The 113410-nt window shown below is 71.2% G+C and carries 106 protein-coding genes, 2 tRNA genes, 1 pseudogene and 1 riboswitch (2 of these 110 cut by a window edge); of the genes and pseudogenes, 43 read left to right on the top strand and 66 right to left on the bottom strand.

Going from position 1 to position 113410, the window contains the following annotated elements; translation table 11 throughout:
• Positions 1-287, bottom strand: partial view of a helix-turn-helix domain-containing protein gene (locus tag ABH923_RS04675; protein WP_370054206.1) — the 5' portion only. The gene continues 229 nt to the left of window position 1, outside the view; the window shows 287 of its 516 coding nt (coding positions 1-287); its start codon is at positions 285-287; its stop codon lies off the left edge, out of view.
• Positions 288-406: 119 nt separating this feature from the next.
• Here ABH923_RS04675 and ABH923_RS04680 point away from each other — a divergent pair, with 119 nt between their 5' ends.
• The 8 genes from ABH923_RS04680 to ABH923_RS04715 all read left to right on the top strand — a co-directional run bounded on the left by ABH923_RS04680 (position 407) and on the right by ABH923_RS04715 (position 6639).
• On the top strand, positions 407-604 hold the full coding sequence (locus ABH923_RS04680; protein WP_370054207.1) for a helix-turn-helix transcriptional regulator: 198 nt from the start codon (positions 407-409) through the stop codon (positions 602-604).
• A 91-nt stretch (positions 605-695) separates the two neighbouring features.
• Positions 696-1253, top strand: coding sequence for a hypothetical protein (locus ABH923_RS04685; RefSeq protein WP_370054208.1), 558 nt, complete (start codon positions 696-698; stop codon positions 1251-1253).
• 2 nt (positions 1254-1255) lie between these two features.
• On the top strand, positions 1256-1804 hold the full coding sequence (locus ABH923_RS04690; protein ID WP_370054209.1) for a hypothetical protein: 549 nt from the start codon (positions 1256-1258) through the stop codon (positions 1802-1804).
• A gap of 196 nt (positions 1805-2000) precedes the next feature.
• On the top strand, positions 2001-2504 hold the full coding sequence (locus ABH923_RS04695; protein ID WP_370054210.1) for a hypothetical protein: 504 nt from the start codon (positions 2001-2003) through the stop codon (positions 2502-2504).
• An 11-nt stretch (positions 2505-2515) separates the two neighbouring features.
• Positions 2516-2926: a hypothetical protein gene (locus tag ABH923_RS04700; protein WP_370054211.1), complete on the top strand. Its 411-nt coding sequence runs from the start codon at positions 2516-2518 to the stop codon at positions 2924-2926.
• 398 nt (positions 2927-3324) lie between these two features.
• Positions 3325-4716, top strand: coding sequence for a phage major capsid protein (locus tag ABH923_RS04705; RefSeq protein WP_370054212.1), 1392 nt, complete (start codon positions 3325-3327; stop codon positions 4714-4716).
• A gap of 57 nt (positions 4717-4773) precedes the next feature.
• Positions 4774-6291 carry a hypothetical protein gene (locus ABH923_RS04710; RefSeq protein WP_370054213.1) on the top strand — a complete coding sequence of 506 codons (1518 nt, stop codon included), beginning with the start codon at positions 4774-4776 and terminating at the stop codon, positions 6289-6291.
• Positions 6292-6566: 275 nt separating this feature from the next.
• Positions 6567-6639 (top strand) — tRNA-OTHER (locus tag ABH923_RS04715).
• Between the two features lie 85 nt (positions 6640-6724).
• On the opposite strand, the gene ABH923_RS04720 is transcribed toward ABH923_RS04715, so the two are convergent.
• From ABH923_RS04720 to ABH923_RS04780, 13 genes are all read right to left on the bottom strand, one after another.
• Positions 6725-6889 carry a DUF4236 domain-containing protein gene (locus ABH923_RS04720; RefSeq protein ID WP_370054214.1) on the bottom strand — a complete coding sequence of 55 codons (165 nt, stop codon included), beginning with the start codon at positions 6887-6889 and terminating at the stop codon, positions 6725-6727.
• Positions 6890-7647: 758 nt separating this feature from the next.
• Positions 7648-9039 (bottom strand): NAD(P)/FAD-dependent oxidoreductase, encoded by a 1392-nt coding sequence (locus ABH923_RS04725; protein ID WP_370054215.1) that lies wholly within the window; start codon positions 9037-9039, stop codon positions 7648-7650.
• Between the two features lie 39 nt (positions 9040-9078).
• Positions 9079-10377: a S8 family serine peptidase gene (locus tag ABH923_RS04730; RefSeq protein WP_370054216.1), complete on the bottom strand. Its 1299-nt coding sequence runs from the start codon at positions 10375-10377 to the stop codon at positions 9079-9081.
• Positions 10356-10868 carry a DUF501 domain-containing protein gene (locus ABH923_RS04735; RefSeq protein WP_370054217.1) on the bottom strand — a complete coding sequence of 171 codons (513 nt, stop codon included), beginning with the start codon at positions 10866-10868 and terminating at the stop codon, positions 10356-10358. Before ABH923_RS04735 ends, ABH923_RS04730 begins: the two co-directional genes overlap by 22 nt.
• Positions 10869-10886: 18 nt before the next feature.
• The gene (locus ABH923_RS04740; protein WP_370054218.1) at positions 10887-11408 is read right to left on the bottom strand and encodes a septum formation initiator family protein; all 522 of its coding nucleotides are present in this window, start codon (positions 11406-11408) and stop codon (positions 10887-10889) included.
• A 108-nt stretch (positions 11409-11516) separates the two neighbouring features.
• Complete coding sequence (locus ABH923_RS04745; protein WP_370054219.1) at positions 11517-11762, bottom strand: hypothetical protein; 246 nt, start codon at positions 11760-11762, stop codon at positions 11517-11519.
• Positions 11763-11849: 87 nt separating this feature from the next.
• Positions 11850-13130, bottom strand: a complete 1281-nt coding sequence (eno, locus tag ABH923_RS04750) for a phosphopyruvate hydratase (RefSeq protein WP_370054220.1) — start codon at positions 13128-13130, stop codon at positions 11850-11852.
• 113 nt (positions 13131-13243) lie between these two features.
• Complete coding sequence (hisS, locus tag ABH923_RS04755) at positions 13244-14536, bottom strand: histidine--tRNA ligase (RefSeq protein ID WP_370054221.1); 1293 nt, start codon at positions 14534-14536, stop codon at positions 13244-13246.
• A gap of 510 nt (positions 14537-15046) precedes the next feature.
• The gene (locus tag ABH923_RS04760; protein WP_370054222.1) at positions 15047-15853 is read right to left on the bottom strand and encodes an ABC transporter ATP-binding protein; all 807 of its coding nucleotides are present in this window, start codon (positions 15851-15853) and stop codon (positions 15047-15049) included.
• 16 nt (positions 15854-15869) lie between these two features.
• Entirely contained in the window at positions 15870-16928 is a 1059-nt protein-coding gene (locus ABH923_RS04765) for a FecCD family ABC transporter permease (RefSeq protein WP_370054223.1), read from the bottom strand.
• Complete coding sequence (locus ABH923_RS04770; protein WP_370054224.1) at positions 16925-17986, bottom strand: FecCD family ABC transporter permease; 1062 nt, start codon at positions 17984-17986, stop codon at positions 16925-16927. The genes ABH923_RS04765 and ABH923_RS04770 overlap by 4 nt, the downstream gene beginning before the upstream one ends.
• 6 nt (positions 17987-17992) lie before the next feature.
• Positions 17993-19033 (bottom strand): iron-siderophore ABC transporter substrate-binding protein, encoded by a 1041-nt coding sequence (locus tag ABH923_RS04775; RefSeq protein WP_370054225.1) that lies wholly within the window; start codon positions 19031-19033, stop codon positions 17993-17995.
• Between the two features lie 73 nt (positions 19034-19106).
• A complete protein-coding gene (locus ABH923_RS04780) occupies positions 19107-19766 on the bottom strand; it encodes a MazG family protein (RefSeq protein ID WP_370054226.1) in 660 nt (219 codons plus the stop codon).
• Positions 19767-19901: 135 nt separating this feature from the next.
• Between ABH923_RS04780 and ABH923_RS04785 the strand changes: the two genes are divergently transcribed.
• Positions 19902-21077 (top strand): Na+/H+ antiporter NhaA, encoded by a 1176-nt coding sequence (locus ABH923_RS04785; RefSeq protein WP_370054227.1) that lies wholly within the window; start codon positions 19902-19904, stop codon positions 21075-21077.
• A 97-nt stretch (positions 21078-21174) separates the two neighbouring features.
• On the opposite strand, the gene ABH923_RS04790 is transcribed toward ABH923_RS04785, so the two are convergent.
• The 5 genes from ABH923_RS04790 to ABH923_RS04810 form a co-directional block, all read right to left on the bottom strand.
• Positions 21175-22320, bottom strand: coding sequence for a DUF1648 domain-containing protein (locus ABH923_RS04790; RefSeq protein WP_370054228.1), 1146 nt, complete (start codon positions 22318-22320; stop codon positions 21175-21177).
• A complete protein-coding gene (locus ABH923_RS04795) occupies positions 22317-22772 on the bottom strand; it encodes a GntR family transcriptional regulator (RefSeq protein WP_370054229.1) in 456 nt (151 codons plus the stop codon). Before ABH923_RS04795 ends, ABH923_RS04790 begins: the two co-directional genes overlap by 4 nt.
• 66 nt (positions 22773-22838) lie before the next feature.
• A complete protein-coding gene (gene mfd / locus ABH923_RS04800) occupies positions 22839-26474 on the bottom strand; it encodes a transcription-repair coupling factor (protein ID WP_370054230.1) in 3636 nt (1211 codons plus the stop codon).
• A 10-nt stretch (positions 26475-26484) separates the two neighbouring features.
• Positions 26485-27171, bottom strand: a complete 687-nt coding sequence (locus tag ABH923_RS04805) for a 4'-phosphopantetheinyl transferase superfamily protein (RefSeq protein WP_370054231.1) — start codon at positions 27169-27171, stop codon at positions 26485-26487.
• Between the two features lie 66 nt (positions 27172-27237).
• Positions 27238-27942, bottom strand: a complete 705-nt coding sequence (locus ABH923_RS04810) for an alpha/beta fold hydrolase (RefSeq protein ID WP_370054232.1) — start codon at positions 27940-27942, stop codon at positions 27238-27240.
• 97 nt (positions 27943-28039) lie between these two features.
• Here ABH923_RS04810 and ABH923_RS04815 point away from each other — a divergent pair, with 97 nt between their 5' ends.
• Positions 28040-28483, top strand: coding sequence for a hypothetical protein (locus tag ABH923_RS04815; protein ID WP_370054233.1), 444 nt, complete (start codon positions 28040-28042; stop codon positions 28481-28483).
• A 75-nt stretch (positions 28484-28558) separates the two neighbouring features.
• Here ABH923_RS04815 and pth read toward each other — a convergent pair whose 3' ends face one another.
• The 11 genes from pth to ABH923_RS04870 all read right to left on the bottom strand — a co-directional run bounded on the left by pth (position 28559) and on the right by ABH923_RS04870 (position 39308).
• A complete protein-coding gene (gene pth / locus ABH923_RS04820) occupies positions 28559-29158 on the bottom strand; it encodes an aminoacyl-tRNA hydrolase (RefSeq protein WP_370054234.1) in 600 nt (199 codons plus the stop codon).
• Positions 29159-29167: 9 nt separating this feature from the next.
• Complete coding sequence (locus tag ABH923_RS04825; RefSeq protein WP_370054235.1) at positions 29168-29803, bottom strand: 50S ribosomal protein L25/general stress protein Ctc; 636 nt, start codon at positions 29801-29803, stop codon at positions 29168-29170.
• A 168-nt stretch (positions 29804-29971) separates the two neighbouring features.
• Positions 29972-30472, bottom strand: a complete 501-nt coding sequence (locus tag ABH923_RS04830; RefSeq protein ID WP_370054236.1) for a gluconokinase — start codon at positions 30470-30472, stop codon at positions 29972-29974.
• Between the two features lie 108 nt (positions 30473-30580).
• Entirely contained in the window at positions 30581-31831 is a 1251-nt protein-coding gene (gene manD, locus ABH923_RS04835; RefSeq protein ID WP_370054237.1) for a D-mannonate dehydratase ManD, read from the bottom strand.
• A complete protein-coding gene (locus tag ABH923_RS04840) occupies positions 31828-33171 on the bottom strand; it encodes a mannitol dehydrogenase family protein (protein WP_370054238.1) in 1344 nt (447 codons plus the stop codon). The genes manD and ABH923_RS04840 overlap by 4 nt, the downstream gene beginning before the upstream one ends.
• Entirely contained in the window at positions 33168-34031 is an 864-nt protein-coding gene (locus tag ABH923_RS04845) for a sugar phosphate isomerase/epimerase family protein (protein WP_370054239.1), read from the bottom strand. Before ABH923_RS04845 ends, ABH923_RS04840 begins: the two co-directional genes overlap by 4 nt.
• Positions 34028-35158 (bottom strand): Gfo/Idh/MocA family protein, encoded by a 1131-nt coding sequence (locus ABH923_RS04850; RefSeq protein ID WP_370054240.1) that lies wholly within the window; start codon positions 35156-35158, stop codon positions 34028-34030. Before ABH923_RS04850 ends, ABH923_RS04845 begins: the two co-directional genes overlap by 4 nt.
• Positions 35155-36006 (bottom strand): sugar phosphate isomerase/epimerase family protein, encoded by an 852-nt coding sequence (locus ABH923_RS04855; RefSeq protein WP_370054241.1) that lies wholly within the window; start codon positions 36004-36006, stop codon positions 35155-35157. Before ABH923_RS04855 ends, ABH923_RS04850 begins: the two co-directional genes overlap by 4 nt.
• A gap of 32 nt (positions 36007-36038) precedes the next feature.
• Entirely contained in the window at positions 36039-36947 is a 909-nt protein-coding gene (locus ABH923_RS04860; protein WP_370054242.1) for a carbohydrate ABC transporter permease, read from the bottom strand.
• Positions 36944-37933: a carbohydrate ABC transporter permease gene (locus ABH923_RS04865; RefSeq protein ID WP_370054243.1), complete on the bottom strand. Its 990-nt coding sequence runs from the start codon at positions 37931-37933 to the stop codon at positions 36944-36946. Before ABH923_RS04865 ends, ABH923_RS04860 begins: the two co-directional genes overlap by 4 nt.
• A gap of 13 nt (positions 37934-37946) precedes the next feature.
• On the bottom strand, positions 37947-39308 hold the full coding sequence (locus tag ABH923_RS04870; protein ID WP_370054244.1) for an ABC transporter substrate-binding protein: 1362 nt from the start codon (positions 39306-39308) through the stop codon (positions 37947-37949).
• Positions 39309-39455: 147 nt separating this feature from the next.
• Between ABH923_RS04870 and ABH923_RS04875 the strand changes: the two genes are divergently transcribed.
• The 4 genes from ABH923_RS04875 to ABH923_RS04890 all read left to right on the top strand — a co-directional run bounded on the left by ABH923_RS04875 (position 39456) and on the right by ABH923_RS04890 (position 43921).
• Positions 39456-40511, top strand: a complete 1056-nt coding sequence (locus tag ABH923_RS04875; protein ID WP_370054245.1) for a LacI family DNA-binding transcriptional regulator — start codon at positions 39456-39458, stop codon at positions 40509-40511.
• A complete protein-coding gene (gene uxaC, locus ABH923_RS04880; protein WP_370054246.1) occupies positions 40508-41923 on the top strand; it encodes a glucuronate isomerase in 1416 nt (471 codons plus the stop codon). The genes ABH923_RS04875 and uxaC overlap by 4 nt, the downstream gene beginning before the upstream one ends.
• Positions 41924-42001: 78 nt before the next feature.
• On the top strand, positions 42002-43462 hold the full coding sequence (gndA, locus tag ABH923_RS04885) for an NADP-dependent phosphogluconate dehydrogenase (protein ID WP_370054247.1): 1461 nt from the start codon (positions 42002-42004) through the stop codon (positions 43460-43462).
• Between the two features lie 111 nt (positions 43463-43573).
• Complete coding sequence (locus tag ABH923_RS04890) at positions 43574-43921, top strand: hypothetical protein (RefSeq protein WP_370054248.1); 348 nt, start codon at positions 43574-43576, stop codon at positions 43919-43921.
• A gap of 80 nt (positions 43922-44001) precedes the next feature.
• On the opposite strand, the gene ABH923_RS04895 is transcribed toward ABH923_RS04890, so the two are convergent.
• The 3 genes from ABH923_RS04895 to ABH923_RS04905 form a co-directional block, all read right to left on the bottom strand.
• Positions 44002-44979, bottom strand: coding sequence for a ribose-phosphate diphosphokinase (locus ABH923_RS04895; protein ID WP_370054249.1), 978 nt, complete (start codon positions 44977-44979; stop codon positions 44002-44004).
• On the bottom strand, positions 44980-46422 hold the full coding sequence (gene glmU / locus ABH923_RS04900; protein WP_370054250.1) for a bifunctional UDP-N-acetylglucosamine diphosphorylase/glucosamine-1-phosphate N-acetyltransferase GlmU: 1443 nt from the start codon (positions 46420-46422) through the stop codon (positions 44980-44982).
• Positions 46423-46467: 45 nt separating this feature from the next.
• Positions 46468-46539: transfer RNA gene (locus ABH923_RS04905), tRNA-Gln, on the bottom strand.
• An 81-nt stretch (positions 46540-46620) separates the two neighbouring features.
• Between ABH923_RS04905 and ABH923_RS04910 the strand changes: the two genes are divergently transcribed.
• The 3 genes and pseudogenes from ABH923_RS04910 (at position 46621) to ABH923_RS04920 (ending at position 49836) form a co-directional block, all read left to right on the top strand.
• On the top strand, positions 46621-47151 hold the full coding sequence (locus ABH923_RS04910; protein ID WP_370054251.1) for a MarR family winged helix-turn-helix transcriptional regulator: 531 nt from the start codon (positions 46621-46623) through the stop codon (positions 47149-47151).
• A 202-nt stretch (positions 47152-47353) separates the two neighbouring features.
• Positions 47354-48375: pseudogene (locus ABH923_RS04915) on the top strand (CDP-glycerol glycerophosphotransferase family protein); the annotation flags it as partial.
• A 582-nt stretch (positions 48376-48957) separates the two neighbouring features.
• Positions 48958-49836 (top strand): glycosyltransferase, encoded by an 879-nt coding sequence (locus ABH923_RS04920; RefSeq protein WP_370057304.1) that lies wholly within the window; start codon positions 48958-48960, stop codon positions 49834-49836.
• Between the two features lie 26 nt (positions 49837-49862).
• Here ABH923_RS04920 and ABH923_RS04925 read toward each other — a convergent pair whose 3' ends face one another.
• Positions 49863-51488, bottom strand: coding sequence for an acyl-CoA dehydrogenase family protein (locus tag ABH923_RS04925; RefSeq protein WP_370054252.1), 1626 nt, complete (start codon positions 51486-51488; stop codon positions 49863-49865).
• Positions 51489-51645: 157 nt separating this feature from the next.
• Between ABH923_RS04925 and ABH923_RS04930 the strand changes: the two genes are divergently transcribed.
• Positions 51646-52215 carry a GNAT family N-acetyltransferase gene (locus ABH923_RS04930; protein WP_370054253.1) on the top strand — a complete coding sequence of 190 codons (570 nt, stop codon included), beginning with the start codon at positions 51646-51648 and terminating at the stop codon, positions 52213-52215.
• A 63-nt stretch (positions 52216-52278) separates the two neighbouring features.
• Here the strand turns inward: ABH923_RS04930 and ABH923_RS04935 are convergent, their stop codons facing one another.
• Positions 52279-54063, bottom strand: coding sequence for an ABC-F family ATP-binding cassette domain-containing protein (locus tag ABH923_RS04935; RefSeq protein WP_370054254.1), 1785 nt, complete (start codon positions 54061-54063; stop codon positions 52279-52281).
• A gap of 153 nt (positions 54064-54216) precedes the next feature.
• Here ABH923_RS04935 and ABH923_RS04940 point away from each other — a divergent pair, with 153 nt between their 5' ends.
• Entirely contained in the window at positions 54217-57090 is a 2874-nt protein-coding gene (locus ABH923_RS04940; protein ID WP_370054255.1) for a LuxR C-terminal-related transcriptional regulator, read from the top strand.
• A 305-nt stretch (positions 57091-57395) separates the two neighbouring features.
• Here ABH923_RS04940 and ABH923_RS04945 read toward each other — a convergent pair whose 3' ends face one another.
• From ABH923_RS04945 to rsmI, 5 genes are all read right to left on the bottom strand, one after another.
• On the bottom strand, positions 57396-58340 hold the full coding sequence (locus ABH923_RS04945) for a 4-(cytidine 5'-diphospho)-2-C-methyl-D-erythritol kinase (RefSeq protein ID WP_370054256.1): 945 nt from the start codon (positions 58338-58340) through the stop codon (positions 57396-57398).
• Between the two features lie 45 nt (positions 58341-58385).
• A complete protein-coding gene (rsmA, locus tag ABH923_RS04950; RefSeq protein WP_370054257.1) occupies positions 58386-59231 on the bottom strand; it encodes a 16S rRNA (adenine(1518)-N(6)/adenine(1519)-N(6))-dimethyltransferase RsmA in 846 nt (281 codons plus the stop codon).
• Positions 59228-60157: a TatD family hydrolase gene (locus ABH923_RS04955; RefSeq protein WP_370054258.1), complete on the bottom strand. Its 930-nt coding sequence runs from the start codon at positions 60155-60157 to the stop codon at positions 59228-59230. Before ABH923_RS04955 ends, rsmA begins: the two co-directional genes overlap by 4 nt.
• Positions 60154-61743 carry a methionine--tRNA ligase gene (metG, locus tag ABH923_RS04960; RefSeq protein WP_370054259.1) on the bottom strand — a complete coding sequence of 530 codons (1590 nt, stop codon included), beginning with the start codon at positions 61741-61743 and terminating at the stop codon, positions 60154-60156. The genes ABH923_RS04955 and metG overlap by 4 nt, the downstream gene beginning before the upstream one ends.
• A gap of 65 nt (positions 61744-61808) precedes the next feature.
• Positions 61809-62627 (bottom strand): 16S rRNA (cytidine(1402)-2'-O)-methyltransferase, encoded by an 819-nt coding sequence (rsmI, locus tag ABH923_RS04965; RefSeq protein ID WP_370054260.1) that lies wholly within the window; start codon positions 62625-62627, stop codon positions 61809-61811.
• Positions 62628-62652: 25 nt separating this feature from the next.
• On the opposite strand from rsmI, the gene ABH923_RS04970 reads away from it, so the two are divergent.
• The 3 genes from ABH923_RS04970 to ABH923_RS04980 all read left to right on the top strand — a co-directional run bounded on the left by ABH923_RS04970 (position 62653) and on the right by ABH923_RS04980 (position 67163).
• A complete protein-coding gene (locus ABH923_RS04970) occupies positions 62653-64311 on the top strand; it encodes a dolichyl-phosphate-mannose--protein mannosyltransferase (RefSeq protein WP_370054261.1) in 1659 nt (552 codons plus the stop codon).
• Between the two features lie 70 nt (positions 64312-64381).
• Positions 64382-66010 (top strand): protease pro-enzyme activation domain-containing protein, encoded by a 1629-nt coding sequence (locus ABH923_RS04975; protein ID WP_370054262.1) that lies wholly within the window; start codon positions 64382-64384, stop codon positions 66008-66010.
• A gap of 115 nt (positions 66011-66125) precedes the next feature.
• A complete protein-coding gene (locus tag ABH923_RS04980; protein WP_370054263.1) occupies positions 66126-67163 on the top strand; it encodes a YeiH family protein in 1038 nt (345 codons plus the stop codon).
• Between the two features lie 15 nt (positions 67164-67178).
• On the opposite strand, the gene ABH923_RS04985 is transcribed toward ABH923_RS04980, so the two are convergent.
• Positions 67179-67493 carry a multidrug efflux SMR transporter gene (locus tag ABH923_RS04985; protein WP_370054264.1) on the bottom strand — a complete coding sequence of 105 codons (315 nt, stop codon included), beginning with the start codon at positions 67491-67493 and terminating at the stop codon, positions 67179-67181.
• 11 nt (positions 67494-67504) lie between these two features.
• Positions 67505-67569, bottom strand: a riboswitch (guanidine-III (ykkC-III) riboswitch).
• Positions 67570-67692: 123 nt separating this feature from the next.
• On the opposite strand from ABH923_RS04985, the gene ABH923_RS04990 reads away from it, so the two are divergent.
• Together ABH923_RS04990 and ABH923_RS04995 are read left to right on the top strand one after the other, a co-directional pair.
• Positions 67693-68991, top strand: a complete 1299-nt coding sequence (locus ABH923_RS04990) for an O-acetylhomoserine aminocarboxypropyltransferase/cysteine synthase family protein (RefSeq protein WP_370054265.1) — start codon at positions 67693-67695, stop codon at positions 68989-68991.
• A complete protein-coding gene (locus ABH923_RS04995) occupies positions 68988-69575 on the top strand; it encodes a CoA-binding protein (RefSeq protein WP_370054266.1) in 588 nt (195 codons plus the stop codon). Before ABH923_RS04990 ends, ABH923_RS04995 begins: the two co-directional genes overlap by 4 nt.
• A gap of 1 nt (position 69576) precedes the next feature.
• On the opposite strand, the gene ABH923_RS05000 is transcribed toward ABH923_RS04995, so the two are convergent.
• The 3 genes from ABH923_RS05000 to ABH923_RS05010 all read right to left on the bottom strand — a co-directional run bounded on the left by ABH923_RS05000 (position 69577) and on the right by ABH923_RS05010 (position 71080).
• On the bottom strand, positions 69577-70104 hold the full coding sequence (locus tag ABH923_RS05000; RefSeq protein WP_370054267.1) for a type II toxin-antitoxin system VapC family toxin: 528 nt from the start codon (positions 70102-70104) through the stop codon (positions 69577-69579).
• A complete protein-coding gene (locus tag ABH923_RS05005; RefSeq protein WP_345834400.1) occupies positions 70101-70334 on the bottom strand; it encodes a hypothetical protein in 234 nt (77 codons plus the stop codon). The genes ABH923_RS05000 and ABH923_RS05005 overlap by 4 nt, the downstream gene beginning before the upstream one ends.
• Positions 70335-70498: 164 nt before the next feature.
• Positions 70499-71080, bottom strand: a complete 582-nt coding sequence (locus ABH923_RS05010; RefSeq protein WP_370054268.1) for a trans-aconitate 2-methyltransferase — start codon at positions 71078-71080, stop codon at positions 70499-70501.
• 57 nt (positions 71081-71137) lie between these two features.
• Here ABH923_RS05010 and ABH923_RS05015 point away from each other — a divergent pair, with 57 nt between their 5' ends.
• From ABH923_RS05015 to ABH923_RS05025, 3 genes are all read left to right on the top strand, one after another.
• Positions 71138-73045: a BTAD domain-containing putative transcriptional regulator gene (locus ABH923_RS05015; protein WP_370054269.1), complete on the top strand. Its 1908-nt coding sequence runs from the start codon at positions 71138-71140 to the stop codon at positions 73043-73045.
• Positions 72961-74424 (top strand): hypothetical protein, encoded by a 1464-nt coding sequence (locus ABH923_RS05020; RefSeq protein WP_370054270.1) that lies wholly within the window; start codon positions 72961-72963, stop codon positions 74422-74424. Before ABH923_RS05015 ends, ABH923_RS05020 begins: the two co-directional genes overlap by 85 nt.
• 62 nt (positions 74425-74486) lie before the next feature.
• Complete coding sequence (locus tag ABH923_RS05025) at positions 74487-75554, top strand: acyltransferase family protein (RefSeq protein WP_370054271.1); 1068 nt, start codon at positions 74487-74489, stop codon at positions 75552-75554.
• A 91-nt stretch (positions 75555-75645) separates the two neighbouring features.
• On the opposite strand, the gene ABH923_RS05030 is transcribed toward ABH923_RS05025, so the two are convergent.
• From ABH923_RS05030 to ABH923_RS05045, 4 genes are all read right to left on the bottom strand, one after another.
• Positions 75646-76464 (bottom strand): ABC transporter permease, encoded by an 819-nt coding sequence (locus tag ABH923_RS05030; RefSeq protein WP_370054272.1) that lies wholly within the window; start codon positions 76462-76464, stop codon positions 75646-75648.
• A complete protein-coding gene (locus ABH923_RS05035) occupies positions 76461-77474 on the bottom strand; it encodes an ATP-binding cassette domain-containing protein (protein ID WP_370054273.1) in 1014 nt (337 codons plus the stop codon). Before ABH923_RS05035 ends, ABH923_RS05030 begins: the two co-directional genes overlap by 4 nt.
• Positions 77475-77611: 137 nt before the next feature.
• Positions 77612-78121, bottom strand: a complete 510-nt coding sequence (locus tag ABH923_RS05040) for a Clp protease N-terminal domain-containing protein (RefSeq protein WP_370054274.1) — start codon at positions 78119-78121, stop codon at positions 77612-77614.
• Positions 78114-78356: a helix-turn-helix domain-containing protein gene (locus ABH923_RS05045; protein WP_370054275.1), complete on the bottom strand. Its 243-nt coding sequence runs from the start codon at positions 78354-78356 to the stop codon at positions 78114-78116. The genes ABH923_RS05040 and ABH923_RS05045 overlap by 8 nt, the downstream gene beginning before the upstream one ends.
• A gap of 270 nt (positions 78357-78626) precedes the next feature.
• On the opposite strand from ABH923_RS05045, the gene ABH923_RS05050 reads away from it, so the two are divergent.
• The 4 genes from ABH923_RS05050 to ABH923_RS05065 all read left to right on the top strand — a co-directional run bounded on the left by ABH923_RS05050 (position 78627) and on the right by ABH923_RS05065 (position 81824).
• Positions 78627-78797 (top strand): hypothetical protein, encoded by a 171-nt coding sequence (locus ABH923_RS05050; RefSeq protein ID WP_370054276.1) that lies wholly within the window; start codon positions 78627-78629, stop codon positions 78795-78797.
• A gap of 76 nt (positions 78798-78873) precedes the next feature.
• Positions 78874-80259, top strand: a complete 1386-nt coding sequence (locus ABH923_RS05055; protein WP_370054277.1) for an L-serine ammonia-lyase — start codon at positions 78874-78876, stop codon at positions 80257-80259.
• A 68-nt stretch (positions 80260-80327) separates the two neighbouring features.
• Entirely contained in the window at positions 80328-81260 is a 933-nt protein-coding gene (locus ABH923_RS05060; protein WP_370054278.1) for a sulfurtransferase, read from the top strand.
• A 75-nt stretch (positions 81261-81335) separates the two neighbouring features.
• Positions 81336-81824, top strand: coding sequence for a glutathione peroxidase (locus ABH923_RS05065; RefSeq protein ID WP_370054279.1), 489 nt, complete (start codon positions 81336-81338; stop codon positions 81822-81824).
• A 9-nt stretch (positions 81825-81833) separates the two neighbouring features.
• On the opposite strand, the gene ABH923_RS05070 is transcribed toward ABH923_RS05065, so the two are convergent.
• Complete coding sequence (locus ABH923_RS05070; RefSeq protein WP_370054280.1) at positions 81834-82124, bottom strand: hypothetical protein; 291 nt, start codon at positions 82122-82124, stop codon at positions 81834-81836.
• 72 nt (positions 82125-82196) lie between these two features.
• Between ABH923_RS05070 and ABH923_RS05075 the strand changes: the two genes are divergently transcribed.
• On the top strand, positions 82197-82613 hold the full coding sequence (locus ABH923_RS05075) for a TraR/DksA family transcriptional regulator (RefSeq protein WP_370054281.1): 417 nt from the start codon (positions 82197-82199) through the stop codon (positions 82611-82613).
• A 139-nt stretch (positions 82614-82752) separates the two neighbouring features.
• Here the strand turns inward: ABH923_RS05075 and ABH923_RS05080 are convergent, their stop codons facing one another.
• Positions 82753-85725: an AAA family ATPase gene (locus tag ABH923_RS05080; protein ID WP_370054282.1), complete on the bottom strand. Its 2973-nt coding sequence runs from the start codon at positions 85723-85725 to the stop codon at positions 82753-82755.
• A gap of 73 nt (positions 85726-85798) precedes the next feature.
• Positions 85799-86083, bottom strand: a complete 285-nt coding sequence (locus ABH923_RS05085; protein WP_370054283.1) for a hypothetical protein — start codon at positions 86081-86083, stop codon at positions 85799-85801.
• 173 nt (positions 86084-86256) lie between these two features.
• Between ABH923_RS05085 and ABH923_RS05090 the strand changes: the two genes are divergently transcribed.
• Entirely contained in the window at positions 86257-86850 is a 594-nt protein-coding gene (locus ABH923_RS05090; protein WP_370054284.1) for an NADPH-dependent FMN reductase, read from the top strand.
• An 11-nt stretch (positions 86851-86861) separates the two neighbouring features.
• Here the strand turns inward: ABH923_RS05090 and ABH923_RS05095 are convergent, their stop codons facing one another.
• A complete protein-coding gene (locus tag ABH923_RS05095; RefSeq protein ID WP_370054285.1) occupies positions 86862-87893 on the bottom strand; it encodes an aldo/keto reductase in 1032 nt (343 codons plus the stop codon).
• 47 nt (positions 87894-87940) lie between these two features.
• Between ABH923_RS05095 and ABH923_RS05100 the strand changes: the two genes are divergently transcribed.
• The gene (locus tag ABH923_RS05100; RefSeq protein WP_370054286.1) at positions 87941-88441 is read left to right on the top strand and encodes a metallophosphoesterase; all 501 of its coding nucleotides are present in this window, start codon (positions 87941-87943) and stop codon (positions 88439-88441) included.
• Here the strand turns inward: ABH923_RS05100 and ABH923_RS05105 are convergent.
• Entirely contained in the window at positions 88438-89949 is a 1512-nt protein-coding gene (locus ABH923_RS05105; RefSeq protein WP_370054287.1) for a methyltransferase, read from the bottom strand. The two genes, ABH923_RS05100 and ABH923_RS05105, sit on opposite strands and share 4 nt — an antisense overlap.
• A 32-nt stretch (positions 89950-89981) precedes the next feature.
• Here ABH923_RS05105 and ABH923_RS05110 point away from each other — a divergent pair, with 32 nt between their 5' ends.
• The 4 genes from ABH923_RS05110 to ABH923_RS05125 all read left to right on the top strand — a co-directional run bounded on the left by ABH923_RS05110 (position 89982) and on the right by ABH923_RS05125 (position 92622).
• Complete coding sequence (locus ABH923_RS05110; protein WP_370054288.1) at positions 89982-90275, top strand: acylphosphatase; 294 nt, start codon at positions 89982-89984, stop codon at positions 90273-90275.
• 55 nt (positions 90276-90330) lie between these two features.
• Positions 90331-91221, top strand: coding sequence for an aminodeoxychorismate lyase (locus ABH923_RS05115; protein ID WP_370054289.1), 891 nt, complete (start codon positions 90331-90333; stop codon positions 91219-91221).
• 440 nt (positions 91222-91661) lie between these two features.
• Complete coding sequence (locus tag ABH923_RS05120) at positions 91662-91994, top strand: hypothetical protein (protein WP_370054290.1); 333 nt, start codon at positions 91662-91664, stop codon at positions 91992-91994.
• Positions 91995-92007: 13 nt separating this feature from the next.
• Positions 92008-92622, top strand: a complete 615-nt coding sequence (locus ABH923_RS05125; RefSeq protein ID WP_370054291.1) for a dihydrofolate reductase family protein — start codon at positions 92008-92010, stop codon at positions 92620-92622.
• A 6-nt stretch (positions 92623-92628) separates the two neighbouring features.
• Here ABH923_RS05125 and ABH923_RS05130 read toward each other — a convergent pair whose 3' ends face one another.
• Entirely contained in the window at positions 92629-94497 is a 1869-nt protein-coding gene (locus ABH923_RS05130) for a thioredoxin domain-containing protein (protein WP_370054292.1), read from the bottom strand.
• A 59-nt stretch (positions 94498-94556) separates the two neighbouring features.
• Between ABH923_RS05130 and ABH923_RS05135 the strand changes: the two genes are divergently transcribed.
• On the top strand, positions 94557-95390 hold the full coding sequence (locus ABH923_RS05135) for an aldo/keto reductase (protein WP_370054293.1): 834 nt from the start codon (positions 94557-94559) through the stop codon (positions 95388-95390).
• A 73-nt stretch (positions 95391-95463) separates the two neighbouring features.
• Positions 95464-95874, top strand: a complete 411-nt coding sequence (locus tag ABH923_RS05140) for a hypothetical protein (protein WP_370054294.1) — start codon at positions 95464-95466, stop codon at positions 95872-95874.
• 21 nt (positions 95875-95895) lie between these two features.
• Here the strand turns inward: ABH923_RS05140 and ABH923_RS05145 are convergent, their stop codons facing one another.
• From ABH923_RS05145 to ABH923_RS05155, 3 genes are all read right to left on the bottom strand, one after another.
• On the bottom strand, positions 95896-97464 hold the full coding sequence (locus ABH923_RS05145; protein WP_370054295.1) for a long-chain fatty acid--CoA ligase: 1569 nt from the start codon (positions 97462-97464) through the stop codon (positions 95896-95898).
• 190 nt (positions 97465-97654) lie between these two features.
• Positions 97655-97945: a transcriptional regulator gene (locus ABH923_RS05150; protein WP_370054296.1), complete on the bottom strand. Its 291-nt coding sequence runs from the start codon at positions 97943-97945 to the stop codon at positions 97655-97657.
• Positions 97946-97950: 5 nt separating this feature from the next.
• A complete protein-coding gene (locus ABH923_RS05155; protein ID WP_370054297.1) occupies positions 97951-98577 on the bottom strand; it encodes a hypothetical protein in 627 nt (208 codons plus the stop codon).
• A gap of 86 nt (positions 98578-98663) precedes the next feature.
• On the opposite strand from ABH923_RS05155, the gene hrpA reads away from it, so the two are divergent.
• Positions 98664-102527: an ATP-dependent RNA helicase HrpA gene (hrpA, locus tag ABH923_RS05160; protein ID WP_370054298.1), complete on the top strand. Its 3864-nt coding sequence runs from the start codon at positions 98664-98666 to the stop codon at positions 102525-102527.
• 85 nt (positions 102528-102612) lie between these two features.
• On the opposite strand, the gene ABH923_RS05165 is transcribed toward hrpA, so the two are convergent.
• From ABH923_RS05165 to ABH923_RS05180, 4 genes are read right to left on the bottom strand one after another with little or no spacing between them, the layout of a single operon-like run.
• The gene (locus ABH923_RS05165; protein ID WP_370054299.1) at positions 102613-103356 is read right to left on the bottom strand and encodes an SDR family oxidoreductase; all 744 of its coding nucleotides are present in this window, start codon (positions 103354-103356) and stop codon (positions 102613-102615) included.
• A gap of 36 nt (positions 103357-103392) precedes the next feature.
• On the bottom strand, positions 103393-104145 hold the full coding sequence (locus ABH923_RS05170) for an amino acid ABC transporter ATP-binding protein (protein WP_179609265.1): 753 nt from the start codon (positions 104143-104145) through the stop codon (positions 103393-103395).
• Positions 104146-104192: 47 nt separating this feature from the next.
• Positions 104193-105179, bottom strand: a complete 987-nt coding sequence (locus ABH923_RS05175; protein WP_370054300.1) for an amino acid ABC transporter permease — start codon at positions 105177-105179, stop codon at positions 104193-104195.
• A 4-nt stretch (positions 105180-105183) separates the two neighbouring features.
• Entirely contained in the window at positions 105184-106086 is a 903-nt protein-coding gene (locus ABH923_RS05180) for an ABC transporter substrate-binding protein (protein ID WP_370054301.1), read from the bottom strand.
• Between the two features lie 220 nt (positions 106087-106306).
• Here ABH923_RS05180 and ABH923_RS05185 point away from each other — a divergent pair, with 220 nt between their 5' ends.
• Positions 106307-106816, top strand: a complete 510-nt coding sequence (locus ABH923_RS05185; protein WP_370054302.1) for a GNAT family N-acetyltransferase — start codon at positions 106307-106309, stop codon at positions 106814-106816.
• A gap of 128 nt (positions 106817-106944) precedes the next feature.
• Positions 106945-108054 carry a DUF1611 domain-containing protein gene (locus ABH923_RS05190; protein ID WP_370054303.1) on the top strand — a complete coding sequence of 370 codons (1110 nt, stop codon included), beginning with the start codon at positions 106945-106947 and terminating at the stop codon, positions 108052-108054.
• A gap of 7 nt (positions 108055-108061) precedes the next feature.
• On the opposite strand, the gene ABH923_RS05195 is transcribed toward ABH923_RS05190, so the two are convergent.
• The 5 genes in view from ABH923_RS05195 to ABH923_RS05215 are tightly spaced (at most 51 nt apart) and all read right to left on the bottom strand, a layout consistent with a single transcriptional unit that may run on beyond the window.
• Positions 108062-109558, bottom strand: a complete 1497-nt coding sequence (locus ABH923_RS05195; protein ID WP_370054304.1) for an aromatic amino acid lyase — start codon at positions 109556-109558, stop codon at positions 108062-108064.
• Position 109559: 1 nt separating this feature from the next.
• Positions 109560-110861 (bottom strand): NtaA/DmoA family FMN-dependent monooxygenase, encoded by a 1302-nt coding sequence (locus ABH923_RS05200; RefSeq protein WP_370054305.1) that lies wholly within the window; start codon positions 110859-110861, stop codon positions 109560-109562.
• A 44-nt stretch (positions 110862-110905) separates the two neighbouring features.
• Complete coding sequence (locus tag ABH923_RS05205; protein ID WP_370054306.1) at positions 110906-111928, bottom strand: PLP-dependent cysteine synthase family protein; 1023 nt, start codon at positions 111926-111928, stop codon at positions 110906-110908.
• Between the two features lie 51 nt (positions 111929-111979).
• Positions 111980-112858, bottom strand: coding sequence for a sulfurtransferase (locus ABH923_RS05210; RefSeq protein WP_370054307.1), 879 nt, complete (start codon positions 112856-112858; stop codon positions 111980-111982).
• Position 112859: 1 nt separating this feature from the next.
• Positions 112860-113410, bottom strand: partial view of a ribonucleotide-diphosphate reductase subunit beta gene (locus tag ABH923_RS05215; protein WP_370054308.1) — the 3' portion only. 439 nt of this gene lie beyond the right edge of the window; the window shows 551 of its 990 coding nt (coding positions 440-990); the start codon falls outside the window, past its right edge; the stop codon is at positions 112860-112862.

Genomic DNA, 113410 nt, shown 5'->3' on the forward strand with positions numbered 1-113410 from the left:
ACCCTTAGGAAAGTGCCGTACGCGTCCTCAACCTGCTGCGCCCGAAGCAAGACTTCTGTGCGCCAAGCGCCTCCCAGTAGCTCCTCGACCGATTTGTTCACGATCGTGGCGAGCGCTTGCGCTTCGCCCACGGTCACGCGGCGCTCGTTGCGTTCGATCTTTCCGATCGCGGACGGGTGCATCGAGTACCCCAGGCGGTCGAGGGCATCCGCCACGTACTCCCGGCTGAGACCTGCCCCAGACCGGGCCCTCGCGAAGTTATAGCCGAAGTCATCGTCTGTCGTCACGAAACCGAAGATACAGCAAAATGACCGAAACGCGCTCAGTGCTTGCACTGAAATCGGGCGATGCATTATTGTGACCGAAGATGGGTCGATGAGTGACCCATAATCGGAAGGATGGTGCGATGGAGAAATACCTGAGCCCTGAGGAGGTCTGCGAGATCATCCCCGGGATGTCGAAGAGCCTGCTCGGGGCACTACGTTTTCGCGGCGATGGCCCGAAGTTCATCAAGGTCAGCCCGAAGAAGGTCGTCTACGCGCAGACCTCGATCGAGGAATACATGAAGTCCCGCGAGCGCACCAGCACCGCGGCCGCCTCGTGACCGAGGCTCAACCCCCAAGAGAAATGCCCGGTGCTGTAACACCGGGCGATAGCCAGAACCAGGAGAACTAACCATGTCAAATCATACCCTCGTGGACCTTCGTGCGGAACTGCTGAGACAGGCCTTCGACGACACCGACCCGGAGGACTACCCCGCGCGGACGTACCGGCGCCTTCGGTCCACGGATGCCGACCTGTGTGTGTACGCCTGGAGCGCCGACCACACCGAGCCCCGGAGTTGGCAGGTGTACGCCGAAGTGGGCGACGTCGAGGACGAAGCAGCAGCCCGCAAGGCAGCGCAGGCGTTGAAGCTCGTCGCTATCCAGGTGCAGATCCTGAACGGACACGGCCGCGTTTTCGAAGTCGACGCCGACAACACGCGCACCAAACCGATCGCCGGCGGCATGGTCTACGTGTACCGGCAGGAGCGCAAAATCAGATGCCATCCTGTCGAGCTCATGCCTCACCTGGACCGTCTGAGCCCCGGCGACAAGTGGGGCAGCGGCGACGTCCGATACGACTGCACGCTCATCGGCACGTTCGGCGTCATGGAGGCCACACCGCTCGGCACAGGCATCCGGCTCCTCATCCAGGATGTCGTCGAGCCGACCCACCCGCTGAACGTCACCGACGAGGGCGAGGACGGCTGAGCATGGGGGCGCAACTGGTCGGTCGTGCGATCGCGTTCCAGGCCAACAACGACCTGAAGCCGAACGAATACCGGCTGCTCGTCTACATGGCTCACACCGCGAAGGACGCTGACCAGCCGCCCCGCTATTTTGCCTCACGCGAGGCATCCGCATTCGGGATCGGGCGCATGGTGCCTGATGAGCCCGACCTCGTTGATCCTCGACACGATCAGAAGTGCGCGGAGCGCAAAGCTGCATTTCAGGCCGTCAAGGTCGCCGTGAAGGGGCTGGTGGATGTCAGAGCGATCAAACAGCTCCGCGCTGGCGCGGAAGGCGTTCGTGCCGAGTACGCGCTCACCTTCGAAGGGCTCTCGCTTGAAGGTAGGAAATCCCTACAAGCCGAAGTAGGGAATTCCTACCGCAAACGTAGGGATTCGAAACCCGTCGCGTTCGAAATCCCTACCCCTCAGGAATACCAGGAACCACAGGAACCTACACGAGGAGAAATCTCACCTAAGCGCGCATCTCACTTGCAGCCTGTGGATAACTCCGACGAGAGGAAGTCAGCATGACGGTCCAGGATCTCGGCGCCAGGTGCGACAGGCACGTCGGATCTGCCTACGCGGTTCGCTGCTCCGACTGTGACGAAGCGAACCGTGACCTCGAGCAGGAGCAGGCCGAGGAACGCCATCAACGAGCCGTGCAGCGCAACCTCGCGCTCGGCATCACCCCAGGACGCACACCGCGCCGCACACGAAGGGACCGCACATGGCGGTAGACGACCCGACCGGATTCAACGCCAGCATCGTCGGCCAGCTCAAGCAAATCGAGGAACGCCTCAGTGAGCTGTCCGCGGCACCGCGCGGGAAGGTGAAATGGGGCCTCACGTTCGTGAACCCGCTGCACCCGACGATCACACCCGCGCCGACCTCGCTCATCGCCACGATCGCCGTCCCACCGCTCGCGACACAGTGCGGCTACAGCATCCTCGCCACCGGGCTCGCAACGAACCCGTCAGCCACGACCGCTGGAACGCTCACCGTGAAACTCGCCGTCACCTGCGGCAGCTACACGAAGACCGCGCCCAACCAGTCCGCGACCGTGCCGGCAGGGCAAGCCGCCCAGATCGGTCTGCCGATGGTCGACACGTTCACGCTCGATCCCGGCGTCACCACCATCACCGTCACCGCATCGATCAACTGCGACGCCGGCACCTGGACCGACCCGAACAACACACTCACACTCACCCCGATGGCGCTCTTCGCCTACTAGGAGACCCGAACATGACCCACACAAACACCAGCATCACCGAGCTCGTCATCGCAGCCGCAGACGACGACCCACGCGTCCCCACCGAACTCGACGCCATCACCGACTGGGAAGAATTCGGGCGCCGAGCATTCGACCTGCTCGTCATCAACCACCAGACCAACCGCGCCGAACCCGACCAAGATTCACGGCACCAGCCAACCTTCTGGGCAATCGCCAAAACCATCACCGACATCGACGACCTCGAACTCACCGCCCAAGCCGTCGCCATCCTGGACCGCAGCGAACGAGACCGACTGCTGTACACCTGCCTCTCGCTCGTCCGCATCTTCCGCACCGCACGCACACGAGCGAACGCAGTCGCAACCTGGATGCAGCTCATCAGAGACGAAAACAAGCGCACAGGCATCGAACCAACCGAGTAGCGCGCCCCAGGGTGGACGCACGGCACGAAATCGCACGATCCGCGGTTTTTAGAGGCACCCTGCGTCCACCCACACACTTCTGTTTTCTATTTTTACAGTGACTTCAAGTAGCGGGACATTCGTAGCGCTACCGGGACATGCGTAACGCTACAGATATCGGACACGACGGACTGACCACACCGAATGTCGGTGCAATCGGTTAAGATGTGACCAATGGATTGCACGCCGGAGCGCTGAGGACACGAATCCGAAGCTGAAAGAGAGTGCTGGAGCTGCCCCACCTGACTTGTCAGGGAGGAACTAGCAGCCACCGCGCGAAGGGCCACCACCTGCAGTCCGGGAAATCGTTCACGATTCCCGGGCTGATAGGGGCTCGGGGGAACAGGTGGCTCCTGGCAATGACAATCCAAATCAATGGGACTGACGCTCCACGCGAGGTCCGCATCCAGAATCCGGGCAGCAGCATCTTGGGGCCGCTCGGGGCCCGCCGTCAGTCGCTCATTCAGGAGCGCGACGGCATCCTCAACACTTCGACTCCGCAGACGTTCACGCCAGCCGTCGAGGCTCGCGTCGGTCAGCTCAACACCGAGATCGACGCGCTCGAGGAGCGTCAGGGTGAGCTGCAGCGGCAGGCGCAGATGGAGGACAACGCCCGCCGAGCGCGGGCGGCCTTCGGTCCGGCGCGGATCGTTCGCTCCGAGGAGGTGTATCGCCCCGATCGTCCTGAGCTGTCGTTCTTCATGGACCTCCGCAACGCGCGTTCCGGAGGCGACTGGGCGGCCGCTGAGCGCCTCAGCCGGCACCAGGCGGCCTATGAGGCGGAGACGCGAGCCCTGTCGACGCAGGCGGGTGCCGGTGGCCAGTTCGCGCCGCCCGCGTGGCTCGTCGATGAGTGGGTCGGCCTCGCACGTCCGGGTCGCATCACCGCGGACCGGCTGAACAAGGACGAACTGCCCTCGGGCGTCTCCTCGATCAACCTGCCGAAGGTCGCCTCGGGCGAGTCGGTGGCCGTGCAGGCGACCCAGAACACCGCGGTCAGCTCCACCGACCTCACCACCAACTCGGTGTCGTCCGGCATCACCACCCTCGCCGGTCAGCAGGTCATCGCTCTGCAGCTCATCCAGCAGTCGGGCATCGCATTCGACAAGGTCATCGGTCAGGACCTCATGGCCGAGTACGCGAAGCAGCTCGACCTGCAGGTGCTCAACGGGTCCGGCGCGTCCGGTCAGCTCCAGGGACTCATCGGCGTCGCGGGTGTGAACGCGATCACCTACACGCAGGCAACGCCGACCGTGGGCGGTGCCGGCCAGTTCCTCGCGCAGATCAACCAGGCCGTCCTCGCCGTCAACACGAACCGGTTCCTTCCGCCGTCCGGGATCATCATGCACCCGCGCCGCTGGTCCTGGGTCCTCAACGCGAACGACAACCAGGGGCGCCCCCTCGTGGTCCCCAGCGGCGACTACGCAGGGTTCAACACCCCCGGCTCGGCTTCGGCCGCTCCGACCGCTCAGGGGGCCGCTGGGTCGCTGTTCGGCCTCCCCGTGTACGTCGACGCGAACGTGCCCACCAACCTCGGTGCCGGCACCAACCAGGACGTCGCCCTGGTCGGCCGCTTCGAGGACTCGTTCCTGTGGGAGACCGCGCCGGCGTTCGAAGCGTTCGACGCCCCGTACGCCAACCAGATGTCGATCCTGTTCCGCGTCAGCGGCTACGCGGCCATGATCGCCAACCGGTACCCGGCGTCGCTGTCCATCATCAGCGGCACCGGCCTGGTCACCCCGACCTTCTAACGGACCGCCAGGGGCCCGCACAATGTGCGGACCCCTGGCCTTCCCCGAGGAGGGGCGATGAGTCAGAACGTGCTGGAATTCCTGATCGTCGGCAAGGAGGCTGTCTCCGGGTCGATGGAGAAGGTTGAGCAGAAGCTCGACAGCGTCCACGGCAAGCTCGACGGCCTCAAGGTCGTGGGCGGTCTCGCGCTCGCAGGCGCCGCCGCCGCGGCCACCGACTTCGCGTCCAAGTCGGTGGAGGCGTACGAGGAGGCGCAGAAGAGCCAGGTCGAGCTGCAGGACGCGTACAAGAAGTTCCCGGCGATCACGGACGTGTCGATCGAGAAGCTTCAGGAGCTCAACGACAAGATCCAGGAGAAGACCGGGTTCGACCACAACGAGCTCGCGTCCGCTCAGGCGAAGCTGGCCATGTACGGGGTCACCGGCAAGCAGCTCGAGGAGCTGACCCCGCTGGTCGCGGACTACGCGGCGAAGACCGGCACCGACGCGGTGACCGCTGCGGACTCGCTCGGGAAGGCCCTGCTCGGCAAGGGTCGCGCGCTCGCTCAGGTCGGTATCAACTTCAAGAACACGAAGACCGAGGCGGGCAACTACGCCGAGGTCGTCGACGGCCTGAAGGCCAAGGTCGAAGGTACCGCGGACGCGATGGGCGGCACCGCGGCGGGTAAGACGAAGATCCTCGCCGAGGGCTTCAAGGACATCCAGGAGAAGGTCGGCGCCGGCCTCATGCCCGCGCTCGAAACTCTCACCAATGCCGGCGTGAAGGTCGTCGACTGGCTGAACAAGACTCCAGGAGCGATGCAGGCCGTCGAGATCGCGCTCGCGGCGATCACCGCGGCCGTGGTCATCTACACGATCGCGCAGGTCGCCGCGAACGTTGCGATCTGGACGTCACCAGTCACGTGGATTGTCGCCGGGATCGTCGGCCTGGTCGCGGCCGTCGTCTTGCTCGCCACCAACTGGAACTCCGTCACCAAGTTCATCTCCGAGGTCTGGAACGGCTTCATCACCTGGTTCCAGTCGATCGTCGGCGCGGTCGTGAACTGGGTGAAGGACAACTGGGGTCTGCTGCTCTCGTTCATCATCGGCCCGATCGGTTTGGCCATTCAGTGGGTGGTCAACAACTGGGGCGGGATCGTAGCTTTCTTTCAGCAAACCGTCTCAAATATCGGGTCGTTCTTCGGTAGTATCGGCTCGGCGATCCAGAACGCCTTCATCGGCGCGGTCGGTTTCGTGAAGGACGCCATCAACGGGATCATCGACGTCATCAACGGCGCGATCGGCGGCATCAACACCCTGATTGGCGCCGTGAACTCGGTACCCGGTGTGCACGTCCCCACCCTCGGGAAACTGCCCCACCTCGCGACCGGCGGCTACGTGTCGCAGGGCGGTCTCGCGATGGTCGGCGAGCAGGGCGCCGAGGTCGTCCGGCTGCCGGCCGGATCGCAGGTGTACCCCAACGGCTCCCAGTCTTCCGGTGGCGGCCTGCACATCGAGCACTTCTATGCGCAGGCGAACCAGTCGCCGGCGGAGATCGCGAGCGAGCTGGGTTGGGAGATGCGCTGGGCGACATAGAGACTTGCGTCAACCGCACCGCCAGGCTTTCTCCTTTCGGGCCCAGGCGGACGGAAGCGCGGACCAGGGAGCTCGGATGGGGCTCCGCAGACGCCGCGCTGCGCAACACAGAGCCCGCCCCGAGAGCACACGGGGCGGGCTCGCCCAACATCGGACAGCGCGACACGGCGTAACGCCTCCAGCGAACAAGCCTCCGTAGCCTGACATTCTGCCGTTACATTCGAAATAGCGAAGGCCCGCTCTCTGAGTGGAGAGCGGGCCTTATTTCGCTGGAAGCCCCCGTAGCTCAACGGATGAGCAGCCTATTGGACGTAGGGTCGGATGCGGGTTCGAATCCCGTCGGGGGCTCTAGTGTCACTGTAATGCAATTTGCACGCGGAGTAGACAGTTGTCGCCAAAACTCGACAACGGTTCGCTCTCAGCAAAGGCCAGATCACCGAAGGCGCAGAGACAGCCCCGGCAGGATGCGCACGCTTACTCGGCCTCGGGAGTTGAACGTGACGCGCCCGACACGCTGCGACACGGACACTCCGGTCTTCGAGATGTTCAGGTGCGCACCAGCACCGAGATTCGCACGCTTGCGGTAGTAGACAGGCATGCCGCGATCATATTCGCGGCGCCGCGAAAATGTCGGTCAGATCGACGCCCCAAGGTTACGCAGACGTGCGTACCGTTGCCGCATGGAGGATTATCGTCAACGACGCTGGGTAGATGAGCGACTTCGTGCCCTACAACGCGGAGAACCGGTCGACCCGTGGCCCCTAGACGAGAATGGTGAACCGTCTCGGCAGCCTTGGCTCGTCCCGGACAAACCGTCGCCACCGGCGGTTCGGGTGAATCCTATTCAGGCGCCTAGCCAACGCATCGCGTACACCTTGGCCGCGGCAGCCGAGGAATGCGGTGTCTCGCCTCAGTTCTTGCGCGGCTACATCAGGCGCAACGACCTCGTCGTTCACTACGCCGGCACAAAGCCGATTATCCTCGCGGACGACCTCAAGGACTGGATCGAGCGTCTACCGACCGAGCGCGCCTAGCGGTCGAGCGCCCACAAATCGCCCACAATCCGCCCACACTTGGAAAATCCAAACACGACGAAAACGGATGAAAACCCGCGAAATCACGCGGATTTCCTCATTCCTTCACTCGCCCGTTGGGGCTTCATTCGGGTTCGAGTCCCACTGGGGGCACCTGTGACGCCGCCCTGACGCGCGTTGCTCTCGCAGGAAGACACATCTGAAAATCCTTCGGGACGGGCTTCTGAAGGAGATTTCCGGGCGCGTCGGGCGCATTCTCCTGCGCGTCCGTGAGGGGACGCAGAAGGCCCGGTCCCTCGGGGACCGGGCCTTCTGGCGTGGCTTACTTGGCTGCGGCGGGTTCCTTTGCGACGGCCTTCTTCTTGGGGGCCTCGGCCGGAGCGGTCTCGAGGGCCGGCTTCGGGCGGGCGGCGAACTCCTCGAACGCGGCGCGCGGCGCCTGGAGGGCCTCCAACGAGACGATGTCGCGGCCGAGCCAGAAGTTGTTCCACCAACCCCACAGCACGCGGAACTTGCGCTCCCAGCTCGGCATCGCCAGGCCGTGGTAGCCGCGGTGCGCGAACCAGCCGAGCACGCCCTTGATGGCCAGCTTGCCGGACTGCAGCACGCCGATGCCCAGGCCCAGGCCCGCGACGGCGCCGAGGCTCTTGTGGTAGTACTGGCGCGGCAGTTCGCCGCGGAGGTCCGCGATGATGTTCTTCGCGAGCAGCTTGCCCTGGCGGACGGCGTGCTGGGCGTTCGGCACGCAGTAGCCGCCGACGCCCGCGCCGGTCAGGTCGGGGACGGCCGAGACGTCGCCGGCGCCCCAGGCGCCCTCGATGATCTCCTCGTCGGTGCCCACGCGCAGGTCGGCGCGGACGCGCAGCCGGCCGCGCTCCTCGATCGGGAGGTCGGTGTGGCGGACCACGGTCGGGTTGGCCATGACGCCGGCCGTCCAGACGATGAGGTCGGTCTCGAAGCTCTCGCCGGTGGACAGCTCGATGCGGCCGTCGACGGCGCTGGTGAGCTGCGTCTCCAGGTGGATCTCCGCGCCGCGCTCGGCGAGGTTCTTGATGACCCAGTGGCTGGTCGGGAGGGAGACCTCCGGCATGATCCGGCCCATGGCCTCGATCAGGTGGAAGTGCGTGTCCTCGAACGACAGCTCCGGGTACTTCGTGAGCAGCGCGCTCGCGAAGGAGCGCAGCTCGGCGAAGATCTCGATGCCCGCGAAGCCGCCGCCGATGACGGTGACGGTCAGCAGGCGGTCGCGCTCCGGGCCGGCCGGGAGGGTCGACGCCTTGTCGAAGTTCGTGAGCATCCGGTCGCGGATGTACACGGCCTCCTCGATCGTCTTGAGGCCGACCGCCTGGTCGGCGACGCCCGGGATCGGGAAGGTGCGCGACACGGCGCCCGCGGTGACCACGACGATGTCGTACTCGAACTCGTACGGCTCGCCGGCTGCCGGCTGGATGGTCGCCGTCTTGTTCGCGTGGTCGATGTAGCTGACCTTGCCGCTCACGATGTTCGTGCTCTTGAGGTGGCGGCGGTGCGAGACCACCGCGTGGCGGGGCTCGATGGAGCCGACGGCCACCTCGGGGAGGAACGGCTGGTACGTCATGTACGGCAGCGGGTCGACCATGGTGACGTCGGCCTCGCCCGAGCGGAGCTGCTTCTCGAGCTTCCACGCGGTGTAGAAACCGGCGTATCCTCCGCCGACGATCAGGATTTTGGGCACAGTAATGCGTCTCCTCAACACGAAAGTATGGGTGTTAATCTACCCCCTGCTGCGCTCTCGCCTGAAATGCAGCCACGCACCGACCCCGCCGAGGGCGAGGAGTGTGACGAAACCGGAGATCAGACCGAACGGCAACCAGAAAGCGGTGAGGACGCTCCATTGCGGCCAGAAGAACGATCCCCATGCTACAGGTCGTTCCGGGCTCAGCTTCGCGGGCGCCGGCGCGGCCTGCGCCTCCGGCGCCTGCGGGACGGCCGTGGCGGGGGTGTCCGCCCGGCGGTGGATGTGGATCCACTGGGTCAGGTCGCCCATCGGGTTCGCGCTCACGTGCGGGACGGTCGCGGTCACCGCGGCCGCCGCGTCGAGCAGCCCGTACCCGTAGACCGGGCTCGGGACCGTCGTGACACCGGCCGGCTTGCGCGCGGTGCGGATGATCCGGTTGATGACATCCGGCGCCTTCAGCTCGGGATGCGCGGCCCGGACGAGCGCGACCGCCCCGGCGACCAGCGGCGCCGCCCCGCTGGTTCCCGCCCACTGCACGTAGCCTCCGCCCGGGTTCGCGCCGACCAGCTCCTCGCTCGGCGCTGACACGCCGATCGTGATGCCCTGCGACGACGCGTCGAAGGAGGCCTGCCCGGCCCGGTCGACGCCGGCGACGGTGAGGACGCCCGGGATGGTGGCCGGCGCGCCGACCTCGGTCGTCCCGCTCCCCCGGTTTCCGGCCGCCGCGACGACGACCACGTCGTGCGAGAACGCGTACTGGAACGCGTCGTCCCAGCTCGGCGGCCAGTCGAGGGTGTTGCGGGTGAGCGAGATGTTGATGACGGAGGCGCCGCTGTCGACCGCCCAGCGCACCGCCTTCGCGATCTGGTCGTCGTTGTCGACCGCGCCCGTCGACTTCCCGAGCGCGACGGAGGCGGTGAGGATGCTCGCCTGCGGAGCCGCGCCCAGCACTCCCGTGTCGGGGCCGGTGCCCCGCCCGGCGAGCAGGGAGGCCACCCAGGTGCCGTGGTTCGCAGCGTCCCCGTCGCCCAGCGGCTTCTGGCCGTTCGCCGCGCCGACGCCGGACACGTCCGTGCCGCCGGTCACCGCGCCGGCCAGGTCGGGTACCGTCCCGTCGACGCCGGTGTCGATCACCGCGACCTTGACGCCCGCGCCCTTGGTCGTCTGCCAGGCCTGGGCGAAGCCGTACTCGGCCAACCAGTACTCCATGTCGCGCACCTGGTCGGCGTGCGCGGGGGTCGCGGGAGCGATCCCGACCACGAGGGCGGCGGCGAGCGCCGTCGCGCCCGCAGCCAGGGTGCGGCGGAGCCGGGTCAGCCGGCCTGGATGCGGCACTCGCACACCTCGGGCGACCAGCCGCCCCGCGCGAGCGCCAGGTCGCCGATCGGGTTGACGCCGGGGCCGGCGGCGAGCGCGTGCGCCGCGAGCGCGTGCAGGCACTTGACGCGGGTCGGCATCCCGCCCGCCGAGACGCCGGCGAGCTCCGCCACGACGCCGATGGACTCGCGGTCGGCGAGGTACTGCTCGTGGGCTGCCCGGTACTGGTCGCGCACGTCCTCGTCCTCGGCCAGGAGGTCGTTGTACTCGTTCATCACCTGGGTGGCCTCCAGCTGCGACATCGCGGCGGTGGCGGCGGGGTGCGAGAGGTAGTAGAAGGTCGGGAACGGCGTGCCGTCGTCCAGCCGCGGGGCGGTGGAGACCACCGTCGGGCGGCCGCACACGCAGCGCGCGGCGATCCCGACGACGTTGCGCGCCGGGCGGCCGAGCTGCTCGGTCACGGCGGCGATATCGGCGTCGGTGACGGGGTCGAACGGGGGTCTGGTCATGTGATGCCTTGCGTTTCGCTACTTGCTCGGTGCGGGAGTCGGGGTCGGGGCAGGCGCCGGCGTGCTGCCGAGCTGCGCCGGGGTGGCGTCGGTGAGGCCCGCGCCCATCAGCGAGCCGAACAGGGAGCCGACCCAGTCGGTGCGGGTCTTCTGGAGCTTGGAGCTCACCGGCGTGGTGTCGCCCTTCGCCGCGGGGGCGCGGTCGTCGATGACGAGGTAGCTGGTCTCCCCCGGCATGACGTAGTACAGCCGGTCACGCGCCTGGGCACGGATGTAGCTCGGGTCGTTCCAGCGGGCGCGCTGCTCCTTGAGCGCGTCCACCTGCGCGGACAGCTCCTGGACGGCCTTCTGCTGGTCGGCGATCTGCTGCCGCTGCGCGAGGTAGCCCTGCAGCGACGGCGCCAGGATGACGACGGCGAGCACGACGGCTCCCATCATCACGAGCGAGAAGGCGGAGAAGTGCAGTCCGCGCAGCCAGCGCCCGGTCGCCGTCGGCTGCTCGAAGGAGGCGGCGACGCGCTGCGTGCGCGGCTTCGGCATGGCCCCTCCTGCGGTTCTCGGCGGACGTGGAGGACCGGGCGTCCCCGCTGTCAATCGTAGGCGATCCGCCCTGAGCGGCGGCCGCGCGGGCGGGGTGTCGCGGGGTGCTCACTGCGCGGTCAGCATGACGACGAGCCGGACGGCGCCGACGGCGACCAGCCCGAGGCCGCCGAGCGTGAACACCAGCCCGATCGCGCGGGCGTCGCGCGGCCGGAACCGCTCCCGGGCATCCCGGTCGGCGAACAGGGCCGCCGCCCGCTCGGGCCGCCGCAGCAGGTAGGCGCCGAACACGACGAACAGCGCAGCCAGCAGCAGGAACACCCCGAGCACCAGAACCTCCCCCGAAACCCGCACCCCCGTATCCTCCCAGCTACGACGAAGGGTGAGTAGTCGCGGAAATCCGTGACGGATAACCGCGACAACTCACCCTTCGGCGGTGTACTAGCCCTGGAAGCGGGGGAAGGCGGTACGGCCGGCGTAGACGGCGGCGTCGCCGAGCTCCTCCTCGATGCGGAGGAGCTGGTTGTACTTGGCGACGCGCTCGGAGCGGGCCGGGGCGCCGGTCTTGATCTGGCCGGCGTCGGTGGCGACGGCCAGGTCGGCGATGGTGGTGTCCTCGGTCTCGCCGGAGCGGTGCGAGAGCACGGCGGTCATGCCGCTGCGCTGGGCCAGCGACACCGCGTCGAGCGTCTCGGTGAGCGTGCCGATCTGGTTGACCTTCACCAGGATGCTGTTCGCGGCCTTCGCCTTGATGCCCTGGGCGAGGCGCTTCGGGTTGGTGACGAACAGGTCGTCCCCGACGAGCTGCAGCTTGCCGCCGAGCTCGGCGTTGAGGAGGGTCCAGCCCTCCCAGTCGTCCTCGGCCAGCGGGTCCTCGATGGAGACCAGCGGGTAGTTCGCCGCGAGCTCCTGGTAGTAGGCGCTCATCTCGGCCGCGGTGCGGTCCTGGCCCTCGAAGCGGTAGACGCCGTTCTCGAAGAACTCGGTGGAGGCCACGTCGAGGCCGAGCGCGATCTGCGAGCCGACCGTGTAGCCGGCCTTCTCGATCGCCTCGGAGATGAGGTCGAGCGCCGCGCGGTTGTGCTCCAGCTCGGGGGCGAAGCCGCCCTCGTCGCCGAGGCCGGTGTTGAGGCCCTTCGACTTCAGCAGCGCCTTGAGCGAGTGGTAGGTCTCCACGCCCCAGCGCAGGCCCTCGGAGAAGGTCTCCGCGCCGATGGGGAGGATCATGAACTCCTGGATGTCCACGCCGGTGTCGGCGTGGGCGCCGCCGTTGATGATGTTCATCATCGGGACAGGGAGGACATGCGCGTTCGGGCCGCCGACGTAGCGGAACAGCGGCAGGTCGGCGGAGTCCGCCGCGGCCTTGGCGACCGCGAGGCTCACGCCGAGGATCGCGTTGGCGCCGAGGCGCTTCTTGTTGTCGGTGCCGTCGAGCTCGATCATGGCCTCGTCGACCAGGCGCTGGTCGCTGGCCTCATAGCCCTCGATCGCCGGGCCGATCTCGTCGAGCACCGCGTCGACGGCCTTCTCGACGCCCTTGCCCAGGTAGCGGTCCTTGTCGCCGTCGCGAAGCTCGTAGGCCTCGAAGGCGCCGGTGGAGGCGCCGGACGGGACGGCGGCGCGGCTGACCGTGCCGTCCTCCAGGAGCACCTCGACCTCGACGGTCGGGTTGCCGCGGGAGTCGAGAATCTCGCGAGCGCCTACTGCTTCGATCTGAGCCACAACAGTCTCCTTGATGGTTTCGTGGGTGTCGAAATCAGTCTAGTGACGTCGGGTTAACGGCTTTAACGGAGTGGCGGGATGCTTACGACAAATGGCGCGAGCGTGGTCGCCGCTCACGACAGCGGCTTGAACTCCAGCGCGGCGGCGTCCGCGGTCCCCGGGTCGACGAACGCGAACGACCGGTACCCGGCCGCCGCCGCGCGGTCCAGCACGCCCTTGAGGTTCTTCGCCCGCCGGTCGAGCCGGACCCGGCGGCCGGAGGCCACGAGCTCGGACTTGATCGCCATCAGCCGGTCGAGCGGGACGCTCGGGTCATGGACGAGCACCACGGTGTCGAGCGCCGCGTCCTCCGGCACGTCGATCAGGTCCACGACGCGCTCGAAGCCGATCGAGAACCCGCACGCCGGAACGTCGCTGCCGAGGAAGCGCCCGATCATCCCGTCGTAGCGGCCGCCGCCGCCCACCGAGCTGCCGGAGCCCGGGTGCGCGATCTCGAAGATCGTGCCGGTGTAGTAGCCCATGCCGCGCACCAGGGTGGGGTCGAACCGCAGCGCCACGCCCTCCGGGAGGGTGTCGAGGGCGTGCGCCAGCGACTCCAGGGCGGCGATGGCGTCGGTGTCCATGCCCTCTGGCAGGATGCCGGAGATCGACTCGACGGTCAGCTCGACGCCGCCCTCCGCGAGGTGCGGCTCGAGCGCCGAGAGGATACCGCCCAGCACCGCGGCGGAGTCCGCGCCGCCCTCGCTCAGCTCGGCAACGACGCCCTCCGCGCCGATCTTGTCGAGCTTGTCGATTGAGATGAGCACCTGCGGCCAGCGCGACTCCGCGAAGCCGCAGTACTCGAGCAGCCCGTTCAGGATGCGGCGGTCGTTGATCCGGATGGTGCAGCCGGTCAGGCCCAGCGCCTCCAGCGCCGCGGCGGTCGCGGTGATGAGCTCGACCTCCGCGAGCTGCGAGCCCTCGCCGATGATGTCGATGTCGCACTGCACGAACTGGCGGTAGCGGCCCTTCTGCGGCCGCTCGGCCCGCCAGACCGGGGCGATCTGGATGCTGCGGAAGACGGGAGGCAGCTCGGCCCGGTGGGTGGCGTAGAAGCGGGCCAGCGGCACGGTGAGGTCGAAGCGGAGACCGAGGTCGCAGAGCGCGAGAGTGTCCCCCGACTCGATCGCGGCGCGCAGGTCGTCGCCGCCGAGGCCGCGCTTGAGGACGCTGAAGGCGAGCTTCTCGTTGTCTCCGCCGAGGCCCGAGTGCAGGCGCGCGACGTCCTCCACGACCGGGGTCTCGATCTCGTCGAAGCCGTGCGCGGCGAAGCTCCGGCGGATCACGCCCAGCGCATGCTCGCGGCGGGCCTTCTCGGCGGGGAGGAAGTCGCGCATGCCGCGGGGCGGGGTGATCGGGGAAGCCATGCGACGATTCTTCCAGATGGAGGCCTTCGGATGCCTCGGATGCCGCCCGCCTGTGGAACCGCATCGCGGCAGAGACCGGCTTACCAACCGATGCCGCCCGCCTGTGGAACCGCATCGCGGCAGAGACCGGCTTACCGACCGATGCCGCCCGCCTGTGGAACCGCATCGCGGCAGAGACCGGCTTACCAACCGATGCCGCCCGGGGGGATCGCGGGGAGGACGGCCGGAGTCGTAGACTGCCCCCGTTGCCACCCTGATGTCGTGCCGACCCCGCGCGATGCGGTGGTGTCCCAGTGAGGACCTGGCATGAGCCGCAGTCGTCCGACCACGTCGGCTGCGTTGCCAGACACACGACAACGCGTCCGCCCAGGGCCGGGATGATTGCGCCGCCGTTCGGCGCCGTCGGACCCGATCGGCGGCCCGGGTCCCCCGGCGGGCGCGCTGCCGGCCTGCGCAGCATCCATCTGACAGAACACGCCGCGTCCGATCGTGACGAGGCGGCATGTCCTGTCAGGCAGTGTGTCCCGGGTGGTGCCTCCCCAACGGCACGACGAGCGGGGTGCCGGCGACCGGGTCGGGCGCGATGACCGACTCGACGCCGAAGACATCGCGGACGAGGCCCGCGGTGACGACCTCCGCGGGATCGCCCGACGCGACGATCGACCCCGCCCGCATCGCCACCAGGTGATCGGCGTACCGCGCGGCCAGATTGAGGTCGTGCAGGACCATGACCACCGTCGTGCCGCGCGCCGCGTTCAGGTCGAGCAGCAGGTCGAGCACGTCGAGCTGGTGGCTGATGTCGAGGAAGGTGGTCGGCTCGTCCAGCAGCAGGATGCCGGTCTGCTGGGCGAGCGCCATCGCGATCCAGACGCGCTGGCGCTGGCCGCCGGAGAGCTCGTCGATCGCGCGGTCGGACAGCTCGGCGACGCCGGTCGCGGCCATCGCCTCCTGCACGGCCGTGTCGTCCTCGGCCGTCCAGCGCCGGAACCAGCCCTGGTGCGGGTAGCGGCCGCGCGAGACGAGGTCGGCCACGGTGATCCCGTCGGGCGCGGTGGGCGTCTGCGGCAGCAGGCCGAGCCGGGTGGCGACCTCCTTGGTGGGCAGGGAGCGGATGTCCGCGCCGTCGAGCAGCACGCTGCCGGAGGCCGGGGCCAGCAGCCGGGACAGCCCGCGCAGCAGGGTGGACTTGCCGCAGGCGTTCGGCCCGACGATGGCGGTGACGCGGCCCGGTGGGAGGTCGAGGTCGAGGCCGTCGACCACGACCCGGCCATCGTAGGCCAGAGTGAGGTCGCGCGCGGCCAGGGTCTGTTCGGTCATGCTGTTGTTCACTGTCTCAGCCTCCTCGGCCGACGCGGTTGGTCCTGGTGAGCTGCCAGAGCAGGTAGGGCGCCCCGACGATCCCGGTCACGACGCCGACCGGGAACACGACGCCCGGCACGGCGAACTGGGCGACGACGTCCGACAGCACGAGCACGAGCGCGCCGACGAGGGCCGCCGGCACCAGCGCGAGCGAGCCTCGTCCCACCAGGCGGCGCGCGACGGGCGCCGCCAGCAGCGCGACGAACGCGATCGGCCCCGCGACCGACACGGCGACGGCGGCGAGCGCCACTCCGACGCCGACGCTCACGATGCGGGTGCGTTCCGGGCGCACGCCGATCCCGGCCGCCAGGTCGTCGCCCAGCCCGAGCGCGGCGAGCGGCCTCCCGACCAGCAGCGCCGCCGGGATGAGCACGATGGCGGCGACCGCCAGCACGGCCAGCGAGGTGCCGTCCACGCTGTTGAGGCTCCCGGTGATCCAGACCAGCGCCTGCTGCACGTCGCGCAGGTCGGCGCGGGTGAGGACGTAGGAGACGATCCCCGCACAGACCGCGGCGAAGCCGATCCCGACCAGGACGAAGCGGTAGCCGCTCACCCCGTTGCGCCACGCGAGCAGGTAGATCAGCACGGCGGCGACCAGGGTGCCGGCGAGGACGACGCCGGAGAGCGCGAGGCCGGTGATCCCGAACCAGACCAGGGCGATGGCGCCGGTCGCCGCCGCGCTCGTCGTGATGCCGATGATGTCGGGGCTCGCGAGCGGGTTGCGGGCGACCGACTGGAACAGCGCACCGGACAGGCCGAGGCAGGCGCCGACCAGCACCGCGGCGAGCAGCCGCGGCAGCCGGAGGTCGAGGATGACGAACGACGTGAGCCGGTCTGCGCGGCCCACCAGGGCGGCGAGCACGTCGGACGGCGCGACGCCCGCGTCCCCGAACGTGAGCGACACGGCCGAGACCAGCACGACGAGTACGGCGAGCACGAGGGACACCCGGAGCGCGCGGGCGTGCCGGTGCCTGCGGTCGAGGGCGACGCTGGACGCGGGCCGGGAGGCGGTTCCCGCGGTCTGCGCGCTCACAGCCCTATCAGCTTCCTGCGCCGCACGAGCGCGATGAACAGCGGCGCCCCGACGAACGCCATGACGATCCCGACCTGCAGCTCCCCCGGCGGCGCGACGACGCGGCCGATCACGTCGCACGCGATCAGCAGGGCGGGCGCGATGATGGCGGAGAACGCGAGGATGCGGCGGTAGTCCGCGCCGACGGCCCAGCGGGCGACGTGCGGAACAACGAGTCCGACGAACGCGATCGGGCCGACCGCCGCAGTCGCGGACCCGCAGAGCAGCACGATCGCGACGGCCGACAGCACCCGCGCGAGGCCGACCCGCTGGCCAAGGCCGCGCGCCACGTCGTCGCCCAACGCGAGACCGTTGAGCGGCCTCCCCAGGCCGAGCGCGAGCACCGCGCCGACGACCAGCGTCGGCAGCACCTGCCAGAGAACGTCGAAACCGCGCCCGGCGAGCGAGCCGACCTGCCAGAACCGCATCTGGTCGAGCGAGACCCGGCTGGTCAGCATGACCGCGGTGATGAGCGAGCCGAGCGCGGCGGAGACCGCGGCGCCTGCGAGCGCGAGCTTGACAGGCGTCGCGCCCTCCCGGCCCACCGCGGACACCGCGTAGACGAGGCCCGCGGCGAGCGCCGCCCCCGCGAACGCGAACCAGACGTACCCGGACACCGTCGTGACGCCGAGGAACGCGATCGCCACGACGACGGCCAGCGACGCGCCGAAGTTCACCCCGAGGATGCCGGGATCGGCGAGCGGGTTGCGCGACAGCCCCTGCATCACCGTGCCGGCCAGTCCCAGCGCGAGCCCGGCGGCGAGGCCGAGCAGCGTGCGCGGGAGGCGGCTGCCGACGACCACGAGGGAGTCCGGATCGCTCGCCGAGTAGTGCGTCAGCGCGTGCAGAACGTCCGCCGGCGCGATCGTCCGCGCGCCGACCATGAGGCTGAGCACGCACACCGCCAGCAGGACGACGACCGCGAGCAGGAAGCCCAGGAGGGTACGCCGGCGCCGCCGGACGTGCGCGGGGACCTCCGCAGCACGCCCGGCGGGCGCGGTGGCGACACCGGTGGGCATCGTGGGCTACTTGACCTTCGCGGCCGCGGCGGCGAGCTGCGGCACATAGCGGTCGAGCATCCACGGGATGCTGAGCACGCTGGGCGCGCTCGTGGCGGCGACGAACGACTCGCCGACGATGGGGGCGAAACGGCCCTCCTTGACGGCGGGCATCGCAGCCACCAACGGGTCGGCGGTGAACGCGTCGACCGACGACTGCTTGTCGAAGTACATGACGAGCAGGTCGGTGTCGATCTTCGACAGGTTCTCGTAGCTGAGCTGGTAGAAGAAGCTGCCGTCGCCCTTCGAGGAGTCGAGGGAGGCGATGCTCGGCGAGTCGGTCATCCCGAGGTCGTTCAGCAGCTGCACCCGCGGGTCCTCCGCGCGGTAGACGTTGAGCACGCCGGGCTGGTTGGCGGCGGCGTAGAAGAAGGTCTTGTCCTTGATCGCGGGGTACTTGTCGGCCAGCGCGGCGACGGAGGACTCGGTCTTCTTCACGAGCGCGTCCGCCTGGGAGGTCATCCCGAGCGCCGTGCCGACGATGGAGGTCTGGTCGCGCCAGCTCGTCGCCCACGGCTTCGCGGGGTACGCGACGACCGGCGCGATCTTGCTGAGCGTGTCGAACTCGGTCTGGGTGAGGCCGGAGTACGGAGCCAGGATGACGTCCGGCTTGGCCTTCACGAACTGCTCGAACGGCACCTCGCCGGAGTCGGCGTCGAGGAGCTGCGGGGTCTTCCCCTTCAGAGCTGCGATCTTCTCGGCGTCCCAGGGGAGGACGCCCTTCGCGTCGCCGCCGTAGCTGAACTTCGGCATCGCGACCGGGACGACGCCGAGGGCGAGTGCGATGTCCTGCGCGCCCCAGCCCCAGGTCGCGACGCGCTTGGGGGCCGCGTCGATCGTGGTCTTGCCGAGCGCGCTGTCGATGGTCACCGGGAAGCTGCCCGCCGAGCCCGAGGTCGCAGGTTCGTCGGCCTGTCCACCCGCCGAACAGCCGGTGAGGACGAGGGCGGCCGCGGAGGCGACGGCGGCGAACGACAGGACCAGGCGCGAGCGCGCGGAAACGGGCATGACTCTCCTCGGGAGGGTGCCGATGGCACGAAGGTGGGAAGCGTGCCGACGTGGCACGTTAGGTAAGCCTAACCTAAACCGAAGCTTCCTGCTCGCGGATCTCCCCCTGCAGCTCGCGCAGCGTCGACCGCAGGGCGCGCTCGGCGTCCAGGCCCTGCGCCTTCGCCGACGCGACGATGGCCAGCAGCAGCGGCCCCAGCTCGTCCTCGCTCTCCACCTGCACGCCGCCCGTCTCGCTCAGGTCGATCAAGCCGACCTTCTCGGCACGGCCGAGCAGCTTGTCGGCGAGCGCGAGGGAGGGCATGGCCTGCGGGATGCCGTCCAGCACGCTGGTGCGGCCCGGCTTCTCGGCCTTCTTGAGGTCGTCCCAGAACCCGACCACGTCGTCCGCGGTCTCGGCCGTGCGGTCGCCGCCGAAGACGTGCGGATGCCTGCCGACCATCTTGCGGGTCATCTGCTCGGCGACGTCCTGGATGTCGAAGTCCTCGCCCGCGGTGTGCGCGGCGATGTCCGCGTGGAACAGCACCTGGTAGAGCACGTCGCCGAGCTCCTCCAGCATCTCGTCGCGGTTCCCCGTCTCGATGGCCTCGATCAGCTCGTAGGTCTCCTCGATGAGGTACTGCACCAGCGACTCGTGCGTCTGGGCGGCGTCCCAGGGACAGCCGCCGGGAGCGCGGAGCTGCGCCATCACGGCGACGAGCTCGTCGAGTCTGGTGGGCGCCGCGTCGGTCATGGGATGCTCCTCCCGTCGGGGACACCTTCATCCTCTCACCGGAACCGATCGGTAGACTGGATCACTGGTGTGCCGGGAAGTCTGGTCGGCGAATTCGTTCCCCTGTTCCGCGCGTCCGCACGAGATTGGCCACCGATGAGCATCATCCGTTCCGAGCGCACCGCCGCCGGTCTTCTGCTGGGCGCGGCCGCGCTCGGCCTCCTGCTGGCGAACACGGCCGTCGGTCCGGCTCTGGTGGACCTCCAGCACGCCCACGTCGGCGGCAGCCTCGTGGACCTGAGCGTGGGGCACTGGATCAGCGACGGGCTGCTCGCGGTCTTCTTCTTCATCGTGGCGGTCGAGCTCAAGCACGAGCTGGTGGCGGGCGAGCTCAACTCGTTCGCGAAGGCCGTCCACCCGGCGATCGCGGCGGGGTTCGGCGTCGCCGTGCCCGCCCTGATCTACCTCGCGATCACGGCGGGCTCCGGCCTGTCCGACGGGTGGCCGATCCCGACCGCGACCGACATCGCCTTCGCGCTCGGCGTGCTCGCGGTGTTCGGGCGCGGGCTGCCGAACCGGCTGCGGGTGTTCCTGCTGGCACTGGCGGTGCTGGACGACCTGGTGGCCATCCTGATCATCGCCGTGTTCTTCACGACGAACCCGAACCTGCTGGAGCTCGGCGCCGCCGCGGTGGTCGTCGTCGCATTCGGCCTGCTCAGCCGGCTGCTGCACGGGAGGCTGCGCTGGCCCATCGGCGTGCTGATGGCGCTGCTCGCGGTGCTGACCTGGTGGCTCGTCTACGACTCCGGCGTGCACGCAACCATCGCGGGCGTCGCGCTCGGGCTGGTCATGGCGCGTGCGCCCGGCCGTCGCACCGCGCACGCGCTGGAGCCGTGGTCGAACGGGCTGATCCTCCCCCTGTTCGCGTTCTCGGCCGCGCTCGTGGTCATCCCGTCGGTGTCGCCCGCCGAGCTGTCGCCGGCGTTCTGGGGCATCCTGGTCGCGCTCCCGGTCGGCAAGCTGGTCGGGATCACGCTGGGCGGCTGGCTCGGATCGTTCACGCGGCCGAAGGCGGAGCGCTCGCGCATCCCCGTGCTCAGCCTCGTGACGGTGGGAGCGCTCGGTGGGATCGGCTTCACCGTGTCGCTGCTGATGAACGAGCTGGCCTTCGCGGGCTCGGCCACGGTGCGCGCGGAGGGCACCCTCGCGGTGCTGCTGGGCTCGGCGGTCTCGATCGTGCTCGCCGGCGTGCTCGTCACCACCCTCGCGCGCCGCAACCGCCGCCAGCACCCGCGCGAGATTCGTGCCGAATCGCGCGAATCCGCGCCGTAATCGCGACATTCGTGCCGAATCGCACGTCGCACATTCGTGACGAATCGCGCGAATCGGTGCGGCAAACGCGACATTCGTCACGAATCGCGCGGGGGCGTCAGCGCAGGAGGGCGGGGAGGGCGATGGCGGCGACGAGGAGGAGCAGGGTGACGACGCCGATGGCGATGCCGCCGGGGTGGCCGAGGTTGATCGTCACACCGACGCCGAAGCGCTTCGGGACGAAGAGTGCAGGGTCGGCGGAGTTGACGTAGATCAGGCCGCCCTTCCAGTGCCGGTCGTCGTCGCGCGGGTCGACGGCGTCGCGGGCGGCGCCGGGTGCAGTCGCCGCCCCGCCTCCGACCGGCACGGCGGCGCGGGCGGCGCGCGTCCCGCTGACGAGCCGGATGGCGTAGAGGCCGATCACGACGAAGATCACCACCAGCAGGGCCACCGTGACGATGCCGATGCCGGCGCTCGGCTCGTTCGAGCCGTCGTGCAGCCAGCCGATTACGGACAGCACGGCGAACGCGGCGGACACGACGAACGCCATCCAGCCGAGCAGCGACTGGGTCAGCTCGGCCTGCAGCGCCGCGATCCGCTCGGCGACCTCCGGCGCGTCTCCCCCGCCGCGCCGCCACGGGACGGCGCGGACCACGAACGCGATCCCCACCATCAGGGCGAGCACGCCGAACGCGATCAGGAGCGGCCCGAACACGGACGCGACCGTCTTCGCCGCGAACCGGTCCGGCTGCCCGCTCGCGTTCCAGTGCACCGCGATGGAGGCCGGGAGGCTGTCGTACAGCGCGACGCCGACCGCCCCGGCCGCCAGCAGGAGCACCAGGGCGGCCGCGAACCAGCCGAACGCCGGCCGCGACCGTGCCCCCGAGTCCGGCGTGACGCTGCCGGAGATCCGCACCGGCACGTCGTCCAGCCAGCCGCCCGCGCGCTTGGCCGCCTGGATGCTCCGGCGCGACAGCAGGTAGCCTCCGATGGAGCCGGCCAGCAGGACCAGCGTCGCGACGAGCGCCGGCGCGGCGGGACCCACCGGGATGACGAGCGCAGCCGCGACGAGCGCGACGACGTACGAGGCCACGACGACGACGCGGAAGCGCCGGATCGACGCGACCACCACCGGGTCGGCCACTCGGCTGCGCGGCACCAGCACGCCGAGCGGCAGGGTGGTGCGGCTCATCGCCGGCAGCATCAGGAGGATCGCGGCGGTCAGCGTCGTCACGGCGAAGGTGCTCAACAGGACGGCGGTCATGGGGTGTTTCCTTTCGTGTCGCCGCTGGGAGGCGCGGCGGGCCGGTCCGCGGCATCGTGCTGCTCGCGGGCCTGGTCGAACAGCCAGGCGATGGCGGACGTGCGGGACTCCAGCTCCGACCGCTCGACGCCGTGGGCGATGCCCTCGGCGATCAGAGCGCTCAGCCGCGCCGACCAGTCCGCGAGGAACCGCTCGTCGGGCGGCCCGCTGCCGGCGTCGCGCGCGATCACCGACCCGGAGCGCCGGCTGGTGCGCACGATGCCCTCGGTGCGGAGCGCGTCGTACGCCTTGACGACGGTGGCGGCGTTGATCCCGAACCGCACGGCGACCTGCCGCACGGAGACGAGCGCGTCGCCCTCGCGCAGCTCACCGCGCGCGACGGCGTCGATCACGCGATCGTGCAACTGCTGGTAGAGCGGCGTCTCCGCCGTCGGATCGAGCTCGATGCGCACGCGACGCCCTCCCGTCTGTATCGGTACCTATAGTACAGCCGATACAGCGGGAGGGCACTGCTCGCGTCAGGCGGCGGGTTCGGTGGCCGGCTCGGGGGCCGGGAACAGGGCGCCGAGCAGGGAGCCCACCCACTCGATCAGCGCGGCGTCGTCGACGGGCTCGCCGTTCACGCGCGGCAGCGGGACCATCGCGACCTTGGGCGCCGCGTGGTACTTCGACCCCGGGTACATGCGCTGCAGGCGCACCTGCAGCGAGTCCGGGAGCAGCGCCGGCGCCAGCCGCAGGTTGGATCCCATCGCCACGACCTCCCCCAGCCCGGCCTTCTGCGCCGCCCGCCGGAGGCGCGAGACGGCGATCAGGTTCAGCACCGGCTGCGGCGGCTCGCCGTAGCGGTCGGCCAGCTCCTCCAGCACCAGGTCGATCTGGCCGTCCTTGGCGGCGGGTGAGCTCGCGGTGGACAGCTTTTGGTAGGCCTCCAGCCGCAGCCGCTCGCTGTCCACGTACTCCTCGGGGATGTGCGCGTCGACCGGCAGCTCCAGGCGCAGCTCGGTCTGGCCCTCGGCGACGTCCCCGCGGAACGTGGAGACGGCCTCCCCGATCATCCGCAGGTACAGGTCGAAGCCGACGCCGGCGATGTGGCCGGACTGCTCCCCGCCGAGGAGGTTGCCCGCGCCGCGGATCTCCAGGTCCTTGAGCGCGACCTGCATGCCGCTGCCGAGGTCGTTGTTGGCTGCGATCGTCGACAGCCGGTCGTGCGCGGTCTCGCTGAGCGGCTTGTCCTCGTCCCAGAGGAAGTACGCGTAGGCGCGCTCGCGGCCACGGCCCACCCGGCCGCGGAGCTGGTGGAGTTGGCTGAGCCCGTACTTGTCGGCGCGGTCGATGATGATCGTGTTGGCGTTGGAGATGTCCAGGCCGGTCTCGATGATGGTAGTCGAGACGAGTACGTCGAACTTGCGCTCCCAGAAGTCGACCACCACCTGCTCCAGCGCGTGCTCGTTCATCCGGCCGTGCGCGACCGCGATCCGGGCCTCCGGAACGAGTTCGGCCAGCTTGGCGGCCGCTGCCGAGATGGACCCGACGCGATTGTGCACGAAGAACACCTGACCCTCGCGCAGCAGCTCGCGCCGGATCGCCGCGGCGACCTGCCGCTCGGAGTACGGCCCGACGAAGGTGAGGATCGGGTGCCGGTCCTCCGGCGGGGTGGCGAGGGTCGACATCTCGCGGATGCCGGTGACCGCCATCTCCAGCGTGCGCGGGATGGGCGTGGCGCTCATCGCCAGGATGTCCACGTTGGTCTTGAGCTTCTTCAGCTGATCCTTGTGCTCGACGCCGAAGCGCTGCTCCTCGTCGATGATCACGAGGCCCAGGTCTTTGAAGGTGATGCCGTCGGCGAGGATGCGATGCGTGCCGATCACGACGTCCACCGTGCCGTCGGCCATGCCGCGCAGGGTCTCGCGCGCCTCCTTGTCGGACTGGAACCGGCTGAGCTGGCGCAGGTGGATGGGGAAGCCGGCGAACCGCTCCAGGAAGGTCTCGGCGTGCTGCTTCACCAGCAGTGTGGTCGGCACCAGCATCGCGACCTGCTTGCCGTCCTGCACCGCCTTGAACGCCGCGCGGATCGCGATCTCGGTCTTGCCGAAGCCGACGTCGCCGGAGATGAGGCGGTCCATCGGGATCGGCCGCTCCATGTCGGCCTTCACCTCGTCGATCGTCTGGAGCTGGTCGTGCGTCTCCGCGAACGGGAACGCCTCCTCCAGCTCGCGCTGCCACGGGGTGTCCGGCCCGAACGCGTGGCCCTTGCTGGCCATGCGCGCCGAGTAGAGCTTGACCAGCTCCACGGCGATGTCGCGCACCGCCCGGCGGGCCTTGCCCTTGGCCGCCGACCAGTCGCTGCCACCCATCTTGGAGAGCTGCGGGGCCTCGCCGCCGACGTAGCGGGTGAGGAGGTCGAGCTGGTCGGTGGGGACGAACAGCTTGTCGCCGGGATAGCCGCGCTTGGACGGCGCGTACTCCAGCACCAGGTACTCGCGCTTGGACTTGACCGCGTTGCGGCCGCCGCTGGAGACCTCGCGCTGCGTCAGCTCCACGAACTTGCCGATGCCGTGCGTCTCGTGCACGACGTAGTCGCCCGGCTTCAGCGCGAGCGGGTCGACCACGTTCTTGCGGCGGGTGGCGAGCTTCTTGACCTGGCGGGACTCGTAGCCGACCGAGCGGCCGTAGAACTCGCTCTCGCCGATCAGGGCGAGCTTCTCCTCCGGCAGCTCGAAGCCGTGCTCGACGTTCGCGCGCAGCAGGTAGGCGACACCGGGCTCCGGGCCCTCCGGGAAGGAGTCGACGGGACGTGCGGGCAGCTCGGCCTCCGCCAGCACCTGCGCAGCACGCTCGACCAGGCCGGCGCCCTCGGCGACGATGGCGACCCGCCAGCCCGCGCGCAGCCGCTGGGCGACGTGCTCGACGGCGCCGGTGACGTTGCCCGCGAAGCTGGGCACGGCCTCCGCGTCGACGCGCACCTGGAGGTACTCCTCGACCTCGCGCTCCAGCACGAGCCCGTCGGCGGCGTCGGCCTGGAAGCCGGAGAACGTCCACCACGGATGGTCGGGGGCGGGCTGCCCCGGCCGGCTGAACTTCACCGAGTCCTTGAGCCGCTGCAGGGTGAGGAAGTCACCGGCCGCGAGGTCGATCGGCGCCGCAGCACCCACGGTCGCGGCGCTCCACGCGGCCGAAAGGAACTCGCGGTTGGTCTCGGCGAGGCTCACCGCTCGGGAGGCGACGCGCTCGGGCGACAGCACGGCGACGGCCGCGCCGTCCGGGAGGTAGTGGGTGAGCGGCACCAGGCGGTCCACGAGCGCGGGCGCCAGCGACTCCATGCCCTCCACCGGGATGCCCTCGCCGATCTTGGCGAGCATCGCCGACAGGCTCGGGAACTCGTGCTCCATCTCGCGGGCGCGCTGGCGCACCGGCTCGCTGAGCAGCATCTCACGGCTCGGCGGGAGGGTCACCGCGGGGATCGGCTCGGGCAGCGACCGCTGGTCGGCGACCGAGAACGCCCGGATCTGCTCGACCTCGTCACCGAAGAAGTCGACGCGGTACGGGTGCTCGGCGGTCGGCGGGAAGACGTCGAGGATGCCGCCGCGCACCGCGAACTCGCCGCGGCGGGTGACCATGTCGACGCGCGAGTAGGCGAAGTCGACGAGCCGGAGGGAGAGCGCGCCGAGGTCGACGCCACGGCCTCCCGCGGTCAGCTCGATGGTGCCGTAGTCGGTGAGGTTGTCGGCCAGCGGCTGCAGGGCGGCGCGCACCGAGGCGACGAGCACGAACGGGTGCGAGGCCTCCCCTGCCTGGCGGGCGGCCGACCAGTCGGCGAGCCGGCGCAGGGCGAGGAGCCGCTTGCCGACGATCTCGGGACTGGGGCTCAGGCGCTCGTGCGGCAGCGTCTCCCAGGCCGGGAACTCGACGATCTCGGCGTCGGGGAGCACGCACGGCAGCGCGGCGCGCACCGACTCGGACTCCCGGCCGGTCGCCGTGATGACGAGCACGGCTTCGGAGGAGCCCGCCGCGGCACGCCTGCCGATGAGGCCCGCGAGGAGGGGCACCCGGAGGCCGTCGGTGAGCGAGAAATCGGCGTCGCGACCCGCATAGGCCAGAGCGTCGGCGTACGTGGAGGCGCGCTGAAGCGCCGCGATCAAGCCCTGCAGTATCACTCGGGAGAGTCTACGCGCGGCGACCGACAGCCCGGTCGGGGACAGGGACGGGCGCGGGCACGAGCTCGGAGCGGTCGCCGAGGGTCGCCCAGCGCGCGGGTTCGACGGTCGCGGCGGCCGCGATCGCGCCGGTAACGGACCGGGTGCTCAACAGGAGGCCGGCGTGCGAGGGGCGCAGCGCCTCCGGAGCCGCGAGGACCTCCAGCGCGGCGAACGCGTCCAGCCGCGCGACCCCCGCTTTCACGCAGGCCTCCTTGGCGGTCCACGCCAGCCGGAAGGCCCGCGCGGGGTCCGCCGCCGCACCCACGAAAGAGCGCTCGGCGGGCGTGAGTGCGTCGGCGAGATTCACCTCGCCCTCCACCTCGACGTCCACGCCGAGGCGGGACCACGACGTCCCGGCGGCCACCCGGCCGGCGGCGTGCGACCAGCTCACGTGGCGGCCGGCCACCGGGAGCGGGAGGCCGTGCTCGCCGCCGCAGACCTCGCAGCGCTGCCGCAGGTCCGCGGGCGAAACCTCCCCGGCGCCGGCGGCACGGAGCACGTGCGCGGCGAGCAGGCGGGCGGCGGTGAAGTCGTCCCGGTCTGCCGGCGACCGCAGCCTCCGCAGCCGGGCCTCCGCGGCCATCCCGAGCGGCGCGTGCGGGAGGACGGCCAGGACGTGCCGCGTCGACGCGACGACGACCGTGCTCTGCTCCATCCGCTCAGGCTAGCCGCGTCAGATACAGACCGCGTCAGGTCCAGACCGCGTCAGATACAGACCGCGTCAGATCCAGCCCTCGAGGGCCTCCATGAACCCGTCGTGGTCGTCGCGGTTGATGACGTGGCCGCTCCCCCGCACCACGCGCACGTCGAAGCCGGTGTCGCGCAGGCGCTCGGCGATGTGCGGCTTCACCAGGTGGGAGTTGTCGGCCAGCATCACCAGCGACGGCACCGCCATGTGCTCGGGGGCGCGCATGACGTGCGGCACGAGCACGGCCGGGATGGCGGCGCGGTCGAACGACTTGAACGTCTCGACCTCGATCGCGACGTCCGCCGGGTCCCAACGCGGGTTGCGCTTGGCGATGCGCGCGGCGGACTGCCGGGCGAGCGTCTTCAGGAAGGCCGGCGCCAGCATGAGCTGGAACCAGTTGGCGGCCGGGCAGGAGAAGGCGGGGTCGACGTAGACGGCGCGGTCCGGGTGCAGCCGGTCGATCGCGAGGCTCACGGTCAGACCGCCGAGCGAGTGGCCCATGACCAGCTCGGGCGCGTACGGGACGGTGTCGACGATGTCCTGCGCCATCAGTTCGGGGGTGTACTCCTCGGTGCGCGGGCTGTGACCGTGACCGCGGAGGTCGACGGCGACCACGTGGTAGCCGCGCTCGGCGAGCACAGGGCCGACCCGACGCCAATTGCGCGAGTCCGACATGACGCCGTGGACGAGGACCGCGTAACGGTCTCCTCCGCCCCACTCGCGCGTATACAACTTCATGGTCTGCGACGGTACCGTGTCGCCCTGGGCCGACGCCCCACGTCAGCTACGCTCTGGCTGAACGTCCGGCGTGAGTCGCCGGAGAGGGGGACGATTGATGAGCTTTCAACCGCAGCCGGTCTACGGGCCGCCGGGCTACTACGCCGCGCCGCCCGCGCCACCCCGGCGGCGCACACTCGGCGCCGTCTCGATGGGCATCGCGCTCGGTGTGTTCCTGCTGTCCGTGGTCGCCTCGGCGTACATCGGCACGAGCGCGGGGCCGCTAATGCACCGCACGTCGAGCTCCTCCTTCACCGTCGACTCGTCGCAGCTCTCGCAGGCGCAGCTGGCGGCGTTCGCGCCGGTCGCGATCCTGATGGGCGCACAGATGATCTTCGGCACGGTGCTCGGCATCCTCGCGCTGGTGCTCGGGATCATCGCGGTCGCGACCAAGCGCGGTCGCGCGTTCGGCGTCGTCGGGATCGCCGTCGCCGCCGCGGCCCCGGTCCTGTCGTTCATCGTCTACACCGTCACGCTGGCCGCGACCGCCCCGCACGCCTAGCGCCGAAGGGCACGTAAACGCCCTAAAACCGCGTTTTAGGGGCGTTTACGTGCCCCTCCGCGGATGGATAGGCGCTCAGCGCTCGGTGTGGAACTGGTTCTGCGCCGCGGTGAGGCCGTCGGTGGCGATCTTCTCGATCGCGTCGGCGGCGTCGCCCACGAGGATCGGGAGATTCTTGCGCTCCTCCGCGCTGAAACCGGCGAGCACGTGGTCCGCAGCAGCACGGGAGCCGGGCGGGCGGCCGACGCCGACGCGCACCCGGGTGAAGTCGCCGGTGCCGGTCGCCGCGATCACGTCGCGCACGCCGTTGTGGCCGCCGTGGCCGCCGCCGAATTTCAGCTTCAGGGTGTCGAACGGGATGTCCAGCTCGTCCTGCACCACGATCAGGTGCGCGGGGTCGAGCGAGTAGAACCGCAGGAGCTGCGACACCGGGCCTCCGGACACGTTCATGAACGTGTTCGGCTTGGCCAGGATGAACCGCGGCCCGCCGGGGGCGAGACGCCCCTCGGCGACCGTGGAGTTCGTCTTGTGGGTCTTGAAGGTGAGACGGCCGCGCGACGCGAGCTCGTCCAGCACCATCTGCCCCACGTTGTGACGCGTGGCCGCGTAGCCGGGCCCGGGGTTACCGAGCCCGACCACGAGCCAGGGGCCCTCTGAAGAGAGAGGACTGGCCATCGGAGGTGATTACTCCGCGGACTCTTCGGCGGCGGCCTCCTCGGCAGCCTCCTCGGCGGCCTCGGCAGCAGCGGCCTCTTCCGCCTCCTCGTCGGCGCGCGAGGCGGCCGGGACGACGACGTTGAGGATGAGCAGGTCCTCGTCCTCGGCGAGCACGGCGCCCGTCGGGAGGGCGAAGTCCTTGGCGTGGTACTGGGTGCCCTCCTCGGCGTCGGTCACGTCGATGACGATGCGCTCGGGGATGTGGGTGGCCTCGACCTCGAGCTTGATGGTCGGGATGTCGAGCACCGCGATGGTGCCGGAGAACGGCTCGCCCTCGACGTGCACGGGGACCTCGACGACGACCTTCTCGCCGCGGCGGACGATGATGAGGTCGAGGTGCTCGATGATCTGGAGCACCGGGTCCTTCTGGACGTCCTTCACCAGGGTGAGCTGGCTCGTGCCGTCGATGTCGAGGTCGAGGATCGCGTTGGCCTTGCGCAGCAGCAGGCCGACCTGGTGGGCCGGGACGGTGACGTGCACCGGGTCGGTGCCGTGGCCGTAGATGACCGCGGGGATCAGGCCCTTCGCGCGGATCTTGCGGGCAGCGCCCTTGCCGAAGCTGTCGCGGATCTCCGCGACGACCTTGTTGGACTCGTCAGCCATGATGTCTCCTCGCCGGCGGGGCCGGCTGTCTGGGCGAGCCGGAGGGCTCGCAGTATGGGGGGTGTCGACTCGAGCGCATCGAGGTGCGCGAGGAAAGACTGCGAAGCCTGCTCCACCGCGTCGATAACGGATGCCTGACGCATCCCTCGCCGAAGTTCAGTTCCCAGTCTACCCGACGGCCGAGCGCACGTCGTCCACGATCGCGGTCACGACCTCCTCCGGAGGTTCGGCGACGTCGAGCCGCACGCCGTCCTCCCCGTGCTGGAGCGGCTCCAGCGTCGCGAGCTGCGAGTCGAGCAGGGAGGCCGGCATGAAGTGGCCCGGCCGGATCATCCGCTCGGCGAGCAGGGCGCGGTCGCCGTCCAGCTCGGCGAAGAACGTGCCGGGAGCCTCCGAGCGGATCAGATCGCGGTACGAGCGCTTCAGCGCCGAGCACGCGACGACCATCCCGGCCGGACCGGCGTCCGCGAGCGTGCGCCCGACCGCGCGCAACCAGGGCTCGCGGTCGTCGTCGGTCAGCGGGACGCCCTGGCTCATCTTGGCGACGTTCGCGGGCGGGTGGAGGTCGTCGCCGTCCACGAACCCTGCGCCGAGCGCGTCGGCGACCAGCTTCCCGACCGTCGACTTGCCCGACCCGGACACGCCCATCACCACGACCCTGACGCTCACGCGCACTCCTTCTGCTCCCTGCGATTCTCCCCCAGCCATCCGTTCCGGAGTTGTGTACGCGACACGCCGGTGTTCAGCGTGCACAACTCCGGAATCGATTGCTGGCTGCTACCAGTCGTGCATGGAGCCGTCGAGGAGACGGTTGACGGGGAGGTAGGCGGCTTCGTAGGGGAAGGACTGCGCGACGAGGTCGTCGTAGTCGACGCCGATGCCGGGCTGGTCGCCGGGCTTCAGCATGCCCTCCTCGAAGGTGTACGTGGTCCGGAACACCTCGTGGGTCGCCGGGCTGTGCTTCATGTACTCCTGGATGCCGAAGTTCGGGATCGCGATACCCAGGTGGATGGCAGCGGCCAGGCCGACCGGGGACACGTCGGTGGGGCCGTGCACACCGGACTTGATCTGGTAGACCGACGCATAGTCGAAGATCCGCCGCAGCCCGGTGATGCCGCCGGCGTGGGTGACGGGCGAGCGCACGTAGTCGATCAACTGTTCCTCGAACAGCTCCCGGTAGTCCCAGATCGTGTTGAACACCTCACCGATCGCCAGCGGCGTCGTCGTGTGTTCACGCACCCGGCGCAGCACGGCCTGGTTCTCGGCCGGGGTCACGTCCTCCAGCCAGAACAGGTCGTACGGCTCCAGCGACTTCCCCAGCTTCGCCGCCTGGATCGGCGTCAGCCGGTGGTGGGCGTCGTGCAGCAGCGGCAGCTCCGGGCCGAACTCGTTGCGCACCGCCTCGAACACGGTCGGCGCATGCCGGAGGTACGCGCGGGTGTCCCAGGACTCCTCCACCGGCACCGCGTTACGGCGCGCCGGCTCGTAGTCGTAGCGCGCGTCCGAGCCGCTCCCGGCTCCGGCGGCGGCGTTCTTGCTCGACGCGACGCCGTACACCGACGGCAGCCCGGGGATGCCGGTCTGCACCCGCACGGCGCGGTAGCCCTCCTCCAGGTGCTCGTTGATCGAGTCGAAGAGCTCGGGCAGCTCGGCGCCGGACGCGTGACCGTAGACCAGGAGGCCGTCGCGGCTGCGCCCGCCGAGGAGCTGGTACAGCGGGAGACCGGCGACCTTGGCCTTGATGTCCCACAGCGCGGTGTCCACGGCGGCGATGGAGGCCATCGTGACCGGGCCGCGCCGCCAGTAGGCGCCGCGGTAGAGGTACTGCCAGGTGTCCTCGATCCGGTGCGCGTCCCGGCCGATCAGCAGCGGGACCACGTGCTCGCTCAGATAGGCGGCGACCGCGAGCTCGCGCCCGTTCAGCGTCGCATCGCCCAGACCGGTGTGACCGTCCTCGGTCGTGATCCGCAGGGTCACGAAGTTGCGGCCCGGGCTGGAGACCAGGACCTCGGCTGCGGTGATTCTCATGCGTGTGCTCCTTGGGGCGTGGTGGGTTCGGCCGCCGCGATACGGTCGGCGAGCGGTTCGATCAGATCGGTGAGATCGGGGGCGAGCGCGGCCAGCACGGCGGCGGCGCGGTCGTGAGGCGTGTGCGCGTCGCGCAGGGCGGACACCACGGCGTCGGCGCCCGGGTCGCGGACGTCCGAGCCGGCCAGGTGCCTGCTCCAGGCCGCAAGGACGCCGAGCTGCGCGGCGCCCGGTTCTCGTCCGGAGGCCCGGCGGGCGCGCAGCGGGTCGAGGATGCGCGGGCCGAGCTTCTGCGAGCCGTCCGACGCGATCTGCGCCAGGCGGTGCTCGATGCGCGCGTTGCCGAAGCGCGAGCGCAGCGCGGCCAGCGCGTCGTCGACGGTGGCGGCGTCGAAGGGCAGCTCGGTGCGCTGCTCGCTCCAGAGCAGCTCCAATTCGGCGGAGAGCGCCGGGTCGGCGACCGCTTCGGCGACCGTGCGGAGGCCGGCGGCGAGGCCGTGATAGGCCAGCAGCGAGTGCCCGGCGTTCAGGAGCCAGAGCTTGCGGCGCTCGTACGGGGCGATGTCGTCCACGAACTGCGCACCGGCGGCCTCCCAGTCTGGCCGGCCCGCGGGGAAGTCGCCCGCGATCACCCACTCCGCGAACGGCTCGGTGACCACCGGCGCGGCGTCCGCCAGGCCGGTGAGCCGCAGGGCGGCCTCCCGGTCGGAGTCGGTGGTGGCCGGCGTGATGCGATCGACCATCGAGGAGACGAAGGAGACCTCGCTGCGGATCCAGGCGTCCAGGTCGGAGCCCGGCTCGGCGAGGGCGAGCACGGCGTCGCGGATCACGGCGCCGTTGTCCGGGAGGTTGTCGCAGCTCACGACGGCGATGCCGCCCGCGCCCGCCTCGAATCGCGCGCGCAGGCCGTCGAGCACCCGCGCGGGTGCGGTCGAACCCGGGCGGTAGCCGGCCTCTGTCACGGTGAGCGTCAGCACGCCGACCGCAGGGTCGGCGAGGACGCGCCGCCACGCCGCCGTGTCGGCGCCGTCGTGGACGCTGCTGAGCGCCTCCACGACGGTCGCGGCGTCGCCGTCCGGGCCGCGCTCGATGAGGGTGTAGACGGCGTCCTGCGCGGCGAGCACCCGCGCAGCCACGGGGCTGCGGCCGGTGAAGGCGGCGATGCCCCAGCCCGCTCCGTCGCTGCCCGGGTCCGCGGCCTCGTTCGCACGCTGCGTGTACCAGGCCTGGTGCGCGCGGTGGAACGCGCCCAGCCCCAGGTGCGCCACCCGCACGGGGTGGCGCACCTGGCGGCCCGAGGCGATGGAGGGAGCCGCGCCCGCCGGGTGGGGCTGGGTCATGCCGGCACCGCGTCGCGCGTGCGCGCCTCCACGTCCCGGAGGTAGGCCAGATTGCCGCGGGTGCGCTCCTCGAGCGGAACCGCGGTGGAGAAGTCCTCGCAGGTCACCCACCCGTCATAGCCGAACTCGTGCAGCGCGCGGAAGTAGGCGTCCACGTCTCCCACACCCTCGCGCAGCGGCGCCCAGTCGTGCCGCCAGCGCGCCGTGCCGTCCGCCTCCGGCTCGCCCCGCAGCCACTGCACGTTCTTGACGTGCACGTGCGCGAGGTACGGGCCGAGGAGCTGGAGGGCCGAGAGAGTGCGCTCCTGGCCCTCGATCAGCAGGTTGCCGAGGTCGTGGATGACGCCGACCGCCTCCGGGTCGAGCCCGTCGAGCAGCCGGAGCGCGGCGGAGGCCGAGGGCGTGATGGTCTCGTGGTGCAGCTCCACCAGGGCCTTCACGCCGAGCGACGCGGCGACGGAGGCCGCACGCTCCATGTCGCTGCGCGCGGCGGCGAACAGCTCGCGGTAGTCGCCGAGGTCGGAGCGCGGCATGGTGACGCGCACCTGGCGCGCGCCGAGCTCGGCGGTCGCGGCGAGCATCCGGTCGACGTTCGCGTGGTCGCCGCAGCCCGCGTAGCCGCCGAGGCCGGAGAACTCCAGCCCGGCCTCCCGGGTCAGGCGGGCGATCTCGGGGAGGGACTCCTCCAGCCCGGTCAGCGGCCAAGTGGAGCGGTTGCCCGCCCAGAAGCTGGGCTCGTCGGCTGGCTGCTGGTCGACGACGCGCCACTCGATGCCGTCCCAGCCCTGCGCCGCGATGGTGCGCGCGGCCTGCTCGGGCGTCCAGTCCGGCGTTGAGGCGGTGAAGACGGAGAACTTCATGCGCGCACCCCCGTCGTGACCTCGACGTCGTCGAGCGAGCCGTCCAACACGTCGTCCAGCAGCACGGGGCGGCCGAGCGTGGCCGACAGGTACACGGCGCGGACGACCGCCAGCGAGAGGAACGCGTCCGCGACGGTGACCCCCGGCGCACGGTGCTCGCGGATGGCCTCCACGATGTCGTCGTACTGCCGGAAGTGCCCGATCACGAACTGGTCGGGGCCGCGGTCGCCGCCGCGCAGGTCGCTCGCCGGCACGAGGTCGGCGGCACGGTTGCCGTCGGTGTCCGCCGTGCCGAAGTACTCGAGCTGGTCGTCGTCGATGATCGCAGAGCCGCGGTCGCCGTGCACCTGCAGGCGCACCGACAGGCCGGGGTAGGCGGCGGTTGTGGCGTGCAGTACGGCCAGCGCGCCCGACTCGAAGCGGATCGTCGCCACAGCGATGTCCTCGACCTCCACGCGCTCGTGGGCGAGCAGGGCGGTGCGCGCGTCGATCTCGACGGGCTGCCCGAGGAACCAGACGAGCAGGTCGACGGTGTGGACGCCCTGGTTCATCACCGCTCCCCCGCCGTCGAGCTCCCAGGTGCCGCGCCACTGGCCGGAGTCGTAGTACTCCTGGCTGCGCCACCAGGCGACGGAGGCGAGTCCGCTGGTCAGGCGTCCGAAGGCTCCGGAGTGGGCGGCGCCGGCGACCACCAGGGACGCCGGGTCGAAACGGTGCTGGCTGATCACCGAGACGACCAGGCCGTCCTGCTCGGCACGGCGGGACAACGCGAGGATCTCCCGGGCGCGCGGCAGCGAGACGTCGAGCGGCTTCTCGATGACCACGTGCTTGCCTGCGGCGAGCGCCTCCTCGGCGAGCACGACATGGAGGCCGCTCGGCGTGCAGATCACGACGATGTCGATGGGCGCCCCGGCGAGCGCCGCCGACAGCGATGTGAACTCCGCGACGCGGTCCGCGCCGAAGTCGGACACGAGCTGGTCGGCGAGCGCCGTGGCGGCCGCCGGGACAGCGTCCACGAGCGCTGAGAGCCTCAGCGCGGGATGCCGGAGGATCGCGCGGGCGTGGTTGAGGCCGATGATGCCGCAGCCGACGATGGCCACGTTCAGGGTGGTGGTTTCCGTGCTCATGCGAGGGTGACTCCGATCTGGTCGGTGAGGCGGCGGAGGGCGCGGCCGGCGACGCCGAACGCCGCCGGTCCCGAGAAGCCGCCGAGGGCGTTGACGTCGGTGAGGTGGGGCTCCAGCGAGGCGAAGCCGGTGTAGCCGTCGTCGCGCAACGCGGTGAGGGTCTCCAGGAGCTGGCCGTCGCCCTCTCCTGCGGGCGTGACCTCGGAGGTCGCCGCCAGCGCATCCTTCACCTGCAGGTACTCCAGGTGCGGGCGAAGCAGCGCGTAGCCGTCGGTGAACGGTCCGGGCACGCCGACCTGGACGAAGTTGGCGCTGTCCCAGGCGAGCTTCAGCGCGGGCGACCCGACCGACTCCACGATGTCGAGGCAGCGCTCGGGGGTGTCGCCGTAGATGTCCTTCTCGTTCTCGTGCAGCAGCACCACCCCGGCGGCCTCGGCCGCGTCGGCGAGGGCCCGCATGCGCGTCAGCACAGCGTCGCGGATGTCCTCCACCGGAACACCCTCTGAGCGGTAGAAGGAGAACAGCCGGATGTACCCGGCGTCCAGGCGCTTGGCCGCGCGAATCGCGCGCCCCAGCCGCTCCACCTCGTGCTCGACGGGCAGCGCGACGTCGACCTTGCCGATCGGCGAGGCGATCGCCGAGACGCGCATCCCGCGCTCGGCGAGGATGCCCGCGAGCCGGTCGAGCTGCTCGTCGTCGAGGTCGACGATGTTGACTCCCCAGGCGCTGCGCACCTCGATGTGGTTGGCGCCCAGCGCCTGCAGGACCGCGATCTGCACCGCAGGGTCGGGGTCGATCTCGTCGCCGAAGCCGGATAGTGCCCAGGTGGGTCGGATTGTGTCAGTCACTCTCTCTCACTTCACTTCTCTCGTCTTCTTCTTCACTTAACCCCGCCAGCGGTCAGCCCGCCGACGAGGTAGCGCTGGAACACCAGATACAAGGCCACGACCGGCACCGCACAGATCAGCGACGCCGCCATCATCTGCCCGTAGAGCGGCAGGGCTCCACCCTCCTGCGCCACGGTGAACACTTGGAGCGCGACGGCCGCCGTGCGCGTGTCCGGGTTGGTCATCACCGAGGCGAACAGCACGTCGTTCCAGCCGAGCAGGAAGGCGAAGATCCCGGAGACGACCACGCCCGGCCAGCTCAGCGGCAGCACGATCCGCGTCAGGATGCGCCACGACGACGCCCCGTCGATGCGTGCGGCCTCCTCCAGCTCGCGCGGCAGCCCGCGCAGGTAGGTCACCATGACCCACGTCGAGAACGGCAGCGCGAACGTCAGGTAGGTGACGAACAGCGACCACCTCGTGCCGATGATCGGGATGCCGAGAGCGCTCGACGCCGAGGAGAACAGCACGAACACCGGCAGCAGCATGAGAGTGCCGGGGATCGACTGGAGCCCGAGCAGACTGCGCAGGAACGTCAGCCGGCCGCGGAACGCGAACCGCACCAGCACGTACGCGGTCGCGACCGCGAGGAACGCGCACACGATCGCGACGCCTCCGGCGACGATCACGCTGTTCATCAGCCCGTTGCCGAGCGCGACCGTCGACCACACCTTGACGTAGTTGTCGAGGTTGAACGAGCTCGGGAAGAACTCGCCGCTCGCGACGCCGATGTCGGAGTTCACCGACGACAGCAGCACGTACACGATGGGCAACAGCGCGACGCAGAGCAGGATGGCGATGATGACCGCCTGCAACGGACGTGGCAGCAGCCGGTAGACGTCTCCCGTGCCGCGGCGGCGCGCAGTGCGAGCAGTGGAGGCGGTGGGGGCGGAGGCGGTCATGCCGTCTTCTCCTTCCGGTCGTCGCCGGTGTCGAGCCGGACCGCTCTCAGGTAGATGAACAGCGGGATCAGGATGAGGATCAGCGAGAACACCGCCATCGCCGCGCTCAGCCCGAAGCGGAAGCTCTGGAAGCTGGTCACGTAGGTCAGCACCGGGAGGACGTTGACGTCCGCGGGAGCCGGGACTCCGAAGAGCACGAACGGCAGCGTGAACCCGTTGATGTTGTGCAGCAGGGAGATGATCAGCGCCAGCGCGATCGGCCCGCGCAGGTGCGGCAGGATGACGGAGCGCAGCTTCGCCCACCAGCCGGCGCCGTCGAGCGCGGCGGCCTCGTGGACCTCGTTCTCGACCGACTGCAGACCGGCGAGCACCAGCAGGTAGAAGAACGGCCAGGACGACCAGATCTGCACGCCGACGAGCGTCCAGTAGCTGAGCGGCCCGTTGAGCCAGAGCCCGGTGTGGATGCCGAGGTTGCCGAGGACCGTGTCCACGATCCCGTGCGGCTGCAGCATGGTGTGCCAGAAGGTGCCGACGACGAAGCCGGGCAGCACGTACGGCACCAGGAACAGCGAGCGCACCAGCGCCCGGCCCCGGAAAGCGTTCTGCGTCGCCAACGCCGCGGCGACACCGATCGGCAGGGTCACGACGGCCGCGATCACGGCGAACGAGACGCTGATCCAGATGGACTGCAGCAGCGGGGTGGAGGTGATCGCCTCGATGTAGTTCCCGAGCCCGATGAACGGCGCGGAGACCCAGTCGCGCAGCGTGTACATGTCGAGGTCGAGCGTCGAGATGACGATCGCGAACACGAACGGGACGATGATGACCAGCAGCATGAGGATGCCGCCGGGCAGCAGCATCCAGAGCGGCCGGTTGCGCTGCTGCACGGTACGGCGGCCCCGGCGGGGCGCCCCGCCCGGCCGCGGAGGGGTCGCCTCCGCGGTCGGGCGGGCGGTCGCGGCCGGGGCCGCGGTGTCGGTGGACATGAGGATCGGCCCGTTACTTCTTGGCCTTGTCCAGCGAGCCCTGGGCCGTCGACTGCGCGGTCTTCAGCAGCCCGGACAGCTCGGAGCTGCTGACCGACCCGTTCGACAGGTTCGGGATCGACTGCACCACCACGTTGGTCAGCGCGAGCTGGGTGTCGCCCCAGGCGCCCGTGAACGGCGTCGCGACGGACTTGCCGATCGCGTCGACGATCGGCGCGATGATCGGCGTGGACTTCTGCAGGTCCGCGGCGGCCTGCGCGTTCGACGGCAGGTCGCCGAGGAGCTTGAACTCCTTGGTCTGCATGTCGGCGCGGGTCACCATGTTGATGTAGGCGAAGGCCAGGTCCTGGTTCTTCGAGTAGGAGGCGACCACGAGGTTGTCACCCGAGACGATGCTCGCCGCCGGCTTGCCGTTGGACGGGTTGGCGGTCTTGCCCGGCGTCACAGTCGGCATCAGCGCGTACGCGTACTTGCCGGCGACGGCCGAGCTGTCCAGCGCCTCCATCGAGCTGGCCGACACCATCGGCAGGTAGGCGGCCTTGCCCGCCGCGAACGCCGCGACGGCCTGCGGGTTCTTCCAGCCGACCGCGGCCGGGTCGACGGCCTTCTGCTGGGTGAGCCAGCCGAAGTAGGTCTCGTAGGCCTTCTGCGTGATCGGGTCGTCGAGGCGCGCCTTGTTCGTCTTCAGGTCGAGGATGGGGTTGCCGCCCTGCTGGGACATCGCCCAGATGAACTTCCACGGGTCGTAGTTGTCGGCGTAGCCGACCGCGACGCCGTACGTGTCGCCGGTGGTGAGCTTCTTGGCCTGGCTTGCGAAGTCGTCCCAGGTAGTGGCCGGCTTGTCGATGCCGGCGGCCTTCAGGAGGTCTTTGTTGTACGCCATGACGAACGGGCGCTGCGCGAGCGGCACCGCGATCTGGTTCTTGGCGTCCGGCCCGGACATGCCGAGCGACGCGGGGACGAAGCGGTCGCGGCCGCCGACCTTGGTCCAGTCGGCGTCGGTGAGCTTGACGAACGCGCCCGTCGCGAAGGCGGTGGGCGTGAACGTGGTGCCGAGGGCGTAGACGTCGGGGCCTTGCCCGGAGACGACCGAGGTCTGGATCTTGGTGAGCTCGTCGTTGGAGCTGGCGAAGGTGTCGAAGGCCAGGTTCGCCCCGGTCTCTTTCGTGAACTGGGCCTGGAGCTCCGAGAACCACTCCTTCTGCTGCTGCGGATAGAGCCCGCTCACCCCGGTGTAGACGGTGAGCGTGCGCCCTTTCCCGTCGACGGCCGTGGAGCTGGGGTTCGATCCGGCGCCGGAGGACGAGCATCCGGTCAGTGCGAGGCCGAGAACGGCCAGGCCGGCGACCGCGCCGAGCGCGAAACGTGATCTCATACGTGACTCTCCTTTGAGGACGGTGATCTGGTGGATCGTGTCCCCCGGATGCGGTGCAGACCGGGGAACTTCCGCCGAGCCTAGGGAGTCCGGCAATCGTGCTGCAACCGATTGCCAAAAATTGCCATCGTGTGCTGTGATGGGCGCATGAGCCCTCAGCTTCGCGGGTATCCCGACGGCACGGACCGCCCGGCCACCCTCGCCGACGTGGCCGCCGCCAGCGGCGTCGCCACCTCGACCGCCTCCCGAGCCCTCGCCAATCCGGGCCGCGTCAACGCGATCACGCGCGAACGGATCGAGCGCGCGGCCCGGGAGCTGAACTACATCCCGAATTCGCAGGCCAGGGCCCTCACCAGCGGCCGGACCCGGTGCATCGCCGTGCTGGTCTCCGACGTGACCAACCCGTTCTACTTCGGCATCATCCGGGGCACGCAGCAGCAGCTCAAGGCCGCCGGCTACACGCAGCTCCTGGTCGACACTGAGGAGTCCGACGAACTCGAGGACGGGATGCTGCACAAGCTGCGCCCGTCGTTCGACGGCGCGATCCTCGCCGCCTCCCGCCTGACCGACCGGCGGCTGACGGCGCTCGCGGCCGAGGTGCCGATCGTGGCGATCAACCGGCAGACCCGCGGCGTCGCCAACGTCTTCATCGACACCCCCAACGGCGTCGAACAGGCCGTCGGGCACCTGGCGTCGCTCGGGCACAGCTCGATCGTCTACGCCTCGGGTCCGGAGACTTCGTGGTCGAACGAGCGACGGTGGCGCGCGCTCGTCCGCGCGGCCGAGCGCTACGACGTGGAGACCCTCCGGGTCGGCCCGTTCGCGCCGCGCCAGTACGCGGGGGCGGCGGCGGCCGACGCCGTCCTGCACGCCGGCGCGACGGCCTGCATCGCCTTCAACGACCTCCTGGCGATCGGGATGCTGGCCCGCTTCCGCGAGCGCGGCGTCGACGTGCCGGGCGACGTCTCGCTCGTCGGCTGCGACGACATCTTCGGAGCCGACTTCTGCAACCCGCCGCTGACCACCCTGACCGCCCCGATCGAGCAGGCCGGCCGCACCGCGGTCGCCATGCTGCTCGCCCGGCTGGACGAGAGCGCCGCCCCGGTCAGCAGGCAGGGAGCGACGCTCCCCACGCACCTCACGGTCCGGGCCTCCACTGGTCCCGCGCCCGCTTCGCACCCCTCGACGAAAGGACGCGGATGACCGCGCTCGCCCCGCACCCCGACCGGCTCTTCCCCGCCGACCCCGCCGAGCGCGACCTGGCGAGGCGGCTGCACGCGGCCGTCGCGGACGCGCCGATCTACTCCCCGCACGGCCACGTGCCGGCGGCGATGCTGGCCGACGACCAGCCCTTCCCCGACCCGGCGGCGCTGCTGATCACGCCCGACCACTACGTGACGCGGATGCTGCACGCGGTGGGTGTTCCGCTCCACGACCTCGGGCTCGCGCGCGACGGCGTGCCGTCCCCCGCCTCCGGCCGCGCGATCTGGCGCACCCTCTGCGAGCACTGGGACGCCTTCCTCGGCACCCCGGTGCGGTTCTGGTTCGAGTCGGAGTTCAGCGAGGTGTTCGGGCTCACCGAGCAGCCGTCCGCGCAGAACGCCGACGCCCTCTACGACCAGCTCACTGCCACGCTGGCGACGCCGGAGTTCCGCCCGCGCGCCCTGTTCGACCGGTTCCGGATCGCGGTGCTCGCGACGACCGACGACCCGGCCGACGACCTGGAGGCGCACGCGCGCCTCGCCGCCGACCCGACCTTCACGGGACGGGTGATACCGACCTTCCGCGCCGACCGGTACATGCATCCGGACGAGTCCGGCTGGGCCGGCCGGCTCGACCGCCTGGCCGCCCGCGCCGACGTGGACACGTCGAGCTACGCGGGGCTGCTGGAGGCGCTCCGCGTCCGCCGCGCCGCGTTCGCCGCCGCGGGCGGCACCGCCACCGACACCGGCGTGATCGACACGGGCAGCGAACCGCTGGCGGAGGCGGAGGCCGCCCGCATCCACCGCGCCGCCCTCGACGGCTCGATCACCGCCGCCGAGGCCATCGCCTATCGTCGCAACCTGCTCTACCGTCTTGCCGAGATGTCGGCGGAGGACGGCCTGGTCATGCAGCTCCACCCCGGCGTGCACCGGAACCACCACCGGCCGACGTTCGACGCGTACGGCCCCGACACCGGCCACGACCTGCCGGCGGTCACCTCCTTCACCGAGCCGCTCACGCCGATCCTGCGCGACTTCGGCACGAACCCGACCTTCCGGATCGTGCTGTTCACCGTGGACGAGACGACCTTCTCGCGCGAGATCGCGCCGCTCGCCGGCTTCTACCCATCGGTCTACGCGGGCGCGCCGTGGTGGTTCCTCGACACCCCGGCGGCGATCCTCCGCTACCGCCGCGCGATCACCGACAGCGCGGGCTTCAGCAAGACCAGCGGGTTCATCGACGACACCAGGGCGTTCTGCTCGATCCCCGCGCGGCACGACATGTCGCGCCGGGTGGACGCGTCCTTCCTGGCCTCCCTCGTCGTCACGCACCAGCTCGCCGAGGAGGACGCCTTCGCCCTGGCTCAGCGGCTGGTGGACGACATCCCGCGCACCACCTTCCGGCTGGGCTGAGAGGCTCGTCACACAACGATTCACAGCGTCGCTGGGCGGCTACGCTGGACGCAAACCATCTCAACGAAGGAGTCCTCCGTGCCCGAGAACCACGCACCGGCCAACATCGGAGTCGTCGGTCTGGCTGTGATGGGGTCGAACCTGGCCCGCAACCTCGCGTCGCGCGAGGGCAACACCGTCGCCGTCTTCAACCGGACCTACGCCCGCACCGAGGAACTGGTGGACGCCCACCCGGAGGCCGGCTTCGTCTCCTCCGAGCAGATCGACGACTTCGTCGCGTCGCTCAGCAAGCCGCGCACCGCGATCATCATGGTCCAGGCCGGCCGGGGCACGGACGCCGTGATCGACCAGCTCGTCGAGCGGTTCGAGCCGGGCGACATCATCGTCGACGGCGGCAACGCGAACTTCCACGACACCATCAAGCGCGAGAAGCGCATCGCGCCGACCGGCATCCACTTCGTCGGCGCAGGCATCTCCGGCGGCGAGGAGGGCGCCCTCAACGGCCCCTCGATCATGCCGGGGGGTTCGGCCGAGTCGTACGAGACCCTGGGCCCGATCCTCGCCTCCATCGCCGCGGTCGCCGAGGGCGAGCCGTGCGTGACCCACGTGGGCACCGACGGCGCCGGCCACTTCGTCAAAATGATACACAACGGCATCGAGTACGCCGACATGCAGCTCATCGCGGAGGCCTACGACCTCCTCCGCACGGTCGGCGGCCTGGAGCCCGCGCAGATCGCGGACGTGTTCTCCGAGTGGAACACGGGCTACCTCGAGTCGTACCTGATCGAGATCACCGCCGAGGTGCTCCGCCAGGTGGACGCCGAGACCGGCAAGCCGTTCGTGGACATCGTCCTCGACCAGGCCGGCTCGAAGGGCACCGGCGTCTGGACCGTGCAGAACGCGCTCGACCTGGGCATCCCGGTCGGCGGGATCGCGGAGGCCGTGTTCGCCCGCGCCGTGTCCTCCAAGCCCGCGCAGCGCGCCGCGGTGCAGGCGACCATCCAGTCGCGTCCCGACGTGCAGAAGGCCGCCGACGTGGCCGCGTTCGCCGACGACGTGTCGAAGGCGCTCTACGCATCGAAGGTCGTCGCGTATGCGCAGGGCTTCGACGCGATCATCGCCGGCGCCGAGAAGTACGGCTGGAACATCAACAAGGACAAGATCGCCAAGATCTGGCGCGGCGGCTGCATCATCCGCGCCCAGTTCCTCAACCGCATCGCGGACGCCTACGACGAGAACCCCGACATCGCGACCCTGCTGGAGGCGCCGTACTTCGCCGACGCCGTCCGCGAGGGCGAGGCCGCCTGGCGCCGCATCGTCGCCACCGCGGCGCTCTCCGGCGTGCCGGTGCCCGGCTTCGGCGCGGCGCTGTCGTACTACGACTCGCTCGCCTCCACCCACCTCCCGGCCGCGCTCGTGCAGGGGCAGCGCGACTTCTTCGGCGCGCACACCTACAAGCGCGTCGACAAGGAGGGCGTCTTCCACACCCTGTGGTCCGCCGACCGCAGCGAGATCGAGACCGAGGGCTCCTCGCACTAGCCCCACCGCCGAAGGGCACGTCGTTGTCGCTTTCCGCGCTCGGAAGTGACAACGACGTGCCCTTCGGTGTGTGTGTTGCGTTAGGGGGATGCGCGCTTCAGACTCGTAGACGTGACGTTTGAGGAGCATCCGGAGCTGGCGGAGTACGACCCGTCGGACCGTCCGCTGCGCGGGCGGAGGCGGACCATCGCGACGCGCGTGTTCGTGGTCGTTGCGCTCACGGCGCTGCTGCTGCCCGGGATCATGCTGACGATCAGCATCCAGACCGACACCGCGAACTACACGTGCCAGGTCTACACCCAGCACTACCAGCCGGACGCGGTGAGCTCCTCCGCCCGCTTCGAGCTGTTCGCGCCTGCCGGCCCCGGCTGGCAGTGCTACGCACTGAACACCGAGGGCGACCCGACCTTCGTCGCGCCCCTCGGCCTCATCCCCTCCGCGCCGCACTCTCTCCCCTGAACGCCGAAGGGCACGTTGTTGTCACTTTTCGGTGCGAAAAGTGACAACGACGTGCCCCTCGGGGAAGGCGGGAGGTGCGCTCAGGCGGCGCCGTCGAACATGGAGGTCACCGAGCCGTCGGTGAAGACCTCGCGGATCGCGTTCGCCAGCAGCGGCGCGATCGGCAGCACGGTGAGGCCGTCCCAGCGCTTGTGCATGGGCAGCGGCAGCGTATCGGTGACCACGACCGAGTCGATGGCCTCCGACTGCAGCAGCTCGACGGCCGGGTCGCTGAACACGGCGTGGGTCGCCGCGACCACGACGCCGATCGCGCCGGCGGCCTTCAACGCCTCCGCCGCCTTCACGATCGTGCGGCCGGTGTCGATGAGGTCGTCCACCAGCAGGCAGACGCGGCCCTTCACGTCACCGACGATCTCGTGCACCGAGACCTGGTTGGGCACCAGCGGGTCGCGGCGCTTGTGGATGATCGCGAGCGGGACGCCGAGCTTGTCGCTCCAGATGTCGGCGACGCGCACACGGCCCATGTCGGGCGAGACGACGGTCAGGGTCGACGGGTCGAGCTCGCGCTGCATGTGCTCCAGCAGCACGGGCATGGCGAAGAGGTGGTCCACCGGGCCGTCGAAGAAGCCCTGGATCTGCGCGGCGTGCAGGTCGACCGACATGATGCGGTCGGCGCCCGCGGCCTTGAACAGGTCGGCGACCAGGCGGGCCGAGATCGGCTCGCGGCCGCGGCCCTTCTTGTCCTGGCGCGCATACGGGTAGAACGGGGCCACGACGGTGATGCGCTTGGCGGAGGCGCGCTTGAGGGCGTCCACCATGATGAGCTGCTCCATGAGCCACTCGTTGATCGGGGAGGTGTGCGACTGGATCACGAACGCGTCCGACCCGCGCACGCTCTCGTCGAACCGCGCGTAGATCTCGCCGTTCGCGAAGGTGCGGGAGTCGGTGGGCACCAGCTCACTGCCGAGGTGCTCGGCGATCTGCTCGGCGAGTTCGGGATGCGCACGCCCCGAGATCAGAACGAGTCGTTTCTGGCCGGTGGCAGTGATCCCTGACACTTACTCTCCGCTCTCTTCCGTCGCATCGCTCTGTTCAGCGGCGCGCGCGGCTTCGGTGCCCGGCCGCTTCTGCGCGACCCAGCCTTCGATGTTGCGCTGCGGCGCGACGGTGATGGCGAGCGCCCCAGCTGGAACGTCCTTCCGGACGACCGTTCCTGCTCCGGTGTACGCTCCGTCACCCATCCTAACGGGCGCGACGAGCACGGTGTTCGTGCTGATCCGCACATGCGAGCCGATGATGGTGCGGTGCTTGTTCACGCCGTCGTAGTTGGCGGTGATGACGCCGGCGCCGAGGTTGCCCTTCTCGCCCACCTCGGCGTCGCCGACGTAGTTGAAGTGGGCGAGCTTGGTTCCGGCGCCGATGACCGCGTTCTTGGTCTCGGAGAAGGTGCCGATCTTGCCGTTCGCGCCGAGGATCGTGCCGGGGCGGAGGTAGGAGAACGGGCCCACCGTCGCGCCGTCGCCGATCACGGCGAGGGTGGCGTCCGTGCGCTTGACGGTCGCGCCGGCGCCGACCTCGGTGTCGACCAGCGTGGTGTCCGGGCCGATCTCGGCGCCGGTGCGGACGACGGTCGCGCCGCGGAGCTGGGTGCCGGGGAGGATGGTGACGTCCGGCTCCAGGACGACCTTCACGTCGATCCAGGTGGTCGCCGGGTCCTGCACGGTGACCCCGGCGAGCTGCCAGGTCCGCACGACGAGCGCGTTGAGCCGGGCGGCCGCCTCGCTGAGCTGGGCGCGGTCGTTGATGCCCTCCACCAGCCACGACTCGGAGACCGGGAGGGCGTCGACGTCGAAGCCGGCCTCCCGCAGCAGCCCGATGACGTCGGTGATGTACTTCTCGCCCTGCGCGTTGTCGGTGGTCACGTTGGCGAGCATGTCGCGCAGCGCTGCTGCGCCGAAGACGTAGATGCCGGCGTTGATCTCGCCGATCGCGCGCTCGGCCTCGGTGGCGTCCTTGTGCTCCACGATCCGGTCGAGGTGCCCCTCCGGGGTGCGCACGATGCGGCCGTAGCCGGTGGCGTCGGCCGGGAACGACGACAGGATGGTCGCCGCCGCACCGCCCTCGCGGTGCGCCGTGATCAGCCCGCGCAGCGTCGCCGCGTCGAGCAGCGGGACGTCGCCGTTGACCACGAGCACATCGCCAGCGAAACCCTCGGGCAGCGCGGCGACGGCCTGCTCGACCGCGCGGCCGGTGCCGGGGATCTCGTCCTGGTCCACGATGACCGCCTCCGGCAGGTCCACCTCGATCACCTCGGCGAGCCGGTCGCGCTCGTACCGCACGACGGCGACGACGCTGGCTGCATCGAGTTCACGGGCGGTCGCCAGCACATGGCCGACGATCGGGAGGCCGCCGAGCGGGTGCAGCAGCTTGGGAGTGGCGGACTTCATCCGCGTGCCCTGGCCGGCGGCGAGGACGACGATGGCGAGATTCTGATCGGTCATGATTCTCCCGGCGGGTTAGAGACAGAGGTCGGGTCGGAGACGTCGCTCCGCCTCCAGGACTCGAACCTGGACCTAACAGCTCCAAAGGCTGTCGTGCTGCCATTACACCAAGGCGGACCGCGCAACGCGCACACACAGTCTGCCAGACCCGGCGGATGCTGCCGCCGAGCGGAGGGCCCCGCCCAATAGCATGGAGGGATGGCGGAGGCACAGGACCCGGGGGCGCGCACCGGCGCACGCGACGAGGTCGACCGCATCGTCGGCGCGTGGCTGCGCGAGCGCCCCGACCTCGACTTCGCGCCGCTGCAGGTGCTCTCCCGCGTCGACCGGCTCTCCCGGCACCTCGACCGCGCCCGCCGCGGCGCGTTCGACCGCTCCGACCTCGACTCGTGGGAGTTCGACGTGCTCTCGGCGCTGCGCCGCGCGGGGTCGCCGTTCCAGCTCAGCCCCAAGTCGCTCCTCCAGCAGACCCTGGTGTCGTCCGGCACGATGACCAACCGGATCGACCGCCTCGTCGCCCGCGGTCTGGTCGAGCGCCGCACCGACCCCAACGACGGCCGCGGCATCCTCGTGCAGATGACGACGCAGGGTCTGGCCCGCGTGGACGCCGCGATCACGCGCCTGGTGGACGCCGAGGCCGACCTCCTGGAGGCGCTCTCCCCCGTCGAGCAGGAGCGCCTCGCCGGCCTGCTGCGCAAGCTCAGCCTCGGCTTCGACGCCGGCGCGTGACCTCCCGGGCTCACGGCGCAGGCTTCGCGTCCTCTCAGGTGTCTGTTATCCCGCTCTCATAAACTCGTCGGCGATGAGACTTTCCCTGAAGCGCCTCCCCTCCCGAGTGAAGCGCGCAGCCCGCTTCGAGATCCACGCGCACTGGCGCCGGCAGCCCCTCGTCCTCGGCTCCGTCTTCTACGAGTCGTTCTCCGGCAACGGGATGCTGGACAACCCGGAGGCGCTGTTCCGCGAGCTCCTGGCCGCGCCCGACCTGAAGCACCTCACCCACATCTGGGCGCTGTCCGACCTGCACCAGTACCGCGCGGCCGTCGAGGAGTTCGCCGACGACCCGCGCGTCACGTTCGTGCGCTACGGCTCGGCCGCCTACTACCGCGCGCTCGCCACCAGCCAGTACCTGGTCAACAACGCGACCTTCCCCTACGACTTCTCCAAGCGGCCGGGACAGGTCTACCTCAACACCTGGCACGGCACCCCGCTCAAGCGGATGGGCTACGACATCGACGGCGGCGCGCTCGCGACCGCGAACATCGTGCGCAACTTCGTCCAGGCCGACTACCTCCTGGCGGCCAACGAGTTCATGACCGACCAGATGTACCGCACCGGGTACAAGCTCGACGGCATTTACCGCGGCACCATCGTCGAGGAGGGCTACCCGCGCGCCTCGACCGGCAGTTCCAGGACGACGCCCAGCGGCAGGACGTGCGCCGCCGGCTGATCGCGTCCGGCATCCCGCTCGGCGACCGCAAGGTGATCCTGTACGCGCCGACCTGGAAGGGCCAGGTCTTCGGCCGGCCCGAGGACGACCTCGACGCGATGCTCGCCCACATCGCCCAGGTGGAGGAGCGCATCGACACGAGCCGCTACGCCGTGCTCGTGAAAACCCACCAGAGCGTGCACGCGCTGGCCGCCGACCGCCCCGAGCTGGCGCGGATGCTCGTGCCCAACGAGATCCCGACCAATCTCGTGCTCGGCGCCACCGACATCCTGGTGTCCGACTACTCCAGCATCTTCTTCGACTTCCTGCGCACCGGGCGGCCGATCCTGTTCTTCACCCCCGACCTCGCCGACTACGCCGGCACGCGCGGCCTCTACTTCGAGCCGGAGGAATGGCCGGGGCCCGTGCTGATGTCGGCGCCCGAGCTCGGCGACGCCCTTGCGGCCGTGGCCGAGGACGACGACCGGGTGCCCGCCGACTCGCGGGAGAAGTACCTGGCGATGCAGCGCCGGTTCACCCCGTACGACGACGGCTCGTCCGCCGCGCGCGTCGTCGATATCGTGTTCCGCGGCGTGCGCGAGGGTTACCGCCTGCGCACCTCGCTGGACGACGACGGCCGCGAGAAGATCCTGCTGTACCTGGGCGGGATGCGCCCGAACGGCATCACGACCTCCGCGCTCAACCTGCTCAACAACCTCGACCACGAGCGCTACGACGTGTCCGCGTTCTTCGCGCAGAGCAACTCGCCGGCGGCGATCGGCAAGCAGGAGCAGATCCACCCGGCGGTCCGTCAGTTCCCGCGTGTCGGCGGGATGAACGGCGCGAAGCTGCGGCATCTGGCCAGGCACCTCGAGTTCCGGCGCGGCCGCACCGCGCAGCACTCCGAGACCGCCGCGCAGAACCAGCTCTGGGACGACGAGTGGTACCGCTGCTTCGGCGACAGCCGCTTCGACTACGTGGTCGACTTCTCCGGCTACGGGCCGTTCTGGGCGATCCTGATGCTGCACTCGCCCGACGCGCAGCGTGCGATCTGGCTGCACAACGACCTGGCCTCCGACGCGCACCGCGAGGTCAACGGCGAGAAGCGCATGCTGCACTCGCTCACCCAGCTCTTCACCCTGTACGCGCAGTACGACCACCTGGTGTCGGTCTCCCCCACGCTGTCCGACGTGAACCGGGCGTCGCTGGCGGAGTTCGCACCGCCGGAGAAGTTCCTGTCGGCCCTCAACACCGTGGACGCCGAGCACATCCTGCAGAACGCGAAGGGCGACCTCCGCAAGGCGGCCTTCGACGAGGAGGCCGGGAGCGTCCCCGACTGGGTCGAGTCGCTGCTGGCGCCGGCCGAGGGCGTCACCACCTTCGTCAACGTCGGACGGCTGTCGCCGGAGAAGAACCAGGAACGGCTCATCCGCGCCTTCGCGCAGGTGCATGCCGAGAATCCGAAGACCCGGCTGGTCATCGTCGGCGCCGGCCCGCTCCAGGAGCACCTGGAGACGGTCGTCGCCACGCTCGGCCTGCAGGGCTCGGTCTACCTGACCGGGATGCAGCGCAACCCGCACGCGATCATGGCGAAGGCGGACTGCTTCGTGCTGTCGAGCGACTACGAGGGCCAGCCGATGGTCATCCTGGAGGCGCTCGTCCTCGACCTCCCGATCGTGACGGTCGAGTTCGCCTCGGCGAAGAACGCCCTCCCGGCGGGCACCGGCCTGGTCGTCCCGCAGTCGGTCGACGGCGTCGCGGACGGGATGCGCGCGTTCCTGCGCGGCGAGGTCCCGGCCGGAGCGTTCGACTGGGCGGGGTACAACCGCAAGGCGGTCGGCGAGTTCTACCGGGCGATCGGTGCGCAGCCGGTTGTCGCGGCGGCTCCGGAGGTGGAGAAGGCTGCGCCGTCGGCGGTGCCGCTGGACGCGCCGGAACCGGCTTCGGCTCCCGAGACGACGCCGACGGAGGCTGCGGCGGCCGAGTAGGTCTGTTCGACTGGTCTCCCTGACGCTCAGGCCCGCGCGACGATCCCCGCGGAATCCACCCCCGCCGGCAGCTCCCCGTAGAGCGACCCGCGATCCGGCCCGAGCCGTGCCGCGACGAAGGCGTCGGCGACCGCCGGCGGCGCGTGACGGATGAGCAGCGACGCCTGCAGAGCCACCGCGAGCGCGGCGACCAGGGTGCGCGCCGACGACTCGTCCGCGTCCGCCACCGCGCGGCGCAGCCGGTCGTGGTGCGCGTCGTACGCCGCGTGCGCTCCGCGGGCCGTCGCGAGCTCGGCGTCGAACGCCGCCACGCTCGCCGGGTCGCGCCCGATGGCGCGCAGCACGTCCAGCGCGATCACATTGCCCGAGCCCTCCCAGATCGCCATAACCGGCTGCTCCCGATAGCGCCGGGCCAGCGGGAACGCCTCCGTGTAGCCGTTGCCGCCCAGGCACTCCATCGCCTCGTAGGCGTGGCCCGGACCGCGCTTGCAGACCCAGTACTTGCTCACCGCTGTGGCCAGCCGTCGGAACGCGACCTCGGCCTCCGAGGCGTCGTCGTCGTGCGCGCGGGCCAGCCGCAGCGCGACCGCCGTCGCCGCCTCCGACTCCAGCGCCAGGTCGGCGAGCACCGCCGTCATCGCGGGCTGCTCGACCAGGCGGCGGCCGAGCGCCGCGCGATGCCGGACGTGCCAGGCCGCCTCCGCGACGGCCTGCCGCATCCCCGCCGCGCTGCCGAGCACGCAGTCGAGCCTGGTGCGGTTCACCATCTCCAGGATGGTGCGGACGCCACGGCCCTCCTCGCCCAGGAGGTAGCCGACCGTGTCCGCGAACTCGATCTCGCTGGAGGCGTTCGAGCGGTTCCCGAGCTTGTCCTTCAGCCGCTGGATCAGGAAGACGTTGCGGGTGCCGTCCTCCAGCACCCGGGGCACGACGAAGCAGCTCAGGCCGCCCGCGGTCTGCGCGAGCACCAGGAACGCGTCGGACATCGGCGCGGAGCAGAACCACTTGTGGCCGGTCAGCAGCCAGCGCCCGTCGCCGTCGGCGAGCGCCCGCGTGGTGTTGGCGCGCACGTCGGAGCCGCCCTGCTTCTCGGTCATCGCCATCCCGAACAGCGCAGACGGCTTGCCCGCCCCGAGCCGGCCGTCGTACTCGCGGGACAGCAGCCGCGGCACCCACTCGGCCGCGAGCTCCGGGGAGGCGGCCAGCGCCGGGACCGCCGCGTGCGACATCGAGACGGGACAGGCGTGCCCCGGCTCGACCTGCGCGAACAGCATGAAGGTCGCGGCGCGCGCGACGTTCGCGCCGGGCCGCGGCTCGGCCCAGGCGGAGGTGTGCGCTCCCGCGGCGACGGCGTGCCGGATGATGCGGTGGTAGCTCTCGTCGTAGTCGACCTCGTCGATCCGCGCGCCCCACCGGTCGAAGGTCCGCAGCTGCGGCTCGCGCACGTTCGCCCGCTCGGCGTCCGCCTGGAACTCGGCCGACCCGACCAGCCGGCCGACCGCACCGAGGTCGGACAGCGCCCAGTCGGCGTCGTAGCGCTCGACGGCCTCCCGCAGCGGGAGGTTCGCGGCGAACTCGTCCACGTCGACGCGCGGCGGGGATTGGTTGAGGACGGGATCGGCGGCCTGATTCACGACGGTGTGGGTCGGCATGCGGCGAGTCTAATCCGGGCGGTGCGGGGTGGCGGCGCCAACGGAGGAGATCTGGGGCACGGCGGACGGGACGTCCTCCGGTAGCTGCTGTACGGCGGCGTGCCGCGGTGGATGTCCTCCGATAACCCGCCGGATGCGGACGCATTATGGTGTTTCGGTGCGCATCCCCACCTCCCTCACCACAGACCGGCTCGTCCTGCGCCCGTGGAGCGAGGAGGACGCCGGCTTCGCCTTCGACCTCTATTCGCGGTGGGAGGTGGCGCAGTTCCTCGGCCGCACCCCCGCCGTGATGACCGAGCGGGTGGAGGCCTCCCGGCGCATCGCGCGGCTGCAGGCTTTGGAGGACGACCTGCGGGCGTTCCGGGTCGTGGAGCTGGCGGACGCGACGCCGGTCGGCACGGTCATGCTGCAGCCCATCCCCGCATCGGGTGCCGAGCCGCTGCGCCCGTCCGGCGACACGGAGATCGGCTGGCACTTCCACCCCGACCACTGGGGCCACGGTTATGCGGCGGAGTCGGCGCGCGCACTGCTTATGGCGGCGCTCGCCGACCTCCCCCGGGTGGTCGCGGTCACGTACCCGGACAACACTGCCTCCCAGCGCGTCTGCGAGCGCATCGGAATGCACCGGCTCGGCCCGTCGGACGCGTATTACAACGTGCGAATGGAGCTGTTCGAAGCGCTGGCAACGGAGGATATCTCGGCCGACACTCCGCCCCGCAGCAGCTAACGGAGGGCATCCGGGGCCGGGGACCCGGGATCTCCTCCGTTAGCGACGCGCGGGCCGGCCGCCTCAGCCCTCGAGACGCTCGCTCAGTTCCAGCCAGCGGGTCTCCTGGTCGGCGATCTCGCCCTCCAGGGTGCGCAGCTCCTCGGTGAGGCGGCCGAGGCCGACGTAGTCGCTCTGGTCGTGGCGGGCGATCGACTCGTGGTGGTCGGCGACCTGGCCGGCCAGCTTGGTGAGACGGCGGTCGATGGAGGCGAGCTCCTTCTCGGCGGTGCGCAGGGCGGCGCCGGACAGCGCGGGGGCCGACGCGGGCGCGGGCACAGCGGAGACCGCAGCAGGCGCCGCCGCGCGGTCGCGCCGCAGTCGCAGGTACTCGTCCACCCCGCCCGGCAGGTGCCGGAAGGCCCCGTCCAGCACCGCGTACTGCTGGTCGGTCACCCGCTCGACCAGGTACCGGTCGTGCGACACCACCAGCAGCGTGCCCGGCCAGCCATCGAGGAGGTCCTCCATCGCGGCGAGCATGTCGGTGTCGAGGTCGTTGGTCGGCTCGTCCAGGATGAGGACGTTCGGCTCGTCCAGGAGGATCAGCAGGAGCTGGAGGCGGCGCTTCTGGCCGCCGGAGAGGTCCTTGACCGGCGTGGAGAGCTGCGCGTTCGTGAAGCCGAGGCGCTCCAGCATCTGGCCGGGCGAAACCTCCTTGCCGCCGGCGAGGTAGGTGGTGCGCTTGTCGGCGACGACGGCGCTCACCCGGAGGTCGCTGACGGCCTCCAGCTCGTCGAGCTGCTGCGTGAGCGTCGCGATCTTGACGGTCTTGCCGCGCTTGACCCGGCCGGCGGTCGGCTCGACGGTGCCGGCGACGAGGCCGAGCAGCGTGGACTTGCCCGCGCCGTTGATCCCGAGGATGCCGGTACGCTCGCCGGGCGCGATCCGCCACTCCACGTCGCGCAGCACGGTCTTCGGCGGGAACTCGACCGTGACATCGATCAGGTCCACCACGTCCTTGCCGAGGCGGGCGGTGGCCAGCTTCGTGAGCTCGACGACGTCGCGCGGGGCCGGCTCGTCCGAGATGAGCGCGGCGGCGGCGTCCATCCGGAACTTCGGCTTGGTGGAGCGCGCGGGAGCCCCGCGGCGCAGCCACGCCAGCTCCTTGCGCATCAGGTTCTGCCGCTTGGACTCGGCGACCGACGCCATCCGGTCGCGCTCGACGCGCTGCAGGATGTAGGCCGCATAGCCTCCCTCGAACGGCTCGACGATGCCGTCGTGGACCTCCCAGGTCGCCGTCGACACCTCGTCCAGGAACCAGCGGTCGTGCGTCACCACCACGAGCGCGCCGGAGGCGGCCGGCCAGCGCCGCTTCAGGTGGGCGGCGAGCCACGCGACGCCCTCGATGTCGAGGTGGTTGGTCGGCTCGTCCAGGAAGAGGATGTCGTGGTCGTGCACGAGGAGGGCGGCGAGCGCCACCCGGCGGCGCTGGCCTCCGGAGAGCTCGCCGATCGTGGCCTCCCACGGCACGTCGGAGACGAGCCCGGCCAGCACGTCGCGAACCCGAGGGTCGCCGGCCCACGTGTGCTCGTCGCGGTCGCCGACGATGGCCCGGCCGACCGTGAGCGCGTCCGGCAGCGCGTCGCGCTGGTCGAGCATCCCGACCGTCACGTCGCGGCGGCGGGTGACCCGGCCGGAGTCGGGCTCGACGCTCCCGGCCAGCAGCGAGAGGAGGGTGGACTTGCCGTCGCCGTTGCGTCCGACGACGCCGATCCTGTCGCCCTCGGAGACGCCCAGCGTCAGCGAGTCGAAGACGACCCGTGTCGGGTATTCGAGATGCAGCGACTCGGCGCCGAGGAGATGAGCCATGAGGTCCTCCAGCCTACCGTCGCGGCCCGGGGCCGCCCTGCGCGAGGACGTCGGCTCCCCCTCCTTGGGGGAAACCGACCGGACACCCCGCTGTGGGATGATCGAAGGACCGGACCGCGCGTTCCCGACCCGCGCGGTCGATGGGGGCTGACCGTGACCGACGAGCTGGCGATCCTACGCCCACTCTTCGGACGCGACCGGGCCAGGGAGACCATCCTCCTCGTCGCCCACCGCGCGATCGACCGCGGCGGCGCCGTGCTCGTCACCGGCGAGGCGGGGCTGGGCAAGACGTCCCTGCTCGCCGACATCGCCGAGCGGCTGGACGGCTGGACCGTGCTGCGGGTGAGCGCCGACTCGTTCGAGTCCGACCTCGCGTACGCGACGGTCGAGACGCTCGTGCGCGGGCTGACTGCCCTGCGCACCGCGAACGACGCCACCATCCGCCCTCCCGCACCGGAGGACGACGCCCTCACCGTCGGGAGGCTGCTCCTCGACGCGATCGACGGCCTGACCGGGCCGGTGTGCCTCATCGTGGACGACGCGCAGTGGGTGGACGAGCCGTCGGCGCGGGCGCTCCGCTTCGTCGTGCGGCGGCTGTCCGACCGCGGCTTCCTGTTCACGGCGGCCTCCCGCCCGCAGCCGAACAGCGTGACCGCCCTGTTCGACGACCTCGCGGCGACCTCCGTCAACCACGCCCGCATCGACCTCACCCCGCTCACCGTCTCCGACACGCAGGAGCTCGCCGAGCACCTCCTGGGCCACGCCGTCTCGCGCCGCACCGCGACCCGCCTCACCGAGGCGACGCAGGGCTCCCCGCTGCTGCTCTCCGTACTCCTCGGGCAGCTCCGCGACACGTTCGAGCAGGCGCTGCACCCCGCGGGCTGGGACCTCCCCGACACCGCGATCATGCCGCTCGCGACGGCCATCTCCGCGGCGCTGGAGGGCGCCGACCCGTCCGTGCGCACCGCGGCCGAGTTCGTCGCCGTTCTGCGCGACCCGCTGCCCGCGCCCGTCGTCGGCAGCATCGCCGCGCGGCTCGACGTCAGGCTCGACCTGCCCGGCGCTGTGACGCGCGGGCTCGTCCTCGGCCGCGCCCGCGACGGCGTGCTCTGGGTGGAGCCGGCGCACGCGCTGCTCGCCGACGCGCTCGCCGCCGAGCTGAGCGTGGAGCGCCGGGTCGCCATCCACCGGGTCGCCGCCGAGGTGCTGGACGGCCACCGCGCGCTCCGGCACCGGGTGGAGGCCGCCGACACCGCCGACCCGCTGCTGGTCGACGAGCTGCTCACCGCCGCGCTGGCCGCCGCCGACCAGGGCCACGCCGAGCAGGCGATGAGCTATGCGCGCTCGGCGACCCACCTGGCCACCGACGGCGAGCTGGAGCGGGCGCTGATCGAGCTGGGACTGATCGCGATGCGGTTCCGCCTGCACGAGCAGATCCTGGACCTGCGCCCTGCGATCGAGGCCCTGGCGCCGTCGCCCGCGCGCGACGCGGTGCTGCTAGAGCTGCGCACCCTCTCCCGCGACGTGCCCGGCGCGCTGGAGCTGGCGTTGAAGCTGGAGGCCGCGCCCGCGACCACGCCGGACGAGCGCGCGATCCGCACCCACGTCGCCGAGGCGATCCCGAAGGTGCTCATGGCGATGGGCGACTTCGCCGGCGTCCTCGACCACCTGGAGACCGCACGCGCGCACATCGCGGAGTGCCCGCGGCCCGAGGAGGTCGCCGACCCGGCGCTGCGCTGGCTCGCGGAGCCCGACGAGCACCTGGTTCGCCTGCTCGGCTGGGCGCTCAACTCGGCAGCGCACGCGCGCCGCCCCGACCTGTTCGCACCGCTCACGGCCGAGCTGGACGAGGTGCTGGCGCAGCACGAGTCGCCCGCCGCCGTCGACGCGCTCGTCGCGCGGTCCCGGGTGTTCATCCTCGGCGGCGACGTCGAGCACGCCCGCGCCGACCTGGCCAGGGCGAACGAGCTCCTCCGCCGCTTCCCGTCGAGCTGGACCGCCGGTTTCGCCCGCACGATCTACGCGCACATCCTCTTCCTCGTCGGCGAGTGGGAGGAGTCGGTCACGCTGGCCGACACGGCAGTGGCGCTCGCACTGGACGAGACCGACCTGTCGGGCTGGCCGATCGCCCTGTGGACCTCCGCCCTGGTCCGCGCCGGACGCGGCGAGGCCGACCCGGTGGGCGAGCGACTGCGCTCGGCCGCGCGGGCCGATCCGCGCTTCATCGGCTCCTACGACGGCGACCTCCCGTTCCTCGCCAGAGCCGAGCTGTCCCGCGCGCTCGGCCGTCCGGAGGAGCAGCTTCGGGCGACGGCCGACGCCGAGGCCGCGGCGACGCGCGCCTCCACCCTCGGCTGGCTCACGTACCGGGTCGACGCGCTCGCGACCCTCGGCCGTGCGGCCGAGGCGCGTGCCGCCTACGAGCGCTGCGTCGCGCCGGGGCTGTGGCGGCCCTACTACGGCTCGCTGCGCTGGCTCGAAGGCCGGGTGCTGGAGGCCGAGGGCCGGACCGCCGAGGCGGTGACCGCGTACCGGGAGGCCGCGCAGGAGTGCCGCTTCGCGTTCCCCGAGGCGGTCGCGGCGCTTGACGCCGGCCGGCTGCTCGCGGCGGACCCCGACGCCGGGGACGACACCGACGACCGCGACGACGCCGAGACCCTCCTCGAGGCCGCCGCCACGACCTTTCGGGCACTCGGAGCCAGCAGCTACCTCGCCCGCACCGCGCAGCACCTCGACTCGGTGCGCTCGGCCCGGAGTCACCCGGCCGACGGCGAGCGCGGCTCCGACGACGGCATCGCGGACCCGCTCGCCACGCTCACGACGCGCGAGCGGCAGGTCGCCCACGCGCTGGCCGCCGGCATGACCAACAAGGAGATCGCGGAGCGGCTGTACGTCTCCGTCACGACCGTCAACTTCCACGTGCGCAACATCCTCGCGAAGCTCGGGATGCGCTCCCGCCGCGAGCTGCGCTCGCTCGCACTCCCCCGCCGCCGGCCCGTCAGGAGCGATCGACCCGTCAAGAGTTGACGGTTTTGCGGTCCCCCACTATGAGGACACGCACCTGCTCGCTAACGTTGATCTCACCCGGGATGCCCGACCCGCTCCCGCACGGATACGACTCAGTTCAACGAATCGTCTCAACCCGACGTGCGCTGCGGATCGGGCGTCCCTGGGCTCCGGCGCCGACCCGAACGCGCGCCTGCGCGCCTCACCAGCGCCGAGTACACCTGGAGCGCCGGGATGTGGCCCGACATGGCCCGGCTCCCCGGGGTGCTCGGCGGGTCGGGTGCTCGGCGGGTCGGGTGCTCGGCGGGCTGGCCGCCTGCGGCCCCTCAGTCCCCGACGACCCGCGCCCCGTGCACGGGACCGGTCGCCCGCACCGCGCGGATCCGGGAGGCGCTGAGCGCGATCTGCAGGTCGAGCGCGTTGTCGAGGTCCGCCGTCAGGAACGCCACGGTCGGACCGGAGCCGGACACGATTCCCGCGAGCGCGCCGTTCAGCTCGCCGAGCTCCAGCACCTCGGCGATGCTCGGGGCCAGGTGGATGGCCGGCGCCTGGAGGTCGTTCGTGAGCGCTTCGGCCAGCATCGCCGGGTCGCCTGCGCGCAACGCCTGCAGGATCTCCGCATCCACGCTCGGGCTGCGCTCGGCCGGCGCGATCTCGCCGACGTGCCGCTGCCGGTGGCGGTCGAGCTCGCTGTAGACAGCGGGCGTGCTGAGCTCGCCCTCCGGCAGCGCGAGCACCCACTGGAACTGCCCGGTCGCCAGCGCCGGGCTCAGCCGATCGCCGCGGCCGGTGCCGATCGCCGTGCCGCCGATCAGTGCGAAGGGGACATCGGCGCCAAGCCGCGCGGCCAGGGCGAGCAGCTCCTCGCGGCCGAGCTCGGTGCCCCACAGCGCGTCGCAGGCGACCAGGGTCGCCGCGGCGTCGGCCGAGCCTCCGCCCATGCCGCCCGCTATAGGGACGTGCTTGTCGATCTCCAGCCGGACGCCGCCGGTGTGGCCGGTCTTCTTGGCCAGCAGCTTGGCGGCCTTGATGGCCAGGTTCGTGCCGTCGGTCGCCAGGCCGCTCGTGTCGACGCTGCCCGCGAAGCTGACCGAGAAGTCGTCGGCCCGGTACGCGCGGACGTCCTCATAGAGCGAGACGGCCTGGTAGGCGGTCGCGACGTCGTGGTAGCCGTCGTCGCGGACGGCGCCGACGCGCATGAACACGTTGATCTTTCCCGGCGCACGCACATGCACGGAATCGACGTCCCACCCCGAACCCGCCTCGACCATGCCTCAAACCTACACACCGCGGAGCCCCCGCGCGGACCACGCGGATCAGCCGGTTTCGGCGAGTCTCACGAAGTCGTCGAGCTGGAGCTGCTCGCCCCGGAGCGAGGGGCTGATCCCCGCGGCCTCCAGGGCGGTCGCGGCACTGTTGGGGTCGCCGAAGACGACGGAGAGGGCTTGGCGGAGGGTCTTCCTGCGCTGCTGGAACGCGGCGTCCACGAGGGCGAACGTGCGGCGGCGGAGCCCCTCGTCGCCGCGCGGCTCCGCACGACGGTCGAAGGCGACGAGCACCGAGTCCACGTTGGGCACCGGCCAGAAGATCTGCCGGCTGACGTTGCCCGCCGTGCGCCAATCGCCGTACCAGGCGGCCTTCACGCTGGGCGCGCCGTAGACCTTCGAGCCGGGGCCGGCGGCGATGCGGTGGCCGACCTCCGCTTGCACCATCACCACGCCGGAGCGGAGGGTCGGGAAGGTCTCCAGGAAGTGCAGCAGCACGGGCACCGAGACGTTGTACGGGAGGTTGGCGACCAGCCGCGTCGGCCGCTCCGGCAGCTCCGTCACCGTGAGCGCGTCCTGGTGCACGACGGTCAGCCGCCCGGCCGCGGAGGGCGCGAGCTGCTCGACCGTGAGGGGGAGCTGCCCGGCGAGCCGGCGGTCGATCTCCACGGCGACGACGCGCGCGCCGGTCTCCAGGAGGCCGAGCGTGAGGGAGCCGAGACCGGGCCCAACCTCCACCACGACATCACCCGCCTCCACCTCCGCCACCCGGACGATCCGGCGGACGGTGTTGCCGTCGATCACGAAGTTCTGGCCGAGCTTCTTGGTCGGGGTGACGTCGAGCAGCTCCGCGAGGTCGCGGATCTCGGCCGGCCCGAGCAGGCGCAGCTCGCTCACGCGATCGTCCCGATCGGGCCCGACGGAGGCTGGCCGACCGGCTCACTGTCCCAGCGGCCGTACACGAGCTCCGTGTTGGAGTTGATCTGCGCCGCGAGCGTGGAGGCGTCGGTCTCCAGATACTCCGCCATCGCGCGCAGCGTGTGGGGGATGAGGTACGGCGCGTTCGGACGGCCGCGATACGGCATCGGGGTGAGGAACGGCGCGTCGGTCTCGACCATGACCAGGTGACGGGGCGCGGCCTGGAGCGCAGCCCGCAGGCCGGGAGCGTTCTTGAACGTGACGTTGCCGGCGAACGACAGGTACCAGCCGTTGTCCGCGCAGATCTCGGCCAGCTCCCGGTCGCCGGAGAAGCAGTGGAAGACGGTGCGCTCGGGAGCGCCGACCCGCTTCAGCGTCGCGATGACGGCGGCGTGCGCGTCCCGGTCGTGGATCTGAAGGGCGATGCCGTTCTGCTTCGCGATCTCGATGTGCGCCTCGAAGGACGCGAACTGCGCGTCGCGGCGCGGCCCTGCCTCCGTGCGGAAGAAGTCGAGCCCGGTCTCCCCGACAGCTCGCACGCGCGGCCGCCCGGCCAGTTCGGCGATGGCGGCGAGGGCGTCGTCCAGCTCGCCGCGCTCGGCGTAGTCGGGCGCGTCGTTGGGATGGAGGGCGACGGCGGCCAGCATCCGCGGCTCGATCGCCGCCATCTCCGCCGACCAGCGGGAGGTCTCCACATCGTTGCCGACCTGGACGACCCCGCGCACACCGACGCTCGACGCGCGGTCGAGCTGCTCGCGGTAGTCGAGCGGGTCGTCGCCGTCCGCGATCTCCAGGTGCGTGTGGTTGTCGTACACGGGCACGACGAGCGCCTCCGGCAGCGGCGGGTACGCGAGGTCGCGACCGTCGGTGACGTGTCGCTGCCGGATGAACGCGGGGTCGGTCATGCCCCCTGCACCACGTCCGCCTCGATGCGCGGGAACAGCGCCTCGAGCCCGTTGACCTCGGTTCCGGCCGGGAGCTGTCCCCAGTCGCCTGCCCTCCGCAGCGGCTGCGCGTCCAGCGGGCCGAGCTCCGCGGTGACGCCGAGCGCCGTCCACAGTTTCGCCGTCGCCTTCGGGATGACCGGCGAGAGCAGCACCGCGAGCGCGCGCAGGCCCTCCGCCGCCGTGTAGAGCACCGTCTGCAGGCGCTCGCGCTTGGCGTCGTCCTTCGCGAGCGACCACGGCTCCTGGATCGTGATGTAGCCGTTCAGCTCGTCCACCACCGTCCACACCGCTGCGAGCGCGTCGTGGATCGCCAGCGTGCTCATCGCGGCGTCGGCGTCGGCCGTGGCCTTCGCGACGACCTGCTGAACATGGAGGTCGGCCTCCTCGTAGCTCCCCGCGGGCGGCACGACGCCCTGGAAGTAGCGGGTGACCATCGCGACGACGCGCGACGCCAGGTTGCCGAAGCCGTTCGCAAGCTCCGCCTGGTAGCGCGCGGCGAGGTCCTCCCAGCTGAACGAGCCGTCCTGGCCGAAGTTGATCGCGCGCAGGAAGTAGTATCGGAACGCGTCGGAGCCGAAGGTGTCGGTGATCTGCGTCGGCGCGATGCCGGTCAGCTTGGACTTCGACATCTTCTCGCCGCCGACCAGCAGCCAGCCGTGCCCGAAGACGCGGTGCGGCACCTCCAGGCCCGCGGCCATCAGCATGGCGGGCCAGATGACGGCGTGGAAGCGCAGGATGTCCTTGCCGACCAGGTGCGTCGCCGGCCAGCGGCGCTCGAAGGTCTCGTCGTCCTGGCCGTAGCCGACCGCGGTCACGTAGTTGAGCAGCGCGTCGAACCACACGTAGACGACGTGCGACTCGTCCCACGGCACCTTGATGCCCCAGTCGAAGCTCGACCGCGAGATCGACAGGTCGCTGAGACCCTGGCGCACGAAGGACACGACCTCGTTGCGGGCCGACTCCGGCTGCACGAACTCCGGGCGCTCCTCATAGAGGGCGAGCAGACGGTCGGCGAAGTCGCTCATCCGGAAGAAGTAGTTCTTCTCCTGCAGCAGCTCCAGCGGCTTGGAGTGGATGGCGCAGACCTTCTGGCCCTCGTACTCCCCCGTGCCGTCGACGATCTCGCTCTGCGGCTTGAACTCCTCGCAGCCGACGCAGTAGAGCGCCTCGTACTCGCCGGCGTAGATGAAGCCGTCGTCGTACAGCTTCTGCAGGAACTTCTGCACGTTCTTCTCGTGCCGCTCGTCGGTGGTCCGGATGAAGTCGTCGTTCGCGATGTCGATGGTCTTCAGCAGCGGCAGCCACTCGTTCGTCACCAGCCGGTCCGCCCACTCCTTCGGGGTGGTGCCGTTGGCGGTCGCGGTGCGCAGGATCTTCTGCCCGTGCTCGTCGGTGCCGGTGAGCAGCCAGGTGTCGTCGCCGGCCTGACGGTGCCAGCGCGCGAGGACATCCGCGGCGACCTCCGTGTAGGCGTGCCCGATGTGCGGGACGTCGTTGACGTAGAAGATCGGCGTGGTGATGTAGAACGCGGAGCCGTCGGACATGGTGACTATCCTACGGGCGAGCGGGGGCCTCCTCGCCGTTGTTACCGACCGGGTGCGCGAGGGGCTCAGCGCTTGGCGGCGAGGGCCGCCTGGTAGAGGTCGCGGCGGGAGAGGCCGGTGGCCTCGGCGACCTCGGCGGCGGCCTCCTTGAGACGGGCGCCGTCGGCGACGAGGGTGAGCACCTGGGTGAGGGCGGCGGCGGGGTCGGCCTCCCGGGCCGGGGCGCCCGCGACGACCACGACGATCTCGCCGCGCGCACCGTCCGCCGCCCACTCGGCCAGCTCCGCGAGCGTGCCGCGGCGGACCTCCTCGTGCAGCTTCGTCAGCTCGCGGCACACCACGGCGCGACGGTCGGCGCCGAAGACCGCGGCCAGGTCGGCGAGGGAGGCGCCGAGCCGGTTGGGCGACTCGAAGAACACCATCGTGCGCTGCTCGGCCGCGAGCGCTCGCGCCGCCGAGGTGCGCTCGCCGTGCTTGCGCGGCAGGAAGCCCTCGAACGTGAACCGGTCGGTCGGCAGACCCGACACGGCGAGCGCAGTGAGCACCGCGCTCGGACCGGGCACGACCGTCACGCCGACGCCGGCGGCGGCAGCGGCCTCCACCAGCGGGAACCCGGGGTCGGAGACCGTCGGCATCCCGGCGTCGGAGAGCACCACCACATCCTGGTCGCGGGCGAGCTCCACCAGCTCGGCGGCGCGGTCGCGTTCGTTGTGCTCGTGCAGGGCGATCAGCCGCGGCCGGTTCTCCACCCCGAGTCCGGCGAGGAGGCGCTGCGTGACGCGCGTGTCCTCGGCGGCGACCACCGTCGCGGAGCTCAGCAGCTCGACCAGGCGGGCGGAGGCGTCGCCGAGGTTTCCGATCGGCGTCGCGGCGAGGATGATCATGGGTCCAGTCTGTCAGGATGTCCTGGTGACCTCCCCCTCACCCCTCGCGGGCGACACGGCCTCCGCGGCCGACCTCGCCGCATCCGGAGCCCGGCCGGCCGCGCACGCCGCGCCGGCCCGCACCGGCAGCCGGCTGGACGACTGGTGGGCGCGCGTCCTGCGCACGCCGCTGCGGCTGCAGCTCTGGTACTGTGGCGCGCCGATCGCGGTCACGCTGCTCGCCGCGATCCTGCGGCTGTGGGACCTCGGCAGCCCGCACGTGCTCGTCTTCGACGAGACCTTCTACGTCAAGGACGCCTGGAGCCTCTTCCACCTCGGCTACGAGGGGAGCTGGCCCGACAAGGCCGACCAGTCGTTCAACGCGGGCAACACGAACATCTTCCAGTCGTCCCCGTCGTTCGTCGCGCATCCGCCGCTCGGCAAGTGGATCATCGCGCTCGGGATGGCCGCGACCGGCGCAGGCAACTCCTTCGGCTGGAGGCTGTCGACCGCCGTGGTCGGCATCCTGGCCGTGCTGGTCGTGTTCCTCATCGCCCGCGCGCTGTTCTCCTCCACGATCATCGCCACGATCGCAGGCTTCCTGTTCGCGATCGACGGGCACGCCATCGTGATGAGCCGCGTCGCGCTGCTCGACAACATCGTGATGTTCTTCGCGCTGCTCGCGTTCGGCTGCATCCTGCTCGACCGGCGCTGGCACGCGAACCGGCTCGCCTTGAAGCTCCTCGCCGCCCGCACTGCGGGCCGAGACCCCTCCTGGGGACCGGTGCTCTGGTGGCGGCCGTGGCTGATCGCCGCGGGGATCCTGACCGGGCTCTGCGCGGGCGTGAAGTGGAGCGGCTTCTACTTCCTCGCGTTCTTCGCCGTGTACGTCGTCGTCGTGGACATCGTGGCCCGGCGCCGGGAGGGCGTGGCCTTCTACGTCAGTGGCGGCATCCTCAAGCAGGCGCCCGCGACCTTCGTGCTGATGGTTCCGATCGCGTTCCTCTCCTACCTCGCCACCTGGACCGGCTGGCTGGTGACGAAGGGCGGCTACTACCGCGAGTGGGCGCAGTCGGTGCACACGCAGTGGACGGGCGGCCTCTCCTGGGTGCCGCTGTGGTTCCAGAACTTCTGGCACTACCAGTCGGAGATGTACAACTACAGCATCAACCTGCACGTGCCGCACCCCTACCAGGCCAACCCGCTGACCTGGCTGTTCATGATCCGGCCGACGAGCATGTACTACTCGGGCGACGCGTACGGCCAGTCCGGCTGCACCGCGCCGGGAGGCTGCTCCGCGGCGATCACGTCGCTCGGCAACCCGATCATCTGGTGGGCCGCCGCTGCCGCGGTGTTCTACCTGGTCTACCGGCTCGCCCGCTACCGCGAGTGGCAGGTCGGCCTCATCCTCACCGGGCTCGCCGCGGGGTACCTGCCGTGGCTGCTCTACATCAACCGCACGATCTTCCAGTTCTACGCGATCGCGTTCGAGCCGTACACGATCCTCGCCCTCGCGGCGGTGATCGCGCTGGTGCTCGGCAAACGCACCGACCCGGAGCGGCGACGCCGCACGGGGATCGCCTGGACGGCGGTGTTCCTGGGTCTCGCGACCGTGGTCAGCGCGTTCTTCTGGCCGATCTGGACGGCGCAGCAGGTGCCGTTCTGGTTCTGGCAGATCCACATGTGGCTGCCGAGCTGGGTCTGAGCTTTCCGCTCGGGCCGGGAATGCCGCCGGGGGGCTACCACCGTCGGCCCCGGGTGGTAGACCGTTCAGTATGGATGCCGAAGAGCCGCTGAACCTCGTCCCCCTTCCCGGAAGCGAACGGCCTGAGCGGCCCGGCTTTCAGACGCACGGAGCCCTCGCTCCCGACACGCCCGTCGAGGCGACGCTGATCCTGCGCCGCCGGGCACCGCTCCCCGACGACGCCTTCACGTCGCACCTGACGACGCAGGAGCTCGCCGACCGCTACGGCGCCTCGCCGGAGGACCTCCAGCTCGTGACCTCCACCCTCAAAGCCCTCGGCGTCACCATAGACGAGGAGAACGCCGCCGAACGGCGCGTGCGCGTGTCCGGTCCGGTCTCCGTCCTCGCCCGGGTGTTCGGCACCGACCTCGCCGAGGCCCGGCCGGCCGACGCCGGCGAGGACGCCCCGAGCTACCGGCAGCGCTCCGGCGGCCTGAGCATCCCGGCCCAGCTCGACGGCGTCGTGACCGCGGTGCTCGGGCTCGACGACCGCCCGCAGGCGCGCGCCCAGTTCCGGCTGACGCCGGCCGCCGCGGTGAGCACCAGCTACACCCCGCCCCAGCTCGGGAAGGTCTACGACTTCCCCGCCGGCACGGACGGCAGCGGCCAGACCATCGCCATCATCGAGCTGGGCGGAGGGTACGTGCAGGCCGACCTGGACACGTATTTCGCCGGCCTCGGCATCCCCTCGCCGTCCGTGACCGCCGTCGGCGTGGACGGCGCCGCGAACGTCCCCGGCCAGGACCCCAACGGGGCCGACGGGGAGGTCATGCTCGACATCGAGGTGGCCGGCGCCCTCGCCCCCGGCGCCGCGCTGCTCGTGTACTTCGCGCCCAACACCGACGCGGGCTTCCTGGACGCCGTCAGCACCGCCGCGCACGCGACCCCCACCCCCGCCGTCATCAGCATCAGCTGGGGCCAGTCGGAGGACCAGTGGACCGCCCAGGCGCGCAACGCCTTCGACCAGGCCCTCCAGGACGCCGCCGCCCTCGGCGTGACCACGACCGTGGCGGCCGGCGACGACGGCAGCACCGACCGCGTCAGCGACGGCAAAGCGCACGTCGACTTCCCGGCGTCCTCCCCGCACGCCCTCGCCTGCGGCGGCACCCGGCTCGAAGCGAATCCGTCGACCGGCGCGGTGACCTCGGAGACCGTCTGGAACAACGGCACGGGCAACGGCGCGACCGGCGGCGGCGTCAGCGACGTCTTCGCACTGCCGACCTGGCAGGCGAACGTCGGGGTGCCCGCCGCCCCCGCCGGGACGCACGCGGGAGGCGCCGCAAAGCCCCCCGGCGGGACTCACGCGGGAGGCACCGCGAAAAAAGGTTCCGGCGGCCGCGGAGTGCCCGACGTCTCGGCCGTCGCCGACCCGCAGACCGGCTACCAGGTCCGCGTCGACGGGAAGGACATGGTCATCGGCGGCACCAGCGCTGTCGCGCCGCTGTGGGCCGCGCTCATCGCCCGGCTGGCGCAGTCCAGCGGGACCCGCTTCGGGCTGGTGCAGCCGAAACTCTACGACTCGATCCGCGCCGGACAGGTCGCCACGGGCTTCCGGGACATCACGTCCGGGAACAACGGCGTCTACACCGCCGGCGCGGGCTGGGACGCCTGCACCGGCCTCGGCGTCCCCGACGGAGCCCACCTCCTGTCCGTCCTCTGACCACGCAACTGACTGACAGGACACGCCGCCTCGCCCAGCCGCGAGGCGGCGTGTCCTGTCAGATGGATGCTCGGGGTGGTCGGGGGCGGGTGTGCGGGGACGCAAGAATGGAGGGGTGACCTCACCCGCCACTCCGCCCGTACCCTCCCCCGCCCGCTCGGCTCTGGCGTGGCTGCCCGGCGTCGCCGTCGCGGCGCTCGCAGCGGCCGCGGCCTGGGGCATCCACTGGCTGGCGCCGGCGGTGCCGTTGCTCACGGCGGCGGTCGTGCTGGGGATCGTCGTCGGGCAGATCCCGGCCGCGCGCGGCGCCCTCGGCGGAGTGCTGGCCCCCGGTCTCGCGGTGAGTGCGAAGCGGCTGATGCGGATCGGCATCGTGCTGCTCGGCCTCAAGCTCAGCCTCGGCGACATCGCCGGGCTCGGCTGGGTCGCCATCCTGACGACCGTCGGGATCGTGGTGTTCAGCTTCGCCGGGACCTTCCTGATCGGCCGGCTCTTCCGCCTCCCCGGCCACCAGCCGCTCCTGATCGCGACCGGATTCTCGATCTGCGGCGCGTCCGCGATCGGCGCGATGAGCGGCGTCGTGAAGCCGAAGGACGAGGAGGCCGCCACCCCGGTCGCGCTGGTCACCCTGTGCGGGACGCTCGCGATCTTCGTGCTGCCGCTGCTGTGGCATCCGCTGGGACTCTCCGGCATGCAGTTCGGTCACTGGGTCGGCGGCGGCGTCCACGACGTCGGCCAGGTGGTCGCGACCGCGCAGATCGCAGGGCCGGCCGCGCTCTCCGTGGCGATCGTCGTCAAGCTCACCCGCGTCCTCATGCTCGCCCCGACCGTCGCGATCGCGGCGATCGTCGAGCGCCGCCGCCAGGTGGAGGGCGACCCGAGCGTGAAGCGCCCGCCGATCGTCCCGCTGTTCGTCGCGGGCTTCATCGCCGCCGTGCTGATCCGCTCGTTCGTACCGCTTCCGGCCGCCGTGACGGACGGCGCCGACACGATGCAGACGATCCTGCTCGCGATGGCCCTCTTCGGCCTCGGCACCGCCGTCCGGCTGCGCGCCCTCCTCGGCACGGGCTGGCGCGCGCTCGCGACCGGGCTGCTGTCGTGGGCCCTGATCGCTGCGCTGGCGCTCGGCGCGGTGTGGGTGTCGGCCGCCTGATCGCCCGGTCGCGCGCTAGTGCACGAGCTTCAGCCCGACCACGCAGCCGACCAGGCCGAGGATGAGCAGGAGCTTCACGATCGAGAATCCGTCGCCGCCGAATACCATCGCGTAGAGCACGGTGAGCGCTGCGCCGATGCCGACCCAGACTGCGTAGGCCGTGCCGGTGGAGATCTCGCGCATGGCGTACGCGAGGCCGCCCATCGAGGCGATGAGTCCGACTGCGAAGACGACGGTCGGCCAGAGGCGGGTGAACCCCGCCGACTTCCCGAGGGCCGTCGCCCAGACGGCTTCGAGCACGCCGGAGAGGATGAGGACGATCCACGACACGATGACGACTCCTTGGCCAGTCTTGTCGCGTGCCGGGTACTGAACCGTCGTCCGGGATCGCGGTGCTGCGATCTCCACCAGGGTAGCGTCGCAGCCTGAGCACACCCGGTGCACGGCTGCCGCGCAGCGTCCGATGCGGATGACCGCGTGTTACGGCACCCGCCGGACGGGCTCCAGCAGGCTCGGGTAGCGTGGCCGCATGGCTGATCGCGAATATGGCTTCCGTACCCGTGCGATCCACGCGGGAAACATCCCCGACCCTGTCACCGGGGCGCGCGCACTGCCGATCTACCAGACCAGCGCCTTCGTGTTCGACGACACCGCGGACGCCGCCGCGCGCTTCGCGCTGCAGAAGTACGGCAACATCTACTCCCGGCTGGAGAACCCCACGGTCGCCGCGTTCGAGGAGCGTGTCGCGAGCCTGGAGGGCGGTATCGGCGCTGTCGCGACCGCGAGCGGGCTGAGCGCGCAGTACATCACCTTCGCGTCGCTGGCCGGTGCGGGCGACCACATCGTGGCGTCCGCGAACCTCTATGGCGGCTCGATCACGCAGCTCGACGTGACGCTGCGCCGCTTCGGGGTGGACACGACCTTCGTGCAGAGCTCCGACCCCGCCGACTACGCGGCGGCGATCACCGACCGCACCAAGCTCGTGTTCGCCGAGACGATCGCCAACCCGTCGGGTGAGATCGCCGACATCGAGGGGCTGGCCGAGGTCGCCCACGCCGCCGGCATCCCGCTGATCATCGACTCGACCATCGCCACGCCCTACTTGAACCGCCCGATCGAGTGGGGCGCAGACGTCGTCATCCACTCGGCGACGAAGTTCCTCGGCGGCCACGGCACGACCCTCGGCGGCGTCGTCGTGGAGAGCGGCCGCTTCGACTGGCACACGGAGAAGTTCCCGCTGTTCGGCCAGCCGGTGCCGTCGTACGGCGGGCTGCAGTGGTCGGGCAACTTCGGCGAGTACGCCTTCCTCACCCGGCTCCGCGCCGAACAGCTCCGCGACATCGGGCCCTCGCTCGCGCCGCATTCCGCGTTCCTGCTGGCCCAGGGTGTCGAGACGCTGCCCTACCGAATCCAGGCGCACGTCGACAACGCCCGCGCGGTGGCAGAGTGGCTGGACGAGGACCCCCGGATCGAGAAGGTCTTCTGGGCCGGCCTGCCCGAGCACCCGCATCACGGACGCGCACAGAAGTACCTCCCGAAGGGCCCCGGCAGCGTGTTCTCGTTCGTCGTGAAGGGCGGACGCGAAGTCGGCCAGCGCCTGATCGAGTCGCTGAACCTCGCCAGCCACCTCGCGAACATCGGCGACGCGAAGACGCTCGTCATCCACCCCGCCTCCACGACGCACGCGCAGCTCACCGAGCAGCAGCTCCTCGACGCGGGCGTGCTCCCCGGCGTCGTGCGCATCAGCGTCGGCATCGAGGACGTGGACGACATCATCTACGATCTGGACCAGGCGCTCAGCGCAGCGGCGAAGGAGGCGGCAGCATGACCGACACCACGACCGACGACTCCACCACGACACAGGTCCAGCTCGTCAACGGCCTGAGCTGCTCCCTCCCCTCCGACTCGCCCCTGGCCAAGCTCCTGAAGTCGCAGCGCACCTGGACCGGTCCCGATGCCAAGGAGCGTCTCCGCATCCTTCGCGCCGCGAAGTCGGTCGCGATCGTCGGCGCGTCGGCGAACCCGGCGCGCTCCAGCTACTTCGTCGGGACGTACCTGCAGCAGTCGAGCGACTTCCGCGTGTACTTCGTCAACCCGAACGCCGACACCATCCTGGGGCAGAAGGCCTATCCGGATCTGGCCTCCCTTCCCGAGGTGCCGGACATCGTGGACGTGTTCCGCCGCGCGAGCGACATCCCCAGCGTGATCGACGAGGCCGTCGCCGTCGGCGCGCCGACCGTCTGGGTGCAGCTCGGCATCTGGAACCAGGAGGCCGCCGAGTACGGCGAGTCCCTCGGCCTTACGATCGTGATGGACCGGTGCATCAAGATCGAGCACGCCCGCTTCCACGGCGGACTTCATCTGCTCGGCTTCGACACCGGCCAGATCACCGCGCGCAAGACGCTGCGCTGACCTACTCGTCGACCGCTTTCAGCGCACCTCCCTTCAGCGCACCTCCCTTCACCGCGGGCAGTGACTCCATCGCCTGCGTGAGCCGCTTGTCGGTCGTTACGAGCGGCGCCGTGAGCAGCTCGGACAGTGCGACGAACGTCGCGTCGAACCCGCTGAGACTGCCCCGCAGATCCCACACCCGCTGCTCCACCGTCTCGAACGGCCACGACTCGATGGGGAGCTCCAGCAGCTCGGCGTAGGCCATCGAGGCTTCGCCATCGCTCAGGTCGCCCCGCAGCCGCAGCTTTCGCAGGACGTTGGCCGCCTCCGAGAACATCAGGTCGGGAGCTGCCAGGTCGCGGCCACGTAGTCGTTCTGCCACGGCACGGCCGTTCTCGCCGGGGTCGGTGAGGAGGTCGATGACCGCGCAGGTGTCGACGATCACCGTCTCCGGCAGACCGAAGTCGTGCGGGAGCGGTTCGGCGGACGCCGCTGAGGGGTGCGCGGAGAGGGCCGCCGTGCGTCGCACGGCGGCCGCCACCGCGGTCATTCGCGGCTCCGGGCGATCATGTCGGCCACGGCCTCCCGGTCGAGCGGCGGGAAGTGCTCGGCGCGGCGCCGGATGCTGTCGAGGACGTCGTCGACCGTGCGCTTGCCGGCGAGACGGGTGAGTTCATGCACGAGGTACTCCTGAAGTGATCGCCCCGAGCGCGCCGCACGCGCCGCGAGCTCGTCGCGGACCTCGTCCGGAACGGAGCGGATGGTGATTGAAATGGGCATGCATGCAGTTTAGCAGCAGGGGTGGCATTGTGCAGGTGCCTTTCTGTAGGTGGATGTGATGTGTCCATCCTGGGCGGGCGATGGCATGCGGAAACGGCCCGCGGGAAATCAGTGGAGAAGCCGCCCGGAGTCAGAGGCTGTGGAGGAGTTCCGCACGGCGGCGGTCACGCACGCGCGACGATGTGGAACACGTGCCAGTGCTTCGGCCCCTCGAACGACATCCCACGCCGGTCGTCCTCGACCAGCCGCAGGACCTCCAGCCCGGTGAGCATGGCCTCCACCCCTGCGCGGTCGTGGAAGTTCATCCCCGGGCGCCCGAACCACTCGTCGTGCGGCCCGAACAGCTCGCCCGCGAACACGCCGCCCGGCTCGATCGCGTCCCGGATGTCCGCCCACAGGTAGGGGAACTGCGTCGGGTCGCAGAACGGCAGAGCGAACCCGGCGTAGACGAGCTCGGCGCGCGGCAGCTCGCCGAGCGCCTCGAAGGTGGCGCAGCGCGTCGACACGCGGGCGGAGGCCTCCTGATCGAGCCCGGCGCGAACCCGCTCGTCCACCGCCGGATCGGAGTCCACTGCGAGCACCTGCCAGCCGCGCTCCGCGAGGTCGCGCGTCTCGACTCCGTCGCCGCAGCCGAGGTCCACGGCGGTCCCCGCCGGCCCGTCCCACGCCGCGAGCGCCGACTCGAACGTCGGCCGGACGCCGCGTCCGCCCTGCTTCTCGTAGAAGTGCGACCAGTCGAACGCCATGCCCTGAGCCTACGCGCGGCGCGGCACGTAACGCCCGGCCCTGGCTAAAATCGGCAAGTGGATTCCGCGCCCTCCCGTCCCCGTGTCGCCGTGCTCGGCCCGGTGCTCGTCGAGGACCGCACCGGTGCGCTCGCCGAGCCGTCCGGCACGCGCGGCAAGAGCCTCATCGTGGCGCTGGCGCTCGCCCCGGGCGGCCGCTCGGTCCCGGCGCTCGTCGACGACCTCTGGGACGACGCTCCCCCGCGGCAGGAGCGGGCTGCGCTGCAGACGCTGGTCTCGCGGGTGCGCACGAGCAGCGCCGACGGCATCCTGGAGTCCACGCCGAGCGGCTACGCGCTGGCCGTGGGCGCGCACGGCACCGACCTGAACCTCGCCGCGCACCACCTCGAGTCGGCCCGCCGCGCACTGGCCGCCGGCGCCCACGGCGACGCGCTCCGCGAGGCGGACTCCGGACTCGCGCTCTGGCGGGGCGAGCCGGGGCTGGAGCTCGCCGGCTCCCGGCTCGGCGAGGAGCTGGCCAGAACCGCCGCCGAGCTCCGCACCGAGCTGCTCGCCGCCCGCGCCCGCGCCGCCCGCGAGAGCGGCGACTCCACGACCGCCCTCGCCGACCTCCACGAGCTGCTGCGGGTGCGCCCGCTGGACGAGTCCCTGCACGCCGAGCGGATCCGCGCCCTCGCCGCCGCCGGCCGCCGCAGCGACGCCCTGCTCGCGTTCGCCGACCTCACGGAGGCTTTGCGCGAACGCCTCGGCACACGCCCCGGCCCGGAGCTGGTCGCCCTGAACGCCCGGCTGCTCGCCGAAGAGGACCAGCGCGAGGATGAGCGCGAGCCCACGCAGCCGCGCCGGGTCCGGATCGGACTGCGCACCGCGCCGAACGCACTGGTCGGCCGCGAGTACGACCTGGAGGCCGTGGAGGACCTGGTCGCCACCTCCCGTCTGACGACCATCCTCGGCGCCGGCGGACTCGGCAAGACCCGGCTCGCCCACGAGGTCGGACACCGCGCCATCCACACCCCCGCCGTCGTCCTGGTCGAGCTCGCGAGCGTGCGCACCGGCGCGGACGTCGAGCTGGCCTTCGCCACCACCCTCGGCATCCGGGAGGCCAGGACCGCCCGCCTGGCCGAGCCGGGAGCCCAGCTCGACCTGCGCTCGCGCATCCTCGGCCTGCTCTCCGAGCGCGAGACGCTGCTCATCGTCGACAACTGCGAGCACATCATCGACGCTGCCGCCGCGTACGTCGAGGACATCCTCTCGGCCACGCCGACCGTGCGGGTGCTCGCCACCAGCCGCGCCCCGCTCGCGATCGGCGCGGAGCGGGTCTACGCGCTCGGCCCGCTGCCCTCCGACGACGACGGCCCGGCGGTCGAACTCTTCCGAGAGCGTGCCACGGCCGCACGCCCCGGCGTCGTGCTGCCGCCGGAGGCCGTGGCCCGGCTGTGCGCGAGGCTCGACGGCCTCCCGCTCGCCATCGAGCTCGCCGCCGCGCGCACGCGCTCGCTGTCGGTCGACGAGATCGAGCGGCGACTCGGCAACCGCTTCGCGCTGCTGACCGGCGGCGAGCGCACCGCGCCGGAGCGCCACCGCACTCCCTTCGCGGTGATCGACTGGAGCTGGAACCTGCTGGCGGCGTCGGAGCAGGCCCTGATGCGCCGGCTCTCGGCCTTCCCCGACGGCTTCAGCGCGGAGGCCGCGGAGGCGGTCGCGGGTACCGGCGCGGCGTCGGTGCTCGACGACCTCGACGCACTCGTCGCCCAGTCGCTCGTGACCGTCTCGGAGGACGAGGACACCGGCATCCTGCGCTACCGGATGCTGGAGACGGTCCGCGAGTTCGGCGACCTGGAGCTGACGGCGGCCGGGGGGGCGACGATGTGCAGGCCGGAGTGGACGCCTGGGCGATCGCATTCGCGCGCGACGCGATGGCCCACATGCACGGCCCGGACCAGGTGCCGACCTTCGCCCTGGTGACCGCCGAGCAGGACAACCTGGTCGCCGTCCTCCGCTCGGCGATCGACGGCGACCGGCCCGCCACGACGGCCCCGGTGTTCGCACTGCTGGCGTACTACTGGTCCCTCCGCAGCACCCACACCGAGGTGCTGGGCTTCGGCGCCGCCGTGCTCGACGCGCTGGCCGGGTGGGAGCCGGAGGGCGACGACCGGGAGGCCGCTGCCGCCTGCTACGCGCTGATCGGCGGCACCTTCCTCTACGCAGGCCTGCGCACCGCCGTCCGCGCGATCTCGCGCCTGCGCCGGCTCCGCCGTGGCGCGCCCTTCGCCGACCCGCGCCTCGGCGCCATCGCGAGCCTGGTCCTCGCGGCCGGGCACGTGGAGCCGGGGATGCGCCTGCTCGCCGAGTTCAGCCGCTCGGCCGACCCCGAGCTCGCCGCGATGGGCGGCCTCCTGACCGCGCAGCTCCAGGAGAACGCGGGCGAACTGGACGACGCGCTCGCGAGCGCGACGCGGGCGCACGAGAAGGCCATCGAGGCGCAGGACACCTGGTCCCGGGCCTCGGCCGCGCAGACCCTCGCCCAGCTCCACAGCCAGCTCGCGCACCCGCACGAGGCGCTCGCCTGGGCCGCGAGCGCCCACGAAGGACTCGCGACGCTGCGCGCGGCGGGCGACCTCCGCCAGCTCGACTGGCTGATCGCGGTCAACTCCATCTCCGCGGGCGACGTGGATCGGGGGCGCGCCCTGCTGGAGGACTACCTGCACGAGGAGGTCGACCGCACCGGCTTCGACTACGTCGACTATTACGGGATCGGCTTCGCCGGCCTGGCGGAGATCGCGCTGGCGGAGGGCGACCACGCACGCGGCGTGCGGCTGTACGACGAGGCGATCGGCGTCTACACGGACGACACCGCCGTCGAGCGCGAGGCGGTCGCGAACCCGTGGCTGACCATCCTGGGCGCCGCACTCATCGCGGCCCGGCTGCGCGCGCAGGAGGCCGGGATCCCGGACGACGACCCGCTTGCCGCGACGGAGACCGCGGAGGCCGCGCGTCGGCTGCGGGTGCGCGTCCTGGTGAACGCCCGGCTGAGCCCGCAGTACCTCGACAAGCCGGTGATCGGCACCGGCCTCCTGGGCGTCGCGATCTGGATGCTCGACGCGGAGGTCGGCGCCGCCCGCGGCGACGAGTGGGTGGACGCGGGGCTGGAGCTGTTCGCCCTGGCGGCGCGCGCGAACTCGCGGCAGGACATCGTGAGCCTCCACCGGCCGGCGCTGGCCGAGCGGGTGCGGCGGACCTGGGGCGACGAGCGGCTGGCCGCGGCGCAGGCGGCTGCAGCCTCGATCGGGCGGGATGCGGCGGCCGTGCGCGGGCTGGAGCTGCTGGCCGGAATTCGCGTCTGATCGGGCGGCGAACCGCCAGCGATGGATTTCGCCCGGCCGGCCGTATGCGAGAATCGACGACCGTGACCATCTTCGATCCCCGCCGGAACAGCATCGGCTTCATGCGCCTCGTGATGGCGACCGCCGTCATCGTCTCGCACGCGTGGCCGCTCGGCGGATTCGGCGCCGATCCCGGACGGACCTCGAACAACCTCGGGTTCCTCGCGGTCGAAGGCTTCTTCGCCATCTCCGGCTTCCTCATCACCCGCAGCGGCGAACGGCTCACGTCCGGCCGCTTCCTCTGGCACCGCCTCCTGCGCATCATCCCGGCGTACTGGGTGACCCTGCTCCTCATCGCGCTGGTGTTCGCGCCGATCGTGTGGCGGGCATCCCACGGCCTCACCGAGTACCCCTTCGCGTCGCCGAACCCGATCGGCTTCTTCGTCAACAACCTGCTGCTCGCGAATAACCAGCAGCAGATCGGCGACACGCTCGCGTCGAACCCCTACCCGACGCTCTGGGACGGGCCGATCTACACGCTGCCCTACGAGTTCGCGTGCTACCTGATCATCCTCGCGCTCGCGGCGATGCGCGTGCTCAACCGCCGCGTCGTGACGGTGCTCTTCGTCGCCGCGTGGGTCTGGCAGCAGGTCGTGCTCTTCAACCTCCTCGGGATGACCGAGCCGCGTCAGCCCACGCTCACCGTGTGCTTCCTGCTCGGCTCGCTGATCTACCTGTGGCGGGATGTGCTGCTCGATCGCCGGCTGTCCTGGTGGCTGTTCGGCGGCTGCCTCGTCGTCGCCGGCGTGACGTACGCGACGGCCGGGTTCCGCCAGATCGGCGTCCTCGCGTTCGCGTACCTCATCATCTGGGCCGGCGCGCGGCTCCCCTTCACCACCGTCGGTGTCAAGCGCGACCTCTCCTACGGCCTGTACCTCCTCGGCTGGCCTGTGCTGCAGCTCGCCTCGTTCTTCGGGTTGAACGCGCTGGGGCTTCCGCTCTACCTCACGATCGTCCTGGTGGTGACCGCCGGGCTGGCCACCGCCTCCTGGTACCTGGTCGAGTCCACGGCCCTGCGACTCAAGAACATCAGCGTGCCCGCGTGGCTCGGCGGTCGCCGCGAGCCCGAACGGGACGAAGTCCGCGTCTGATCCATGTGGCGGCGACCATGCCGCCACACGCACGACCGCGGCCGCCGCATCCCTCCGCAGGATGCGACGGCCGCTGTCGCTGAACGGGAGGCTAGGCCTTCCGCATGTACGCCCGCACGGTGAGCGGGGCGAAGACCGCGACGATCACGGCCGCGCCGAGCAGCGCCCACCAGCCGTCGACGCCGAAGGTGCCGTTGTTGGCGAGGTCGCGGACGGCCGTCACCAGGTGCGAGACCGGGTTGATGTTGACGAACCACTGCAGCCACTGCGGCAGCGTGTTCACCGGCACGAACGCGTTCGAGAAGAACGTCAGGGGGAACAGGACCAGGAACGAGATGCCCTGGACCGACCCCGCCGTGCGCGCGATCACGCCGAAGAACGCGAAGATCCAGGAGATCGCCCAAGCGCAGACGATGACGAGGAGGCCGGCGAGGATCACGAAGCCGAGGCCCGCCGCGGGCCGGTAGCCCATGAAGAAGCCGGTCACGAAGGTGATCGTGGTCGCGATCGCGTACCGCAGCGTGTCGGCGAGCAGCGCCCCCGACAGCGGCGCGATCCGCGCGATCGGCATGGACTTGAAGCGGTCGAATACGCCTTTGTCCATGTCCTCCCGCAGCTGCACGCCGGTCACGACCGAGGTCGTGATGACGGTCTGGGCGAGGATGCCGGGGATCAGGTACGGCAGGTAGCCGGAGACACTGCCGGTGATCGCGCCGCCGAACAGCAGGGCGAACATGATCGTGAAGATTATCGGCTGCAGCGTCACGTCGAACAGCTGCTCCGGCGTCCGCTTGATCTTCAGGAGGCCACGGTGGGCCATCGTGATCGTGTTGGCCAGGGTCTGGCTGAGGCTGACGTGGTTCTTGAGGTTCCGCTCGGACGGCGGGGTGATGGTGGCGATGGCGGTCATGCCCGGACTCCTTCGGATGCGGCGTTCTCGGCCTCGGCGGTGTCGTCTTCGGTCTCGTCGTCGTCGACCCCGTGGCCGGTCAGCGTGAGAAACACCTCGTCGAGGGTCGGCTTCTGCACCGACATCTCCTGGAGGTGGATACCCGCCTCGCGGAACGTGACGAACAGGTCGGTGACGGCGTCGGCGTCGCGCATGGGCGCGGTGAGCCGGGAGCCTTCGGGCGAGACGACGGCCTCCACGCCGAGCACGGTGGCGATGGCGCGGCGGGCGTCCTCGATGTCGGCCGGGTCGGTCAGGCGGAGCTGGAGGGAGGACTCCCCCACCGACGCCTTCAGCTCGTCGGCGGTGCCCTCGGCGACCACGCGACCGCGGTCGATGACGGCGATGCGGTCGGCGAGCTGGTCGGCCTCGTCCAGGTACTGCGTGGTGAGCAGGACGGTGGAGCCGGTGGAGACCAGGCGGCGGATGGTGTCCCACATCTGGGCGCGGGTCCGCGGGTCCAGGCCCGTGGTCGGCTCGTCGAGGAAGATCAGCGGCGGCTGCGCGATCAGGCTGGCGGCGAGGTCGAGGCGCCGGCGCATGCCGCCGGAGAACTTCTTCAGCGGGCGCTTGGCCGCGTCGGACAGCCCGAACTCCTCCAGAAGCTCGGCGGTCTTGGCCTTCGCCTCACGGCCGCTGAGGCCGAGCAGGCGGGCGAAGATCATGAGGTTCTCGTTCGCGGACAGGGTCTCGTCGACGGAGGCGAACTGGGCGGTCACGCCGAGGAGCTGGCGGACGATCTGCTGCTCCCTGCGGATGTCGTGGCCGAAGATGAACGCGTCGCCGCCGTCCGGCCGGAGCAGGGTGGCGAGCATGGAGATGGTGGTGGTCTTCCCGGCGCCGTTCGGGCCGAGGACGCCGTAGACGGTGCCGGCGCGGACGTTCAGGTCGACGCCGTCGACCGCCCGGTTGTCGCCGAAGACCTTGACGAGCCCGTGGGCCTCGACGGCCCACTCGGTGCTGCGAGTCATGGTGGTCCTTCCTGGTGAGGTGGATGTGTCGATGCTCGCGGAGGGCGCTTGCACGGCGCTTACGCGGCGCTTACAGAGCCGCGGCGGCGCTGTAAGCGGCGGCCGCGCTGCCGAGGAGGACGGCGACCCGGCAAGGCTCAGCCCGCGTCCCGGAGCGCCGCGACGACCGCCGGCCGGTCCACGCCGGCCAGGGTCAGCGCCCGCGGGACGGTGCCGAGCTCGAGTCCGAAGATCGCCGTGACGAGGTCGGCCTCCCCCGAGCGCTGGCGGCGATGCGCCGACGCGACGCGGTGGGCGCGGGTGAGGGCCTCCTTGGCCGACGCGCCCCAGCGCGGGCGGGCGACGCGGGGCGACGCGACGAGCCGTTCCTCCGGAGGTGGCGTGACGCCGGCGACGCGGAGGCTGGTCTCGCGTTCGGCGAGCAGTGCGGCTTCCAGGCCGGCGGGGTCGAGTCCGGCGGACGCGAGCACGTGGCGGACCGCCCCACTGCCGTCGCGGGAGAGCGCGAGAAGCAGGTGCTCGGCCTCCACGAGAGTGGCGTTGCGGCGCTGGGCCTCGGTGACCGAGGCGTTCACCACCGAGCGCAGGGCTTTGGAGAGCGGCTGGCCGGGGGCGTTGTTGGCGGTTCCGGGAGGGATGTCAGACATTTCGTCTCCTGAGGGCTACGCCTGCGGCGGCGACGCGACGCAGGTGCTTCTTGTGCACGGCCTGGCGGGTGACGCCGAGCGCGTCGGCGATCTGGGTCCAGCTCCAGCCGTCGCGGAGGGCGTGCTCGACCTCCGCGTCTTCGAGACGGTCGGCGAGCTCGCGGAGGGCCACAACGGCTGCGAGACCGTCGGCGACCCCGCCGAGCGGGTCCGGAGCCGGGATGGGAGGGTTCATGAGAGCAACCTTAGTTGCTTAATCCGATTTGTCAACTTAAGTTGCGTAGCGAACGGAGGAGATTCGCGTCGCCACGCCGGTCCACAGCAGCGAACGGAGGAGATCCGGCCGGATGTGAGCCGGGAGTCCTCCGTTGGCGGCGGCGGCCCCGCGCGGTGGGCAACGGAGGAGATCCGGCCGAGCCGAGGCCGGAACTCCTCCGGAGGCTGACATTCAGCACCCACCGCGGGCGCATGTCCTCCGTTGCAGCGCGGGCGTAGGGTGACCGGCATGAACATCGGCGTCGGAACGACCGTCTGGCTCGGGGACCGCCCGGGCGTCGTGGTGGAGGGACCGGACGAGGGAGGTCAATTCCTCATCGAGTACACGCCCGTGGAGGGCGGACTGGACACCACCTGGTGTCCGCCGGGTGACGCCAGGGTGAAGGTTCGCGAAACCTGAGTTCTGCGCGGGATTTCTGCGCCAATGCGCACGTTCACGCGGGAATCCCGCACAATCGGCGACGTACACTGGAGAAGTGACTGCGTACGTCTCCGCCTTCGACCTGTTCTCGATCGGCATCGGGCCCTCGAGCTCGCACACCGTCGGACCCTTGCGGGCGGCGAAGGCGTTCGCCGACCGCCTCGTCGCCGACGGGCTGGTTGAGCACGTCGACCAGGTCACCTGCACCCTCTACGGCTCCCTCGGCTCGACCGGGATCGGGCACGGAACGCCGGACGCGGTCGTCGCCGGCCTCCGCGGCAACGAGCCGGAGAACTGCCGGCCCGACGACGTCCGCGGCGCCTGGTCCGGGATCGGCGACGGCACCACGCTGCGCCTCGCGGGGGTGCACGACATCCCGCTCAGTAAGGGCGACATCGACTTCGAGCCGCGGACGCGCCTCCCCGGCCACCCCAACGCCCTCACCCTGCGCGCCTGGGGCAGCAGCGCCGACGGCACGCGCCAGCCGCTCCCCCTCCTGGAGGAGACCTACTACTCGATCGGCGGCGGCTTCATCCGCCGGGACGGCGAGGAGGCCGACCTCGCCGCGCGCGCGTCGCACCCGCTGCCCTACGACTCGGCCGAAGAGCTGCTCGCGATCTGCGCGCGGCTCGACATCCCGATCTGCGAGGTCGCCCGGCGCAACGAGATCGCCCTGCACGGCGAGGAGGCCACGGACGCGCGTCTCGACCTGATCTGGGAGGCGATGGCCGAGTGCGTCGCGCGCGGACTGGCCGGCGACGGAACCCTCCCCGGCGGCCTCGGCGTCAAGCGTCGTGCGGCCGCGATGCGCGAGCACCTGGAGAGTGTCCAGGACGACCCCGGGCGCGCGACGTCGCTGGAGTGGCTGCACGCCTTCGCGCTGGCTGTGAACGAGGAGAACGCCTCGGGAGGCCGCGTCGTCACCGCGCCGACGAACGGCGCCGCGGGGATCGTGCCGGCGGTCGCGCACTACTACCTGCGCTTCGTGCCGGGCGCGACGCTCGACGGCATCCGCAAATACCTCCTCACCGCGACCGCGATCGGCTCGCTGTTCAAGGCGAACGCCTCCATCTCCGGCGCGGAGGGCGGCTGCCAGGCGGAGGTCGGCTCGGCCTGCGCGATGGCCGCGGGCGCGCTCTGCGCGGTCCTCGGCGGCACGCCGACGCAGGTGGAGAACGCAGCAGAGATCGCGATGGAGCACCACCTCGGCCTCACCTGCGACCCTGTCGGCGGCCTCGTGCAGATCCCGTGCATCGAGCGGAACGCGATCGCGTCCTCCACCGCCGTCTCCGCCGCCCGGCTCGCGCTGCACGGCGACGGCTCGCACCTGGTCTCGCTGGACACGGTGATCGAGACGATGCGCCAGACCGGCCTGGACATGTCGACCAAGTACAAGGAGACCAGCGAGGGCGGCTTGGCGGTCAACGTCATCGAGTGCTGAGGCGGGCACGTTACAGACGATTGCGCGCCTCGTAGGCGAGGTCGGGGGCCGCCGTTAGCGTGGTTCGCATGACTCTCACGACCGCGCATTCCGGCGAGCCGATCGTCCCCGATCCCGCGACAGGCGCCGGCCTGGACGAGGCCCGGGCCGCCGCGGTCGGCGCCGCGCTGGCCGGGCCGGTGGTGTCGACGCAGTGGCTCTGCGACCATCTCGGGTCGGACGGGCTCCTCGTGGTCGACGCCTCGGTCGTCGCGGTCAGCGGCGCCGACGGGCGTCCGGAGTACGTCAGCGGGCTCGGACGGCACGACGAGAGTCACGTCCCCGGTGCGGTGTTCGCCGACCTGCTCGAGCGGTTCAGCGATCCGGACGCGCCGTTCCCGTTCACGCGCCCCGGCGCGGAGGCGTTCGCGGCGGCCGCGGCAGCGCTGGGCGTGGACACCGACACCACCGTCGTCGTCTACGACGGGGCGGTCGGGCAGTGGGCCGCGCGGCTCTGGTGGCTGTTCCGCTCGTTCGGCCACGACCGCGTCGCGGTGCTCGACGGCGGCGTGACCAAGTGGCGCGAGGAGGCCCGCCCACTGGAGTCGGGGCCCGTCGCGCCCGAGCCGGCCCGCCGCTTCATCGCCGCGGAGCTGCCGGGGTTCTGGAGCGACCGCGGCGACGTGGAGGCGCTCCTCGCGGGCGACCGGACCGGGACGCTGGTCTGCGGCACTCCGCCGAAGGACTTCGCCGCCCGGCACATCCCGGGCAGTGTGAGCGCGCCGGCCGTGCGACTGGTGGACCGCGAGACCAACGCGTTCCTGCCGGCCGTGGGATTGCGCGACCTCTTCGCCGACGTGCTCGCCTCCCCCGACCCGATCGTCGCGTACTGCGGCGGCGGGATCGCGGCGGCGGCCGACGCCCTCGCCCTGGCGCTGCTCGGCCGGGACGATGTGACCGTCTACGACGGGTCGCTGAACGAGTGGGCGTCCGATCCGGCGGCGCCGCTCGCGAGCGTCTGAGTCGCGGCGCGCCGTGTTCCTGGGTCTTCGCCGGAACGGCGCATACACTCCCGTATCGGGACGTAAGCTCGAACCATGACCCTGATGGACATCCCGTTCCGCACCATCGATGGAGCTCCGACCAGCCTCGCCGAATACTCGGGCAAGGTCATCCTCGTCGTCAACGTCGCCTCCCGCTGCGGACTCAGCCCGCAGTACGAGAAGCTGGAGCAGCTGCAGGAGACCTACGGCGACCGCGGATTCACGGTGATCGGCTTCCCGAGCAACCAGTTCCTCCAGGAGCTCAGCTCGACCGAGGCGATCAAGGAGTACTGCTCGACGACGTGGGGCGTCACCTTCCCGATGATGGAGAAGATGCGGCTGAACGGCCGCAACGCGCATCCGCTCTACACCGAGCTGACCACGCACCCGGACATCGACGGCAAGGCCGGCAAAGTGAAGTGGAACTTCGAGAAGTTCGTCATCACGCCGGAGGGCGAGGTGCACCGGTTCCGGCCGCAGCTGGAGCCGGACGACCCGCGGATCGTCGGACTCATCGAGGCGTCGCTGCCGGCGACGGTCTGAGCCGCGCGGTCAGGCTCTGCGGAACCAGCGGCCACCGACGCGCTCGGTGAGCCGCCAATCCCCGGTGTCCGCGAGCGAGCCGAGGACGGCCACCGCGTGCTGGGCGACCCGGAGCGCGTCGTGGGCGCCGTCCGCGGTGAAACGCACGGTGATCCGCGCCTCCCGGCTGACGACGTCGACACTCGACGCCTCGACGGTGGTCAGCTCGGCCACCGCGGCGGCGGCAGCGGGCTCGATCTCGGTCGGGGCCACGTCGGGCCGCAGGAGGCCGACGGGGATGATCACACGAAACGAAGGCACGCGCCGAGCCTACGTCGGATACGAAAACCCCGGCGTACGCTGACCGGCGGGGAAACGGAAGGGGGTGCGCGGATGCACACCGGATCACCGGACACACGAGAGCTCTACATCGTCCAGGACGTCGGACTGACCACCGACGAACTGGAGGGCTTCGACAGGATGCTGGACGAGCGACGCCAGGGGGGCGTCGCGGAGTCGCAGCGGGTCGCGGAGGCGCTGGGTTCGCTGCTGTCGTCGCGGTCGGAGTCGACCGCCGACGACGAACACGACCCGGAGGGCCCGACGCTGAGCTCGGAGTGGAGCAGGCTGCACGCCCTCCGCTCGGAGATCGCGGCGGACATCTCGGACGTGGACGCTGCACGCGAGCGCATCCGGCTGGGACGCTACGGCACGTGCGCGTCCTGCGGGCGCGCGATCGGCGTGCCGCGGCTGGAGGCCCGGCCGACGACCGAGCTGTGCATCGTCTGCGCGGTCGCCGCCGAGCGCTGAGCGGCCCTCCCGGCATCGCAGGAGGACCTTCCCCCGCGCGTCGCGGGTAGTCGAGGGGCACGTTGATGTCACTTCTTGCGCGCGAAAGTGACAACTACGTGCCCCTCGCGGATGGGCTTCGCGCGAGGCGGGGTGCGGGTTAGCGTGCCGTGCGCGACGCGCGGTAGACGGCCTCGGTGCGGCTCGCGGCGCCGACCTTGCGAAGGATGCTCGAGACGTGGACGCTCGCGGTCTTGGCGGAGATGAAGAGGACCTCGCCGATCTGCTTGTTGCTCAGGCCCTGCTCGATGAGGGCCAGGACCTGCTCCTCGCGTTCCGTGAGCGGGGCGCCGGGGCCGAGTGCGGCGGGACCGCCGGCGGCGCGGGCGCCGCGGGACGACATCAGGGCCACCGCAGCCTCGACCAGGAGTCCGAAGCCGAAGCGCACGGCCTCGTCGCGGGCGGCGACGGCCAGGCGTTCAGCGGCGGTCCGGTCTCCCGCGGCGCGAGCGACCCGCGCGGCGCGCACGAGGGCGTACGGGTGGAGGTGCGCGGGGGCGAGCGGCGATGCGGACGCCTCGATGGCGGCCTCCCAGGCCACCCGGGCGCCGTCGAAGCGCTCGGCGGCGGACAGGTCCGATCCCGGCTCGTCCGTTGCCGCGGCCAGCGCGGTCGCGAGTTCGGCCCTGATCACGGGACCCCACGCGACGGCGGTCGGCCAGCCTTCGATGGCGACCAGCGCGGCGTCGAGGCGGGCGGCCTCCTCGGTCACGTCGACCGGGGTGTCGCGCTCGGCGCGCTCCTGGGCGGAGCGGAACGCCACGTCCGCCAGGGCGCGCGCCGCGGCGGCGAGCACGGGGAGGTCGTAAGCGGGCAACGGCCGGTGGGTGGACGCGCGCACGGGCGCGGTGTGCTCCCAGGCGTCGAACGCGTCGCCGCGCGCGATCGCGACCTCGGCGGCGAGCCGGGCGACGCCGAGCTCGGACTGGACCTCCAGGTCGCCGAGCGTGCGCAGCCCGCTGTGCCAGCGGCGCAGCAGGGTCTCCGTCGTCTCGAGGTCGCCGCGCCACAGCGTGATCCACAGCTTCATGCGCTGCAGGTGCGCGCGGAAGGTCGGCGGCGGGTCGAGGGCGAGCGCCGGCTCGAGCAGCGACTCCGCCCGGTCGAGTTCGCCGAGCGCCAGCAGCGGCTCCACCGTGTTGGAGGACAGGATGACGCCGGTGGAGCGCTCGACGCCCCGCGCGCGGGCCTCGCGGACGCCCACCTCGGCGAGCCGAACGGCCTCGGCGTAGTGGCCGAGGTTGTTCATGGCGTCGGACGCGTTGACCGCGTAGCGCAGCTCGGCGGAGGAGTCGTTCTCGGCGAGGCGCCCCGCCTCGTCCAGCTCGGCCAGCCCGCGCTCCACGGCGCCCTGGGACACCAGGGAGCTGCCGAGGATGTTGTGCGCGACCGAGCGCAGCGCCGGCGAGCCGTCGCCGGCCTCCTCGATCGCCCGCGTCGCGACGGCGACCGCGTCGTCGAATCGGGCCGCGAGCATGTACCGGGCGGCCAGCTCGGCGAGCAGTTGGAGCCGGAGGCCGTCGCCCTCCGGCAGCGTGCCGGGCGGGACGACGTCGAGCGCGCTCTGCAGCAGCTCCTGGACGCCCATGCGGTTGAGGTTCTGGAGGTACTGCGCCTTGTCGCGGAGCAGTCGCGCCTGCCGGGCGGGCGGAAGACCCTCCGCCGTCTCGAGCGCCATGTTGACGAGGGCGAGCGCGCGCTCGTTGTCGCCCGCGTTGCGCAGCGCCGAGGCGGTGCGGGCCAGCAGCTCCGTGCGGCCTCCGCCCTTCATCCACGGCGCGCTCAGCTCGTCGGCGTCGGGCACGCTGTCCCAGAGCTCCAGAGCGCGGTCGCCCATCGCCGCGGCCGTCATGTAGGCGTACGACATCCGCGCCTCGCTCAGCGCCTCCAGCGACGCGATGAAGGCGCGCCGCAGGTCGTGCGCGGCGAGCCAGTGCGTGGAGAGCTGGGTCGCCGAGCGCTGCGGGCTGGCCTCCAGCGCCTCCGCGAACCGCATGTGGAACCGGCCGCGCTCGCCCGGCAGCAGGTCGGCGTGGATGGCCTCGCGCACCAGCGCGTGCCGGAAGGTGTACTCGGTGGAGTCGGCCACCAGGACGTTGGCGACCACGGCCTCCCGCGCCGCCGCGTCGAGCTCGTCGGGAGTGCCGTCGAAAACCGCGCTGAGCAGTTCATGGTCGACGCAGGACCCTCCGGCGGAGACCAGGCGGAGCAGCCGCTGCGCGGGGTCGCTGAGCTTCTCGAACCGAGCGAGCAGCAGCTCGCGCAGCGTCTCGGGCAGGTCTTCGCCGGTCGCGAGCCCGTCGATGCCGATCAGCTCCTCGACGAAGAACGGGACGCCCTCGCTCATCATGTAGACGCGGTCGACCGTCGCGCCGTCGGGCTCGCAGCCGAGCAGGCGTTCGATGAGCGCCTCCACCTGGCCGCGGCCGAGCCTGGCCAGCTCCCAGCGCGTGACACGGCGGGTGCGCTCCAATTCGGCCAGGTAGGCGCGCAGCGGGTGGCCGCGGGTGATCTCGTCGGTGCGATAGCTCAGCAGGACGAGGAGGTGCCCGCGCTCTGCCATCCGGACGATGAACCGGAGCAGTTCGAGCGTCGCCGTGTCGGCCCAGTGGAGGTCCTCGACCGCCAGAACGAGCGGACGCTCGGCGGACAGCGTCTCGAACAGGACCGTGACGAGCTCGTACAGCCGCTCGGCCCCCGTTCGCGCCGGCACCGCGGAGTCGTCGGCCAGCTCCGGCAGCAGCACGGACAGGACGCCCGCGCCGTGGCCGGCGGCCTCCAGCACCGCGTCGAGCCCGCGGAGCTCGATGAGCCGGCGCAGAATGGCCGCGAAGGGCGCGTACGGAGACCCGTCGTTGCCGAGGTCGACGCACCGGCCGAGCAGCACCGTGGCGGACCCCTCCGCCTCCGCCAGGAACTCGGAGAGCAGCCGGGACTTGCCGATGCCGGCCTCCCCGCCGATCACGACCGCGCGCAGACCACCCTCGCGACGAACCCCGTCGAGCTCGTCGCGCAGCGCCTCGAGATCGGACTCGCGCCCGATCATCGTGGGGCTGGAGGCCGGTGATCGCATGGCCTCATCGTGCCACGGACCACCGACATCCGAACCCCCGTCCTGCCACGCTTCGCCCACGGCAGAACGGTGGTCATCGCCCTGCGTGGGCGAGCTCCCGCCGGTCCTCGTTCGCGGCCTCGGGAGCCGTCACGGAGGCGTGCTCCTGAGCCGTCCCGGACCCGGCCGCGGCCGGCGCTGCGACGGACTCGGCCACGGCCTGCGCCGCCGCGTGCCGCGCCCGGCGCCCGGCCGCCCGCTCCGCCCGGCGCTCCGCCCGCTCCTCGCGGAGGCGGCGCACCAGCTCCCGGTCGTGCTCGGCCCGCTGGGCATCCCCCGCGTTCACCCGCGCGGCCACGAACTCCTCGGACAGCATCATGATCCCCACACCCTTCGTCGCACTGTTTTCTCGATGACCTCAGACTCGTCGCTAAGGACCCCCTCCCACATCGGGAAGATGCCCTATTCCGGCGTCCCGAGGACTCAGATGGAGGCGCGCAGGTCTCAGGTGCGGGACTCGACACCGCGCGAGGCCGGGGGCAAGCTGACGGCATGGCAACGGTCAACGAGCTCCAACCGCCTTACCGGGTCGGCTACATCGTCGGCAGCATCTCGTCGGGGTCCATCAACCGCAGGCTCTCGAAGGCGCTCCTGAAGCTGGCGCCGGAGGAGCTGGTCTTCACCGACATCGGGATCGCCGACCTGCCCCTCTACAGCCGCGACTACGACGGGGACTTCCCGGAGGTCGTCCGCGACTTCAAGGCGTCGATCGCGGCGCAGCAGGCGCTGCTGTTCATCACGCCCGAGTACAACCGCTCCATCCCCGGAGCGCTGAAGAACGCGATCGACTGGGCGAGCCGGCCGCACGGCGAGAACGTGATCGCCCGCAAGGCAACGGCCGTGATCGGGGCGTCCACCGGTCCGATCGGCACCGCGGTCGCGCAGCAGCAGCTCCGCAGTGTCCTGAGCTTCCTGCAGGCGCCGCAGATGAACGCGCCGGAGGCCTACATCCAGCTGAAGCCCGGCCTGATCGAGGACGACGGGACGGTCACGAACGAGTCGACGGAGGCCTTCCTCCGCCGCTTCATGGTGTCGTTCTTCGAGTACATCGAGCGGGTGCTGACGGTCGTCCCGGCCCCGCGGTAGCCGGGCGACGGTCAGCGACCGCCTTCGCGCTTGCGGTGCCGCTGGGCGACGGCCTGGGGGCCGTAGGGGTAGACCTCCGAGCGCGGCGCGCTCGCGTCGTCGAGCCGGTAGAGCTGATCGTCCGTCAGCTCCAGCTCGCCCGCCGCGAGGTTGTCGTCGAGCTGCTCGAGCGTGCGGGCGCCGAGGATCACGCTCGACACCGCCGGACGGTCGACCAGCCAGGCGAGGGCCACTTGCGACATGCTCGCGCCGGTCTCCTCGGCGACGGCCTGCACCGCGTCGATGACCTCCCACGTGTGCGGGTCGGCGTTGCGGGCGTCGAAGGCCTCCATCCCGCGCTTCGGGTTCTCGCCGAGCCGCGTCGCACCGGTGGGCGACTCGTCGCGGCGGTACTTGCCGCTCAGCCAGCCGCCGGCCAGCGGCGACCACGGCAGGAGACCGATCCCGGAGTCCAGTGCGGCCGGGACGATCTCGTGCTCGATGCCGCGCACCAGGAGGCTGTACTGCGGCTGCAGCGTGACCGGCGCGACGAAACCGTAGGCGTCCGCGACGGCGACGGCCTTGGTGAGCTGCCAGCCGAGGTAGTTGGAGAAGCCGTAGTAGCCGATCTTCCCTGCGGTCACTGCGTCGTCCAGGAAGCGCAGCGTCTCCTCCAGCGGGGTGAGGTAGTCCCAGGCGTGCATCTGGTAGAGGTCGATGTGATCCACGTCGAGCCGGCGCAGCGAGTCGTCCAGGGCCTTGCGCAGGTGGGTGCGGGACAGGCCGAGGTCGTTGGAGCCGGGCCCCATCGGGAAGCGCGCCTTGGTCGCGATGACGAGGCGGTCGCGGGCGCCGTGCTTGCGGGACAGCCAGCGTCCGATGATCGTCTCCGACGTCCCCGCGCTGTAGACGTCCGCGGTGTCGATGAGGGTGCCGCCGGCGTCGACGAAGCGATCCAGGATGGCATGGGAGGTCGGCTCGTCGGCCTCCGCGCCGAAGGTCATGGTGCCGAGGGCGAAGGCGGACACGATGGTTCCGCTGTTTCCGAGGGTCCTGAGGTCCATGCCCCGACGCTAGCCTCGTCGCGGCTTATCGCCTACCGTTTGGCAACGTGAAGCTGCTGATGCTGTCCGACACGCACGTCCCCCTCCGGGCGAAGGCGCTGCCGCCGCAGGTGCTGGCCGAGGTGGAGGCGGCGGACGTCGTCCTGCACGCGGGCGACTGGGTGGACGAGGCGACGCTCGACCTGCTGGAGGAGCGGTCGCGGCGGCTGATCGGGGTGTGGGGCAACAACGACGGCCCCGGCCTGCGCCGCCGGCTGCCGGAGGTCGCGCGGTTCGAGCTCGGCGGGCTGCGGTTCGCGATGGTCCACGAGACCGGGCCGGCGAAGGGTCGCGCGGAGCGCTGCGAGCGCGACTTCCCCGACGTGGATGTGCTGGTCTTCGGGCACTCGCACATCCCGTGGGACACGGTCGCGCCGGGAGGCCTGCGCCTCCTGAACCCGGGCTCCCCAACCGACCGCCGCCGCCAGCCGTTCTGCACGTACCTGACCGCCACAGTCGCCGACGCCTCCCTCACCGACGTGCGCCTGGTCCCCCTCCCGCCGCGCTAGGCAGGGAGCAGCAGTATCCCATCCGTGACGAGTGCGCGGACGGTCGGGAGGAGGTCGGCGCGCAGGGCGTCCTCGTCCACCTCCAGGAGCTGGGCGATCGCGCCGACGATCGCAGCCACGCTCAGCTCGCCGTCGCACGCGCCGACCAGCGCCGCCAGCCCGGTGTCCGCGCCGACCACGCGCCCGAAACCGCCGCCCTGGCGCAGCAGGATGGCTGTGGGCGAGTCGGCGCCCGGCCACAGGTGCCGCTCCTCGGCCACGTCGCCGGCGACCGTGAGCCGCAGCGCGCCGAAGGCGTCGTCGTCCAGCGCGGACTGCGCGTCGTGCGCCTCCAGGCACTCGCCGAGGTGGATGCCGAGTCCGGCCTGATTCGCGCCGAGGGCCCCGTGGAGGCGCTCGAACCGGCGCAGGGTCGGCACGCCCTCCGCCCGCCGCAGCAGCACGTAGCCGAAGCCGACCTCCCCGACCCCGCGCGCCTCGAAGTCGTCGAGCCAGGCGCCCAGCAGCGTGTCGAACGTCGCTCCCGGCCGGGTGCCGCCGTCCCGGATCCAGGTCTCGGCGTACTGGGCGGCGTCCTCGGTGTCGCGCTCGATCACCCACGCGTCGAGCGGGTGCGTGGAGTCGTCCACCCAGCCGCGCACGCGCTCCAGGGCGTCCGCCGTGTCGTGGTACTCCCAGTTGCCGAGGAGCTGGGCCACGCCGCCCGGGTTCAGGTGCTCGCCGCAGCCGGCGACGAACGCCGCGACCAGGGCGTCGCCGACCATCCCGCCGTCGCGGTACTCGTAGGCGGGGACGCCCTCTGTCCGCGGCGTGATCACGAACGGCGGGTTGGAGACGATGTGGTCGAAGGCCTCCCCGGCCACCGGCTCGAACATGCTCCCGAGCCGGAACTCGATGCCGTCGATCCCGTTCAGCTCGGCGTTGAGCGCGGCGAGCCGCAGGGCGCGCTCGGAGATGTCGGTGGCGACGACGCGCTCCGCGTGCCGGGAGGCGTGCAGGGCCTGGATGCCGCAGCCGGTGCCGAGGTCGAGCGCGGAGCGGACGGGACGCTGGAGCATGAGGCCGCTGAGCGTCATCGAGGCGCCGCCGACGCCGAGCACGTGGTCCTCGGGGAGGGCGCCGCCCAGCGCGAGCTCGCCGAGGTCGGAGACGATCCACCACTCGGCGGGGCCGAGAGCGTCCACGAAGGCGTAGGGGCGGAGGTCGACGGCGGGGGCGATCACGTCGGAGGGGTCGGCGCGCAGGAGCCCCAGCTCCACGGCGCCGTCGATCCCCACGGTGGGGAGGGCCGCCGTGGTAGCCGAACGTCCGACCGGTCGCCCGAGCACGAACAGCGTCGCGAGGGTCGCCAGCGGACTCGCTTCGCGCCGCGCGAGCTCCCGCTCGGCCGGGACCCGCTGGCCGCGGTGCAGCGCCTCCGCGGCCTCCTCGCCCCACAGCGCGGTCAGCCCGTCGACGGTGAAGCCGGCGGCGGTGAGGTCGGAGCGGAGAGCGTCGATGGAGGTCACGGGACAATTCAATCAGGAGCAGAATGGGCGGCGTGAGCCAGGAACAGACGACGATCCGCAGGCGGGCGGTCGTGACCGGGATGGTGCAGGGCGTCGGCTTCCGCTGGAGCGCCCGCGCGGAGGCGCACCGGCTGGGCGTGGCCGGCTGGGCGCGCAACCGCTCCGACGGCAGCGTGGAGGTCGAGGTGGAGGGGGACGCCGCGAGCGTCGACCGGATGCTCGACTGGCTGCGCGCGGGGCCGCCCGGCAGCGCCGTCGAGGAGGTGCGTGTCTCCGACGCGGTCCCGGACGGTGACGACGCGTTCCGCATCCGGCAGACGGACTGACGCCGCACCATCCCCACCCCTGACCTCGCGCCCCGTGCCGGGGCACAATAGGCACATGACCCGCGCGACGCTGCTGACCATCACCGTGCCGACCGGAGAGCCCGCCACCGGCGACCCCGGCTTCGCCCTCGCCGACTTCGACGCCGCGCAGGTGCGGATCACCGACCTCGGCATCACCCGCGGCGACGGCGTCTTCGAGACCATCGCCGTCATCGACGGCCACCCGCAGGCGCTCGGCCCGCACCTCATGCGGCTCGCGCACTCTGCCGAACTCCTCGATCTCCCGGTGCCCGCCGAGCACGTCTGGCACGAGGCGGTCCTCGCCGGGGTCGCGGACTACCAGTCGCGCAACGGCGAAGGTGGCGAGCTGTTCGCCAAGCTGATCTACACGCGCGGCGTGGAGGGTACGGGCCGGCCGAGCGGCTGGATCTTCGTCGACAAGGGCGAGGACTTCACGCAGCAGCGCCTCGGCCTCAAGGTCGTCACGCTCGACCGCGGCCTCCGGCACGACGTGGCGGAGACCTCCCCGTGGCTGCTCGCGGGCGCGAAGAGCCTCTCATACGCCGTGAACCGCGCGGCCCAGCGGGAGGCGGGGCGCCGCGGCGCGGACGACGTGATCTTCATCAGCTCGGACGGTTTCGCACTGGAGGGTCCGACGTCCAACGTGATCGTGCTCGCCGACGGGGTGGTCCGCACGCCGCAGACCGACCAGGGCATCCTCGCCGGGACGACGCAGGCCGCCGTCTTCGCGTTCTTCGCCGAGCGCGGCTACCCGACCGAGTACCGCCACATCACCGCGGAGGAGCTGGCGGCGGCCGACGCGCTGTGGCTGGTCTCCAGCGTCCGGCAGGCCGGCCCGATCACCCACCTCGACGGCCGGGAGTACCCCGTCGACGCCGCCCTCACCGCCGACCTCAACCGCTACCTCCTCTCCCGCACCCACTGAGCCGGACCCTCCTGTCCCGCACCCCTGAGCCGGCCCTCGCGTCGGCAACGGAGGAGTCTCGGCCCCCGCACGCCCGGAACTCCTCCGCTGACCCACCTCGGTCGGCGTGTCGACCTCTATCTCCTCCGTTACCCGCTCCACGGCGCGGGCGTCGGCAACGGAGGAGATCCGGGCCGACACGCCGAGCCATGTCAGCTAAAGGAGGAGAACGCGGGGGCTGGGGGTGGGATCTCCTCCGTTAGCCGCAGCGGGGAGCGGGGCCCGGTTCGGGCGGGCCGTTGGGGGTGGGGGTGGTCGGGAGGTGTTCACCCGCCCGTGGACTTCCCGTTACACCCCGATTCGCGGAGGCCGCTTTCGCCGTTTAGGCTGTACGACACCGTACCGGCGACGACGCCGGGACCGCCGCTATGGGGAACAGAGGCGCAGTGAAGGAGGGCGACGTGGACCAGGTCCCGAGCAGCATCGAAGTGCTGCGCCAGCAGGCGCGCGACGAGCTCTCCGCCATCATCGAGCACCGCTGCCGTGCGGGCGAGGACCCTTGGCACTTCATCCCCGACCTGCCGAGCGTCGACGAGCAGGTGATCATCGCCCTGCGTGCCGGAGCCATCGAAGAGTTCGACCTCGCCGAGGAGCAGTCCCGGGCGCACCATCCCGCTGCGGGCCGCGACACGTACACCCGGTTCGAGTACGGCGTGCTGCGCCGGATCGCGCTGGAGCACCCCGAACTGACCGAAGCGGTCTGGGGGATGCTCGACAAGGTGGAGCGCGCGTAGTAGACCAGGCGGCATGGGGATCGTCACTGCCGATATCGCTGTCTCGCTCGACGGGTTCGCCGCCGGGCCCAACCAGTCGCTGGAGAACCCGCTCGGCGAGCGCGGGGTGGAGCGCCTGCACACCTGGATGTTCGAGTACCGCGATGCGCACGTGGAGGAGATCGCCGCGATCACCGCGGCGGGCGCCTACGTGATGGGCCGCAACATGTTCGGCCCGGTGCGCGGCGACTGGCCGGCCGAGGGCGACACGTTCGGCGACTGGCGAGGCTGGTGGGGCGACGACCCTCCGTACCACGCGCCGGTGTTCGTGCTGACCCACTACGAGCACGAGCCGATCCCGATGGAGGGCGGGACGACCTTCGAGTTCGTCACCGAGGGCATCCACGCGGCGACCGACCTGGCGCGCGCGGCCGCCGGGGAGGCCGATGTCGCGATCGCCGGCGGCGCCGAGACGCTCAACCAGGCGCTCTGGGCGGGCATCGTGGACGAGCTGCGGCTGCACGTGGTGCCGCTCACGCTCGGCGCGGGCGAGCGGGTCTTCGACCGGGTGCCCTCCCTGCAGCTGGAGTTGCTGCGGTCGCGGGTGACGCCGGAGGTGGCGCACCTGACGTACCGGGTCGTCCGCTGAGCCCGCTCAGAGCCCGGCGGCCGCGGTGACCGGGAGATTACAGACGAAGTCGCGGCAGAGGTAGGCGGTCGGGAGGCCGTCGCGCGTGCCGCGGGCGGCGAACAGTTCGAAGCCTGCCGCCGCCAGCGCCTCGGCCTGGGCTGCGTGCACCAACGCGACCAGGTCGGCGGGATGGCGGCGGGCGGCAGCGACCAGACCCTCGGGGTCATCCGCCCCCTCCGCCGGCTCGCTCACGACGACGAGCTGCTGCGGCTCCCCCTCCAGCCGCGACATCAGCGCCAGCGCGGCTCCGAACGCGTTCGGGACGCTCGCCGCCGGCCCGGCCACGAGCCGCATCGCCTCGCGTGCGGCGCGCTCGTAGCGGCGGCTCGCCGTCATCAGGAACAGCGTGTGCGCCGCGGAGGCCGTCGCGGTGAGGCCGGACGGGTACGCGCCCTCGGACGGATCGACCCGCACGGCGAGGCCGGTCGACGTCAGCAGGGGGTCTCCGCCGCCCGGCACGCCGAACGGGCACTCGTCGCCTGCCGCGCCGGAGTCCTCGACGGCCGCCAGGCACAGGTCCACAAGTTCCCGGGCGGCGGTCGCGACCTCCACATCGCCGCTCGCGAGCGCCAGCTCAAGGAGGCCGCCCGCGAGGCCGCCGTAGTCCTCCAGCGTCGCCACCGCCTCCGACACGGCGCCGTCGACCGATGCGCGGCCGAGCGTGCCGTCGGGCCGGCGATGCGTCGAGAGCACGGAGCGCGCCGCCTCCCCCGCCGCGACGATCCAGGCGGGCCGGTTCAGGATCCGCCCCGCGCGGGCGAGCGCGCCGATCGCGAAGCCGTTCCAGCCGGTGAGCACCTTCTCGTCCAGCGCGGGAGGCGTGAGCGTCGCACGCTCGGCCGGCGGCAACCGGTAGTAGCCGCCCTCCACGCGGGCGCCGTCGATCACGCTCTCGGAGTCCTGCGCCGAGGCGAACGCACCGCCGGGCCGGCGGAGCACGCCGAGCAGGAACGCGGCCACCCCGTGCGCCGTGCGCTCGGCCCACTCCTCGCCGGTCTGCGCCCACGCCGTCGCGTACGCGTCGAGGAGCTGCGCGTTGTCGTACAGCATCCGCTCGTAGTGCGGGTCGCTCCAGTCGCGCCGGGTGGCGTAGCGGAAGAAGCCGCCGTCCACCGGGTCGCGCAGCGGGGAGTCCGCCATCCGGCGCAGGGTGCGGTGCGCGAGCTCGCGGCCCGCCGGCCGTCCCAGCAGGAAAGCGAGCACCGGGGCGACCGGGAACTTCGGCGCGCCGCCGAACCCGCCGTACAACGGGTCCTCGGTCTCTGCCAGCGCGCCGACCGCCGCGTCGAGAGCACGGCCGTCCGGCAGCTCGGAGGCCGTCGTGGCCCGCGCCGCCGCCGCGGCGAGCGCCTCCCCGACCGTGCCTGCGTCGGCCTCCACCTCGGCGCGGCGCTCCGTCCACGCGTCCGCCACCGCATCGAGGATCTGCGTGAACGAGGGCCGGCCTCCGGTCGCGACCGGCGGGAAGTACGTCCCGGCGAAGAACGCGCGTCCGGTGGAGGTGGCGAAGACGGTGAGCGGCCAGCCGAGGCCCTCGGTGAACGCGCTCGCCGCAGAGAGGTAGGCGGCGTCGACGTCGGGATGCTCCTCCCGGTCGACCTTGATCGACACGAACCGCTCGTTCATGAGCGCGGCGACCGCCGGGTCGCTGAAGCTCTCGCGGGCCATCACGTGGCACCAGTGGCAGGTCGCATAGCCGATCGAGACGATGACCGGCACGTCGCGGCGGCGCGCCTCGGCGAAGGCCTCCGGCCCCCACGGGAACCAGTCCACCGGGTTCTCCGCGTGCGCGCGCAGGTAGGGACTGATCGCGCCCGCCAGCCGGTTCGTCATGGGCTCACCCTATGACCCCGGGTCCGGTGGGAGCGCGCGGTCTTGCTATCGTGGAGGATATGGTTGCACACGCAAATACTCCGCTCCTGACCCTGAACAACGGCACCACTATCCCGCAGCTCGGCTTCGGCGTCTTCAAGGTCGACCCGGCCGAGACGACCCGCATCGTCACCGACGCGCTCGAGGTCGGCTACCGCCACATCGACACCGCCGCCATCTACGGCAACGAGGAGGGCGTGGGCGCCGCGATCGCCTCCTCCGGCATCGCGCGCGACGAGCTGTTCGTCACGACGAAGCTCTGGAACGACCGGCAGACCGACGCCGAGGCCGCCTTCGACGAGTCCCTCGCCAAGCTGGGCCTCGACTATGTGGACCTCTACCTCATCCACTGGCCGACCCCGCAGAAGGACACCTTCGTCGAGGCGTGGAAGTCGCTGGAGACCATCTACGCCTCCGGCCGCGCCAAGGCCATCGGCGTCTCCAACTTCCTGGTCCCGCACCTGGAGAGGCTGCTCGCGAACGCCGAGATCGTTCCGGCCGTCAACCAGATCGAGCTGCACCCGGCGCACCAGCAGCCGGAGGTCACGGCGTTCGCACGCGAGCACGGCATCCACATCGAGGCCTGGGGACCGCTCGGCCAGGGCAAGTACCCGCTGTTCGACGCTCCAGAGGTCGCCGAGCCGGCCGCCGCGCACGGCAAGACCCCGGCGCAGGTCGTCATCCGCTGGCACCTGCAGACCGGGAACATCGTGTTCCCCAAGTCGAACCGCCGCGAGCGGATGGCCGAGAACTTCGACGTCTTCGACTTCGAACTGACCGACGCCGAGGTCGCCGCGATCACGGCGATGGAGCGCGAGGGCCGCGTCAGCGCGCACCCCAACGAGGTCAACTGACCCCGGACCTGCCACAGCGGCGGGCGCGGAGGCGGGTCCTCCGCGCCTGCCGCCGGGCGGCTAGGCTCGCACCGTGAGAATCACCACGATCACGGGGAAGGTCATCTACGTCGTCGGCGTGTTCGGCGGGATCCTGGCGCTCAACTTCTTCATCATCGACCGCCTCGTCAACCCGGCGCTCGACGTGCTGATCGTCGCCGTGCTCAACGTGGCCTACGTGATCGTCGGGACCCGCATCTTCCGCGGCGAGGGCGAGAACCGCGAGGATCCGCGGCCCTGGTGGCGGGCGACCGGGCGCCCTGCGGCGGGATTCTGGCTGGGCGGGATCCTCGCGATCCTGGCCTTCATCTCCTGCGTCGGCGCGCTCGCGAGCAAGCCGGAGAACGCGGTCGTGCCCGCGGTCGCGTGCATCAGCTACGCGCTGCTCGCCGCGTACTACCTCAACTCCTCCTACCGCCTCCGCCTGCTCGACACCGCGCCCTGACCCGTCTCCGAGGATTCGGGCTCACCCGACCGGCGTCTGCGACTCGAAGCGGGCGACGAGCTCGCGCTTGAGCACCTTGCCGCTCGGGCCGAGCGGGAGGGTCTCCAGGATCTCGACCCGGCGCGGGTACTTGTACGCCGCCACGCGATCCTGCGCGAACACGACCAGCTCCTCCCCCGTCGCGTCGGATCCCGGCATCAGCGTGACCGCCGCCATGATCTCCTGGCCGTGCGTGTCGTGCGCGACGCCGAACACCGCCACGAGCGCGACGGCGGGATGCGTCGAGAGCGCCTCCTCCACCTCCCGCGGGTACACGTTGTAACCGTTGCGGACGATCATGTCCTTCTTGCGGTCCACGATCGTGATGTAGTCGTCGTCGCTCTTCGTGCCGAGGTCGCCGGTGCGGAACCAGCCGTCCACGACCGCCTCCGCGTTGGCCTCCGGGAGGTTGAGATAGCCCTTCATCAGGTTGTGGCCGCGGATGACGATCTCGCCGAGCTCGCCGCGCGGCAGCAGGTGGATGGCGTCGTCCACCTCCGGGTCCGCGATCTCGACGTCGACGCCCCAGATCGGCTGGCCGACGGTGCCCACCCTGGTCGGCTTCCCGCGGCTGTTGAACGAGGCGACCGGCGAGGTCTCGGTGAGGCCGTAGCCCTCGTGGATGTCGATGCCGTAGACCTCCTTCATCCGTTCGATGACCGCGACCGGGATGGCGGCCCCGCCGCTCAGGCCGTAACGCAGCGGCGGGCGCTCCGGGTTGGTCTTGGCGGCCTCCAGCAGCGCGATGTACATGGTCGGCACGCCGGTCATGATCGTGCAGGCGTGCGCGTTGAGCAGCTGCAGCGCGGTCGCACCGTCGAACTTCGGCACGAGCACGATGGTCGCCCCCGCGCGGAAGCCCATGTTCATGACGCAGGTCTGCCCGAAGGTGTGGAAGAGCGGGAGGCAGCCGAGCACGCGATCGGTCGGCTCGAAGTCGAAGGTGCCGGAGAGCAGGACGTTCACCTGCTCCACGAGGGCGAAGTGGCAGCCCTCCGCACCCTTCGGCTTGCCGGTCGTGCCGCTCGTGTAGAGGATGGTCGCGGTGTCCACCGGGTCGCGCGGCACGTACGTGTCGATCGGCTCGGCGCCGGCCGCGGCGTCCTCCAGCCGCGGGAACGGGAGCTGCTCGACCATCTCGTCGGGCACCAGAACCGAGAGGGTGGGGACGCCCGCGAGCGCCGCGCCCTTCGCGCCCTCGGCCAGCAGCGGCGCCGCGCAGATCAGCAGCGTCGATCCGGAGTCCCGCAGCACGTACTCGATCTCGGCCGCCTTCAGCAGCGCGTGGATCGGGACGACGACCGCGCCGAGGGCCAGCACCGCGTAGTAGGCGCGCGGGAAGTCGGGCACGTTCGGGATCATCAGCGCCACCCGGTCCCCCGGCCCGACGCCGAGGTCGCGCAGAGCTCCCGCGTAGCGGCGGGTCTCGTCCCAGAGGTCGCGGTAGGCGATCTCCTGGCCGTTGAAGATCAACGCCACATTGTCGGGCATCCGGTGCGCGGTCTCGGCCAGGATGCTGGCGACGGACATGGTGGCGTAGCCGTGGGGCATGGCGGGGCTCCTTCGTCGACGGTGACGTGACCCGGTCGGGTTGAGGGAAACCTACGTCACGGTGCGGGCGCCCACAATGCCCAATTCGCGCCCCTCCCCACCCTCTACATCTCGGCCGAGGGGCACGTTGCTGTCACTTAGGGCACCCGAAAGTGACAACGACGTGCCCCTCGGCGGCTGCGAACGGGGGTCAGGTGCCGAGGATGGACTTCAGGGTGGCGGTGTAGTCCTCGAAGGCCCGGCGGCCGGAGGTGGTCAGGGCGAGGTAGGTGACTGGGACACGGCCGCGGTGCGTCTTCTCGACCTCCACGTAGCCGGCGTCCTCCAGCTTGCGCAGGTGCGTCGCCAGGTTGCCCGCGGTGAGGTCGAGCAGCTCCTGGAGGCGCGGGAACGACATGCTGCCGCCCTCCGCGACCGTCGCCAGGGTCGCCGTGATCTTGAGGCGGGCGGCGGCGTGGATGATCGGGTCCAGCTCGTCCACGCCGGTCACCCCCGCCGGGCGCTCGGGGTGCGCAGCGTCCGGAGGGTGACGATGGCTCCCGCGCCGAAGATCACGCCGCCCGCGACGGCCATGAGCAGCAGGTTGGGGCCGAGGCCGAGGAACGGCGCGACCGCGCCCACGACCAGCAGGGCGAGGCCGAGCACGAGCTGCAGCCGGTCGTGCCAGATCGCGGAGCCGGCGAGGTAGAGGGTGCCGCACATCAGCGCGTAAGCGCTCGGGAAGTACAGTCCGGCGAAGTCGCCCGCAAGGCCCTGCACGATCATGCCGATGCCGAGCAGCGCGAACGCGACGGAGCACACCGACCAGGAGACGCCGTAGACGGTGCCCGCGTACTGGGACTCCCCGCGTACGCCGCGGCCGATGCGCGAGCCGATCACGGCGGAGGCGACGATCGAGCCGGCGATCAGGACGCCGAAGACGATGCCGGCGACGACCGGATCGAACAGGCCGAGCTGCGCGAGGTAGAGGGCGAGGAAGCCGACCAGCCAGGCCACCGCCCACACGGTGTACAGCCAGACGACGGGGAGGCGGTATTCACGGCTGACACGACGTTGCTGGCCGTCGATGAGGTCCAGCATCTCCCGCGCGTCGCCGGGCGTGTTCTCGTTCATGCGCACTTTGTAACACAAAGTACTCTGCGTGCACAAGAGTTTTGCGAAACTGTAAATGTCCGCCGAACGGATAGACTGGAGGGCTCATGTCCGCACCGGTCGCCCTCCCCCGCATCGTCTTCCCGCCCGAGCTGCCCGTCAGCCAGATGCGGGACGACATCGCGCGCGCGATCCGCGAGAACCAGGTCGTCATCGTCGCCGGCGAGACCGGTTCCGGCAAGACGACGCAGCTCCCGAAGATCTGCCTCGAACTCGGCAGGGAGAGCATCGGCCACACCCAGCCGCGCCGGCTCGCGGCCCGCACGATCGCCGAGCGCATCGCGGAGGAGCTGGGCCAGAGCGTCGGCGAGCTGGTCGGCTACCAGGTGCGCTTCACCGACCGGGTGTCCGCGGCGACCCGCATCAAGCTGATGACGGACGGCATCCTGCTCAACGAGATCCACCGCGACCGGTTGCTGCGCGCCTACGACACGATCATCATCGACGAGGCGCACGAGCGCAGCCTCAACATCGACTTCCTGCTCGGCTACCTGCGCGAGCTGCTGCCGAAGCGTCCCGACCTCAAGGTGATCATCACCTCCGCCACCATCGACCCGGAGAGCTTCGCCGCGCACTTCGCCGCCGCGGACGGCACGCCTGCGCCGATCGTGGAGGTCTCCGGCCGCACCTACCCCGTCGAGCTGCGCTACCGGCCGCTCGTCGCCGAGGCACTGGAGGCCGACGAAGACGACCCGGACCCGGTGCCCGCGGCCGACCGCGACTACCTCCAGGGCATCAACGACGCCCTCGACGAGCTGGCCCGCGAAGCAGCAGGCGACGTGCTCGTGTTCCTCTCCGGCGAGAACGAGATCCGGGACGCCGCCGATGCGATCCGCGGCCGCAACCTCCCCGGCACCGAAGTGCTGCCGCTGTACGGGAGGCTGTCCTCCGCCGAGCAGCACCGCGTCTTCCAGCCCTCCACCATGCCCGGCGTCCGGCGTCGCGTGGTGCTCGCGACCAACGTCGCCGAGACCAGCCTCACCGTGCCCGGCATCAAGTACGTCGTGGACGCCGGCACCGCCCGCATCAGCCGCTACTCCACGCGCGCCAAGGTGCAGCGCCTCCCGATCGAGGCCATCTCGCAGGCGAGCGCCAACCAGCGCTCCGGCCGGTCGGGCCGCACCAGCGACGGCATCGCGATCCGGCTGTACTCGCAGGAGGACTTCGAGAAGCGGCCGGAGTTCACCGAGCCGGAGGTGCTGCGCACCAACCTGGCGGCCGTCATCCTGCAGATGATCTCGCTCGGGCTCGGCGACATCGCCGCGTTCCCGTTCCTGACCCCGCCGGACTCGCGCGGCATCAAGGACGGGCTGGACCTGCTGGCCGAGCTCGGCGCGACCCGCCCGTCCGCCCGCTCCGGCGGCATCGAGCTGACCAAGATCGGGAGCCAGCTCGCCCGGCTCCCCATCGACCCGCGGTTCGCCCGCATGGTCGTGGAGTCGAAGCGGCACAACACGTCGCGGGAGGTCATGGCGATCGTCGCCGGCCTCACCATCCAGGACGTCCGCGAGCGGCCGGTCGAGAAGCGCGGCAGCGCCGACGAGAAGCACGCGCGGTTCGTCGACCCGACCAGCGACTTCCTCACCCTGCTGAACCTCTGGAACTACCTGGAGGAGCAGCAGCGCGAGCTGTCCTCCAGCGCGTTCCGGAGGCTCTGCAAGGCCGAGTACCTCAACTTCCTGCGCGTGCGCGAGTGGCAGGACGTCTACCGGCAGCTCCGCCAGCTCGCCCGGCCGCTGGAGCTCACCATCGGCGAGCCGTCGATCAACCCGGACGGCATCCACCGCTCGCTGCTGGCCGGGTTGCTGTCGCACCTCGGGCTCAAGGACGTCAGGGAGTCGGGCAACAAGGGCTCCGCGCGCGGCCAGCGGCAGTCGGAGTACCTCGGCGCGCGCCAGACCCGGTTCGTGATCTTCCCCGGCTCGGCGCTCGCCAAGAAGCAGCCGAACGCGATCATGTCCGCCGAGCTCGTGGAGACCTCCCGGCTCTTCGCGCGGATGAACGCGGCTGTCGACCCGGCCTGGGCCGAGCCGATCGCCGGCGACCTCTGCAAACGGCAGTACAGCGAGCCGCACTGGGAGAAAAGCCAGGGCGCGGTCGTCGCCTACGAGCGCGTCACGCTGTACGGCGTGCCGATCATCCCGCGCCGGCGCGTGCAGTACGCGCGGATCGACGCCGAGCTGTCGCGCGAGCTGTTCATCCGGCACGCGCTGGTGGACGGCGAGTGGGACTCGCGGCAGGCGTTCGACCGGGCCAACCGCAAACTGCTCGCCGAGCTGCGCGAGCTGGAGGAGCGCACCCGCCGCCGCGACATCCTCAACGACGACGAAGCGGTGTTCGAGTTCTACGACGCACGCATCCCCGCCGATGTGACCTCCACCCGCTCCTTCGAGGGCTGGTGGAAGAAGGCGCGCACCGAGACGCCCGACCTCCTGACGATGACCGCCGAGGCGCTGCTCGAGGACGACGCGGCCGGGATCGACGAGGAGGCCTTCCCGCCGGTCTGGCGGCAGGGCGACCAGCGGCTCACCCTCCGCTACCGCTTCGAGCCGGGCGCGGAGGACGACGGCGTGACCGTGCAGGTGCCGCTGCCGCTGCTCGCCGGGCTGGTGCCGGACGGCTTCGACTGGCAGGTTCCCGGCCTCCGCCAGGACCTGGTCACGGCATTGATCAAGTCGCTGCCGAAGGCGATCCGCCGCCAGGTCGTCCCCGCCGCCGACTGGGCGAAGCGCCTGCTCGGCGAGCTGTCCAGCGCGGCCGGGATGGACGCCCACGCCGGGCGCCGGCCCGCGGCCTCCCTCGCCGAGACGCTCGCCGCCACCATCTCGCGGCAGACCGGCTCGCGGGTCAGCGCAACGGACTTCGACCTGGAGCGGCTGCCCGCCCATCTGCGGCCGACCTTCCAGGTGCTCGGCGAGCGCGGCCGCCCGCTCGCGAGCGGCAAGGATCTGATGGCGCTGCAGGAGCGGCTGCGCTCGCGCGCCCGCGACTCGGTCGCCCGCGTCGCGGAGGCGCGCACGCCCGACGCGATCGAGCGCTCCGGCCTCACCACCTGGGACCTGGAGGAGCTGCCCCGCCACCTCGACACGACGCAGAAGGGTCCGGGCGGCACGGTCAACACCATCCGCGCCTACCCCGCGCTGGTGGACGACGGCGCGAGCGTCAGCATCCGGCTGATGTCGACACCGACCGAACAGGCGCGCGCGCTCCCCGGCGGCGTCCGGAGGCTGCTGCTCGCGAGCATCCCGTCGCCCGTCGCGTACGTGCAGCAGCACCTGACCGCGAACGAGAAGCTGACGCTGGCGGCGAGCCCGTACCCGAACACGAAGGCGCTGTTCGACGACTGCCTGCTCGCCGTGATCGACTCGGTGCTGTACCGGATGAAGCCGGACGGCCAGCTCTTCATGCGCGCCGAGTTCGAGGCGGTCCGCGACCGGGTGTCGGGGGTCGTGATGGACTCGATGTTCGAGACGGTCGCGCTGGTCACCCGTATCCTGACCGCTGCGCGCGCCGCCGAGAAGGCGATCGGTGGCACGACGGCGCTGGCGTACCTGCCGGCGCTCAACGATGCGAAGACGCAGCTCGGTGGGCTGGTCTATCCGGGTTTCGTTTCGGCGACCGGCCTCGTCCAGCTCGCGCACCTCCCCCGCTACGTGAACGGGATCACCCAGCGCATGCAGGCGCTGCCGACCAACCCCGGCCGCGACCGCGCCTGGCAGACGCAGGTGGAGACGGCGACGGCGCTCTACACGGAGGCTGGCGGCCGCATCCCGCCCGCCGCGCACGCGCCGGAGAACCTCGTGCACGCGCGGTGGATGCTGGAGGAGTTCCGCGTCTCGCTGTTCGCGCAGTCGCTCGGCACCGCCGAGACGGTGTCCATCCAACGCATCCGCAAAGTCCTCGCCGGCTGACGTCCCGCCGCAATCTGTTCCGGAGTTGTGTACGCAACACGCCGTCGACGGGCGTACACAACTCCGGAACTGATTGCTGGGGGCGCTACACGGGGAGGTGGAAGCCGCCGTTCGAGTGGAGGAGCTGGCCGTTGATCCAGCCGCCGGACGGCGACAGCAGGAACGCGACCAGGTCGGCGGTGTCCTGCGGACGGCCGAGGCGGCCGAGCGCGGTCTCGGCCGCGAGGGTCTCGGCGAGGTCGGGCGTCATCCAGCCGGTGTCGATGGGGCCCGGGTTGATGAGGTTGGCGGTGATCCCGAGGTGGGCGAGCTCCACGGCGGCCGCTATCACGATGCGGTCGAGCGCGCCCTTGCTGGCGCCGTACGGGAGGTTGTGCGCGGTGTGGTCGCTGGTGAGGGCGACGATGCGGCCGGAGCCGGGCTCGCCCACGAACTGCTCGGCGAACGCCTTGATCAGCAGCCAGCTCCCCCGGGTGTTGACGGCGAAGTGCCGGTCGAACGCGGCGACGCTCGTGTCGAGGAGGCCGCTGTCGACGGAGTACGCGTGGCTGCCCACGAGCGCCCGGATCGGTCCCAGCTCGGCGCGCACCCGGCGGACGAGCTCCTCCGGGCCGCTGCCGGTCGAGAGGTCGGCCACGAAACCGGCCACCCGGGCGCCCGGCGCCCCGGCCTCCGCGGCCAACGCCTCCGGGAATCCGGGCTCTGGCGTCAGGTCCGCGAACGCGACATCCCAGCCGTCGGCGGCCAGCCGCCGGACGATCCCGGTCCCGATCGCAGCGGGCCGGCCGACACCGGTGACCAGGACGAGGGGACGACTGTTCTCGGTCATCCCCTCATCCTGGCAGAGCGAATACGCAGCGCCCGGCTACAGCACCTTCGACAGGAAGGCCTGCGTGCGCTGGTGCTGCGGGTTGGCCAGCACCTCGCGCGGGTCTCCGGACTCCACCACGACGCCGCCGTCCATGAAGACCAGCTCGTCCGCGACCTCGCGGGCGAAGCCCATCTCGTGGGTGACGACGACCATCGTCATGCCGGAGGCCGCCAGGCCCTTCATGACATCCAGCACCTCGCCGACCAGCTCGGGGTCGAGGGCGGAGGTCGGCTCGTCGAACAGCATCAGCTTCGGGTCCATCGCCAGCGCGCGGGCGATCGCCACACGCTGCTGCTGGCCGCCGGAGAGCTGCGACGGGTAGTGGTCGCCCTTGTCGGCGAGGCCGACGCGCACGAGCAGCTCGTTCGCCCGCTCCACGGCCCGAGCCTTCGGCAGGCCCTTGACCCGGATCGGCGCCTCGATGATGTTCTCGAGAGCCGTCATGTGCGGGAACAGGTTGAAGCGCTGGAACACCATGCCGATCTCGCGGCGCTGGCGGGAGGCCTCCTTGGGCTTCAGCTCGTAGAGCTTGTCCCCGTGCTGCCGGTAGCCGACCACCTGGCCGTCGACCGACAGCCGGCCGGCGTCCACGCGCTCCAGGTGGTTGATGCAGCGCAGGAAGGTGGACTTGCCCGAGCCGGACGGCCCGATGATGCAGAGCACCTCACCCGGCCGCACGGACAGCGAGATGGACTTGAGCACCTCGTTCGAGCCGAAGCTCTTGGAGACGCCCTCGGCCAGGACCATCGGCGTCACGCCGCTCCGCGCGCTGGTGTCCCGTTGCGTCGCGTCGCTCATCCCTTGCCTCCCAGGTTGTTGCCGTCGGGTGCGCCGGCCGCGGGCAGTGCGCCCGTGGCGAGCGCCGGCTCCTTGTTGTCCGGCCGGCGCATGTTGACGCCGCGCGAGAACCGCTTCTCGAGGAAGTACTGGCCCACCATCAGGATCGAGGTGAACAGCAGGTACCACAGCGAGGCGACGATCAGCAGCGGGATCGGCGTGTAGGTGACCGCCGAGATGTCGCGCGCGACACCGTAGAGGTCGGTGGTGAGCGGGATCGCCGCGACCAGCGAGGTGGTCTTCAGCATCGAGATGACCTCGTTGCCGGTCGGCGGGATGATCACGCGCATGGCCTGCGGGATGACGATGCGGGTCATCGTCTGCCACCACGACATGCCGAGGGCCGTCGCGGCCTCCTCCTGGCCGCTGTCGACCGAGAGGAGTCCTGCACGGACGATCTCGGCCATGTACGCGGCCTCGTTGAGCGCGAGGCCGATGATCGCGATGATGAACGCGTTCTGCATGAAGCCGAGGTCGAAGGTCACGCCGACGTCGGTCCACGGCACACCGAGGAAGACGTGCGGGTAGATCAGCGAGAACAGGCCCCAGAACACGAGCTGCACGTACACCGGGGTGCCGCGGAAGACCCAGAGGTAGAGCCAGGCGACGGACTTGACCACCGGGTTCGGCGAGAGCCGCATCACGGCCAGCACGAGGCCGAGGATGACGCCGATGACCATCGAGTAGATCGTGAGCTGGAGGGTCACGAGCGCAGCAGCACTGATGCGCTTGTCGAAGACGTACTTGCCGACGTACTGCCAGCCGTAGGCCGAGCGCTGCGAGGCGTCGATGATGAACCAGACGAACAGCAGGACGAGAACGACCGCGAACACGATCCGCCACGGGTGGCGGAGCTTGATCGCCTTGATCGGCTCGGACGGCGGGGCGCCGGCCGGCGACGGGGCTGCCCCCGTCGCCGGACCGGCAGGAATGCCCTGGGACATCAGGTCAGCTCTTCGACGCTGCGTTGAGGTCCGCCTTCGTGACGCTGCCGTCGGCGACACCCCACTTGTCGAGGATCTTCTTGTAGGTGCCGTCGTCGATCAGCGCCTGGATGGTCTTCTGCAGCACCGGGGTCAGGTCGGAGTTCTTGGCGACCGGGATGCCGTAGGGCGCGACATCGAAGGTCTTGCCCGCGGCCTGGAGCTTGCCGCTCGACTTGGACACCGCGTACAGCGTGACGGGCGAGTCGGCGCTGAGCGCGTCGGCCTTGCCGAGGATGACCGCGTTGGTGGCGTCGTCCTGGTTGTCGTAGCGCAGCGCCTGGATGGCGGGCTTGCCCTTGTCGGTGCAGGCCTTCGACTTGGCGGGGACCTCGTCGGTGTCCTCGTACGTGGTCGACTGGACGGCGACCTTCATGCCGCAGGCGTTGTCCGGGTCGACGGTCTTGCCCTTGGCGGACGCCCACAGGATGCCGGCGTTGTAGTAGTTGACGAAGTCGACCTGCTTCTCGCGCTCGACAGTGTCGGTGAACGAGGACATCCCGAAGTCGTCCTTGCCTCCGGTGATGCTGGGGATGATGTTGTCGAACTTGGCGATCGCGTAGTTGATCTTGAGGCCGAGCTTCTGGCCGATCGCGTTGGTGAAGTCGACCTCCCAGCCGGCGGGGTTGCCGTTGTCGTCCTTGTACTCGTTCGGCGGGTAGGTGTCGTCCATTCCGACGGTGAGGACACCGGCGGACTTGATCTTCGAGGGGACGCTGTTCGCGAGCGAGTCGTCCTTCTTCACGTCGAACGCGGCGCTCGACGCTGAGCCGCTCGACGAGGGGGTGGAGTTGTCGACACAGCCGGACAGCGCGAGCGCTGCCACGGCGGCGAGGGCGGCCACAGGGGCCACGGAACGGATGCGCATGATGGTAGTTGTCCTTCTTCCTGGTGCAGGGTGTGCAGGGAGGGGTAAAGGGAGAATACCCTAGGCCCCACGCGTTATACGCATACTAAATCGCGCGTGAAACGCCAGTTTTCCTGCAAGTTTCGCAGAGATTTCGTGTTTCTTTGCGCGGATTTCGTTGTCTGCGACGCCCGGCGACATCGAATGCGCGCGACGCGCCCTGCCGCGCTAGGGTCGGGTCGTGATCCAACCGCAATCCGGCCTCGCCGCGACGGCTCGCGTGGTCGTCACCCGCCCCGACGATCCGCTCGCCGCACCGCTGGTCGAGGAGCTCTCCCGCGAGTACGACGAACGCTACGGATTCAACGACGGCATCCCCTCCTCGGCGGAGCTGTCGCGGTATCCCGCGGAGCGTTTCACGGCGGAGGAGGGCGGCACGTTCCTGCTGCTCGTGGACGAGGACGGCACCCCGGTCGCGGGCGGCGCGTTCATGCGCGAGGACGACGCCACCGTCGAGGTGAAGCGGGTCTGGACGCACTCCGGGTTCCGCCGGAAGGGGCTCGCCCGCCGGGTGATGAGCGAGCTGGAGGCGGAGGCGGCCCGCCGCGGCATCGGCACGATCGTGCTGACCACCGGCGCCCGCCAGCCGGAGGCCGTCGCGCTGTACATCTCGCTCGGTTACTCGCCGCTCTTCGACCTCGACGGCGACTGGGAGCGCGTCTCCTACCTGGGGTTCCGCAAAGACCTCTGAGAGCCGTGTGCTACTGTCCAGGAGCCGGTGATCACCGGCTTCAGGGAAGACGCCTCGTTGACCGTTGGATCGCCATTCGGTCCGGCCACGATCCCGTCGCCTCCTCTGTGTCGATCAGAGGAGTTGCAATGTCCCTGTCCCCACGCGCCGTCATCTACTGCGAAGGCCTGTTCGGCGAGCCCGACGGCAAGACCGCGAACGGTCTGGTGCGCTCGTCGGAGAGCTACGAGATCGTCGCCGTCATCGACAGCACCCGGGCCGGCCAGGACGCCGGCGCGCTGCTCGACGGGGTCGCCAACGCCGTCCCCGTGCTCGCGGATCTGGCCGAGGTGGTCGGCCACCTCCCCGCGGCGCCGGACGTGCTGATCGTCGGGATGGCTCCGGCCAGCGGCATGCTCTCCCCCGCCGACCGGCTCGTCCTGCTCGACGGCATCGCCCGCGGCCTCCACCTCGTCAACGGCCTGCACGAGTTCCTCGGCGATGACCCGGAGTTCGCCGCCGCCGCGCTGATCGCCGGTGTCACCATCACGGATGTGCGCCGCCCGAAGCCCACGAAGGACCTCCGGCTCTTCTCCGGCAGGATCACCGAGGTCACCTGCCCGCGGATCGCGGTGCTCGGCACCGACGGCGCGATCGGCAAGCGCACCACGACCACCCTCCTGGTGCAGGCGCTCAACGCGCGCGGGATCCGAGCCGTGATGGTCGGCACGGGCCAGACGGCGCTGATCCAGGGCGCCCGCTATGGCGTGGCGCTGGATGCGACCGTGCCGCAGTTCTGCTCGGGGGAGGTCGAGGGCCAGGTGCTCGACGCGTTCGAGAACGAGAGCCCGGACGTCATCGTGGTCGAAGGGCAGGGCGCGTTGAGCCATCCCGCCTACCTGACCTCGGCCTACATCCTGCGCGGCAGCCGACCGGAGGCCGTCATCGTGCAGCACGCCCCCGCGCGTGCGGTCCTGGACGACTACCCCGCGATCGCGATGCCGACGGTCGCGAGCGAGATCGCCCTGATCGAGGCGTTCGCCGAGACCAGGGTCATCGGCGTGACGGTCAACCACGAGCACCTGTCCGATAGCCAGCTCGGCGAGGCGATCGATGAGCTCGAACTGGAGCTCGGCATCCCGGCCACCGATCCGCTGACCAGGAGCCTGGACGAACTCGTCGGGATGGTGCTGCTCGCGTTCCCCGCTCTGGCGGCCATCGCGGTTCCGCTCGCCGCCCCGCTCGCGGCCGCGAGCTGACCCGGGCTCAGGCGCGTTCGGCGCTGCTCGCGAGGCCGAGCAGACCCTCCGTCGCGCGCACGAGGTCGTCGGCTGCGCGTCCGTCCAGGCTCGCGGCCAGCGCCGCCGCGAGCCGGCCCGTCCCGGCGCCGGACGGAGCGGCGTCGAGGACGCCGAGCAGGTCGGCGGCGTGCAGCGCCTCGATCGCGACGACCTCCGCGGTCCGCGCGAGCGAGCGCCGCAGGAGCCGCAGGGCCAGGGGCGCGTAGGTCGCGTGATCCTCCACGCCCGACAGCGTGGAGCTGCCGAGCGTCGCCGGGGCCGCGAGCTGGCGCACCTCGGCGACCGCGTCGGCGGCCGCATAGAGGAGGAGGCCGGGGATGCGGGTGCGGCCCTCCCGGCGAGCGGGGGCGAGCGCCGACGAGAGGGCGGCCGTGCGACGCTCCGAGGCCTCGGCCGCGTGGGCCAGCGCCAAGCGCAGGTTCTCCAGCGCGAGCGACAGCGGGAGCGCCTGGAAGTTTCCGCCGGAGATCAGGCGGCCGCTCGGGAGGTCGACCACCGGGTTCTCCGAGCGCGCGGCGAGCTCCGCCTCCAGCTCTGCGCGGAGCCGGGCGATCGACTCACGGAGGGCGCCGTGGAGCTGCGGCGCGGTCCGGAAGGAGAGCGGGTCCTGGACGCTGACCGTGCGATCCGTCGCCTCCACAGCGCTGCCGGCCAGAGCCACACGGATCGCGTGGGCGGACGCGCGCTGACCCTCGCCTCCGCGCGCGTCGGCCACGGCCTCGGCGTACGGGCTGAGGTTGCCCGCGGGTCCGTGGGCGGCGACAGCCTCCAGCGACAGGGCGACGACCAGGTCGGCCGCCTCGGCGAGCTGCCGGGCGGCGACGGCGGCGAGCGAGCCGACGCCCACGCTCAGCGCGTTGGCGCTCAGGGCGGCCAGCGCTTCGTGCGGCGCGAGCTCGATGGGCTGGAGGCCGGCGTCGGCGAGGGCGGCCTCGGCCGGCACTGCTTCCCCGTCGCGCAGCACAGTGCCGGTGCCGATGACCACGGCGGCGACCTCCGCCAATGCGGTCAGGTCCGCCGCCCCCACCGAGCCGCGCGAGGGGATGCGCGGCGTCACGCCCGCGTTGAGCAGTGCCGCGTACGCATCGGCGAGCTCGGGCCGAACGCCCGCTCCCCCGCGCGTGAAGCCGGCGAGCCGCGCGGCGACCACCGCGCGCGCCTCCGTCTCGGTGAGCGGCTCGCCGACGCCGCCGCGGTGGTTCGCGATGGTGCGGCGCTGGAAGGCGGCGAACTCGTCGGCCTCCACCGCGTCGTCGCGGCCGGCGCCGAGCCGGCGGTTCAGTCCGTAGACCGGCTCGCCCGACTCGATCGCACGGTCGACCACGGCACGGGAGGCCGCGAGCGTCGCCCGCGCGTCGGCGTCGAGTTCGACCGGTGCGCCCTCGGCGACCGCCACGATGTCGGAGACGGTCGGAGGCTGCGCGCCGAGCCGGACGGTCCGCATCTCAACAGCGCTGGCCATCTCAGAAATCGGCCAGGTTCTGCCGCAGGCCCGCGTCGCCGAGCTCGGTGCGCAGCAGGCCGCGCCGCCGCAGGGCGGGCACCAGCGGGTCGAGCGTGCGGTGCACGTTGGCCGGGTGTACCTGGCCGGTGAAGAGGAACCCGTCTCCGCCGACGGCCTCCCCCAGCTCGCCCAGGTGGTCGGCCACCTCGTCGGCCGTGCCGATGATCGCCAGGCCGTCCTTCTTCGCACGGGTCTGCAGGATCTCGCGGAGGGTGGAGCCCGCCGGAGCCGACGAGACGAAGTTGTCGAGGGTGCCGCGGTTGCTGTTGGTGGTGACGTCCGGCAGCGGGGCGTCGAGGTCGAAGGTCTTGAAGTCGACGCCGGTCAGGTAGCTGATCGACTGGAGCTGCTCGTCGATCGCGGCCTGCGTCAGCTCGGCGCGCGCGGCGCGGACGCTGGCGGTCTCCTCGGCGTTCGCAGTCAGGATCGGCTGCACGACGAACAGCACCTTCACCGCGTCGGCCGGGCGGCCGTGCTGCTCGGCGACCTCCCGGATGCTGTCGCGGTACTCCCGCATCCGCTCGGCGGTGGAGGCCAGCGCCAGCACCACGTCCGAGTTCTTGCCGGCGAAGTCGCGGCCGCGGCCGGACGCTCCCGCCTGCACCATGACCGGGTCCTCCGCCGCGGGTGCGGTGTTGAGCGGCCCGCGGACGCGGAAGAAGCGGCCCTCGTGGTCGATGGTGTGGACCTTGCGGAAGTCGGCGAAGACGCCGCCCGCGACGTCCTCGACGATCGCGTCAGGCTCCCAGCTCCGCCAGAGCTTGCGGACGACCTCCACCCACTCGTCGGCGCGGTCGTAGCGGAGGTCGTGCTCCACCTGCTTGTCGAGGCCGTAGTTCTGGGCCGCCAGGTCGGAGCCGCTGGTCACCACGTTGAAGCCGAGCCGGCCGCCCGCGAAGTGCTGGAGGGTGCTCAGCAGGCGCGCGGCGGTGAACGGCTCGTAGAAGCTCGCGCTCAGCGTGGGCACGATGCCGAGCCGGGAGGTCGCCCCGAGCAGGTACGGCACGAGCGGCAGCGGGTCGTGCTTCGGGACGAAGCGCGCGGCAGCGAGGTTCACTTCGGCGGAGCCGCCGTAGGTGTCGGGCACGGCCACGCCGTCCTCGATGATGAAGAGGTCGAAGCCGGCGCCCTCGAAGGCGCGCGCGGCATCCTGGTAGACCGGCGGCTGCTTCCAGTCGTAACCGACGCCGTAACTCGGGTCGCCCCAGCCCTGGACGCCGAAGCCCGCGCCGAGGAACCAGCCGAAGTGGAGGAGTGCCATGCGTTCCTTGCTGTGAGTAGTGCTGTCTGGTGGTCAGTGCTGTGTCAGTCGACGCCGACGCCCGCGGCGCTCAGCCAGTCCGCGTCGTACGCCTTGGTCAGGTAGTTGGTGCCGCCGTCCGGGGCGATGGCCACGATGACCGACCCGGGCCGCGCCTCCCGCGCCACCCGCAGGGCCGCCGCGACGGCGAGCGCCGACGACGGTCCGAGCAGCAGCGCCTCCTCGGCGGCGAGCCGGCGGAGCGTGCGGTAGACCACCCCATCCTCGACCGTGTGCACTTCGTCCACCACCCCCGGGTCGAAGGTCTGCGGCCAGAACTCGCGCGGCCACGCGGTTCCGACGCCGTCGACCAGGATGCGGCCGGCCGCTCCCCCGTCGTAGGTCGAGCCCGCCGGGTTGGCGCCGTGCACCTCGACGGCGCCGCCGCTGACCTCCTTGAGGTAGCGGCCGGTGCCGCTCACGGTGCCGCCGGTGCCGATGGCGGCCACGAAGTGCGTGACCCGGCCCGCGGTCTGCCGCCAGATCTCCGGCCCGGTGCCGCGGTAGTGCGCCTCGGGGTTGGCGGTGTTCGCGAACTGGGCCGGACGCCAGGCGCCGGGGGTCTCGGCGGCGATCCGGTCGGCGACCGCGCGTGGGTTGGCCGGGTCGTCGGGGCCGGCCTCCCAGTCGGCCTCCAGCAGGCGGGCGCCGTAGGCCGCGAGGACCTTACGCTTCTCGTCCGAGATGTCGGAAGCGTGGACGATGACGACGGGATGGCCGGTGAGCCGGCCGATCAGTGCCAGGCCGATCCCGGTGTTGCCGCTGGTCGCCTCCACGATCGTGCCGCCCGGGGCGAGCACGCCGGCCGCCTCCGCGGTGCGGATCATGTTGAGCGCGATGCGGTCCTTGGAGGAGCCGCCGGGGTTGCGGCCCTCCAGCTTGACCAGGACCCGCACGTCGAGCCCGGACGGCAGCGCGTGCAGCTCGACGATCGGGGTGTTGCCGATGAGCGCTGCCGCCGAGTCGCACACCTCGCCCAGCGGGAGGTTCCCGGGGGCGGAGGAGGGGATCAGATCGAGCGCGGTCATGGAGGAACGATAGGCCCGTGCGCTGGGAAGCGCACGGGCTGTTTCGACGTATTACGCGGCGCCCACCGCGACCGGCCGCGCGGGGTCGTTGGACCACGCGGAGAACGAGCCGGGATACAGCGCAGGCACCGGCAGGCCGGCGGCCTCCATCGCGAGCGCGGCGTGCGCAGCGGTGACGCCGGAGCCGCAGTAGACGCCCGTGGGAGTGTCGGAGGTGACGCCGAGCGCGGCGAACCGGGCGGCGAGCTGTTCGGGGCTCAGCATCCGGCCGTCCGGCGCGATGGTGTCGGCGGTCGGAGCGCTCACGGCGCCGGGGATGTGCCCTGCCCGTGGATCGATCGGCTCGACCTCGCCGCGGAACCGCTCGCCGGCGCGCGCGTCGAGCAGCACACCGCTGGCGGCGAGTGCGGCGGCGGCGTCCGCGTCGAGCGTCGGTAGCGACCCGTAGGCGAGCGTCACCGACCCGGGGACCATTACGGAACTGCTCGTGTCGAGACCGCCGCCGAACGCGACCCACGCGGCCAGCCCGCCGTCGAGCAGGCGGACGTCCTCGAACCCGGCGTAGCGCAGCAGCCACCAGAGCCGGGCGGCCGAGGTGCCGGAGACGTCGTCGTAGACGACGACGCTGTCCCCGTCGTTCACGCCCCAGCGGCGCGCGGACGCCTGGAACGCGTCGATGTCCGGCAGTGGATGCCGGCCGTCTGTCGGCACGCCGTGTCCGGCCAGCTCGGTGTCCAGGTCGACGTATACCGCTCCGGGAATGTGCCCCGTCGCGAACTCCTCGGCGCCGGGAGGGCCACCGAGCTTCCAGCGCACATCCAGTACGCGCACCGTCGACCGCCGCCGGCCGGCGCCGCTCCACAGGGACTCGGTCCCGAGAGCGACATCCAGCGCGGCGGCGGTGATCAGCGGAGAGTTCCGCACCGTCATCTCAGTGACCGCTCGACGCCTTCGCGTTCGACTCGTACGAGGTGTTGGTCGACTCGAAGAAGTTGACCAGCTCGAGCGTGTCGTTGGCGGTCGCCATCCACTTCGCCGGGTTGGAGACCTTGTACTCGGCCTCGAAGCCGAGCTCCTCCAGGCGGCGGTCGGCCAGGTAGCGGACGTACTGGTTGATGTAGTTGGCGTTCAGACCCAGGATGCCGCCGGGCAGGAGGTCGCGGTTGTACTGCTCCTCCATCTCCACGGCGTCCAGGATCATCTGGCGGATCTCGTTCGCGAACTCCGGCGTCTGCAGGTCGGGGTTCTCCTCCAGCACCGTCAGGATGAGGTTGATGCCGAACTTGAGGTGCAGCGACTCGTCGCGCACCACCCAGTCGATCAGCGAGCCGAAGTTGCGCAGCAGGTTGCGCTGGCGGAACGACAGCGCCACCATGAAGCCCGAGTAGAACCAGATGCCCTCGAGGATCACGTTGTAGGCCACGAGGTTGCGGATGAAGTCCTGCTTGCCCTCGGTGGTCGTGATGTCGAGCGTCTGCTCGG

The sequence above is a fragment of the Leifsonia sp. EB41 genome, assembly GCF_041262565.1.
Taxonomy (GTDB): Bacteria; Actinomycetota; Actinomycetes; order Actinomycetales; family Microbacteriaceae; genus Leifsonia.

Excerpts from the sequence above, each read along its gene's own strand:
- ABH923_RS04690 (WP_370054209.1), top strand. The coding sequence starts at position 1,256 with ATGGGGGCGCAACTGGTCGGTCGTGCGATCGCGTTCCAGGCCAACAAC.
- ABH923_RS04805 (WP_370054231.1), bottom strand. The coding sequence starts at position 27,171 with ATGGAGCAGAGCACGGTCGTCGTCGCGTCGACGCGGCACGTCCTGGCC.
- ABH923_RS04815 (WP_370054233.1), top strand. The coding sequence starts at position 28,040 with ATGAGCTTTCAACCGCAGCCGGTCTACGGGCCGCCGGGCTACTACGCC.
- ABH923_RS05155 (WP_370054297.1), bottom strand. The coding sequence starts at position 98,577 with ATGAACGAGAACACGCCCGGCGACGCGCGGGAGATGCTGGACCTCATC.
- ABH923_RS05085 (WP_370054283.1), bottom strand. The coding sequence starts at position 86,083 with ATGATGCTGTCCGAGGAGTTCGTGGCCGCGCGGGTGAACGCGGGGGAT.
- hisS (WP_370054221.1), bottom strand. The coding sequence starts at position 14,536 with ATGGCTTCCCCGATCACCCCGCCCCGCGGCATGCGCGACTTCCTCCCC.
- ABH923_RS05010 (WP_370054268.1), bottom strand. The coding sequence starts at position 71,080 with ATGGCGTTCGACTGGTCGCACTTCTACGAGAAGCAGGGCGGACGCGGC.
- ABH923_RS04875 (WP_370054245.1), top strand. The coding sequence starts at position 39,456 with ATGAGCCCTCAGCTTCGCGGGTATCCCGACGGCACGGACCGCCCGGCC.
- ABH923_RS05115 (WP_370054289.1), top strand. The coding sequence starts at position 90,331 with ATGACCCGCGCGACGCTGCTGACCATCACCGTGCCGACCGGAGAGCCC.
- ABH923_RS05180 (WP_370054301.1), bottom strand. The coding sequence starts at position 106,086 with ATGCGCATCCGTTCCGTGGCCCCTGTGGCCGCCCTCGCCGCCGTGGCA.
- ABH923_RS04785 (WP_370054227.1), top strand. The coding sequence starts at position 19,902 with ATGAGCATCATCCGTTCCGAGCGCACCGCCGCCGGTCTTCTGCTGGGC.
- ABH923_RS04955 (WP_370054258.1), bottom strand. The coding sequence starts at position 60,157 with ATGACCGACCCCGCGTTCATCCGGCAGCGACACGTCACCGACGGTCGC.
- ABH923_RS04825 (WP_370054235.1), bottom strand. The coding sequence starts at position 29,803 with ATGGCTGACGAGTCCAACAAGGTCGTCGCGGAGATCCGCGACAGCTTC.
- ABH923_RS05045 (WP_370054275.1), bottom strand. The coding sequence starts at position 78,356 with ATGAACCCTCCCATCCCGGCTCCGGACCCGCTCGGCGGGGTCGCCGAC.
- ABH923_RS04695 (WP_370054210.1), top strand. The coding sequence starts at position 2,001 with ATGGCGGTAGACGACCCGACCGGATTCAACGCCAGCATCGTCGGCCAG.
- ABH923_RS05205 (WP_370054306.1), bottom strand. The coding sequence starts at position 111,928 with ATGACCGCGCTCGATCTGATCCCCTCCTCCGCCCCCGGGAACCTCCCG.
- ABH923_RS05165 (WP_370054299.1), bottom strand. The coding sequence starts at position 103,356 with ATGACCGAGAACAGTCGTCCCCTCGTCCTGGTCACCGGTGTCGGCCGG.
- ABH923_RS05095 (WP_370054285.1), bottom strand. The coding sequence starts at position 87,893 with ATGGACCTCAGGACCCTCGGAAACAGCGGAACCATCGTGTCCGCCTTC.
- ABH923_RS04790 (WP_370054228.1), bottom strand. The coding sequence starts at position 22,320 with ATGACCGCCGTCCTGTTGAGCACCTTCGCCGTGACGACGCTGACCGCC.
- ABH923_RS04720 (WP_370054214.1), bottom strand. The coding sequence starts at position 6,889 with ATGCCTGTCTACTACCGCAAGCGTGCGAATCTCGGTGCTGGTGCGCAC.
- ABH923_RS04860 (WP_370054242.1), bottom strand. The coding sequence starts at position 36,947 with ATGACCGCCTCCGCCCCCACCGCCTCCACTGCTCGCACTGCGCGCCGC.
- ABH923_RS04705 (WP_370054212.1), top strand. The coding sequence starts at position 3,325 with ATGACAATCCAAATCAATGGGACTGACGCTCCACGCGAGGTCCGCATC.
- ABH923_RS05030 (WP_370054272.1), bottom strand. The coding sequence starts at position 76,464 with ATGACCGCCATCGCCACCATCACCCCGCCGTCCGAGCGGAACCTCAAG.
- manD (WP_370054237.1), bottom strand. The coding sequence starts at position 31,831 with ATGAGAATCACCGCAGCCGAGGTCCTGGTCTCCAGCCCGGGCCGCAAC.
- ABH923_RS04920 (WP_370057304.1), top strand. The coding sequence starts at position 48,958 with ATGCTGCACTCGCTCACCCAGCTCTTCACCCTGTACGCGCAGTACGAC.
- ABH923_RS04850 (WP_370054240.1), bottom strand. The coding sequence starts at position 35,158 with ATGAGCACGGAAACCACCACCCTGAACGTGGCCATCGTCGGCTGCGGC.
- ABH923_RS05040 (WP_370054274.1), bottom strand. The coding sequence starts at position 78,121 with ATGTCTGACATCCCTCCCGGAACCGCCAACAACGCCCCCGGCCAGCCG.
- ABH923_RS05075 (WP_370054281.1), top strand. The coding sequence starts at position 82,197 with ATGCACACCGGATCACCGGACACACGAGAGCTCTACATCGTCCAGGAC.
- ABH923_RS04770 (WP_370054224.1), bottom strand. The coding sequence starts at position 17,986 with ATGCCCACCGGTGTCGCCACCGCGCCCGCCGGGCGTGCTGCGGAGGTC.
- ABH923_RS04710 (WP_370054213.1), top strand. The coding sequence starts at position 4,774 with ATGAGTCAGAACGTGCTGGAATTCCTGATCGTCGGCAAGGAGGCTGTC.
- ABH923_RS05195 (WP_370054304.1), bottom strand. The coding sequence starts at position 109,558 with ATGGCCAGCGCTGTTGAGATGCGGACCGTCCGGCTCGGCGCGCAGCCT.
- ABH923_RS05080 (WP_370054282.1), bottom strand. The coding sequence starts at position 85,725 with ATGCGATCACCGGCCTCCAGCCCCACGATGATCGGGCGCGAGTCCGAT.
- ABH923_RS05000 (WP_370054267.1), bottom strand. The coding sequence starts at position 70,104 with ATGACCGCGGTGGCGGCCGCCGTGCGACGCACGGCGGCCCTCTCCGCG.
- ABH923_RS05145 (WP_370054295.1), bottom strand. The coding sequence starts at position 97,464 with ATGCCCCACGGCTACGCCACCATGTCCGTCGCCAGCATCCTGGCCGAG.
- ABH923_RS05125 (WP_370054291.1), top strand. The coding sequence starts at position 92,008 with ATGGGGATCGTCACTGCCGATATCGCTGTCTCGCTCGACGGGTTCGCC.
- ABH923_RS04945 (WP_370054256.1), bottom strand. The coding sequence starts at position 58,340 with ATGGTCGAGGCGGGTTCGGGGTGGGACGTCGATTCCGTGCATGTGCGT.
- ABH923_RS05175 (WP_370054300.1), bottom strand. The coding sequence starts at position 105,179 with ATGTCCCAGGGCATTCCTGCCGGTCCGGCGACGGGGGCAGCCCCGTCG.
- ABH923_RS04975 (WP_370054262.1), top strand. The coding sequence starts at position 64,382 with ATGGATGCCGAAGAGCCGCTGAACCTCGTCCCCCTTCCCGGAAGCGAA.
- ABH923_RS04925 (WP_370054252.1), bottom strand. The coding sequence starts at position 51,488 with ATGCCGACCCACACCGTCGTGAATCAGGCCGCCGATCCCGTCCTCAAC.
- ABH923_RS05050 (WP_370054276.1), top strand. The coding sequence starts at position 78,627 with ATGAACATCGGCGTCGGAACGACCGTCTGGCTCGGGGACCGCCCGGGC.
- ABH923_RS04775 (WP_370054225.1), bottom strand. The coding sequence starts at position 19,033 with ATGCCCGTTTCCGCGCGCTCGCGCCTGGTCCTGTCGTTCGCCGCCGTC.
- uxaC (WP_370054246.1), top strand. The coding sequence starts at position 40,508 with ATGACCGCGCTCGCCCCGCACCCCGACCGGCTCTTCCCCGCCGACCCC.
- ABH923_RS04740 (WP_370054218.1), bottom strand. The coding sequence starts at position 11,408 with ATGCCGAAGCCGCGCACGCAGCGCGTCGCCGCCTCCTTCGAGCAGCCG.
- ABH923_RS04910 (WP_370054251.1), top strand. The coding sequence starts at position 46,621 with ATGGCGGAGGCACAGGACCCGGGGGCGCGCACCGGCGCACGCGACGAG.
- ABH923_RS04845 (WP_370054239.1), bottom strand. The coding sequence starts at position 34,031 with ATGAAGTTCTCCGTCTTCACCGCCTCAACGCCGGACTGGACGCCCGAG.
- ABH923_RS04990 (WP_370054265.1), top strand. The coding sequence starts at position 67,693 with ATGGCTGATCGCGAATATGGCTTCCGTACCCGTGCGATCCACGCGGGA.
- ABH923_RS04865 (WP_370054243.1), bottom strand. The coding sequence starts at position 37,933 with ATGTCCACCGACACCGCGGCCCCGGCCGCGACCGCCCGCCCGACCGCG.
- ABH923_RS05135 (WP_370054293.1), top strand. The coding sequence starts at position 94,557 with ATGGTTGCACACGCAAATACTCCGCTCCTGACCCTGAACAACGGCACC.
- ABH923_RS05005 (WP_345834400.1), bottom strand. The coding sequence starts at position 70,334 with ATGCCCATTTCAATCACCATCCGCTCCGTTCCGGACGAGGTCCGCGAC.
- ABH923_RS04870 (WP_370054244.1), bottom strand. The coding sequence starts at position 39,308 with ATGAGATCACGTTTCGCGCTCGGCGCGGTCGCCGGCCTGGCCGTTCTC.
- ABH923_RS04735 (WP_370054217.1), bottom strand. The coding sequence starts at position 10,868 with ATGACCAGACCCCCGTTCGACCCCGTCACCGACGCCGATATCGCCGCC.
- ABH923_RS04995 (WP_370054266.1), top strand. The coding sequence starts at position 68,988 with ATGACCGACACCACGACCGACGACTCCACCACGACACAGGTCCAGCTC.
- ABH923_RS04700 (WP_370054211.1), top strand. The coding sequence starts at position 2,516 with ATGACCCACACAAACACCAGCATCACCGAGCTCGTCATCGCAGCCGCA.
- ABH923_RS05200 (WP_370054305.1), bottom strand. The coding sequence starts at position 110,861 with ATGGCACTCCTCCACTTCGGCTGGTTCCTCGGCGCGGGCTTCGGCGTC.
- ABH923_RS05090 (WP_370054284.1), top strand. The coding sequence starts at position 86,257 with ATGGCAACGGTCAACGAGCTCCAACCGCCTTACCGGGTCGGCTACATC.
- glmU (WP_370054250.1), bottom strand. The coding sequence starts at position 46,422 with ATGACCGATCAGAATCTCGCCATCGTCGTCCTCGCCGCCGGCCAGGGC.
- ABH923_RS04935 (WP_370054254.1), bottom strand. The coding sequence starts at position 54,063 with ATGGCTCATCTCCTCGGCGCCGAGTCGCTGCATCTCGAATACCCGACA.
- ABH923_RS04680 (WP_370054207.1), top strand. The coding sequence starts at position 407 with ATGGAGAAATACCTGAGCCCTGAGGAGGTCTGCGAGATCATCCCCGGG.
- ABH923_RS05060 (WP_370054278.1), top strand. The coding sequence starts at position 80,328 with ATGACTCTCACGACCGCGCATTCCGGCGAGCCGATCGTCCCCGATCCC.
- ABH923_RS05130 (WP_370054292.1), bottom strand. The coding sequence starts at position 94,497 with ATGACGAACCGGCTGGCGGGCGCGATCAGTCCCTACCTGCGCGCGCAC.
- hrpA (WP_370054298.1), top strand. The coding sequence starts at position 98,664 with ATGTCCGCACCGGTCGCCCTCCCCCGCATCGTCTTCCCGCCCGAGCTG.
- ABH923_RS04840 (WP_370054238.1), bottom strand. The coding sequence starts at position 33,171 with ATGACCCAGCCCCACCCGGCGGGCGCGGCTCCCTCCATCGCCTCGGGC.
- ABH923_RS05190 (WP_370054303.1), top strand. The coding sequence starts at position 106,945 with ATGTCCCTGTCCCCACGCGCCGTCATCTACTGCGAAGGCCTGTTCGGC.
- pth (WP_370054234.1), bottom strand. The coding sequence starts at position 29,158 with ATGGCCAGTCCTCTCTCTTCAGAGGGCCCCTGGCTCGTGGTCGGGCTC.
- ABH923_RS04760 (WP_370054222.1), bottom strand. The coding sequence starts at position 15,853 with ATGACCGAACAGACCCTGGCCGCGCGCGACCTCACTCTGGCCTACGAT.
- ABH923_RS05210 (WP_370054307.1), bottom strand. The coding sequence starts at position 112,858 with ATGACGGTGCGGAACTCTCCGCTGATCACCGCCGCCGCGCTGGATGTC.
- ABH923_RS05035 (WP_370054273.1), bottom strand. The coding sequence starts at position 77,474 with ATGACTCGCAGCACCGAGTGGGCCGTCGAGGCCCACGGGCTCGTCAAG.
- metG (WP_370054259.1), bottom strand. The coding sequence starts at position 61,743 with ATGTCCGACGGCTCCGCGTTCTACATCACCACGCCGATCTTCTACGTC.
- ABH923_RS05170 (WP_179609265.1), bottom strand. The coding sequence starts at position 104,145 with ATGGTCCTGGCCGAGGGCGTCTCCAAGAGCTTCGGCTCGAACGAGGTG.
- rsmI (WP_370054260.1), bottom strand. The coding sequence starts at position 62,627 with ATGATCATCCTCGCCGCGACGCCGATCGGAAACCTCGGCGACGCCTCC.
- ABH923_RS05065 (WP_370054279.1), top strand. The coding sequence starts at position 81,336 with ATGACCCTGATGGACATCCCGTTCCGCACCATCGATGGAGCTCCGACC.
- ABH923_RS04780 (WP_370054226.1), bottom strand. The coding sequence starts at position 19,766 with ATGACCGACGCGGCGCCCACCAGACTCGACGAGCTCGTCGCCGTGATG.
- ABH923_RS04810 (WP_370054232.1), bottom strand. The coding sequence starts at position 27,942 with ATGAAGTTGTATACGCGCGAGTGGGGCGGAGGAGACCGTTACGCGGTC.